This is a genomic window from Nonomuraea sp. B19D2, assembly GCF_040137845.1.
Taxonomy (GTDB): domain Bacteria; phylum Actinomycetota; class Actinomycetes; order Streptosporangiales; family Streptosporangiaceae; genus Nonomuraea.
Genome location: NZ_JBEFAK010000003.1, coordinates 226,390 through 341,732, shown reverse-complemented (window position 1 = coordinate 341,732; position 115,343 = coordinate 226,390). Strand labels below are relative to the sequence as shown.

Annotated in this window: 104 protein-coding genes, 1 pseudogene and 1 riboswitch (2 of these 106 only partly in view); of the genes and pseudogenes, 79 read left to right on the top strand and 26 right to left on the bottom strand. The window is 71.4% G+C overall.

The genetic code is table 11. The features are described 5' to 3' along the window. The 4 genes in view from ABN273_RS08170 to ABN273_RS08155 are tightly spaced (at most 13 nt apart) and all read right to left on the bottom strand, a layout consistent with a single transcriptional unit that may run on beyond the window. On the bottom strand, positions 1–635 hold the 5' portion of the coding sequence (locus ABN273_RS08170) for a universal stress protein (protein WP_349448032.1). Its footprint begins 226 nt before the window's first position; the window shows 635 of its 861 coding nt (coding positions 1–635); the start codon lies at positions 633–635; the stop codon falls past the left edge of the window. Beyond that, positions 636–2,057, bottom strand: a complete 1,422-nt coding sequence (locus ABN273_RS08165) for an amino acid permease (RefSeq protein ID WP_349448031.1) — start codon at positions 2,055–2,057, stop codon at positions 636–638. Between the two features lie 10 nt (positions 2,058–2,067). Beyond that, positions 2,068–3,003, bottom strand: coding sequence for a carbamate kinase (gene arcC / locus ABN273_RS08160; protein ID WP_349448030.1), 936 nt, complete (start codon positions 3,001–3,003; stop codon positions 2,068–2,070). Positions 3,004–3,016: 13 nt separating this feature from the next. Next, positions 3,017–4,261: an arginine deiminase gene (locus tag ABN273_RS08155; protein ID WP_349448029.1), complete on the bottom strand. Its 1,245-nt coding sequence runs from the start codon at positions 4,259–4,261 to the stop codon at positions 3,017–3,019. Between the two features lie 239 nt (positions 4,262–4,500). Here ABN273_RS08155 and pyrR point away from each other — a divergent pair, with 239 nt between their 5' ends. The 34 genes from pyrR to ABN273_RS07985 all read left to right on the top strand — a co-directional run bounded on the left by pyrR (position 4,501) and on the right by ABN273_RS07985 (position 40,139). Then, the gene (gene pyrR / locus ABN273_RS08150) at positions 4,501–5,046 is read left to right on the top strand and encodes a bifunctional pyr operon transcriptional regulator/uracil phosphoribosyltransferase PyrR (protein ID WP_349448028.1); all 546 of its coding nucleotides are present in this window, start codon (positions 4,501–4,503) and stop codon (positions 5,044–5,046) included. Further along, positions 5,043–5,960, top strand: coding sequence for an aspartate carbamoyltransferase catalytic subunit (locus tag ABN273_RS08145; protein ID WP_349448027.1), 918 nt, complete (start codon positions 5,043–5,045; stop codon positions 5,958–5,960). The genes pyrR and ABN273_RS08145 overlap by 4 nt, the downstream gene beginning before the upstream one ends. Beyond that, on the top strand, positions 5,957–7,243 hold the full coding sequence (locus ABN273_RS08140; protein ID WP_349448026.1) for a dihydroorotase: 1,287 nt from the start codon (positions 5,957–5,959) through the stop codon (positions 7,241–7,243). The genes ABN273_RS08145 and ABN273_RS08140 overlap by 4 nt, the downstream gene beginning before the upstream one ends. Beyond that, complete coding sequence (carA, locus tag ABN273_RS08135) at positions 7,240–8,346, top strand: glutamine-hydrolyzing carbamoyl-phosphate synthase small subunit (protein WP_349448025.1); 1,107 nt, start codon at positions 7,240–7,242, stop codon at positions 8,344–8,346. Before ABN273_RS08140 ends, carA begins: the two co-directional genes overlap by 4 nt. Beyond that, on the top strand, positions 8,333–11,620 hold the full coding sequence (carB, locus tag ABN273_RS08130) for a carbamoyl-phosphate synthase large subunit (RefSeq protein WP_349448024.1): 3,288 nt from the start codon (positions 8,333–8,335) through the stop codon (positions 11,618–11,620). The genes carA and carB overlap by 14 nt, the downstream gene beginning before the upstream one ends. 38 nt (positions 11,621–11,658) lie before the next feature. Further along, a complete protein-coding gene (locus ABN273_RS08125) occupies positions 11,659–12,510 on the top strand; it encodes a dihydroorotate dehydrogenase electron transfer subunit (protein WP_349448023.1) in 852 nt (283 codons plus the stop codon). Continuing rightward, entirely contained in the window at positions 12,500–13,477 is a 978-nt protein-coding gene (locus ABN273_RS08120; protein ID WP_349448022.1) for a dihydroorotate dehydrogenase, read from the top strand. The genes ABN273_RS08125 and ABN273_RS08120 overlap by 11 nt, the downstream gene beginning before the upstream one ends. Before the next feature lie 58 nt (positions 13,478–13,535). Next, positions 13,536–14,231, top strand: a complete 696-nt coding sequence (gene pyrF / locus ABN273_RS08115; RefSeq protein WP_349448259.1) for an orotidine-5'-phosphate decarboxylase — start codon at positions 13,536–13,538, stop codon at positions 14,229–14,231. Positions 14,232–14,943: 712 nt separating this feature from the next. Then, complete coding sequence (gene mihF, locus ABN273_RS08110) at positions 14,944–15,267, top strand: integration host factor, actinobacterial type (RefSeq protein WP_020541698.1); 324 nt, start codon at positions 14,944–14,946, stop codon at positions 15,265–15,267. 115 nt (positions 15,268–15,382) lie between these two features. Then, positions 15,383–15,976 carry a guanylate kinase gene (gene gmk, locus ABN273_RS08105; protein WP_349448021.1) on the top strand — a complete coding sequence of 198 codons (594 nt, stop codon included), beginning with the start codon at positions 15,383–15,385 and terminating at the stop codon, positions 15,974–15,976. Between the two features lie 5 nt (positions 15,977–15,981). Next, positions 15,982–16,251 (top strand): DNA-directed RNA polymerase subunit omega, encoded by a 270-nt coding sequence (gene rpoZ / locus ABN273_RS08100; RefSeq protein ID WP_043638590.1) that lies wholly within the window; start codon positions 15,982–15,984, stop codon positions 16,249–16,251. Positions 16,252–16,259: 8 nt separating this feature from the next. After that, the gene (gene coaBC / locus ABN273_RS08095; protein ID WP_349448020.1) at positions 16,260–17,657 is read left to right on the top strand and encodes a bifunctional phosphopantothenoylcysteine decarboxylase/phosphopantothenate--cysteine ligase CoaBC; all 1,398 of its coding nucleotides are present in this window, start codon (positions 16,260–16,262) and stop codon (positions 17,655–17,657) included. A 173-nt stretch (positions 17,658–17,830) separates the two neighbouring features. Continuing rightward, positions 17,831–18,154: a hypothetical protein gene (locus ABN273_RS08090; protein WP_349448019.1), complete on the top strand. Its 324-nt coding sequence runs from the start codon at positions 17,831–17,833 to the stop codon at positions 18,152–18,154. 129 nt (positions 18,155–18,283) lie between these two features. Next, positions 18,284–19,471 (top strand): methionine adenosyltransferase, encoded by a 1,188-nt coding sequence (metK, locus tag ABN273_RS08085; protein WP_349448018.1) that lies wholly within the window; start codon positions 18,284–18,286, stop codon positions 19,469–19,471. Between the two features lie 530 nt (positions 19,472–20,001). Beyond that, positions 20,002–22,281, top strand: a complete 2,280-nt coding sequence (locus tag ABN273_RS08080) for a primosomal protein N' (RefSeq protein WP_349448017.1) — start codon at positions 20,002–20,004, stop codon at positions 22,279–22,281. 49 nt (positions 22,282–22,330) lie between these two features. Beyond that, positions 22,331–23,770, top strand: a complete 1,440-nt coding sequence (locus ABN273_RS08075; RefSeq protein WP_349448016.1) for a hypothetical protein — start codon at positions 22,331–22,333, stop codon at positions 23,768–23,770. 37 nt (positions 23,771–23,807) lie between these two features. Then, positions 23,808–25,142 carry a hypothetical protein gene (locus tag ABN273_RS08070; protein WP_349448015.1) on the top strand — a complete coding sequence of 445 codons (1,335 nt, stop codon included), beginning with the start codon at positions 23,808–23,810 and terminating at the stop codon, positions 25,140–25,142. Between the two features lie 27 nt (positions 25,143–25,169). Next, complete coding sequence (gene def, locus ABN273_RS08065; protein ID WP_349448014.1) at positions 25,170–25,718, top strand: peptide deformylase; 549 nt, start codon at positions 25,170–25,172, stop codon at positions 25,716–25,718. Positions 25,719–25,722: 4 nt separating this feature from the next. Then, positions 25,723–26,649 (top strand): methionyl-tRNA formyltransferase, encoded by a 927-nt coding sequence (fmt, locus tag ABN273_RS08060; protein WP_349448013.1) that lies wholly within the window; start codon positions 25,723–25,725, stop codon positions 26,647–26,649. Further along, positions 26,646–27,224: a hypothetical protein gene (locus tag ABN273_RS08055; RefSeq protein ID WP_349448012.1), complete on the top strand. Its 579-nt coding sequence runs from the start codon at positions 26,646–26,648 to the stop codon at positions 27,222–27,224. Before fmt ends, ABN273_RS08055 begins: the two co-directional genes overlap by 4 nt. Before the next feature lie 16 nt (positions 27,225–27,240). Further along, positions 27,241–28,827: an RsmB/NOP family class I SAM-dependent RNA methyltransferase gene (locus ABN273_RS08050; protein ID WP_349448011.1), complete on the top strand. Its 1,587-nt coding sequence runs from the start codon at positions 27,241–27,243 to the stop codon at positions 28,825–28,827. A 314-nt stretch (positions 28,828–29,141) separates the two neighbouring features. Beyond that, positions 29,142–30,122: a phosphatase PAP2 family protein gene (locus ABN273_RS08045; RefSeq protein WP_349448010.1), complete on the top strand. Its 981-nt coding sequence runs from the start codon at positions 29,142–29,144 to the stop codon at positions 30,120–30,122. 12 nt (positions 30,123–30,134) lie between these two features. After that, complete coding sequence (gene rpe / locus ABN273_RS08040; RefSeq protein ID WP_349448009.1) at positions 30,135–30,797, top strand: ribulose-phosphate 3-epimerase; 663 nt, start codon at positions 30,135–30,137, stop codon at positions 30,795–30,797. Between the two features lie 30 nt (positions 30,798–30,827). Further along, on the top strand, positions 30,828–31,637 hold the full coding sequence (locus tag ABN273_RS08035; protein ID WP_349448008.1) for an oxygenase MpaB family protein: 810 nt from the start codon (positions 30,828–30,830) through the stop codon (positions 31,635–31,637). A 77-nt stretch (positions 31,638–31,714) separates the two neighbouring features. Then, positions 31,715–31,845, top strand: a riboswitch (FMN riboswitch). Positions 31,846–31,953: 108 nt separating this feature from the next. Next, positions 31,954–33,126 (top strand): bifunctional diaminohydroxyphosphoribosylaminopyrimidine deaminase/5-amino-6-(5-phosphoribosylamino)uracil reductase RibD, encoded by a 1,173-nt coding sequence (gene ribD, locus ABN273_RS08030; RefSeq protein ID WP_349448007.1) that lies wholly within the window; start codon positions 31,954–31,956, stop codon positions 33,124–33,126. Then, a complete protein-coding gene (locus ABN273_RS08025) occupies positions 33,107–33,697 on the top strand; it encodes a riboflavin synthase (RefSeq protein WP_349448006.1) in 591 nt (196 codons plus the stop codon). Before ribD ends, ABN273_RS08025 begins: the two co-directional genes overlap by 20 nt. Next, positions 33,694–34,353, top strand: coding sequence for a nicotinamide mononucleotide transporter family protein (locus ABN273_RS08020; RefSeq protein ID WP_349448005.1), 660 nt, complete (start codon positions 33,694–33,696; stop codon positions 34,351–34,353). The genes ABN273_RS08025 and ABN273_RS08020 overlap by 4 nt, the downstream gene beginning before the upstream one ends. Next, the gene (locus ABN273_RS08015) at positions 34,350–35,570 is read left to right on the top strand and encodes a bifunctional 3,4-dihydroxy-2-butanone-4-phosphate synthase/GTP cyclohydrolase II (RefSeq protein ID WP_349448004.1); all 1,221 of its coding nucleotides are present in this window, start codon (positions 34,350–34,352) and stop codon (positions 35,568–35,570) included. The genes ABN273_RS08020 and ABN273_RS08015 overlap by 4 nt, the downstream gene beginning before the upstream one ends. Further along, a complete protein-coding gene (gene ribH, locus ABN273_RS08010) occupies positions 35,567–36,034 on the top strand; it encodes a 6,7-dimethyl-8-ribityllumazine synthase (RefSeq protein ID WP_349448003.1) in 468 nt (155 codons plus the stop codon). The genes ABN273_RS08015 and ribH overlap by 4 nt, the downstream gene beginning before the upstream one ends. Positions 36,035–36,053: 19 nt before the next feature. Then, the gene (locus ABN273_RS08005; protein WP_349448002.1) at positions 36,054–36,506 is read left to right on the top strand and encodes a PH domain-containing protein; all 453 of its coding nucleotides are present in this window, start codon (positions 36,054–36,056) and stop codon (positions 36,504–36,506) included. A 56-nt stretch (positions 36,507–36,562) separates the two neighbouring features. Then, the gene (locus ABN273_RS08000) at positions 36,563–37,429 is read left to right on the top strand and encodes an AAA family ATPase (RefSeq protein ID WP_349448001.1); all 867 of its coding nucleotides are present in this window, start codon (positions 36,563–36,565) and stop codon (positions 37,427–37,429) included. Next, positions 37,422–38,492 carry a vWA domain-containing protein gene (locus ABN273_RS07995; RefSeq protein ID WP_349448000.1) on the top strand — a complete coding sequence of 357 codons (1,071 nt, stop codon included), beginning with the start codon at positions 37,422–37,424 and terminating at the stop codon, positions 38,490–38,492. Before ABN273_RS08000 ends, ABN273_RS07995 begins: the two co-directional genes overlap by 8 nt. Then, on the top strand, positions 38,485–39,576 hold the full coding sequence (locus ABN273_RS07990) for an XdhC family protein (protein WP_349447999.1): 1,092 nt from the start codon (positions 38,485–38,487) through the stop codon (positions 39,574–39,576). The genes ABN273_RS07995 and ABN273_RS07990 overlap by 8 nt, the downstream gene beginning before the upstream one ends. Next, the gene (locus ABN273_RS07985; RefSeq protein ID WP_349447998.1) at positions 39,573–40,139 is read left to right on the top strand and encodes a nucleotidyltransferase family protein; all 567 of its coding nucleotides are present in this window, start codon (positions 39,573–39,575) and stop codon (positions 40,137–40,139) included. The genes ABN273_RS07990 and ABN273_RS07985 overlap by 4 nt, the downstream gene beginning before the upstream one ends. Here ABN273_RS07985 and ABN273_RS07980 read toward each other — a convergent pair. Further along, positions 40,125–41,012, bottom strand: coding sequence for an endonuclease/exonuclease/phosphatase family protein (locus tag ABN273_RS07980; protein ID WP_349447997.1), 888 nt, complete (start codon positions 41,010–41,012; stop codon positions 40,125–40,127). The two genes, ABN273_RS07985 and ABN273_RS07980, sit on opposite strands and share 15 nt — an antisense overlap. 94 nt (positions 41,013–41,106) lie before the next feature. Here ABN273_RS07980 and ABN273_RS07975 point away from each other — a divergent pair, with 94 nt between their 5' ends. Both ABN273_RS07975 and ABN273_RS07970 read left to right on the top strand, forming a co-directional pair. Continuing rightward, the gene (locus ABN273_RS07975) at positions 41,107–42,147 is read left to right on the top strand and encodes an LLM class F420-dependent oxidoreductase (protein ID WP_349447996.1); all 1,041 of its coding nucleotides are present in this window, start codon (positions 41,107–41,109) and stop codon (positions 42,145–42,147) included. 226 nt (positions 42,148–42,373) lie between these two features. Continuing rightward, on the top strand, positions 42,374–43,657 hold the full coding sequence (locus ABN273_RS07970) for a dicarboxylate/amino acid:cation symporter (protein ID WP_349447995.1): 1,284 nt from the start codon (positions 42,374–42,376) through the stop codon (positions 43,655–43,657). Positions 43,658–43,676: 19 nt separating this feature from the next. Here ABN273_RS07970 and ABN273_RS07965 read toward each other — a convergent pair whose 3' ends face one another. Further along, entirely contained in the window at positions 43,677–43,886 is a 210-nt protein-coding gene (locus ABN273_RS07965) for a helix-turn-helix domain-containing protein (RefSeq protein ID WP_349447994.1), read from the bottom strand. Next, positions 43,886–44,029 (bottom strand): hypothetical protein, encoded by a 144-nt coding sequence (locus ABN273_RS07960; protein ID WP_349447993.1) that lies wholly within the window; start codon positions 44,027–44,029, stop codon positions 43,886–43,888. The genes ABN273_RS07965 and ABN273_RS07960 overlap by 1 nt, the downstream gene beginning before the upstream one ends. Before the next feature lie 109 nt (positions 44,030–44,138). Here ABN273_RS07960 and ABN273_RS07955 point away from each other — a divergent pair, with 109 nt between their 5' ends. From ABN273_RS07955 to ABN273_RS07915, 9 genes are all read left to right on the top strand, one after another. After that, complete coding sequence (locus ABN273_RS07955) at positions 44,139–44,276, top strand: hypothetical protein (RefSeq protein WP_349447992.1); 138 nt, start codon at positions 44,139–44,141, stop codon at positions 44,274–44,276. A gap of 11 nt (positions 44,277–44,287) precedes the next feature. Further along, positions 44,288–45,826, top strand: a complete 1,539-nt coding sequence (locus ABN273_RS07950; protein WP_349447991.1) for a serine/threonine-protein kinase — start codon at positions 44,288–44,290, stop codon at positions 45,824–45,826. Between the two features lie 66 nt (positions 45,827–45,892). Further along, positions 45,893–46,942, top strand: coding sequence for a M24 family metallopeptidase (locus ABN273_RS07945; protein ID WP_349447990.1), 1,050 nt, complete (start codon positions 45,893–45,895; stop codon positions 46,940–46,942). A gap of 26 nt (positions 46,943–46,968) precedes the next feature. Beyond that, entirely contained in the window at positions 46,969–47,529 is a 561-nt protein-coding gene (gene efp, locus ABN273_RS07940) for an elongation factor P (RefSeq protein WP_349447989.1), read from the top strand. 1 nt (position 47,530) lies between these two features. Beyond that, on the top strand, positions 47,531–47,941 hold the full coding sequence (nusB, locus tag ABN273_RS07935) for a transcription antitermination factor NusB (RefSeq protein ID WP_349447988.1): 411 nt from the start codon (positions 47,531–47,533) through the stop codon (positions 47,939–47,941). A gap of 133 nt (positions 47,942–48,074) precedes the next feature. Then, on the top strand, positions 48,075–48,413 hold the full coding sequence (locus tag ABN273_RS07930) for an MmcQ/YjbR family DNA-binding protein (RefSeq protein WP_349447987.1): 339 nt from the start codon (positions 48,075–48,077) through the stop codon (positions 48,411–48,413). A 204-nt stretch (positions 48,414–48,617) separates the two neighbouring features. Continuing rightward, entirely contained in the window at positions 48,618–49,370 is a 753-nt protein-coding gene (locus ABN273_RS07925) for a methyltransferase domain-containing protein (protein WP_349448258.1), read from the top strand. 27 nt (positions 49,371–49,397) lie between these two features. After that, entirely contained in the window at positions 49,398–50,639 is a 1,242-nt protein-coding gene (gene dinB, locus ABN273_RS07920) for a DNA polymerase IV (RefSeq protein ID WP_349447986.1), read from the top strand. Between the two features lie 229 nt (positions 50,640–50,868). After that, positions 50,869–51,273, top strand: a complete 405-nt coding sequence (locus ABN273_RS07915) for an SCO2097 family morphological protein (protein WP_349448257.1) — start codon at positions 50,869–50,871, stop codon at positions 51,271–51,273. Positions 51,274–51,457: 184 nt separating this feature from the next. On the opposite strand, the gene ABN273_RS07910 is transcribed toward ABN273_RS07915, so the two are convergent. Genes ABN273_RS07910 through ABN273_RS07900 form a run of 3 tightly spaced genes read right to left on the bottom strand, consistent with a single transcriptional unit; the run spans position 51,458 to position 56,224 of the window. Further along, positions 51,458–53,887: a transglutaminase TgpA family protein gene (locus tag ABN273_RS07910; protein WP_349447985.1), complete on the bottom strand. Its 2,430-nt coding sequence runs from the start codon at positions 53,885–53,887 to the stop codon at positions 51,458–51,460. A gap of 28 nt (positions 53,888–53,915) precedes the next feature. Then, entirely contained in the window at positions 53,916–55,178 is a 1,263-nt protein-coding gene (locus ABN273_RS07905; protein ID WP_349447984.1) for a DUF58 domain-containing protein, read from the bottom strand. After that, positions 55,175–56,224, bottom strand: coding sequence for an AAA family ATPase (locus ABN273_RS07900; protein WP_502910969.1), 1,050 nt, complete (start codon positions 56,222–56,224; stop codon positions 55,175–55,177). Before ABN273_RS07900 ends, ABN273_RS07905 begins: the two co-directional genes overlap by 4 nt. Before the next feature lie 397 nt (positions 56,225–56,621). Between ABN273_RS07900 and mraZ the strand changes: the two genes are divergently transcribed. The 18 genes and pseudogenes from mraZ (at position 56,622) to ABN273_RS07810 (ending at position 78,946) form a co-directional block, all read left to right on the top strand. Continuing rightward, complete coding sequence (gene mraZ, locus ABN273_RS07895; RefSeq protein ID WP_090930667.1) at positions 56,622–57,053, top strand: division/cell wall cluster transcriptional repressor MraZ; 432 nt, start codon at positions 56,622–56,624, stop codon at positions 57,051–57,053. A gap of 195 nt (positions 57,054–57,248) precedes the next feature. Then, entirely contained in the window at positions 57,249–58,238 is a 990-nt protein-coding gene (rsmH, locus tag ABN273_RS07890; protein WP_349447982.1) for a 16S rRNA (cytosine(1402)-N(4))-methyltransferase RsmH, read from the top strand. After that, positions 58,228–58,899: a hypothetical protein gene (locus tag ABN273_RS07885; RefSeq protein WP_349447981.1), complete on the top strand. Its 672-nt coding sequence runs from the start codon at positions 58,228–58,230 to the stop codon at positions 58,897–58,899. Before rsmH ends, ABN273_RS07885 begins: the two co-directional genes overlap by 11 nt. 1,040 nt (positions 58,900–59,939) lie before the next feature. Next, the gene (locus tag ABN273_RS07880) at positions 59,940–61,670 is read left to right on the top strand and encodes a peptidoglycan D,D-transpeptidase FtsI family protein (protein WP_502910982.1); all 1,731 of its coding nucleotides are present in this window, start codon (positions 59,940–59,942) and stop codon (positions 61,668–61,670) included. A 40-nt stretch (positions 61,671–61,710) separates the two neighbouring features. Next, positions 61,711–63,249, top strand: coding sequence for a UDP-N-acetylmuramoyl-L-alanyl-D-glutamate--2,6-diaminopimelate ligase (locus tag ABN273_RS07875; protein ID WP_349447979.1), 1,539 nt, complete (start codon positions 61,711–61,713; stop codon positions 63,247–63,249). Beyond that, positions 63,249–64,592, top strand: a pseudogene (locus ABN273_RS07870) (UDP-N-acetylmuramoyl-tripeptide--D-alanyl-D-alanine ligase); the annotation flags it as partial. The gene ABN273_RS07875 and the pseudogene ABN273_RS07870, both read left to right, overlap by 1 nt. 473 nt (positions 64,593–65,065) lie before the next feature. Then, on the top strand, positions 65,066–66,124 hold the full coding sequence (mraY, locus tag ABN273_RS07865) for a phospho-N-acetylmuramoyl-pentapeptide-transferase (RefSeq protein ID WP_349447977.1): 1,059 nt from the start codon (positions 65,066–65,068) through the stop codon (positions 66,122–66,124). Then, positions 66,121–67,497 (top strand): UDP-N-acetylmuramoyl-L-alanine--D-glutamate ligase, encoded by a 1,377-nt coding sequence (gene murD, locus ABN273_RS07860; RefSeq protein WP_349447976.1) that lies wholly within the window; start codon positions 66,121–66,123, stop codon positions 67,495–67,497. Before mraY ends, murD begins: the two co-directional genes overlap by 4 nt. Next, complete coding sequence (gene ftsW / locus ABN273_RS07855; protein WP_502910968.1) at positions 67,481–68,755, top strand: putative lipid II flippase FtsW; 1,275 nt, start codon at positions 67,481–67,483, stop codon at positions 68,753–68,755. Before murD ends, ftsW begins: the two co-directional genes overlap by 17 nt. 12 nt (positions 68,756–68,767) lie before the next feature. Next, positions 68,768–69,844, top strand: coding sequence for an undecaprenyldiphospho-muramoylpentapeptide beta-N-acetylglucosaminyltransferase (gene murG / locus ABN273_RS07850; protein WP_349447975.1), 1,077 nt, complete (start codon positions 68,768–68,770; stop codon positions 69,842–69,844). Next, positions 69,841–71,241: a UDP-N-acetylmuramate--L-alanine ligase gene (gene murC, locus ABN273_RS07845; RefSeq protein WP_349447974.1), complete on the top strand. Its 1,401-nt coding sequence runs from the start codon at positions 69,841–69,843 to the stop codon at positions 71,239–71,241. Before murG ends, murC begins: the two co-directional genes overlap by 4 nt. Before the next feature lie 250 nt (positions 71,242–71,491). Next, complete coding sequence (locus ABN273_RS07840; RefSeq protein WP_349447973.1) at positions 71,492–72,157, top strand: cell division protein FtsQ/DivIB; 666 nt, start codon at positions 71,492–71,494, stop codon at positions 72,155–72,157. Positions 72,158–72,480: 323 nt separating this feature from the next. After that, entirely contained in the window at positions 72,481–73,953 is a 1,473-nt protein-coding gene (gene ftsZ / locus ABN273_RS07835) for a cell division protein FtsZ (protein WP_349447972.1), read from the top strand. Positions 73,954–74,053: 100 nt separating this feature from the next. Then, complete coding sequence (locus ABN273_RS07830) at positions 74,054–74,746, top strand: YggS family pyridoxal phosphate-dependent enzyme (RefSeq protein WP_349447971.1); 693 nt, start codon at positions 74,054–74,056, stop codon at positions 74,744–74,746. A gap of 140 nt (positions 74,747–74,886) precedes the next feature. Beyond that, on the top strand, positions 74,887–75,387 hold the full coding sequence (locus tag ABN273_RS07825; protein ID WP_349447970.1) for a cell division protein SepF: 501 nt from the start codon (positions 74,887–74,889) through the stop codon (positions 75,385–75,387). 80 nt (positions 75,388–75,467) lie between these two features. Then, a complete protein-coding gene (locus tag ABN273_RS07820) occupies positions 75,468–75,755 on the top strand; it encodes a YggT family protein (protein ID WP_349447969.1) in 288 nt (95 codons plus the stop codon). A 107-nt stretch (positions 75,756–75,862) separates the two neighbouring features. Beyond that, a complete protein-coding gene (locus ABN273_RS07815) occupies positions 75,863–76,738 on the top strand; it encodes a DivIVA domain-containing protein (RefSeq protein ID WP_349447968.1) in 876 nt (291 codons plus the stop codon). A gap of 42 nt (positions 76,739–76,780) precedes the next feature. Further along, positions 76,781–78,946: a hypothetical protein gene (locus tag ABN273_RS07810; RefSeq protein WP_349447967.1), complete on the top strand. Its 2,166-nt coding sequence runs from the start codon at positions 76,781–76,783 to the stop codon at positions 78,944–78,946. Positions 78,947–79,328: 382 nt separating this feature from the next. On the opposite strand, the gene ileS is transcribed toward ABN273_RS07810, so the two are convergent. Continuing rightward, entirely contained in the window at positions 79,329–82,475 is a 3,147-nt protein-coding gene (gene ileS, locus ABN273_RS07805; protein ID WP_349447966.1) for an isoleucine--tRNA ligase, read from the bottom strand. A 441-nt stretch (positions 82,476–82,916) separates the two neighbouring features. Between ileS and ABN273_RS07800 the strand changes: the two genes are divergently transcribed. Genes ABN273_RS07800 through ABN273_RS07790 form a run of 3 tightly spaced genes read left to right on the top strand, consistent with a single transcriptional unit; the run spans position 82,917 to position 84,797 of the window. Beyond that, positions 82,917–83,321: a TraR/DksA family transcriptional regulator gene (locus tag ABN273_RS07800; RefSeq protein WP_502910967.1), complete on the top strand. Its 405-nt coding sequence runs from the start codon at positions 82,917–82,919 to the stop codon at positions 83,319–83,321. A 44-nt stretch (positions 83,322–83,365) separates the two neighbouring features. Then, positions 83,366–83,875, top strand: a complete 510-nt coding sequence (lspA, locus tag ABN273_RS07795) for a signal peptidase II (protein WP_349447964.1) — start codon at positions 83,366–83,368, stop codon at positions 83,873–83,875. After that, a complete protein-coding gene (locus ABN273_RS07790) occupies positions 83,868–84,797 on the top strand; it encodes an RluA family pseudouridine synthase (RefSeq protein ID WP_349447963.1) in 930 nt (309 codons plus the stop codon). Before lspA ends, ABN273_RS07790 begins: the two co-directional genes overlap by 8 nt. A gap of 25 nt (positions 84,798–84,822) precedes the next feature. Here the strand turns inward: ABN273_RS07790 and ABN273_RS07785 are convergent, their stop codons facing one another. From ABN273_RS07785 to ABN273_RS07760, 6 genes are read right to left on the bottom strand one after another with little or no spacing between them, the layout of a single operon-like run. After that, positions 84,823–86,154: a serine/threonine-protein kinase gene (locus ABN273_RS07785; RefSeq protein WP_349447962.1), complete on the bottom strand. Its 1,332-nt coding sequence runs from the start codon at positions 86,152–86,154 to the stop codon at positions 84,823–84,825. A gap of 10 nt (positions 86,155–86,164) precedes the next feature. Further along, positions 86,165–86,476, bottom strand: coding sequence for an AzlD domain-containing protein (locus ABN273_RS07780; RefSeq protein ID WP_349447961.1), 312 nt, complete (start codon positions 86,474–86,476; stop codon positions 86,165–86,167). Continuing rightward, a complete protein-coding gene (locus ABN273_RS07775) occupies positions 86,473–87,147 on the bottom strand; it encodes an AzlC family ABC transporter permease (protein ID WP_349447960.1) in 675 nt (224 codons plus the stop codon). The genes ABN273_RS07780 and ABN273_RS07775 overlap by 4 nt, the downstream gene beginning before the upstream one ends. A gap of 11 nt (positions 87,148–87,158) precedes the next feature. Next, positions 87,159–88,001: an AraC family transcriptional regulator gene (locus tag ABN273_RS07770; protein ID WP_349447959.1), complete on the bottom strand. Its 843-nt coding sequence runs from the start codon at positions 87,999–88,001 to the stop codon at positions 87,159–87,161. After that, positions 87,998–89,578: a serine/threonine-protein kinase gene (locus tag ABN273_RS07765; protein ID WP_349447958.1), complete on the bottom strand. Its 1,581-nt coding sequence runs from the start codon at positions 89,576–89,578 to the stop codon at positions 87,998–88,000. Before ABN273_RS07765 ends, ABN273_RS07770 begins: the two co-directional genes overlap by 4 nt. A gap of 10 nt (positions 89,579–89,588) precedes the next feature. After that, positions 89,589–91,478 carry a serine/threonine-protein kinase gene (locus ABN273_RS07760; RefSeq protein WP_349447957.1) on the bottom strand — a complete coding sequence of 630 codons (1,890 nt, stop codon included), beginning with the start codon at positions 91,476–91,478 and terminating at the stop codon, positions 89,589–89,591. Between the two features lie 288 nt (positions 91,479–91,766). Between ABN273_RS07760 and ABN273_RS07755 the strand changes: the two genes are divergently transcribed. Next, positions 91,767–92,618 (top strand): chorismate mutase, encoded by an 852-nt coding sequence (locus ABN273_RS07755; RefSeq protein WP_349447956.1) that lies wholly within the window; start codon positions 91,767–91,769, stop codon positions 92,616–92,618. A gap of 8 nt (positions 92,619–92,626) precedes the next feature. On the opposite strand, the gene ABN273_RS07750 is transcribed toward ABN273_RS07755, so the two are convergent. Both ABN273_RS07750 and ABN273_RS07745 read right to left on the bottom strand, forming a co-directional pair. Next, entirely contained in the window at positions 92,627–93,742 is a 1,116-nt protein-coding gene (locus ABN273_RS07750) for an SGNH/GDSL hydrolase family protein (RefSeq protein WP_349447955.1), read from the bottom strand. Positions 93,743–93,755: 13 nt separating this feature from the next. Continuing rightward, on the bottom strand, positions 93,756–95,117 hold the full coding sequence (locus ABN273_RS07745; RefSeq protein WP_349447954.1) for an amino acid permease: 1,362 nt from the start codon (positions 95,115–95,117) through the stop codon (positions 93,756–93,758). A gap of 168 nt (positions 95,118–95,285) precedes the next feature. On the opposite strand from ABN273_RS07745, the gene dnaE reads away from it, so the two are divergent. Next, on the top strand, positions 95,286–98,813 hold the full coding sequence (gene dnaE, locus ABN273_RS07740; RefSeq protein WP_349447953.1) for a DNA polymerase III subunit alpha: 3,528 nt from the start codon (positions 95,286–95,288) through the stop codon (positions 98,811–98,813). Positions 98,814–98,919: 106 nt separating this feature from the next. Here dnaE and ABN273_RS07735 read toward each other — a convergent pair whose 3' ends face one another. After that, positions 98,920–99,102, bottom strand: coding sequence for a hypothetical protein (locus tag ABN273_RS07735; RefSeq protein WP_349447952.1), 183 nt, complete (start codon positions 99,100–99,102; stop codon positions 98,920–98,922). Between the two features lie 99 nt (positions 99,103–99,201). Here ABN273_RS07735 and ABN273_RS07730 point away from each other — a divergent pair, with 99 nt between their 5' ends. Further along, the gene (locus ABN273_RS07730) at positions 99,202–100,572 is read left to right on the top strand and encodes an amidase (protein ID WP_349447951.1); all 1,371 of its coding nucleotides are present in this window, start codon (positions 99,202–99,204) and stop codon (positions 100,570–100,572) included. 66 nt (positions 100,573–100,638) lie between these two features. Here ABN273_RS07730 and ABN273_RS07725 read toward each other — a convergent pair whose 3' ends face one another. Beyond that, positions 100,639–101,160 carry a hypothetical protein gene (locus tag ABN273_RS07725; RefSeq protein WP_349447950.1) on the bottom strand — a complete coding sequence of 174 codons (522 nt, stop codon included), beginning with the start codon at positions 101,158–101,160 and terminating at the stop codon, positions 100,639–100,641. A gap of 66 nt (positions 101,161–101,226) precedes the next feature. Between ABN273_RS07725 and murA the strand changes: the two genes are divergently transcribed. Both murA and ABN273_RS07715 read left to right on the top strand, forming a co-directional pair. Next, complete coding sequence (gene murA, locus ABN273_RS07720) at positions 101,227–102,534, top strand: UDP-N-acetylglucosamine 1-carboxyvinyltransferase (protein WP_349448255.1); 1,308 nt, start codon at positions 101,227–101,229, stop codon at positions 102,532–102,534. A 74-nt stretch (positions 102,535–102,608) separates the two neighbouring features. Continuing rightward, on the top strand, positions 102,609–104,843 hold the full coding sequence (locus ABN273_RS07715; protein ID WP_349447949.1) for a transglycosylase domain-containing protein: 2,235 nt from the start codon (positions 102,609–102,611) through the stop codon (positions 104,841–104,843). Between the two features lie 32 nt (positions 104,844–104,875). Here ABN273_RS07715 and ybaK read toward each other — a convergent pair whose 3' ends face one another. Further along, the gene (gene ybaK / locus ABN273_RS07710) at positions 104,876–105,331 is read right to left on the bottom strand and encodes a Cys-tRNA(Pro) deacylase (protein WP_349448254.1); all 456 of its coding nucleotides are present in this window, start codon (positions 105,329–105,331) and stop codon (positions 104,876–104,878) included. Between the two features lie 59 nt (positions 105,332–105,390). After that, positions 105,391–106,317, bottom strand: a complete 927-nt coding sequence (locus ABN273_RS07705) for a helix-turn-helix domain-containing protein (protein WP_349447948.1) — start codon at positions 106,315–106,317, stop codon at positions 105,391–105,393. A gap of 53 nt (positions 106,318–106,370) precedes the next feature. Between ABN273_RS07705 and ABN273_RS07700 the strand changes: the two genes are divergently transcribed. Continuing rightward, positions 106,371–107,507 carry an MFS transporter gene (locus tag ABN273_RS07700; RefSeq protein ID WP_349447947.1) on the top strand — a complete coding sequence of 379 codons (1,137 nt, stop codon included), beginning with the start codon at positions 106,371–106,373 and terminating at the stop codon, positions 107,505–107,507. A gap of 8 nt (positions 107,508–107,515) precedes the next feature. Here ABN273_RS07700 and ABN273_RS07695 read toward each other — a convergent pair whose 3' ends face one another. The 3 genes from ABN273_RS07695 to ABN273_RS07685 all read right to left on the bottom strand — a co-directional run bounded on the left by ABN273_RS07695 (position 107,516) and on the right by ABN273_RS07685 (position 110,294). Beyond that, positions 107,516–108,976 carry a trypsin-like peptidase domain-containing protein gene (locus tag ABN273_RS07695; protein WP_349447946.1) on the bottom strand — a complete coding sequence of 487 codons (1,461 nt, stop codon included), beginning with the start codon at positions 108,974–108,976 and terminating at the stop codon, positions 107,516–107,518. Positions 108,977–109,080: 104 nt separating this feature from the next. Beyond that, positions 109,081–110,088 (bottom strand): non-homologous end-joining DNA ligase, encoded by a 1,008-nt coding sequence (ligD, locus tag ABN273_RS07690; protein ID WP_349447945.1) that lies wholly within the window; start codon positions 110,086–110,088, stop codon positions 109,081–109,083. A 20-nt stretch (positions 110,089–110,108) separates the two neighbouring features. Continuing rightward, entirely contained in the window at positions 110,109–110,294 is a 186-nt protein-coding gene (locus ABN273_RS07685; protein WP_349447944.1) for a hypothetical protein, read from the bottom strand. 413 nt (positions 110,295–110,707) lie between these two features. On the opposite strand from ABN273_RS07685, the gene hisD reads away from it, so the two are divergent. The 7 genes in view from hisD to priA are tightly spaced (at most 28 nt apart) and all read left to right on the top strand, a layout consistent with a single transcriptional unit that may run on beyond the window. Beyond that, on the top strand, positions 110,708–112,024 hold the full coding sequence (gene hisD, locus ABN273_RS07680; RefSeq protein ID WP_349447943.1) for a histidinol dehydrogenase: 1,317 nt from the start codon (positions 110,708–110,710) through the stop codon (positions 112,022–112,024). Continuing rightward, entirely contained in the window at positions 112,021–113,091 is a 1,071-nt protein-coding gene (locus ABN273_RS07675; protein WP_349447942.1) for a histidinol-phosphate transaminase, read from the top strand. The genes hisD and ABN273_RS07675 overlap by 4 nt, the downstream gene beginning before the upstream one ends. After that, positions 113,088–113,681 (top strand): imidazoleglycerol-phosphate dehydratase HisB, encoded by a 594-nt coding sequence (gene hisB / locus ABN273_RS07670; RefSeq protein WP_349447941.1) that lies wholly within the window; start codon positions 113,088–113,090, stop codon positions 113,679–113,681. Before ABN273_RS07675 ends, hisB begins: the two co-directional genes overlap by 4 nt. Further along, complete coding sequence (locus ABN273_RS07665; protein WP_349447940.1) at positions 113,678–113,833, top strand: CG2302 family histidine operon protein; 156 nt, start codon at positions 113,678–113,680, stop codon at positions 113,831–113,833. The genes hisB and ABN273_RS07665 overlap by 4 nt, the downstream gene beginning before the upstream one ends. After that, complete coding sequence (hisH, locus tag ABN273_RS07660; RefSeq protein ID WP_349447939.1) at positions 113,830–114,462, top strand: imidazole glycerol phosphate synthase subunit HisH; 633 nt, start codon at positions 113,830–113,832, stop codon at positions 114,460–114,462. Before ABN273_RS07665 ends, hisH begins: the two co-directional genes overlap by 4 nt. Positions 114,463–114,490: 28 nt before the next feature. Then, a complete protein-coding gene (locus tag ABN273_RS07655; RefSeq protein WP_349447938.1) occupies positions 114,491–114,820 on the top strand; it encodes a hypothetical protein in 330 nt (109 codons plus the stop codon). Next, a protein-coding gene (gene priA, locus ABN273_RS07650; protein WP_349447937.1) for a bifunctional 1-(5-phosphoribosyl)-5-((5-phosphoribosylamino)methylideneamino)imidazole-4-carboxamide isomerase/phosphoribosylanthranilate isomerase PriA crosses the window boundary here: on the top strand, positions 114,821–115,343 show its 5' portion. It continues 200 nt past the right edge of the window; 523 of the gene's 723 nt are visible here — the first part of the coding sequence; it begins with the start codon at positions 114,821–114,823; its stop codon lies off the right edge, out of view. It begins immediately after the preceding gene.

Genomic DNA, 115,343 nt, shown 5'->3' with positions numbered 1-115,343 from the left:
TTCGAGGCCGCCTCGTCGCGCAGGCGCATGAGCATCTCCTCCTCGACCTCGGCGGGCCTGCCGCTGCTGATCACCAGCGTGACCAGCCGCAGCGGGATGCCCAAGGACCCGGCCGTCGCCGCGGCGTCCTTGACAGCCGCGTCGCAGCCGGGGCCGCGGCGGTAGGCGACGGTGAGGCGTTCGAGGGCGGTGGGGGGCTTGTCGGCGTAGCCGCGGGGAGCGAGCAGCACGGGGACGGAGGACGAGTGCAGGAGCTGGTCGGCGGTGCTGCCCAGGGCGATGCGGCCCTTGCGGCCGCCGGGGGCCGAGCCGATCACCACGACGTCGGCGCCGCGCTTGCGCGCCAGCTCCACCAGCCCGCGCCCGCTGCCTTTGTGCGTGTGAACCACGTAGTCGGCCTCCTCGCCCGCCAACTGGCGCGCCTGCCAGAGCGTCGCGTCGGCCTGCTCCATCAGGTACGCCCGCCACGCGCTCTCCTCGGCCTTGGCCGGCCCGGGCGTGGACCACGCGGGCGGCTGCACGAACGCCACCGTCAGGCGCCCGTGCGCCTGCCGCTTGAGCAGTACGGCCAATGCCAGCCCGTCCAGGCCCCGGGGCTCCGGCATGTAGCCGGCCAGCACGTCGTGGAGCTTCATTCAGGTCACCTCGGCATTCAGCCGCGAATGGCCGTAGCCGTACAGGAAGTAGCAGATCAGACCCGCGAGCATCCACAGCCCGAACGCGATCCAGGTGGCCCCGGCCAGGCCCGCCATCACGATGACGCAGAAGATCGCGCCGAGCACCGGCGTGGCGGGGAACAGCGGGGCACGGAAGCCGCGCGGCAGTTCGGGGCTGCGGTAGCGCAGGACGAGCACGCCGACGTTCACGATGGCGAAGGCGAACAGGGTGCCGATGCTGGTGGCCTCGGCGAGCTGGCCGAGCGGCACCAGCCCCGCCAGCACGGAGATGAACGCGGCGACGATGAGGGTGTTGGCGACGGGGACCTGGTGGCGCATGTCGACCCGCTGGAAGATCCGCGGGATGAGCCCGTCGCGGGACATCGCGAACAGGATGCGGGTCTGGCCGAAGATGACCGTGAGCACGACGCTGGCGATGGCGATCACCGCGCCGAACGAGACGATCAGGCCCGGCCAGGACGCCCCGGCGGCCAGGCCGGCGATGTGGGAGAGACCGGCCTCGGTCTTGTCCGGGTCGAAGTCCGTCCATGGCATCGCGCCGATGGCCGCCACGGCCACGAGCACGTAGACGGCCGTCACGACGGCCAGTGACAGGATGATCGCGAGGGGCAGGTCGCGCTTGGGGTTCCTGGCCTCCTCACCGGCGGTCGAGGCGGCGTCGAAGCCGATGTAGGAGAAGAACACCTGCGAGGCCGCCGCCGTGATCCCGGCCACCCCCATGGGGGCGAACGGCGCGAAGTTGCGGGCCTGGAAGGCCGTGAACGCCACCGCGCAGAAGAAGAGCAGCACCACGACCTTGATCACCACGAAGATCGCGTTCGCCGTGGCGCTCTCGGAGGCCCCGTACAGCAGCAGCCATGTGGCGAGCAGGACGATGACGATCGCGGTGACGTTGACCACGCCGCCGCCCTGGCCGGGGGAGCGGGTGACGGCCTCGGGCAGCGTGAAGCCGAACAGGGCCCGCAGGAACGCGTTCAGGTATTCGCCCCAGCCGACGGCCACGGCCGCCACGGACACGGCGTACTCCAGCAGTAGGCACCAGCCGCAGACCCAGGCCACCAGCTCGCCCAGCGTCGCGTACGCGTAGGAGTAGGACGAGCCGGACACCGGGATCGTCCCGGCCAGCTCGGCGTACGACAGGGCCGAGAACAGCGCCGTGATCGCCGCCAGCACGAACGACAGCACCACCGCCGGCCCCGCCTTGGGCACCGCCTGCCCCAGGATGACGAAGATGCCGGTGCCGAGCGTGGCGCCGACGCTGAAGAGCGTCAGCTGCCACAGCGACATGGTGCGCCGCAGCTCGCCGCCCTCCCCGTGGCCGCCCTCCGCGACGATGCGCTCGGTGGGCTTGGTTCGGAAGAGCCGTCGGGCCAGCGTCACCGGACACCCCCTACAGCGTGCTCGTCAGCGGCCACCTGCCGTTGGGTGTCACGATGGTTCCCGCCGAGCCGTCGAGTATGCGCTCGGCCTGGTCGAGCCGTCCGATCGCGGCCATGTCGCCGGTCGTCTCCACGAACCGGCAGGCCGCCTCCACCTTCGGCCCCATCGACCCGGAGGGGAACTCCAGAGCGCGCAGCTCGTGCGGCGTGGTGTGGGCGATCTCGCTCTCGTGCGGCGTGCCGAAGCCGCGCATGACGCGCGGCACGTCGGTGAGGCTCAGGAACGCGTCGCAATCGAGCGCCTCGGCCAGCATCGAGGTGGTGAGGTCCTTGTCGACGACCGCCTCCACGCCGGTCAGCCGGCCGCGCTCGTCGCGGACGACCGGGATGCCGCCGCCGCCCGCGCAGATCACGACCACGCCCTCACGGATCATCGTGCGGATCAGCCGGGTCTCGACGATGCGGCGGGGAACGGGCGAGGGGACGACGCGCCGCCAGTGGGAGCCGTCCTGCCTGACCGTCCAGCCGTACTCGGCGGCCAGCTTCTCCGCCTCCTCCTGCGTGTAGACCTGCCCGATGAACTTGGTCGGGTGCTCGAAGGCGGGATCGACGGCCGTCACCAGCGTCTGCGTGACCATGGCCAGCACCTGCCGGCCGGGCAGCGCGTTCTGCAGGGCCTGCTGCATCCAGTAGCCGATCATGCCCTGGGTCTGCGCGCCGAGCGTGTCGAACGGGTACGGCCTGGTCAGGCTCGGGTCCGCGGCGCTCTCCACGGCCAGCAGGCCGACCTGCGGGCCGTTCCCGTGGGTGATGACCAGCTCGTGCTCGAGGGCCAGCCGGGCGAGCGTCTTGACGGCCGCCCGGATGTTGGCCTGCTGGACGTCCGCGTCCGGCGCCTGACCGCGTTTGAGCACCGCGTTGCCGCCCAGTGCGACGATGACCCGCATCCGCCTACCCCCCTCATGCCGCGTCGCGTTCGAGCGGGCAGCTCATGCAGCGCGGGCCGCCGCGCCCCCTGCCGAGCTCGCTGCCCCTGATCGTGATGACCTCGATGCCGTTGTCGCGCAGGTAGTTGTTCGTGGTCGTGTTGCGCTCGTAGGCGACGACCACGCCGGGCTCCAGCGCCAGCCCGTTGCAGCCGTCGTCCCACTGCTCCCGCTCGGCGGCGCGGACGTCCTGTGTGGGGGTCAGCACCGTGATGTCGTCCAGGTCGAGCGCGTGGGCGATGGCCTTGTGCATGTGCTCGGGCGGGTGGTCGGTGACCTTGAGCTCCTTGCGCGTCTCGCCGGGCTCGATGGTGTACGCGGGCAGCATCCCGAGGCCCGCGTACTTGGTGAACACGCCCACGTCGAGCATCGTCATCACGGTGTCGAGATGCATGAACGCCCGCGCCTTCGGCATGTCCAGCGCCACGATCCGCCGCGCCGAGCCGGCGGCGAACAGCCGCTGCGCCAGCATCTCGACCGCCTGCGGCTGGGTGCGCTCGCTCATGCCGACCAGCACCGCGCCCCGGCCGATGACCAGCACGTCGCCGCCCTCCATGGTGGCCGGCGCCACCGACTGCCCCGGCATCCAGCAGTGGAAGCCGCCCCTCTCGGGCCGGCCGAAGCCGTCGGCGAACGTCGGGTGGTACAGGTAGACGGCCTCCATGTTGACCGTCTCGCGCATGCGGGCCTTCTTCTTCATCGCGTTGATCGACACGCCGTCGTAGATCCAGCAGGACGTGTCGCGGGTGAAGAGGTGGTTGGGCAGCGGCGGCAGGATGAAGTCGTGGTCGCCGGTGGTGTGGAAGGTCACAGAGTCGGGGTCGCAGCCCATCTCGACCAGCTCGCGTTTGGTGACGCCGCCGGTCAGGTAGAGCTGCAGCGTCGCCGAGTCCATGCTGTCGAGGACGTTGCGCACGTCGTCGATGGCCCCGGGGCCGAGCCAGCGCTCGTCGATGACCGCGTCCATGATGTGCTTGCGCGCCTCCGGGATCTCGACGGTCTCCCTGAGCAGGTCGGCCAGCAGATGGACCTTGACCCCGCGGTCGGTCAGCACCCGCTGGAACTCCTCGTGCTCCTCCATCGCGCGCTTGGCCCACAGCACGTCGTCGAAGAGGAACGCGTCCTTGTTGGACGGGGTCAGCCGCTTGAGCGCCAGGTCCGGCCGGTGCAGGAGCACCTGGCGCAGGCGCCCGACCTCGGAATCGACGTGAAAGGTCATCTTCGCTGTTTCCCCTCCATGCGGCGTTCTCGGGCAGTATCAGCGTCACTCCGAGCAGGCCGGAGGCCGTGCTCAGAGCCAGCAGGTGGAGGCCGGTACGCCATCCGTACCCCGTCGACGCGTCGTGACGCCAGGCAAGGCCCCTCGCGTTGTTCCTGGTAGCCCCTGGTACTGTGTGTGCCGACCACGACATCCTTTAAGACCCGTCCCGTGAGGCGGGAAAGGTGGTGAGATTCGCCATGTCCGATTCCCGGGCCGTGCTCGAAGCCCCGGACATCCACCGGGCGCTGACCCGGATCGCGCACGAGATCCTCGAGCGCACCAAGGGCGCCGACGACGTCATACTCCTCGGCATCCCCACCCGCGGCGCCACGCTGGCCCGCCGGCTCGGGGAGCGCATCCAGCAGTTCGAAGGCGTCAAGATCCCCGTCGGCTCGATCGACATCACGATGTACCGGGACGACCTGAGGCTCAAGCCCGCCCGGCCGCTCGGCCGCACCGATCTGCCGCCGGACGGCATCGACGGCCGCGTCGTCGTGCTCGTGGACGACGTCCTCTACTCCGGCCGCACCGTGCGCGCCGCGCTCGACGCGCTCAACGACCTCGGCCGGCCCACCGCCGTGCAGCTGGCCACGCTGGTCGATCGCGGCCACCGTGAGCTGCCCATCCGCGCCGACTACGTCGGCAAGAACCTTCCCACGGCCAAGAGCGAGAAGGTCAGGGTCTACCTGCAGGAGATCGACGGCCGCGACGCCGTGCTCCTCGTGAAAGGGGACGCCAAGTGAACCGCCACCTGATCTCCGCCGGCGACCTCTCCAAAGAGGACGCGCTGCTCATCCTCGACACCGCCGAGGAGCTGGCGAGAGTCTCGGAACGTTCCATCAAGAAGCTGCCCACGCTGCGCGGGCGCACGGTGGTCAACCTCTTCTTCGAGGACTCCACCCGTACGCGGATCTCGTTCGAGGCGGCGGCCAAGCGGCTGTCCGCGGACGTGATCAACTTCTCGGCCAAGGGGTCGAGCGTGTCCAAGGGCGAGTCGCTCAAGGACACCGCGCTCACCCTCGAGGCCATGGGCGCCGACGCGGTGGTCATCCGCCACAGCGCCTCCGGCGCGCCGCACCGCCTGGCCACCTGGGTGCACGGCAGCGTCGTCAACGCCGGCGACGGCACCCACGAGCACCCCACGCAGGCGCTGCTCGACGCCTTCTCGATGCGCCGCCGCCTGGGCAGCCTCGAAGGGCGCAAGGTCACGATCGTCGGTGACGTGCTGCACAGCCGGGTCGCCCGCTCCAACGTGCTGCTGCTCCACACGCTCGGCGCCGACGTCACGCTGGTGGCGCCGCCCACGCTGCTGCCCGTCGCCGTCGGCTCCTGGCCGTGCGAGGTGTCGTACGACCTGGACGCGGTGCTGCCCAAGTCGGACGTGGTGATGATGCTGCGCGTGCAGAAGGAACGGATGAACGCCGCGTACTTCCCGAGCGAGCGCGAATACTCCCGCCGGTACGGGCTCGACCGCGACCGGTTCGCCAAGATGCCCGACGACGCGATCGTCATGCACCCCGGGCCGATGAACCGCGGGATGGAGATCGCGGCCGAGGTGGCCGACTCGGCCCGGTCCACGATCGTCGAGCAGGTCGCCAACGGCGTGACCATCCGCATGGCCGTCCTGTACCTGCTGCTTGGGGGAGAGAGCGCGTGATTATTCGGAACGTCCGAATTCTGGGCGGGGAGCCCGTCGACATCCGGATCGCCGACGGGGCGATCGCCGAGATCAGGCCGGGGCTGGAGGGGCCGGAGGCCGTTGACGGCGCGGGCGCGATCGCGCTGCCCGGCCTCGTGGACCTGCACACGCACCTCCGCGAGCCCGGCCGCGAGGACGCCGAGACCGTGCAGACCGGGACGCAGTCGGCGGCCCGGGGCGGGTACACCGCCGTGCACGCCATGGCCAACACCTCGCCCGTGGCCGACACCGCGGGCGTGGTCGAGCAGGTGTGGCGGCTCGGGCACGAGTTCGGGCACTGCGACGTGCACCCCGTCGGCGCCGTGACCGTCGGCCTGGAGGGCAGGCAGCTCGCCGAGCTGGGCGCGATGGCCGACTCGGCCGCCCGCGTGCGGGTCTTCTCCGACGACGGCAAGTGCGTGGACGACGCCGTGCTGATGCGCCGCGCCCTGGAGTACGTCAAGGCGTTCGACGGCGTCGTCGCCCAGCACGCCCAGGAACCCAGGCTGACCGGCGGCGCCCAGATGAACGAGGGCGTCGTCTCCGGCAGGCTTGGCCTGACCGGCTGGCCCGCGGTCGCCGAGGAGGCGATCATCGCCCGCGACTGCCTCCTGGCCGCCCACGTCGGCTCCAGGCTGCACGTCTGCCACGTCTCCACGGCCGGCTCCGTCGAGATCATCCGCTGGGCCAAGTCCAAGGGCTGGAACGTCACCGCCGAGGTCACCCCGCACCACCTGCTGCTCACCGACGACCTCGTCGAGGAGTCCCCGGTCGGCGCGTACAACCCGATCTACAAGGTCAACCCGCCGCTGCGCACCCGCGCCGACGTCGAGGCGCTGCGCGCCGCGCTGGCCGACGGCACGATCGACGTCGTCGCCACCGACCACGCCCCGCACCCGGTCGAGGACAAGGAGACCGAGTGGTCGGCCGCGGCCATGGGCATGATCGGCCTGGAGACGGCGCTCAGCGTGGTCCAGGAGGCCATGGTCGAGACCGGGCTGCTCGACTGGGCGGGCGTCGCCCAGCGCATGTCCGTCGTGCCCGCGCGCATCGGCCGCCTGTCCGGCCAGGGGCAGCCGCTGGAGGTGGGCGCTCCGGCCAACATCACGCTGTACGACCCGTCCGTACGCACCGAGGTGGATTCGTCGGCATACGCGTCGAAGAGCAGGAACACCCCGTACGAGGGGATGACGCTGCCCGGCAGGGTAGTGTCCACGTTCCTGCGCGGCAGGCCGACCGTTCTCGAAGGGAAGCTGGTTTGAACACATCGGTGCTCGTCCTGGAAGACGGCCGCGTCTTCCACGGAACTCCGTACGGCGCCGAGGGCGAGACGTTCGGCGAGATGGTCTTCAACACCGGCATGACCGGCTACCAGGAGACCCTCACGGACCCGTCCTACCATCGGCAGATCGTCGCCATGACGGCGCCCCACATCGGCAACACCGGCGTCAACGACGAGGACCCGGAGTCCAAGCGCGTCTGGGTCGCGGGCTACGTCGTGCGCGAGCCGTCCAGAGTCGTCTCCAACTGGCGGGCCAACCGCTCGCTCGACGACTACCTCAAGGAGCAGGGCGTCGTCGGGATCGCCATCTCCGGCACCCGTGCGCTCACCCGCCACCTGCGCGAGCGCGGCGCCATGCGCGCCGGCATCTTCACCGCGCCCACCCAGCCGGTCGAGGAGCTGGTCGAGCGGGTGCGGCAGTCGCCCCGCATGGAGGGCGCCGACCTCGCCGCCGAGGTGGCCACCACCGAGCCCTACGTCGTGCCCGCCATCGGTGCGAAGAAGTTCACGGTCGCGGCCGTGGACCTGGGCATCAAGGGCATGACGCCGCACCGGATGGCCGAGCGCGGCTGCGAGGTGCACGTGCTGCCGGCGACGGCCACCTACGAGCAGATCATGGCGGTCGAGCCGGACGGCGTGTTCTTCTCCAACGGGCCCGGCGACCCCGCCACCGCGGACGTGAGCGCGCTCCAGGGCGTCCTGGAGGCCAAGGTCCCCTTCTTCGGGATCTGCTTCGGCAACCAGCTCTTCGGGCGGGCCCTGGGCCTGTCCACCTACAAGCTGCGGTACGGGCACCGGGGCGTCAACCAGCCCGTCCAGGACGTGCGCACGGGGAAGGTGGAGATCTCGGCGCACAACCACGGGTTCGCCGTGGAGGCGCCGCTCGACGGGCCGTTCGACACCCCGTACGGCAAGGCCGAGGTCAGCCACGTCAACCTCAACGACCGCTGCGTGGAGGGGCTGCGCCTGCTCGACGGGCGCGCCTTCAGCGTCCAGTACCACCCGGAGGCCGCCGCGGGGCCCCACGACGCCGCCTACCTTTTCGACGAGTTCTGTGAGGTCATGAGCCGTGCCCAAGCGTGAGGACATCAGGTCCGTCCTGGTGATCGGCTCGGGGCCGATCGTGATCGGCCAGGCGTGCGAGTTCGACTATTCGGGCACCCAGGCGTGCCGCGTGCTGCGGGCCGAGGGCTTCCGGGTCATCCTGGTCAACAGCAACCCGGCGACGATCATGACGGACCCGGAGTTCGCCGACGCCACGTACGTGGAGCCGATCACCCCCGAGTTCGTCGAGAAGATCATCGCCAAGGAGCGGCCCGACGCGCTGCTGCCGACGCTGGGTGGGCAGACCGCGCTCAACACGGCGGTCGCGCTGCACGAGTCCGGCGTGCTGGAGAAGTACGAGGTCGAGCTGATCGGCGCGGACTTCGAGGCGATCCAGGCGGGGGAGAACCGCGAGCGGTTCAAGGAGATCGTCGCCAAGGTCGCCCGTGAGCACGGGCTCAACGCCGAGTCGGCCAGGTCGGCCATCTGCCACACGATGGACGAGTGCCTGGCCGCCGCCGGGGAGCTGGGCTACCCGGTCGTGGTGCGGCCGTCGTTCACGATGGGCGGCGCCGGGTCCGGGTTCGCCTACGACGAGGCCGACCTGCGGCGCATCGCCGGCGCGGGGCTCGACGCCTCTCCGACCACCGAGGTGCTCCTGGAGGAGTCGATCCTCGGCTGGAAGGAGTACGAGCTGGAGGTCATGCGCGACAAGAACGACAACGTCGTCATCGTCTGCTCCATCGAGAACATCGACCCGATGGGCGTGCACACCGGCGACAGCGTCACCGTCGCGCCCGCGCTGACCCTGACCGACCGCGAATACCAGAACATGCGCGACGTCGCCATCGCGGTCATCCGCGAGGTCGGCGTGGACACCGGCGGCTGCAACATCCAGTTCGCGGTCAACCCGCGCACCGGGCGCATGATCGTCATCGAGATGAACCCGCGCGTGTCGCGGTCCTCGGCGCTGGCCTCGAAGGCCACCGGGTTCCCGATCGCGAAGATCGCGGCCAAGCTGGCCATCGGCTACACGCTCGACGAGATCCCCAACGACATCACCAAGGAGACCCCGGCCTCCTTCGAGCCGACGCTCGACTACATCGTGGTGAAGGTGCCGAGGTTCGCGTTCGAGAAGTTCAGGGGCGCCGACCAGACGCTCACCACGCACATGAAGTCCGTGGGCGAGGCCATGGCCATCGGCCGCTCCTTCCCCGAGGCGCTGCAGAAGGCGCTGCGGTCGCTGGAGAAGAAGGACTCCTCCTTCACCTGGACAGGTTCGCCCGGGGACAAGACCGAGCTGCTCGACAGGTGCCGCACCCCGCACGACGGGCGGCTGCGCACCATGCAGCAGGCCATCAGGGCGGGTGCCACGCCCGATGAGCTGTTCGAGGCGACCAACGTCGACCCCTGGTTCGTCGACCAGCTCTTCCTGCTCCACGAGGAGGCCGAGGCGGTCGCCGCCGCGTCCGAGCTGACCTCCGAGGTGCTCGAGCGGGCCAAGCACCACGGCTTCAGCGACGCGCAGATCGGCGAGATCCGCGGCATCGACGAGGCCAGGGTGCGCGACCTGCGCCACGCTCTGGGGCTGCGGCCGGTCTACAACACCGTCGACACGTGCGCCGCCGAGTTCGCCGCCAAGACGCCGTACCTCTACTCGACCTACGACGAGGAGAGCGAGGTCCCCTACGGCGAGCGCGAGAAGGTCATCATCCTCGGCTCCGGGCCCAACCGCATCGGGCAGGGCATCGAGTTCGACTACGCGTGCGTGCACGCCTCGTTCGAGCTGTCCAGGGCCGGGTTCGAGACCGTCATGGTCAACTGCAACCCCGAGACCGTCTCGACCGACTACGACACCTCCGACCGGCTCTACTTCGAGCCGCTGACGCTGGAGGACGTCCTGGAGGTCGTGCACGCCGAGCAGCAGAGCGGCCCGGTCGTGGGCGTGATCGTGCAGCTCGGCGGCCAGACGCCGCTGGGGCTCGCGCAGGCGCTGAAGGACGCGGGCGTGCCCGTGGTCGGCACCTCGCCCGAGTCGATCCACCTGGCCGAGGAGCGCGGCGCGTTCGGGCGGGTGCTGGCCGAGGCCGGCCTGCCCGCGCCCAAGCACGGCACCGCGCTCACCGTCGCGGAAGCGCGGGAGATCGCCGAGGAGATCGGCTACCCCGTGCTCGTCCGGCCGTCCTACGTGCTCGGCGGCGCCGGCATGGCCATCGTCTACGACGAGGACACGCTGACGACGTACATGGCGGCCCAGGAGGGCGGCCACCCGGTGCTGGTGGACAAGTTCCTGGACGAGGCCATCGAGATCGACGTCGACGCTCTGTACGACGGGTCGGAGCTGTATCTCGGCGGCGTCATGGAGCACATCGAGGAGGCCGGGATCCACTCCGGCGACTCGGCGTGCGCGCTGCCGCCCATCACGCTCGGCAGCCACGACATCAAGCGCATCCGCGCCGCCACCGAGGCCATCGCCCGGGGCGTGGGGGTGCGCGGGCTGCTGAACGTCCAGTACGCGATGTCGGCCGGAGTCCTGTACGTCCTGGAGGCGAACCCGCGCGCCAGCCGTACCGTGCCGTTCGTGTCCAAGGCCACCGCGGTGCCGCTGGCCAAGGCGGCGGCCCGGGTGATGCTCGGCGCCTCGATCGCCTCGCTCCGCGAGGAGGGCATGCTGCCCGCGACCGGCGACGGCGGGACGCTGCCGCTCGACTCCTCCATCGCGGTCAAGGAGGCGGTCCTGCCCTTCAACCGGTTCCGGGGCGTGGACATCGTGCTCGGGCCCGAGATGCGCTCCACGGGCGAGGTCATGGGCATCGACGAGTTCTTCGGGATCGCGTACGCCAAGTCCCAGGCAGGCGCCTACGGCCAGCTCCCGACCAAGGGACGCGCGTTCGTATCCGTGGCCAACAGGGACAAGCGTGCGATGATCTTCCCTGTGAAGGCGCTGGCGGATCTCGGTTTCGAGATCCTGGCCACGGAGGGCACCGCCGAGGTGCTGCGCCGTAACGGCGTCCATGCCAAGATCGTGCGAAAGCACAGCGAGGGAACGGGTCCCGGAGGTGAGCCCACGAGCGTGCAGGCCATTCTCGACGGCGAGGTCGACCTGATCGTCAACACGCCCTTCGGCAGCCCGGGACAGTCGGGGCCGCGGCTCGACGGCTACGAGATCCGCACCGCCGCGGTGCTGCGCGGCATCCCGTGCATCACCACGGTCTCGGGGCTCGCGGCCGCGGCGGCGGGCATCCAGGCGATCGTGCGCGGCGACGTCGGCGTACGGTCACTCCAGGAGCACGCACAGGCACTCCGGGGCTGACCCCGCACGGGAGGTGAAGACGACTGGCCGGCACTCCGGTGCAGGTGACGGGCACGGTGCTCACGACGCGCCGGGTCGACGCCTACCATGCGCTGACGGTGGTGGCGCCCGGCATAGCCGAGCGCTACCGCCCCGGTCACTTCGTCTCCGTGGCGGTCGGCGGGGCTTACTCGTCGATGGTGACGCGCCGCGCGCTGTCCATCCATGACGTCAAGTCCGACTACGGCGGCACGGTCGAGCTGGTCTTCACCGCCTCGGGGCCCGGCACGGCCTGGCTGGCCGAGCGGCGCGCCCGCGACACGCTCGACCTGGTCGGGCCGCTCGGCCGGCCCTTTCCGCTGCCGCGCGACCCCGCGCACTGCGTGCTGGTCGGCTCCGAGTACGGCTCCGCGGTGCTGTTCCCGCTGGCCGACGCGCTGCTGGCGCGGGGCTGCCGGGTCGACTTCGTGCTGGGCGGAGCCGGGGCCGAACGGGTGTTCGGGGCCATGCGGGCCCGCAGGATCGCCGAGACCACCACGCTGACCACCGAGGACGGCTCGCTCGGGCTACGCGGAAAGGTCACCGACGCGCTACCTTCGGTGATCGCCGACACGCGGGCCGACGCGGTCTACGCCTGCGCGCCCATGGAGACGCTGCGGGCGGTGACGGCGGTGGCGTTGGAGTTCGACATCCCGGTGCAGGTGGCCGTCGAGGAGTCGATGGCCTGCGGCATCGGGGTGTGCATGACGTGCGTGCTGCCCGTCATCGGGGACGACGGAGTGACCAGGATGGTTCGGGCGTGCGCTGAAGGGCCGGTGTTCCGGGGGGAGCGGGTGCGTTTCGAGGACGTGGGAACGATCCCGTTCGACGCGCTCGGCGCCCCCGGAGGCGGTGCACGACATGTCAGTTGATATGCGGACATTTCTGGCGCACGTGGAGCTCGCGAACCCGATCACCACGGCCGCCGGATGCGCCTCCTCCGGGCGGGAGCTCGCCCAGTTCTTCGACCTGCACCGGCTCGGGGCGCTGACCACCCGCTCGATCACCATGGCGCCCCGCGCGGGGCGGCCCACGCCGCGCATGGCCGAGACGCCCTCGGGCATGCTGAACGCCGTGGGGTTGCAGGGCCCGGGCATCGACGCGTTCCTGGAGCGGGAGCTGCCCTGGCTCGCACAGAGGGGCATCAAGACCATCGTCTCGATCGGCGGCGGCACCGTCGCCGAATACTCCGAGCTGGCCCGCAGGCTCGCCGACGCGCCCGGGGTCACCGCGCTGGAGGTCAACCTCTCCTGCCCGAACATGGAGGACCGCGGCCGCGTCTTCGCCCGCGAGGGCAGCGCGGCGGCCGAGGTGATCGCCTCGGTGCGGTCCATCATGCGCTACGACGTGCCGGTCGTGGCCAAGCTCGCGCCCGACGTGGCCGACATCGTCTCGGTCGCCCGGGCCTGCGTGGACGCCGGGGCCGACGCGCTGTCCATGATCAACAACCCGCTCGGGATGGCCATCGACACCGAGGCGCTGCGGCCCTCGCTCGCCGCCGTCACCGGAGGGCTGTCGGGGCCCGCCATCCTCCCGCTGGCCGTGCGGTGCGTGTGGCAGGTCCACGCGGCGCTCCCGGGGGTGCCGCTGATCGGCATCGGCGGCGTGATGACCGGCAGGGACGCCTTCCAGCTCGTCCTGGCGGGCGCCTGCGTGGTCGGGGTGGGCACGGCGCTGTTCCACGACCCCTACGCCTGCCTGCGCATCGAACGCGAGCTGGAGGACCTGCTGAGGGCCCGCGGCTTCCAGCGTCTGGCCGACGCCGTGGGGCTCGCCCACCGTCCGCCGGGGAGCGCCCCCCGCCATCTGCTCGTCGACTCCGAAGAGAGCACCCCATGATCATCAGTCGTCATGTCTGCCATATCGAGGAGAGCACGTCTTGACTCCCGCACCCCTCCTGACTCCCGCGCCCATCGCCGTCGCCCTGGACGCCCCCGACCTGGAGACCGCCGCCCAGTGGGCGGCCCTGGTGACGCCGCACGTCAGCACGGTCAAGGTGGGTCTGGAGCTCTACCTCCGCTACGGCCCCGACGTGATCGCCTCCGTGCGGGGGGCGAGCGGCGTACACGTGTTCCTCGACCTCAAGCTCCACGACATCCCGAACACCGTCGCCGGCGCCTCCCACGCGGTGTCCCGGCTGCGCCCGGCGATCCTCACCGTGCACGCCGCCGGCGGCCCGGCCATGATCCGCGCCGCCGTGGACGCCGCCGACCCGCACACCAAGATCGCCGCAGTGACGATCCTGACCTCGCTGAGCGAGGACGACCTGGGCCGGATCGGGCTCCTGGGGCCCGCCGACGACGCCGTACGCCGCCTGGCCGCGCTGTCGGTGGAGTCGGGGGCCACGGCGCTCGTGTGCTCGCCCAACGAGGTTGCCGCGGTACGGGCGGAGGTGGGGGAGGGGATCACGCTCATCACGCCCGGAGTGCGGCCTGCCGGGGCCGACACGCAGGACCAGGCGCGGGTGGCCACCCCGGAACAGGCGCTCGCCGACGGAGCCGACCTCCTCGTCATCGGCCGCCCCATCACCGGCTCGCCGGACCCCGGCGCGGCCGCCGCCGCCATCGCGGCCTCTCTGCGCCGAGCATCCTGACGCTCCCCGCTTTCCCGCCGTTCGCCCGGCCACGGCCGGCGCACTCGGCCCACGGTGGGCTCACCGTGGGCCGCGCGCGCCCGTCAGCCTCGTTCGCCACGGCTGCGCACGGTGGGCCGCACGCGCCGACGTCCCTTGCCGTCCGCCGAAGCCCGTCCTTGGCGCGCATCCTTGCCTGTCGTGCCGGCTCGTGGGTGACGCGTGTCCTCGACCGCCGCCGTGGCGAATCGCCGGCCGCGCCTCCACCGCCCACTGCGACGCCGATGACGCGGTGCGCACGCGTGCGACTCCCCGCCGTGCCGGATCGCCGGATGATGGTCGCCTGGCCCTCCTCGGGCGCCGCGGCGCGGTCCGGTTTCGCGGGCTTTCGGATCATGGGCGTGCAGGGGTCATCCCAAGATCGTAATGCATCCGCGAGGTCGCTCGTGCGCGATCTTCGTTCGAGGTTTCGGCCCTGGTGTAGGCGAGGTTTCGGACATTTGTGGGTGGCTGGAATGCGATCATCATTGCGTTTCGCGACACCGTCGTGAGCCGACGCGCGAAGCGGGAAGTGAGGGCGATTTGATCAGCGGAATGTGATTTTACGGACACGGACAGTGATGAAGTGGATTTTGTGCGGAGAGAAACGGCGCTTGACGTTGCTTAGGGGGCGATGACCAGCTAGTTTCCCTTCCCGTCCGAGTACATCGACAGAAATTCGAGGTGACCCGGCGTGGCTCTTCCTCCACTGACCCCTGAGCAGCGCGCCGCAGCCCTGGAGAAGGCTGCAAAGGCCCGTAAAGAGCGTGCCGAGGTCAAGAACCGGCTCAAGCATGGCGCGGTTTCTCTGGCTGAGGTGCTCAAGGATGGGCAGACCGACGACGTCATCGGCAAGATGAAGGTGTCGGCCCTGTTGGAATCGCTCCCCGGCGTGGGCAAGGTCCGCGCCAAGCAGCTCATGGAGCGGCTTGCCATCGCCGAGTCCCGCCGCGTGCGGGGTCTCGGCGCGAACCAGAGGGCATCCCTCGAGCGCGAGTTCGGTGGCAACGAGAGCTAATCTCTGTTCCACAAGAAAGCGCAGGTTCAACGGGGGTAGGAAAGTGACCGACAGGTCCTGGTCCGGCGAAGTCAGTGCCTACGAGGCATTCGGGCCCGGAGCGGAGGTCGGATTCTTGCCCTTGAGCGAACGGCGGCTGACGGTCCTTTCAGGGCCGTCGGGCGTCGGCAAGTCCACGGTCGTCGCCGAGCTCCGGCGGGCACACCCCGAGGTGTGGCTGTCGGTCTCGGTGACCACCAGGAGGCCCCGGCCCGGTGAGGTGAACGGGGTCCACTACTTCTTCGTCGACGGCGAGGAGTTCGACCGGCTCGTGGCGGCCGGCGAGCTGCTCGAGTGGGCGGAGTTCGCGGGAAACCGCTACGGCACACCGCGCGAGCCGGTGCTGAAGAAGCTCGCCGACGGCGTGCCGACGCTGCTCGAGATCGACCTCGAAGGCGCCAGGCAGGTGCGCGGGAGCATGCCCGAGGCGCTGCTGGTGTTCCTTGCTCCGCCCAGTTGGGAGGAGCTGGAGAAGCGGCTGCGCGGCCGCGGCACCGAGCCGGAGGACGTCATCGCGCGCCGCCTCGAGGCGGGGCGGATCGAGATGGCCGCGGAGCCGGAGTTCGACCTGACTCTCGTGAACACGAACGTCCAAGTCGTGTGCTCTCGGCTGATAGCCTTGATGACTGACCCTCAGGGGGTCACGACAACCACCAACCGAGAGGTCTGACAATCGTGGCAGGCACCACCCCGGCCGCGGAGGGCATCACCAACCCGCCGATCGACGCGCTGCTCGACATCGTCGACAGCAAATACTCCCTGGTGATCATGGGCGCCAAGCGTGCCCGCCAGATCAACGCCTACTACTCCCAGCTCGGCGAAGGCCTGCTGGAATACGTCGGGCCGCTGGTCGAGACGCACGCGCAGGAGAAGCCGCTGTCCATCGCGCTGCGCGAGGTCTCCGAGGGTCTCCTCAACGCCGAGCCGATCGAAGGCGCGGTCTGACCCCTTCGATGAAGGTCGTCCTGGGCGTCAGCGGCGGCATCGCCGCGTACAAGGCCTGTGAGCTGCTGCGCCTGTTCACCGAGTCCGGGCACGAGGTGCGGGTCGTCCCGACCCGCGAGGCGCTGAAGTTCGTGGGCGCGCCCACCTGGGCCGCCCTGTCGGGCAACCCCGTGTCGGCCGAGGTGTGGGACGACGTTCACGTGGTGCCCCACGTCCGGATCGGCAAGCAGGCCGACCTCGTCGTGGTGGCGCCCGCGACCGCCGACGTGCTCGCGAGAGCGGCCCACGGGCTGGCCGGCGACCTGCTCACCAACACGCTGCTGACGGCCACGTGCCCGGTCGTGTTCGCGCCCGCGATGCACACCGAGATGTGGCAGCACCCCGCCACCCGCGCCAATGTCGCGACGCTGCGCGAGCGGGGCGCCGTCGTGCTCGACCCCGCCGTGGGCCGCCTCACCGGAGCCGACACCGGCCCCGGCCGCCTGCCCGACCCGGCCGAGATCTTCCAGATCTGCCTGCGCGTGCTGCGGGGCCGGCCCCGCGACCTTGCCGGGCGCAAGGTCGTCATCTCCGCCGGCGGCACCCGCGAGGCGATCGACCCCGTCCGCTACATCGGCAACCGCTCCTCGGGGCTGCAGGGGTACGCGCTGGCCCGCACGGCCGCGGCCCGGGGCGCGGAGGTGACCCTGGTGGCGGCGAACGTGGCGCTGCCCGACCCCGCCGGGACCAAGGTCGTCCGGGTGGAGTCGGCGGTCGAGCTGCGCGAGGCGGTGCTCGCCGCCTCGGCCGACGCCGACGTGGTGGTCATGGCCGCCGCGGTGGCCGACTTCCGGCCCGCGACGCGGCACGAGACGAAGATCAAGAAGACGGACGGCGAGCCCGAGCCGGTCTATCTGACGAAGAATCCCGACATCCTCGCCGAGCTCGGCGCGCTCCGCGGCGCCGCCCGCGCGGCAGGGGCGCGTGCCGACGGTGAAGCGCATGCCAGCGGTGGAGCGCATGTCGGCGGTGAAGCGCCGGGTGACCCGGCTCTGCCCTGGGGCGGCGACGCCTCCAGCGGTTCGCGGCCGAACCTCGAGGCGGATGCGGGTGACGGTGTCGCGCGGAGCCATGAGCCGGGCCCTGATGGCGTCGCACCACGCCGGGGGCGCGGGGCGTACCCCGAGGTGATCGTCGGGTTCGCGGCCGAGACGCACGACGTGCTCGCCAACGGGCAGGCCAAGCTCGCCCGCAAGGGCTGCGACCTGCTGGTCGTCAACCAGGTGGGGGAGGGCCTCGCCTTCGGCACCCCGGACAACGCGGCCACCGTGCTCGTGGCGGGCGGCGAGCCGGTCGAGGTGCCGTTCGGGCCCAAGGAGGACGTCGCCGACGCCGTGTGGGACCTGGTCGCCGCCCGCCTCTCCTGACCCGCGGGATACCGGTACCGGCCGTATGTCCGCAGGGGCCCCGGCAGTTCCCTCAAAATGCGTAAGACCGATTACCTGATCGTCTATTGCTACATCCTCCCTCGCCTGCAAATACTGGGGCGAAGGGGGATGGAATGCCGGTGGGTTCTGCTGTCAGGGATCGTTGTAGAACATTGCTCGGCGACCAGAGGGAGATCCACTACGTCTTTCCCGCGGTGTCCGCGGGGCAGACGGGGACGGGGAACTTCCTGATCGTGGTCACCGACTCGGCCATCTCGGTGCTGGCCACAAGGACGCTCAGGAGCGATCGGCCGGTCGCGGTGCTCGCGGCCTTCCCGAGACACACCAGGCTCGGCCCTATCCTGCCTGGACCGATCATCGAGTTAGACTCGATGGCGTTCGAGTTCGATGAGGAGTACGCCGCCGTGGTGGCGGCCGCCGACGCGGAGATCTTCGCGCCGGAGACCCTGCCACCCGACCCTCTGCCCGAGCTGTGATGGGAAGCCAGATAGTGGACGGTTTCGCGCCCCGGCGCCGGGTAGGGCTAGACTTCGGCGAGGCTCAGGCGTGCCCACGCGTCCTGGGCCTTACATCCGTCAGCAGCCGCTGCATGAGGAGCCACTGAGTTGTCACGTCGCCTGTTCACCTCCGAGTCGGTCACCGAGGGCCACCCGGACAAGATCGCTGACCAGATCAGTGACGCGATTCTCGACGCCATGCTCAAGGACGACCCCAGGAGCCGGGTCGCGGTCGAGACGCTGATCACTACCGGCCAGGTCCATGTCGCAGGCGAGGTCACGACTGAGACCTACGTCGACATTCCGGCCCTCATCCGGGAGAAGATCCTGGAGATCGGCTACGACGCCTCACACAAGGGCTTCGACGGCGCCTCCTGCGGCGTGTCGGTGTCCATCGGCGCGCAGTCCCCCGACATCGCCCAGGGCGTCGACAGCGCCTACGAGCACCGGGTCGACGGCGACGGCGACGAGCTGGACCGTCAGGGCGCGGGCGACCAGGGGCTCATGTTCGGCTACGCCTGCCGCGAGACCCCCGAGCTGATGCCGCTTCCGATCACCCTGGCCCACCGGCTGGCGCAGCGGCTGTCGGAGGTGCGCAAGACGGGCGTGGTGCCCTACCTCCGTCCCGACGGCAAGACCCAGGTGACGATCGAGTACGACGGCGACACCCCGGTCCGGCTGGACACCGTGGTCGTCTCCACGCAGCACGCGGCGGAGATCGACCTCAAGGAGATGCTGACGCCGGACATCAAGGAGCACGTGGTCGACCCGGTGCTGGCGGGCCTCGACATCGACACCGAGGGCTACCGCCTGCTGGTCAACCCGACCGGCCGCTTCGAGATCGGCGGCCCCATGGGCGACGCCGGCCTGACCGGCCGCAAGATCATCATTGACACCTACGGCGGCATGGCCCGCCACGGTGGCGGCGCCTTCTCCGGCAAGGACCCGTCCAAGGTGGACCGTTCGGCCGCCTACGCCATGCGCTGGGTCGCCAAGAACGTCGTCGCCGCCGGCCTCGCCGACCGGTGCGAGGTGCAGGTGGCGTACGCGATCGGCAAGGCGCAGCCGGTGGGCCTGTTCCTGGAGTGCTTCGGCACCGAGAAGCTGCCGGTGGAGAAGATCCAGGACGCCGTGCTCCAGGTGTTCGACCTGCGCCCGGCGGCGATCATCCGCGACCTCGACCTGCTGCGCCCGATCTACTCGGAGACCGCCGCCTACGGACACTTCGGCCGCGAGGGCTTCTCCTGGGAGTCCACGGACCGCGCCGAGGCCCTGCGCACCGCTCTGGGCCTCTGATCTTCATCGCGCGCTGATCCCACGGTGGGTTGACCCCGCCGTGGGATGACCGCGTCATGTGCCGGCCCGCCGCCACCGCAAGCCATCGCGACCGCCGGCCGGCGCCGTCACCGGGTGATGCCGCCGTGGGCTCACTGCACTCCGATGCGGGTCGATCGCGCGCGATGCGGGGCGTTGTCGCACTGACCGCACCGATCGCACCGATGTGAGGTGGCCGGCGACGACGCGGCTTGACGGGGCCAGGTGGCGGCACCACTCTGCCCGCCGTGCGATGGCTCGGGCCTTCCGGTTCTGTGGCGACTTGGTGCGGCCCGCCGTGCGCAGCTTTCCGGCTCGGTGACGATATGGCTCACCTCGGCGTGCGGGAAGCGCCGCCACGTGATCTCGCGTGGCATCGGAGCGCGCCCCCGCCAGAGCCCGCCTCGGCCGCGCCGCATGGCCTGCGGGTGACGTTCCGGACGTGCGCGGGTGGCGATCCGGGCATGTGAGTGGCGGAGGTCTCGGGTGGTCGGGTCTGGTAGACGTTATGCGTGACCGACTCCGACGACGCCCTTCTGCCGCTCGACGCCGTGCGGCCCCCAGCGTCGTCGAGCGACGGCAAAGGCGCCCCCGTACCCGCCCCTGACCGGCCCGTGGCGAGGGTTGCGGTGGACAGCCCGCTCCCGCACCTCGACCGCCCCTTCGACTACCTGGTGCCCGCCGCCATGCACGAGACGGCCGAGCCGGGGGTGCGGGTGCGGGTGCGGTTCGCGGGCAAGCTGGTCGACGGGTTCCTGCTGGAACGGGCCGCCGAGAGCGAGCACGACGGAAGACTCATGCCGCTCGAACGCGTGGTCTCCCCGGAGCGCGTGCTCACGCCTGAGATCGCCGGGCTGGCCAGGGCGGTCGCCGACCGGTACGCAGGCACACTGACCGACGTGCTCCGCCTGGCCGTCCCGCCCCGCCATGCCAAGGCCGAGTCGGAGGTGCCGCCCGAGCAGGAGCCTCCGGCCCCGGAACCGCCCGCCAGGCCGCTCACCGGCGACAGCGCCTGGGACGCGTACCCCACCGGTCCGTCCTTCCTCGACGCGCTGCGCAACGGACGCGCGCCCCGGGCCGTGTGGTCGGCCCTGCCCGGCGCCAGGGGATGGGCGGGGGCGATGGCCGAGGCGGTCCGGGCGGCGCTGGACGGCGGCAAGGGCGCGGTCGTCGTGGTGCCCGACGGGAAGGACGTGGCGCTGGCCGACGGCGAGTTCGAGCGGGTGCTGGGCCCGAACAGGCACGTGGCGCTCACCGCCGACCTGGGCCCGGCCGAGCGCTACAGACGGTGGCTGAAGGTGCTGAGAGGACAGGTACGGGCCGTCGTCGGCACCAGGGCCGCCATGTTCGCGCCTGTCTCCGATCTCGGCCTGGTGGCCATCTGGGACGACGGCGACGACCTGCATGCCGAGCGCCTGGCGCCCTACCCGCACGCCCGGGAGGTCCTCGGCCTGCGTGCCCACAGGACGGGCGCGGCGATGCTCATCGGCGGCTACGCGCGCACCGCCGAGGCCACCCAGCTCGTCGCCGGCCGCTGGGCCAGGCCCATCGTGGCCGCCCGCACGACGATCAGGAGCCTCGCCCCCCGGGTACGCCCCGCGGGAGAGGACGCCGAGCTGGCCAAGGACCAGGCGGCCCGCCAGGCCAGGCTTCCCAGCATCGCCTGGCGGGCACTCCGGCATGGCCTGGAGAGCGGACCCGTGCTGGTGCAGGTGCCCAGACGCGGCTACCTGCCCGCCCTGGCCTGCCGGCACTGCCGCGCCCCCGCCAGGTGCACCCTGCCCCCGACCCGGACGGCCGCCCCCTTCCCCGACCCGCCCGCCGCCACGGCCGTCCCCTCGGCCGGGACGGCCATACCGCTGCTGGGCACGCCATCCGCGGGTCCCTCCGCCGCGTCCGGCGGCGCCATGATGGGCGGGCGCGCCGGTGCGGCGGCGTCGACGGGCGGTCTGCCCGGCGCGGGGATCGCAGCCCCGGACGCGATGGGCGCGCCGGCGGTTCAGGGCTCGGACCGGCCGAGGGCTCTGTGTCACGGGCCGCTCGCCCTCAGAGGTGGTCACGCGGCCCCCTACTGCCGCTGGTGCGGCCGGGTGGACGCCGACTGGCGCTGCCCGTCCTGCGGCAGCCCCAGGCTCCGCGCCGTGGTCACCGGCGCCAGGCGTACGGCGGAGGAGCTCGGCAGGGCCTTTCCCTCCGTACAGGTGCGCACGTCGGGCCGCGACGGCGTCCTGGCCACCGTCCCCGACACCCGCGCCCTGGTCGTGGCGACGCCCGGCGCCGAGCCCGTGGCGCGGGGTGGTTACGCGGCGGCCGTGCTTCTCGACGGGTGGGCGCTCCTGGGCAGGGCCGACCTGAGGGCGGCCGAGGAGACGGTCCGCCGGTGGATGAACGCCGCCGCCCTCCTCCGCCCCGCCGCCGAGCTGGTGGTGCTCGGCGACGCCGCGCTGCCCGCCGTACAGGCGCTGCTGCGGTGGGACCCCGTCACCCACGCGGAGCGCGAGCTGGGCGACCGCGCCGAGCTGGGGTTCCCACCCGCGGTGCGGATGGCGACGCTCACGGGCGCGGCGAGCGCGGTCAGGCAGATGCTCGAGGAGGTACGCCTCCCCTCTGGCGCCCAGGTGCTCGGCCCCGTCCCCGTGGACGAGTCCGGCCTGGAACGGGCCATGATCCGGGTACGGCGATCCGGCGGCGCCGCGCTGGCCGCCGCGCTCAAAGGGGCCAGTGGGGTACGTGCGGCGCGTAAGACGCCAGATGTCGTGAAGGTAAGTGTCGACCCGCTCGACCTGATTTAGACCGTTTCCCCGATTCGCTCATCTGAAGACCAGCCGTTAGCGTGCCCCTGTGTCGATCGAATGGGTGAACCGGGCCATCGACGCCCTGCGTGCCTGGGGGCGCGCGCGGGAAGTCGAGGTGGACGCGGACGAGGTCCGCCTGCTCTGCGACTACGCCAGCGACTACCTCAACGTCAACGAACTGGGTGACTTCACCCCCGAGACCTTCGACGAGCTGCTGCTGTCCATCTACCCGCGCAAGGTCATCGCGCCCCCGGAGAGCGCTCCGGAGACGATCGCCGCCGCCCGCACCCTCGTCGACTACCTCAGCGAGTCGGGCGCGGTGTCCGAGGAGACGGTGGCGCTCATGCGCGACAGGCTCGACGACATCGCGCCGCGCATGCCCGAGGCCCTCGCCGACCAGGCGAACTTCGGCATGGCCAAGACCCTCTTCAGCTCCATCGGCCCGGAGTCGCTCGAGCAGGCGATCGCCATCCCCTCTGGCGAGGTGCCCGACCTGGGCGAGGCGCCCTGCGACTGCCCCGGGTGCACGCCGCTGCCCGCCGCCCGGCTCGCCCCGCGGGAGGAGCTGCTCGCGGCGCTGGAGACCGTACCCGTGCTGGCCGAGGACCCGCTGCCCGGCACCGGCGAGCCGCTGGACGCCTGGGCGCAGCGGGTCGCCTCGCTCCTCGAGGACGATGCGGACCAGGGGCTCTACGACCTGTTCGACATGCTCTACCGGGTCCAGGTGTGCGTGCCGGTCACCGCGATCCGCGACTACCTCGACGAGTTCGCCGGCGACGGTGAGGTCGACCTGGACGCCGCGCTCGGCCACCTGGCCCGGCATGGCATGATCCACGTCACGGGCGACTCCGCCGAGCTCACCCCGCTGGCCGTCTGGGGGCTGCGCCGGCACTACCTGTCGCTCGGGCTCGACGCGCCCGAGGCCCCCGACCTGGCCGAGGCCGACGCGCTCGGGCTCATCGAAGGGCTGCTCGAAGGCGTGCCCGCCGAGCTCGCCGAGCAGGACATCGACCGCTGGCTGACGGGCAGGTCGCCGGGCGAGGCCGCGGCCGAACTGCTGGCCGCCGCCTCGGGCGCGCCCGCCGTGGCCCGCGGCATCGCGATCACCATCGTCGACCGGCTGGGCGCCGAGGCCGAGCCGCAGGTACGCGACCACCTCGACGACCAGGAGCTGCGCCCGCACGCCATCCACTGGCTGGCCGCCAGAGGGCTGCCCGCGCCGCAGCTCACCCAGGAGGAGCTGCTCTGGGTCAGCGTCGACATGCTCGCGCTCGCGATGCCCGCGGCCGAGGAGGACCCGGAGAACTTCGCCGAGAACATGGCCGCCTCCGGCCCGCCCGCCCATATGATCGAGGAGATGTGGCGGGTCGATCACCCGGACGTCGTCGAGGTCCTGGAGCTGCTCGGACGCTCCATTTCCGACGGCACGGTGGCGAAGGCGGCACGCAAGGCGGCCTTCAAAGCCCGGTCCCGCGCCATCCGTTGAGTACGCTCATGTGACTGCTGTGCAGTAAGTTTCGTGGGTGGCAAACAACGTCTTCGACCTCGCCGAGCTGCGCAAGCTGATCGATGAGCAGGCCGCCGTGCCGCCACGGCCTCCTGAGGAGACTTCCGTGGAGCACGAAGCGCTGACGTTCCCGCCGGTGCTGCCGGCGCCCGACGCGGAGCTGGCCGCGGCGGTGCCCGCGGTGCCGCTCGTCGCCGACGCCATCAGGCTCACCAGCTGGACGGGCACTCGCGACGTCACCACGGAGGGGCACCTGACCGAGCCGGACGCCGAGGCCGCGGTCCGGGAGCTGGGCCTGCCCGCCTCCCGGCTGCGCCTGATCTGGATCGTCGCCGTCAACACCGGGCTGCTCCAGATCCTCGGCGGCCGTGCCTCAAGAGGCCCGCTGTCGATGCAGCTCACCGTCGAGGCCACGCTGGAGTTCTGGGACGGCGTGGTCATGGACGTGCTCGACCGCGCCGACGAGGGCCTGACGGGCTCGGCCGTGGTCGACGGCCACCTGGCCGAGATGCTCGCCACGATCTACTCCGTGCGCTCCGGCGTCGCCACCGCCAACCTCGCCAGGGGCATACTCCAGTCCCACGAGGTGGCCTGCGCGCCCGGCCCCGTCGAGATGCGCCGGCTCGCCGCCGCGCTGCCCGCCGAGCTGCTGGAGGCGCTTTCGCTGCTGGCGTACTGCGGGCTCGTCGAGCAGACCGCCGCCGGCCGCACCGCGCTCACCCCGCTCGGCGTCTGGGCCATCCGCCGCGACCTGCTGCGTGAGGGCCACGACGCGCCGACGACGGCCGAGGTGGAGGTTTTCGCCGACCTGTCGGCGGCCGAGCTGGTGGAGGCGCTGGTCAAGGGCTCGGCCACGCAGAGCGCCGTCGCCGGGTGGCTGGAGCGCCGCGCGCCGGAGTCCGCGGCCCACGACCTGATCGAGATAGCCGCGTCCGGTACGGCGGGGCAGCGCGGCGCGGTCGGGGCCATCCTCGAGGAGCTGGGCCCGGAGGCGGAGAAGCCCGTCAGGCAGGCCCTCGACGACCCGCTCATGCGCCGCTACGCCGCCTCCTGGCTGCACATCCGCGACCTCGAGGCCCCCACGCTCAGCCCCGAGGACCACACCTGGCTGGCGGTCGACTCCCTGGCCGCCCTCATGCATCTGTCGGGGCCCGCCGCGGGCCGCATCGACACACCCGAGCCTGGGGAAGACCTGATCAAGCTGGTCGGCGAGATGCCAGGGACGGGCCACCCTGACACGATCGCCGTGCTCGACATGCTCGCCACCGCCCACGACGACCAGGCCGTGGTCAAGGCGGCGCGCAAGGCCGCGATGAAGGCGCGCTCGCTCGAGCACACTAAACTGGGTTGATCCACGCGTGAGAACGGAGTAACCCCCTTGGCGATCCAGTCGATCCGGCTGTTCGGAGACCCGGTGCTGCGCACCCCGGCGGCCCCGGTCGTCGACTTCGACAAGGAGCTCCGCAAGCTGGTCAAAGACCTCACCGACACGATGATGGACGCCCCGGGCGCCGGCCTGGCGGCCCCGCAGATCGGGGTCGGGCTGCGCGTGTTCACTTACTACGTGGACGAGCAGCTCGGCCACCTGATCAACCCCGACCTCGATCTGTCCTCGGAGATGGACGAGGAGGGCGAGGAGGGCTGCCTGTCCTTCCCCGGCCTGTCATACCCGACGCCGCGGGCCATCCGCGCCGTCGCCAAGGGCTTCAACATGCACGGCGAGCCCGTCACGCTGGAGGGCACCGACCTGATGGCGCGCTGCTTCCAGCACGAGACCGACCACCTCGACGGGATCCTGTTCATCGACCGCATGGACCCCAAGCAGCGCAAGCTGGCCATGAAGGCCGTCCGTGAGGCCGAGTGGAGCGGCCTGGCCGCCCCCGTGATCAAGGTCTCGCCGCACGCCACCGGCGGAAAGGCACTCTGAGAGCATGCGTCTGGTCTTCGCGGGCACACCCGAGACGGCACTGCCGTCGCTGCGGACCCTGATCGACTCGCCGCGCCACGAGGTGGTGGCGGTCGTCACCCGCCCCGACGCGCAGTCGGGCCGGGGCCGCAAGGTCCACCCCTCGCCGGTGGCCGAGCTCGCGGAGGAGGCGGGCATCGAGGTGCTCCGCCCGGTCAAGGCCGGCGACCCCGGCTTCCTCGACCGGTTGCGCGCCCTGGAGCCCGACTGCTGCCCGGTGGTCGCGTACGGTGCGCTGCTGCCGCAGTCGGCGCTCGACATCCCCCGGCACGGGTGGATCAACCTGCATTTCTCGATCCTGCCCGCCTGGCGCGGGGCGGCGCCGGTGCAGCACTCGATCCTGCACGGCGACGAGATCGGCGGGGCGACGACCTTCCAGATCGTCAAAGAGCTGGACGCCGGGCCCGTCTACGGCGTGGTGACCGAGGAGATCCACTCCACCGACACGAGCGGGGCGCTGCTGGAGCGGCTGTCGGTGTCGGGGGCGGGGCTGCTCGCCGCCACCCTCGACGGCGTCGAGGACGGCACCCTGGAGGCCCGGCCGCAGCCCGCCGACGGGGTGACGATCGCACCCAAGATCACCGTCTCCGACGCCCGCGTCGATTGGACCAAGCCCGCCCTGCACGTCGACCGGCTCGTCCGCGCCTGCACACCCGCCCCTGGGGCGTGGACCGAGTTCCGCGGTCAGCGGCTGAAACTGGGACCGGTGCGGGTGGTTCCCGAGGAGCGGCTGCCCGCCGGCGAGATCGCCGCCACGAAGACGAAAGTGCTGGTCGGGACCGCCACCGATGCGGTCGAGCTGGGTGAGGTTCAGCCGCAGGGGAAGCGGGTGATGGGGGCCGTGGAGTGGGCTCGCGGGGTTCGCCCAGAGGGTAAAGAGATCTTCAAGTGACGCGGCGTGTCGAGCATGATGCGCTCGGTAACATCGACGCCATGACTACCACCAGTAACGAAGCGCAGGCGCTCATCGCGCGCATGGACAACCTCCGCGAGGACCAGGATGTCGCGTTTGCGACGATCTGTGAGGCGCGCGACCGGATTCGCGACATCACCAGCTGGACCCGCCGGATGGACCGGTCGATGCTCAAGGCGGAGGGGAAGGCGGCGCGGATCGAGCAGAAGACCGACAAGGCCCTCGGTCTGGCCGTGCAGGCGAGGGAGAAGCTGGAAGTGCTCGACGGCCGCGTGGCCGTGCTGGAGGCCGACGTCAAGGAGCTGAAGACGGACGTCGCGGCGCTCAAGACGGATGTAGCGGCGCTCAAGACGGATGTAGCGGGGCTCAAGACGGATGTCGCTGGGCTCAAGATGGATGTAGGGGGGCTAAAGACGGATGTCGCGGAGCTCAAGGTCGATGTCAAGGAGCTGAAGACGGTCCTCAAGACGGATGTCGGAGGGCTCAAGAGCGACATGATCGACGTCAAGGCGCTGCTCGGTGAGATGCTCGAGAGGCTGCCGTCCAAGGCATGAAGGAAAGTCTGAGGGGATGAGGACGAGGGGGGACCAAGGGACCGGAGGCAGGGGCGGCGGGAGCCGTGCGCGGAAGCCACCGAGACCGGCACGCGACCAGGCACGCAACGCGGCCTTCGACGTCGTGCGCGCGGTCGACGAGCGCGACGCGTACGCCAACCTGCTCCTGCCACGGCTCCTTCGCGACCGCGGCATCAAGGGACGCGATGCCGCGCTGGCGACCGAGCTCGCGTACGGGACGCTGCGCGGGCTAGGCACTTATGACGCCGTCATCGAGATGTGCAGCGACCGCGCGCCCGATCCCGACGTGCGCGACGCGCTGCGGCTGGGCGCCCACCAGCTGCTGCGCATGCGCGTCCCGCCGCACGCGGCCGTCGGCACCACCGTCGATCTGGTACGCCTGCGCATCGGCCCCGGGGCGGCCAAGTTCGTCAACGCGGTGCTGCGGAAGATCGGCTCCAGGACGCTCGAAGAATGGATCCCCATCGTCGCGCCCGACCCGGCCGACGACCCGGTGGGCCACCTGGCCATCGCCTACGGCCATCCCCGCTGGATCGTCTCCGCCTTCCGCGACGCCCTCGGCCGACCCGACGAGATGGCCGACCTGCTCGACGCCGACAACGCCCGTCCCCTGGTGACCCTCGTGGCCCGGCCCGGGCGGAGCTCCGTGGCGGAGCTGGAAGACGCCGGCGCCGTGCCCGCCCGCTATTCGCCGTACGCCGCCCACCTGCGCGAGGGCGATCCCGGGCAGATCGAGGCCGTGGCGGCGACGCGTGCCGCCGTCCAGGACGAGGCCAGCCAGCTGGTGGCCCTGGCCCTGACCCGGGTCCCTCTCGAGGGGGACGGGGGCGAGGTGTGGCTCGACATGTGCGCGGGTCCCGGTGGCAAGGCGGGCCTCCTCGACGCCATCGCCACCCATGGTGACCTCGCGGGTCTGAGCAAGGAGCGCCCGCACCCACCCACTCCCGCCGGCGCGGGCGCGGCCGGCGAAGTCGCGGCTGATGCGCCCGGCGGCTCGGAGCCGGCCAAGGGCTTGGAGGCGTTCGGCGCTGGTGTGGAGGCCACCGGTTCGGCGGCCGGTGACGGTCCCGTGGCGTTTCCTGGGGGAGCGCGGCTGGTGGCGGCCGACGTGCAGCAGCACCGGGCCCGGCTGGTCTGGCAGACGACCAGGGACGCGGCCGTGGTGACGGCCGACGGCACCGAGCCGGCGTGGCGGCCAGGGGTGTTCGACCGGGTGATGCTCGACGCGCCCTGCACCGGGCTGGGGGCGTTGCGGCGGCGGCCGGAGGCGCGATGGCGGCGGGACCCGGCCGGGATCGCCGAGCTGGGCAAGCTGCAGCGGCGGCTGCTCGGCACCGCGCTGGACGCCGTGCGCCCAGGCGGCGTCGTCGCGTACGTCACCTGCTCACCGCACCTGGCCGAGACCCGGGTGGTGGTCGCGGACGTCATGCGGCGCAGGTCCGACGTCGAACAACTCGACGCCCGCGACTACCTGCCCGAGGTCGAAGGCCTGGGCGACGGCCCGCACGTCCAGTTCTGGCCGCACCGGCACGGCACCGACGCCATGTTCCTGGCGTTGCTGCGCAAACGTCCCGTCGTGTGAGGTGTCCGCCGGGCGGGTTTCTCGCCCGGCGTGGTGCGATCGGCGTTCCTGGCGTTGTCGCGCGTTCGTCCCGGCGGGTGCTTGGGCGGCTTCCGGCAGATGCGGCCGGATCGGCCTTCTTGCGCCGACGTCCCGGTCGCGTGCGGCGCCTGCCGGGGGCTGGTCTGGCCGGTGTAGCGACGGGTGACCGCGTGCGGCGCCTGTCGGGCAGGCTCTCGGCCGGTGTGGCGTGATCGGTGCTTTGGCGGGTAACCGGCCCGGCGCGTGACGCGTTCGCCGGGCGGATCGCCGGCTGATGTGGTCCGATCGGTGGCGTGGATCTTCTGGACGAGCTGCACATGATGGAGCTGGAGCCGATCGTCTGGCTCCAACGGTGGTCCGACGCGGTACGGCCGCTGATGGAGGGCGTGTCCGTGTTCGGCACGGACACGTTCTTCCTGGTGTGCCTGCCAGTGCTCTACTGGTGCGTCAACCCGGCCCTCGGAGTGCGCCTCGGCCTCACGGTTCTGGTGTCCGCAGGTACGAACGCGGTCGCCAAGCTCGCCTTGCACCAGCCCAGGCCGTACTGGATCGACGCGGGGATCCAGCCGTTCTCCGTCGAGAGCGGCTCCTTCGGGCTGCCGTCCGGGCACGCGCAGATCGGTACCGCCGGCGTGACGAGGCTCGCGGCGGCGGCGGGCAGGCCGTGGGCGTGGTGGACAGGGGCGGCGGTCATCGGGCTGGTCTGCCTGAGCCGGGTGTACCTGGGCGTGCACTTCATCTCCGACGTGGTGGCCGGGGTGCTGCTCGGGCTGGCCGTACTGGTGCTCGTGCTGAAACTGGAGCGGCCCGCGACGGCGTGGTGGCGGCGGCAGGTGCTGTGGGTGCAGCTGACCGGCTCGGCGGCGGTCTCCGGCACGCTGCTCGCCGCGGCCGTGCTGGCCAACGCGCCCTATGCCGGATGGTCGCCACCCGAGGCCTGGAGCAGCGCCGGCACGATCGCGCCCGAGAGCCTGGACACGATCGTCGCCATGTCGGGCGGGCTGTTCGGCATGCTGGCCGGCACGTCGATCATGGACAGGCTCGGCTGGTTCGACGCGCGCGGGCCGCTCGGCGCGCGGGCCGCCCGCTGGTTGCTGGGCTCGCTGGTGGCGGGGCTCATCTGGCACGCCCAGCGCGAGGTGCTGCCGCAGACCGGCGTGACGAGGTACGCCGGGTACGCGCTGCTGGCGCTCTGGGTGCAGGTGGGGGCGCCGGTGACGTTCATCAGGCTCGGACTGATGTCCCGGGGGAGCCGGGTGCGGGCCGTTCACTAGACTTGGGAAATCATGGCCGTACAGATCTCGCCCAGCATTCTCGCCGCCGACTTCGCCAGGCTCGCCGATGAGGCCGCCGCCGTGCCCAACGCCGACTGGCTGCACGTCGACGTCATGGACTACCACTTCGTACCCAACCTCACCATCGGGCTGCCCGTGGTCGAGGCGCTGCGCAAGGCGACGTCGACGCCGCTCGACTGCCACCTCATGATCGACGACCCCGACCGCTGGGCGCCGCAGTACGCGGAGGCGGGGGCGGGCAGCGTGACCATCCACGCCGAGGCGGCCAAGGGGCCCATCAGGACCCTGCGCGAGATCCGCGCGCTCGGCGCCCGGGCCGGCCTGGCGCTCAACCCGGCCACGCCCGTGGAGCCGTACGAAGACCTGCTGGGCGAGGTCGACATGCTGCTGCTGATGACCGTGGAGCCGGGCTTCGGCGGGCAGAAGTTCCTCGACGGGGTGCTGCCCAAGGTGCGGCGGGCCCGGGAGATGATCGAGCGGCACGGCGGGCGGATCTGGCTGCAGGTGGACGGGGGAGTGGACGCCGGCACCATCGAGCGCTGCGCGGCGGCGGGCGCCGACGTGTTCGTGGCGGGCAGCGCCGTCTACGGAGCCTCCGATCCGGCCTCGGCCGTCGACGCCCTCCGCGCCGCCGCTACGGTCAAGAACGCATAGATCGGCCGATCCCCGGGTAACCATTCACTTATGGGCGACCATGGGATCTTCGGTCCCCGCTCGGTGACGTGGCGGGTGATGGGCGAGCCGATCCTGCTGGTGGGCGGCATCAGGGCACTGCTGATGCAGGGTCTGCATCCGAGGGCGATGCGCGGTGTGCTGCAGAACTCCGCGCTCATGGATCCGCACGAGGCCTGGTCGCGGTTCGTGCGGACCACGGAGTTCGTGCGCGTGCGTACGTACGGGACGAATGCCGAGGTCGAACGGGCGGGACGGCGCGTGCGCAAGATCCACGCCAAGCTGACCGCCTACGACCCCGACACCGGCACCACCTTCCATCTCGACGAGCCCGACGCGCTGCGCTGGGTGCACGTGGGCGAGGTCGACTCCTACCTGTCGGTCGCCCGCCGCGCCGGGGTGCGGCTGACGGACGCCGAGGCGGACGCGTTCGTCGCGGAGTGGCGGCGGGCCGCGGAGGTGGTGGGGCTGAAGGCCGAGGACGTTCCCGGTTCGGTGGCCGAGCTGCACGACTACATCGAGGCCGCGCGGCCGGGGCTGCGGTTCGTGCCCGAGGCGGCCCATCCGCTCCGCCTGTCGCTGAACGCGCCCCTCCCGCGCAAGCTGACGCCGCTCAAGCCCGCGTTGCCCGCGCTGACGTTCCTCGCGTTCGCCACGCTGCCGCGCTGGGGCAGGCGCCTGTACGGGCTGCCCGCCACGCCGGTCGGCGACCTGTGGGCCACGGCCACGTTGCGCACGTTGCACACCGGGATCGGGCTGGTCCCTGGGGACGTCCTCTACAGCCCGGCCGCCCGGCGGGCGCGCCGGCTCATGGCTGCCTGAACCTAGCGCTTGGTCTAGGGGGTAGGGGTGGTCGCGCGCGGCATTTCGGACATGGCACACTGGTAGCGGAAGAGAGCTAGCGTGCTCCGGGGTCGGTGAAATTCCGAACCGGCGGTTACAGTCCGCGACCCGGCCGATGCCATCGGCCGGTTGACCCGGTGAAATTCCGGGACCGACGGTTAAAGTCCGGATGGGAGGAAGCGCGCGAGGTGTCCGGCGTCCCAGCCGGGCGCTTGCCGTGGTGCGTATGCGCATCACAGCATAAATCCCCCGGGGCCCGCCGTGGCTTGAAGCTACTGGCGAGTAGGAGACCCGGGTGGAGATCCCCCCGCAGGACGCCGTGCACATGGCGCGCGCCGTCGAGCTGGCCGCGCGCGGACACGGCACCACCAGCCCCAACCCCGTCGTCGGCTGCGTCGTGCTCGACGCTTCCGGCCAGGTCGCGGGCGAGGGGTTCCACGCGTACGCGGGCGGGCCGCACGCCGAGATCGTCGCGCTGGCACAGGCAGGGGAGCGGGCGCGCGGCGGCACCGCGTACGTGACCCTCGAGCCCTGCGACCACACCGGGCGGACCGGGCCGTGCAGCCGGGCGCTGCTGGCGGCCGGGGTCGCGCGGGTGGTGATCGCGGTGGCCGACCCCAACCCGAAGGCCGCCGGCGGGGCGGCGCGGCTGCGGGCGCACGGCGTGTCCGTGACGATCGGAGTGCTGGCCGCCGAGGCCTCGCTGGTCAACGAGGAGTGGCTGACGTACGCGCGGCTCGGGCGCTCGCACCTGACGTGGAAGTTCGCGGCGACGCTGGACGGCCGGTCGGCGGCCGCGGACGGGACCAGCAAGTGGATCACCTCGCCGGAGGCCAGGGCCGACGTGCACCGGCTGCGGGCCGCCTCGGACGCGATCGTCGCCGGCATCGGCACGGTCCTCGCCGACGACCCCCACCTCACCGCACGTCCCCCCGGCGGTGGGGCGGCTGTGCGTCCTGCCGGGAGCGCCGGTGGCGGGGCTCGCGACGGGCGGAAGGCGGGTGGGCCGGGGCCGTTGCGGGTCGTGGTCGACACTCGCGCCAGGACGCCCCAGTCGGCCAGGGTGCTCGACGACAGCGCGCCCACGCTCGTCGCCGTCGCCGAGGACACGGACACCGACCTCAAGGCCGACCTGCTCCGCCTGCCCCGCCATGAGGACGGCCTCGACCTGGACATCCTCCTGAGAGAGCTGGCGGCGCGCGAGATCGTCAGCGTGTTCCTGGAGGGCGGCCCCACGCTGGCCGGTGAGTTCCTCGGGCGGGGTCTGGTCGACCGCGTGGTCGCGTACGTCGCGCCCGCGTTGCTCGGCTCCGGGCGGTCCGCGCTGGGCGCCGCCGGGGTGAGCACGATCGGCGAGATCCACCGCCTGACATTTGACGAAATTTCCCCTATTGGGCCGGACATACGGCTGATCGCCCGGCTCGCCCCCAACCAGGCAGGGAGTAGTGATGTTCACCGGAATCATTGAGGAAAAGGGCGAAGTAGTCGCCATCGAACAGGCCGGCGGCGGGGCCGTGCTGTCGGTGCGCGGCCCGGTCGTGACCTCCGACGCCAAGCACGGTGACTCGATCGCGGTCAACGGCGTGTGCCTCACGGTCGTGGAGGTCAAGGACGACGTGTTCACCGTGGACGTGATGCGGGAGTCCCTCGACCGCAGCTCCCTCGGCGGGCTCGTCCAGGGCTCCCCCGTGAACCTGGAGCGCGCCGTACGCGCCGACCAGCGCCTCGGCGGCCACATCGTGCAGGGCCACGTGGACGGCACCGCCGTGCTGCTGTCCCGGGACCCCGGCGAGCGATGGGACGACGTACGGTTCTCGCTCCCCGGGGCGCTCAGCCCGTACGTGGCGGAGAAGGGCTCGATCGCGATCGACGGAATCAGCCTGACGGTGACGACGGTTGACGACGAAAGCTTCGGTGTGAGCCTCATCCCCACGACGCTCCAGCTCACCACCATGGGCGACCGCCGGATCGGCGACGTGGTCAACATCGAGGTCGACGTGATCGCGAAGTATGTGGAAAGGCTGGTGGTCAGGCAATGAACTGGGCCGACGCTGGATTCGACGTATTCGGCACCCATGTGCTCTGGACCGACCTGATCGGCAACATCGCCGCCCTGTCGACCGTCCTGCTCGCCATGCGCAAGTCAATGTGGACCTGGCCGGTGCAGTTCGCCGGATCGGTGCTGCTGTTCATCGCCTCGATCAACGCGCACATCACCGGCAACGCGCTCAAGCAGGCCCTGTTCGCCGGGCTGGCGGTCTACGGCTGGTGGGCGTGGCGGCGCGGCACGCAGGACGGCAAGCAGCTCGCCGTCCGGCCCGCGCAGTGGTGGGAGCGTTCGCTGCTGATCGGCGTCATGCTGGTGGGCACCGCCGTGGTCGGGCTGCTGTTCTTCGTCACCGGCCTGTCGTGGGGCGCGCACGTGCCGCTGCCCAAGGGCGCCTTCCTGGTGGCCGCCGACGCCTACATCTTCGTGGGCAGCGCGATGGCCACCTGGGCGCAGGGCAGGGCGCTGGTGGACTTCTGGATGGTGTGGGTGGCCGTCGACCTGGTTGGCGTGCCGCTGGCGTTCAGCTCGGGGCTGGTGGTCTCCGGCTGGGTGTACGGGATCTTCTTCGTGCTGGTCGTCGTCGGGTTCGTGAAGTGGCTGCGCGAGTACCGGACGGCCCAGCTCAGTGTGGCGGTGGCGCAGTGAGCGACATCAAGCTGGACCCGATCGAGCGGGCCATCGAGGACATCCGCAACGGCAAGCCCGTCGTGGTCGTCGATGACGAGAGCCGGGAGAACGAGGGCGACCTGATCTTCGCCGCGGCCAAGGCCACGCCCGACGTGTGCACGTTCACGATCAGGCACACGAGCGGGATGATCTGCGTGGCCATGGAGGGCAAGGAGCTCGACCGGCTCGGGCTGCCGCTCATGGTCGTGCACAACAAGGAACGCATGCGCACGGCGTACACGATCACCGTGGACGCCCGCGACGGCGTCACCACGGGCATCTCGGCGGCCGACCGGGCCAAGACCATCCGCACGCTCGCCGACTCCGCCACCGAGCCCAACGAGCTGGTGCGCCCCGGGCACATCTTCCCGCTGCGTTACCAGGAGGGCGGCGTGCTGGCCAGGCGCGGCCACACCGAGGCGGCCGTCGACCTGGCCAGGCTGGCCGGGCTGTCGCCCGCGGGCGCGCTGGCCGAGGTGGTCAACGACGACGGCACCATGGCCAGGCTGCCCGAGCTGCGCCGCTTCTGCGACGAGCACGACCTGGCCCTGGTCTCCATCGAGCAGCTCGTCGACTACCGCCGCCGGGCCGAGAGCATGGTGACGAGGGTGGCCGAGACGCGGCTGCCCAACGTCTACGGGATGTGGCGGGCGTACGGCTACGCCAGCGCGCTCGACGGCGGTGAGCACGTCGCGCTCGTCTACGGCGACCTGGAAGGCGGCGAGAACATCCTGGTCAGGGCCCACTCCGAGTGCCTGACCGGCGACGTGTTCGGCTCGCTGCGCTGCGACTGCGGGGTGCAGCTGAGCCACGCCATGTCGGCCATCGCGGAGGAGGGCCGGGGCGTGGTCGTCTACCTGCGCGGCCACGAGGGCCGGGGCATCGGCCTGCTGGCCAAGCTCAAGGCGTACAGCCTGCAGGACAACGGCAGCGACACCGTCGACGCCAACGTCGAGCTGGGGCTGCCGGTGGACGCGCGGGAGTTCTCCAACGCGGGGCAGATCCTCGCCGACCTCGGCGTCAAGTCGGTGCGGCTGCTCACCAACAACCCGGCCAAGCTCAAGGGCATGGACGGGTACGGCATCAAGGTCCTCGGCCGCGAGCCCCTGCCCGTGGCGATGAACCCGCACAACGAGCGATACCTCACGGCCAAGCGCGACCGCCTCGGTCATCACATCTCGGAGGCAGCCTCATGAGTGGAGCAGGACGGCCGGGCGCCGCGGCGCCCGACGCCTCAGGGCTGAGCGTGGGGGTGGTGGCGGCCAGCTGGCACGCCAAGATCACCGACCAGCTCGTGGCGCGGGCCGTGCAGGCCTGCGACGACAGCGGCGCCACGGCCACCGTGGTACGGGTGCCCGGGTCGCTGGAGATCCCGGTGGTCGCCCAGGCACTGGCCCGCCGCTGCGACGCGGTGGTGGCGCTGGGCGCGGTCATCAAGGGCGAGACCGCCCATTTCGACTACGTCTGCGACTCGGTGACCGCGGGCCTGACCCGGATCTCGCTGGACGAGGAGACGCCGGTCGGCAACGGCGTCCTCACCTGCGAGACCCTGGACCAGGCCCTCGACCGCTCCGGGCTCCCCGGGAGCAAGGAGGACAAGGGATACGAGTCGGCCATCGCCGCGCTCGAAACCGCCCTCCTGCTGAGGGACCTCCATTGACCTGAGATAGGTTTCCTTCGTGCCAGAGCTCGTGCCTCCACCGACCCTGCCCGTCACCTGGCGGCCCGGCCGGCCGCGGATCGTCGCGTACGGCTTCGCCACCCTGATCGTGCTGGGGGCGGTGATCATGGCGATCTTCATCGCGGAGCCGTTCAAGCTGCCCGACCGGATCGGGATCGTGCTGTTCGGGTGTGCGGTGGCGTTCGTGCTGCACCTGCTGGGGCGAGTGCGGGTGGAGGCGGACGACGAGGGCATCACGATCGTCAACGCCGTCCGCACCCACCGCTACTCGTGGCCGGAGATTCTGGAGGTCACGCTGCTGGTGGGGGACCCGTGGCCGCGCATCGACTTCTCGGACGGGCGCACCATCGGGGCGATGGGCATCCAGGGCTCGGAGAAGGTCCGCGCCCGCCGGGCCACGGCCGAGCTGGAGGCCCTGATCCGCGAGCGTGGGGAGGCTCGAGAGGAGTAGGCGGGCACTGCGCGAGAACGTAGGCTGAAGGGGTGCTGCGGCCGACAATCAAGGCAATGGACATCGAGTCGCCGGACAAGCTCATCGAGCTGCTCGAGCGGCACGCCTACCTGGCTGACGAAGGGCTGGCCACGGCCGCCTTCCTGGCGTTGAAGATGGGCCGGCCGCTCTTCCTCGAAGGCGAGGCGGGGGTCGGCAAGACGGAGCTGGCCAAGACGCTCGCGACGCTGCTCGACGCGCCGCTCATCAGGCTCCAGTGCTACGAAGGGCTGGACGCGGCCCAGGCCCTGTACGACTGGGACTTCGCGCGCCAGCTCCTCCACCTCAAAGCCGCCGAGGCCGCCGGGATCACCGATGTGAGCAGGCTCGAGGGCGAGATCTACGACCGCAGGTTCCTGATCGCGCGGCCCCTGCTGAAGGCCGTCGAGACGCAGCCGAGCGTGCTGCTGGTGGACGAGATCGACCGCGCCGACGACGAGTTCGAGGCGTTCCTGCTCGAGGTGCTCTCCGACTTCACGATCTCGATTCCCGAGCTGGGCACGGTCAGGGCCACGACGCCGCCCGTGGTCGTGGTGACCTCCAACAGGACGCGCGAGGTGCACGACGCGCTCAAACGGCGCTGCCTCTACCACTGGCTGGAGCACCCGAGCTTCGACCGCGAGGTCGCCATCCTGCTGCGGCGGCTGCCCGACTGCACCGAGACGCTGGCCGCGCAGGTGGCGCGGGCGGCCGAGCGGTTGCGGCAGGCCGGCCTGGTCAAGCCGCCCGGCGTGGCCGAGACGCTCGACTGGACCGAGGCGCTGCTCACGCTGGGCGCCAGGGAGCTCGATCCGGGGCTGGCCGCGGCCACTCTGGGAGCGGCGCTGAAGTATCGCGAGGACGTCGCCCACGTGCTCGGCAACGGGCTGCTCTCCCATGGATGAGCTGGTCGCCACCGTGACCGGGTTCGCCAGGACGTTGCGGGCGGCCGGGGTCGGAGCCGACCACGAGCGGACCCAGAACATGCTGCGGGCGCTCGACCACCTCGACCTGGCCGACCCGGGCGAGGTCTACTGGGCCGGCCGGCTCACGCTCTGCGCCACGCCCGACGACCTGCCCAGGTACGACCGGTGCTTCGCCGCGTACTTCGGCGCTCAGCAGGCGGTCGTCGCCCGTACGGGCACGACCAGCGTCACCAGACACCTGGCGGCCGAGCCGGAAGGGGAGAGCGGCGACGACGGGACGGCGGCGCCGGCGACGGCGAGCCGGGCCGAGGTGCTGCGGCACCGCGACGTGGCCCGGCTGACCGAGGCCGAGCGGGCCGAGGTGCACCGGATGCTGGCCATGCTGAAGACCGCGCGGGCCCGGCGGCTCTCACGCCGCTTCGAGAGCGCGCACCGGGGCGTGCTCGACCAGCGCCGCACCATCCGCGACGCGCTCAGGAAGGGCGACGTCGCCAGGCTCCGGCGCAGGAGGCACACCACCCGGCCGCGCACGGTCGTGCTGTTCGTGGACGTCAGCGGCTCGATGGCCCCGTACGCCGAGACCCTGCTGCGCTTCGCCCACGCGCTGGTCAGGAGCGAGCCCCGGGCCACCAGGGTCTACTCGGTCGGCACCAGGCTCACTCCGATCACCGCCGAGCTGCGCCACCGCGACCCCGGCACCGCGCTGAACGAGGTCTCCAAGGCCATCCCCGACTGGAGCGGCGGTACCCGGCTGGGGGAGGAACTCAGGGAGTATCTGTGCCGTTACAGCGTTCGAGGGGCGATCGCCGTGATCGCCTCGGACGGGTGGGAACGCGGAGATCCGGAGCTCCTGGGGACCCAGATGGCCAGGCTCGCCAGGCAGGCGCACCGGGTGATCTGGGTCAACCCGCACAAGGGGTACGAGGATTACCAGCCCCTCACCGGCGGCATGCGAGCCGCCCTGCCGTACCTCGACGACCTGGTGGCCGGGCACAGCCTGGCCGCCTTCGAGCAACTCAGCGAAAGGCTGGCCCATGCGTGACGTGCTGCCGGAGATCATGAGCTGGTGGAGATCGGGGCTCAAGTTCGGGCTGGCGACGGTGGTGAGCACGTTCAGCAGCGCGCCCAGGCAGCCGGGCGCGGCCATGGCGGTACGCGGCGACGAGGTGGTCGGCAGCGTGTCGGGCGGCTGCGTCGAGGGCGCCGTGTTCGAGCTGGCCGCCGAGATCGACGAGCCCATCCTGCAGCGGTACGGAGTGAGCGACGACGACGCGTTCGCCGTCGGGCTCACCTGCGGCGGCATCATCGACATCCTCGTCGAGCCCGTCTCGATCGAGACCTTCCCCGAGCTGGGGGAGATCGCGGTGGCCGTGGACGCGCACGAGCCGGTCGCCGTGGCCACCATCGTCTCCGGCCCCGGCGAGGTCGGCGCCCGCCGGGTCATCTGGTCCGGCCGGTCGTCCGGCACCCTCGGGCTCGAGCGCCTCGACGAGGCCGTGGACGACGACGCGCGCGGCATGCTCGCCCAGGGCCTGACCGGCATCAGGCACTACGGCGGCCAGGGTGAGCGGCGGCTGGACGACCTGGCGGTGTTCGTGCAGTCGTTCGCGCCGCCGCCGCGCATGCTGGTGTTCGGGGCCATCGACTTCGCGGCGGCGGTGGCCAGGGTGGGCAAGTTCCTCGGCTACCACGTCACGGTCTGCGACGCCCGCCCGATCTTCGCCACCGCCAAGCGCTTCCCCGACGCCGACGAGGTGGTGGTCAAGTGGCCCCACGACTATCTGGCGTCGGTGCAGGTGGACGAGCGTACGGTGGTCTGCGTGCTGACTCACGACCCCAAGTTCGACGTGCCGCTGCTGGAGGTGGCCCTGCGGACGAAGGCCGGGTACGTGGGCGCGATGGGCTCGCGCCGTACCCACGACGACCGGCTGGCCAGGCTGCGCGAGTCCGGGGTCACCGAAGCCGAGCTGGCCAGGCTGCGCTCGCCGATCGGGCTCGACCTCGGCGCGCGCACTCCTGAGGAGACCGCCGTGTCGATCGCCGCCGAGCTGATCCAGCTCCGCTGGGGCGGTTCCGGGCGCCCGCTGTCCGACACGCGGGGCCGCATCCACCACGAGGCCTCATGAAGAGCGCCAGGGTGGCGGGGCTGCTGCTGGCCGCGGGGCAGGGCGCCCGGCTGGGCACGCCCAAGGCGCTGGTCGAGTTCGCGGGCGAGCGGCTGGTCGACCGGGGGGTGCGGCTGCTGGAGGAGGGCGGCTGCCATCCCGTCGTGGTCGTGCTCGGCGCGGCCACCGTGCAGGTGCGCGGCGCGGTGACCGTGCGCAACCCGGACTGGGCCGCCGGCATGGGCTCGTCCCTGCGGGTCGGGCTCGCCGCGCTGCCAGAGGGGGCCGAGTCCGTGGTGATCGCGCTGGTGGACCAGCCGCTCATCCGCCCGGGCGCGGTACGTGCCCTGATCGACTCGGGCGCCGGCCTGGCGGTCGCCACCTATGGAGGCGAACGCAGGAACCCGGTGCTGATCGCCCGCGAGCACTTCGCCGGGGTGGCGGAGCTGGCCGTCGGGGATGTCGGGGCCAGGCCGTTCATGAAGGCCCATCCCGAGCTGGTCACCGAGGTGCCGTGCGACGAGCACGGGGACCCCGCCGACATCGACACGCCGCGGGACCTGAGGCTGCTAGAGCCGCAGTGAGGCGATGGCGGCCCGGTGGTCGCTGCCGGTGGCCGGGGCGACGCCCGCCTTGGTCGCCGTCATGCCCTTGAACAGGATGTGGTCGGGCCGCGTGATCGGGAACTCCGACGGCCAGGTGAACCCGAACCCGTCGCCCGCCACGGTCTGCGCGTCGGTCAGCGGCGGGGTCAGCCCCCGCATGCCCCGGTCGGTGGTGGCGGTGTTGAGGTCGCCGAGCAGCAGGATGCGCTTGCTGGGGTCGTCGTCGATGAGCCTGCGCGCGTGCGCGAGCGAGGCGTCGCGCGAGGTGGTGGCCCCCGGCCGGGCCGAGGCCAGGTGCATGACGTAGACGGTCACCTTCCCCTTGGGGGTGGCGACCACCGCGCGCAGGGCCCGCGGCCAGCCCAGGCCGACGTCGAGCGGCTTGGTGTCGCGGATCGGATAGCGGCTCCACAGCCCGACCGTGCTGACCGGGTAGTGGTACTTGAACATCTTGTTGAGCTGCTTGGCCGCCGGTCCGCCGCTGGTCAGCTCCTGGGCGGCCAGCAGGTCGAGGTCCTTGGCGATCGTGCGCACGGCCTCGCCGGAGGCGTTGTTGGTCACGCCCACGTTGACCGTGCCGACGGCCAGGTCGCTCGGGCCGCCGGGCGGTGTGCGGAAGAGCGTGGAGCCGAACATCGCCGCCCACACCACCCCGGGCACCAGCGTCGCGAGGGCGGCGGCCGTGGAACGTGCCACCGCGGCCGCCATGAGCAGCAGCGGAACGGTCACTCCCAACCAGGGCAGCAGGCTCTCCATGACGGGCGTGAACCCGCCGAGCGCCGGGATCAGCTGATGCCCCGCCAGGGCCACGGCAACCACGGCGCTCACGACGATGACGAGCCGACTCAGCACCCGATCCAGGCTAGTGGCTCACCGCCCGGTATGCCGACGCGATAGCCTTGTCGCGTCGCAACGGAATATCATTCGGTTTCAGTGGGAGCCCGGCATGCGCATCGGAATGGCACTCAACTACTCGGGCGGCTTCAAGGAGACCGTGGCCGAGCTGGCCGACTACGAGAAGGCCGGGCTCGACATCGTGTTCGTGGCCGAGGCGTACTCGTTCGACGCCGTCAGCCAGATGGGCTACATCGCGGCCAGGACCGAGCGGCTGGAGATCGCCTCGGGCATTCTGCCGATCTACTCGCGCACGCCGACGCTGCTGGCCATGACGGCCGCGGGCATGGACTACGTCTCCGGCGGACGCTTCACGCTCGGCCTCGGCGCCTCCGGGCCGCAGGTGATCGAGGGCTTCCACGGGGTGCCGTACACCGCGCCGCTCGGGCGTACCAGGGAGGTCATCGAGATCTGCCGCAAGGTGTGGCGGCGCGAGCGCCTGGAGCACGACGGCCGGCACTACACGCTGCCGCTCCCGCCCGAGCAGGGGACGGGCCTCGGCAAGCCGCTCAAGCTCATCAACCATCCGGTACGGCCCCGCATCCCGATCGTGGTCGCCGCCATCGGGCCCAAGAACGTCGAGCTGACCGCCGAGCTGGCCGAGGGCTGGGAGCCGATCTTCTACGTTCCCGAGAAGGCCGCCGACGTGTGGGGCCCGTCGCTGGCGGCCGGCAAGGCCAGGCGCGATCCGGAGCTGGGCGGGCTGGACGTGATCGCGCAGGCGTCCCTGGCGATCGGCGACGACGTGGCCGGGCTGCTGGAGTTCGGGCGGCCGATGGCGGCCCTCTACATCGGCGGCATGGGCGCCAAGGGCAAGAACTTCTACAACGACCTGGCCAGGCGCTACGGCTACGAGAAGGAGGCCGAGCAGATCCAGGACCGCTACCTCGAGGGCAAGAAGGACGAGGCGGCCGCCCTGGTGCCGGGTGAGCTGCTGGAGAGGATGTCGCTGATCGGCAGCGAGGGGTTCGTACGCGACCGCGTGCAGGCGCTGAAGGAGTCGGGGGTGACCACGCTCAACGTGACGCCGTTCGGCAGGACGCACGAGGACCGGGTGCGGCTGATCGAGAAGATCAAGGAAATTGCGGGGTAAGTCTACCTCCTTTATGGGGAATATCTCCGGTTATGTGGGTGTTGCAGCGGCTCGTGAGGTTCTCTCTGGTGTCTGTCTGGCTCGTCGGGCGGCTGCACGTTGATCTGTGCCGGCTGCGCGGCTCTCTCTGTCGCTGACCGATACACCCGCGATCGTCCCCCCTCCTTTGGTGTGCCCTGCACTGCTCTTGCTGCCGCATGCCGTGATTCTCCGGAGTTCCCCACCCATGAAGAGATTCTCCTTCTCCCTTCAGCTGCTGGTCGGCCTCGTGGCCGGCATCGCGCTGGGCTTCGTCGCCAAGATCTGGGACGTGGCCTGGCTGGCCGAGACGCTGACCAAGGCCGGCCAGATCTTCGTCCAGCTGCTCAAGCTGGCCGTCCCGCCGCTCGTCTTCACCGCCGTGCTGGTCAGCGTGGCCAACCTGCGCAACGTCAACGGCGCGGCCAGGCTCGCGTCCAAGACGCTGCTGTGGTTCCTCATCACGGCGTTCGTCTCCGTGGCCGTCGCGATCGGGCTCGGCCTGGTCATCAACCCCGGCCAGGGCGTCACCCTCGACACAGGCGCGGCCAAGCCCGTGGACACCGAGGGCGCGGGCACCTGGCTCGACTTCGTCACCGGCATCCTCCCCACGAACATCGTCACGGCCTTCACCGAGGTGAACGTGCTCCAGATCGTCTTCCTGGGCATCGTGCTCGGCGCGGCGGCCCTGGCGGTCGGGGAGAAGGCCGAGCCGTTCCTGAACCTCGCCCGTTCCGTCCTCGAGCTGGTCCAGAAGGCGCTGTGGTGGGTGCTCCGCCTCGCCCCCATCGGCACGGCGGGACTGATCGGCAAGGCCGTGTCCACGTACGGCTGGGACCTGCTGGCGCCGCTGGCCAAGCTCAGCCTCGGGGTGTACGCCGGCTGCCTCATCGTGCTGCTGGCCGTCTACCCGACGCTGCTGGCCGTGTGGGGCAAGGTCAGCCCCCTCCAGTTCTTCCGCAACGCCTGGCCCGCGATCGAGCTGGCGTTCGTCTCCCGCTCGTCGGTCGGCACGCTGCCGCTGACGCAGCGGGTCACCATCGAGCGCAACGGCGTGGACCGCGACTACGCCTCCTTCGCTGTGCCGTTCGGCGCCACCACCAAGATGGACGGGTGCGCCTCCGTCTACCCGGCGCTGGCCGCGATCTTCGTGGCCCAGGTGTTCGGCGTGCACCTCGGGGTGGGCGACTACCTGCTGATCGCGTTCGTGTCGGTGGTCGGCTCGGCCGCCACGGCCGGTCTGACCGGCGCGATCGTCATGCTGACGCTCACGCTCAGCACGCTCGGGCTGCCCCTGGAGGGCGTCGGCCTGCTCCTGGCCATCGACCCGATCCTGGACATGATCCGCACCGCCACCAACGTCACCGGGCAGATGGTGGTGCCCGTCCTGGTGGCCCGCTCGGAGGGGCGCCTGGACGAGGCCGTCTTCAACGCGCCGCCCTCGCCGCTCGACAGCGCTCCTTCGGGGGCGGCGCAGCCCGCCACGGCTTGATCGCCGCCGGGCGGCCTGCTCACTCGTACGTGAGCAGGTCGCCCGGCTGGCAGCCGAGCGCGTCGCACAGGCGGCTCAGCGTGGAGAACCGGATCGCCTTGGCGTGGCCGTTCTTCAGGATCGACAGGTTGACCACGGTGATCTCCACGCGGTGCGAGAGCTCGGTGAGCGTCATGCCCCGCTCCTGGAGCAGCTCGTCGAGCCGCACCCTGATGGCGCGTTCATCCATCAGACGGTGGCCTCGGCCTCTTCGAGCAGGGCCGGGCCCCGCCGTGCGATCTCCGGCACGCCCAGTGCGGCGAATCCCGCCACGAGGCTCCAGAGCAGCGCGCTCGACGGCGGGTGGAAGGGGTAGCTCTCGGCCGGCAGCATGAGGAGAGTATGGCCTTCGCGACCATGCCGAGCACGGCCGACACGGCCGAACCCGTCCGTCGTCGGGCCCCTGGTTGGCGCATCGAACACGGGCAGGGGGATTTCGGGCGTGCCGAAGAAGGCGATCGCGACGTTCGCCGCGAAATTCGTCATGCCGGGGCGGGCCGTGGTCGCGGCGCGGACGGATGATGGGGCGGCAGGGGCTGTGGGGCCCTATGGTTGGTCGGAAATCCTGATGTTCGAGTAATTGGCGGGGATATGTCCGACGCGACGCCGTCCTTGGTCGCTGACCGCTACCGGCTTGACGAGCGCATCGGCAGCGGGCCGATAGGTGAGGTGTGGCGCGGGTACGACACGCGGGCCGACTGGGTCGTGGCCGTGAAGGTGCTCGGCGCCAGGGCGGCGGGGGGCGCCACGCGTGAGGTGCTCAGGCAGCACGCCCAGGCCGTGGCCAGGGTGATCCATCCGAACGTGGCCATGGTGCTGGACGTCGGCGACCACGAGGGGGCGCCGTTCCTGGTGATGGAGTACCTCACCGGGCTCAGCCTCGGCGAGGAGCTCGCCGCTCAGGGGCCTCTGAAGATCGTCGAGGTGTGCGACCTGATCGGGCAGGCGGCCGCCGGGCTCGACGCCGCGCACCGGGCCGGGGTCGTGCACGGCCAGGTCGGCCCGGACAGCTTCCGGCGGGCCGGGAGCGGGGTGCTCAAGGTCGTCGGGTTCGGGATGGACGGTCTGGCGCCGTCGGCCGGCCGGTACCTGGCGCCCGAGCGGGCCACGGGGCAGGAGGCGGCGGCTTCCGGGGACCTGTACGCGCTCGGGGGTGTCTGCTACGAGCTGCTGTGCGGCCGTCCGCCGTTCGGTGACCCGGCGGATGGCGGGGCCGGTGGGCGCGGGGGTGAGCCGGCGCCGCCCAGTGCGTTCAGGGCCGAGGTGCCCGCGGAGCTGGATCGGCTCGTGCTGGCCATGATCGCTGAGGAGCCCGCCAGGCGGCCCGCCAGCGGCGAGGCGATCAGGCGTGCGCTGGCGACCATCGCCCGGCCGCGCTCCAACCCGGCCGCGCCACCCATGCCCGTGACCGGCGCCTCACTCCGCGACGGCGGCCTGCCGCCCGGCGGCATGGGGCCCGCAGGCGGCGGGATGGCCGGCGGCGGGCAGGGGGTCACCGAGATTTACCAGGTCGCGGGTCAGGGCGGGGGCTCCCGGGCCGGTGACACCGCCCTCTACCAGGCGGGCGACCTCGAACCCGGGCCCAACTCCAACCGCAAGCTCTTCCTCCAGCTCGGCGCCGCCGTGGTGATCATCGCGGTGGTGACCGTGGTCATGGTGACGTGGGCCGGCTCGCGGAAGGAGGAGCCGGTCCCCGTGTCCACCCCGACCGCCGCCCCCTCCACGTTCACGCCGCCAACCGAGCCGCCCACCTCCGAGCCGTCGCCCGGCCTCGTGACCACCATGGGACCCGGCTCTGACGACCCGACCGGCCTCCTGGACACGGCCGAGCCCAAGGCCACCCTGGGCGCGGCGATCCCGCCGGGTGGGTGGCGCAAGTGGCTGGCGGAGTTCGACAAGGCTGTGCTGGCCCAGCAGGCGATGGGCGCCATCGACCCCCGCGTGGCGGACAAGGCCCGCGAGAAGATCAGGAAGGCGGCCAGGAAGTTCGACGAGGGGCAGATCGACCCGGCCATGAGCCAGATCGCCGATGTCTACCACGACCTGGAGCGGGCTCGGCAGAAGGGCGACATGGGGAGCTCGGGGCCGGCGGCGGACGTCCTGCGGGACTGGCGGCTCCCTGACAACTAGCATGCCGCCGCTCTGGGGCGAGGCGGGCGATAGTGACGCGAGGGCAGGAACACATACATTGGCGCCATGACCTTCGACTACGTGGCGCGCCGCGCGCGCCTCGCCGAGCTGCTGCCCGCCCGTGAGGTCCACGCCCTGCTCGTCACCTCCCCGGTGAACGTCCGCTACCTCACCGGGCTGGCCAGCTCCAACGCCGCCGTCCTGGTCAGGGCCGACGGCACGGCGCTGCTGGCGACCGACAACCGCTACATCGAGGCGGCCCGCGTGCTGGACGTCCCTTCGGTCGAGGCGTACGACGTGGCGGACAAGCTGACTGAGAACCTGGCTGGGCCGGGCGTCGGCATCGAGGCGGCGTGGATGAGCGTGGCCACGTACCGGCGGCTGGGCGAGGGGCTGGTGCCGCTGGAGCCGGTGGTGGAGCTGCTGCGGGCGGTCAAGGACGACGGCGAGCTGGAGCTCCTCCGTACGGCCTGCGACATCACCGACCAGGCGTTTGCCGATGTTTCCGAGAAAATCGCCCCGGGGATCACCGAACGCGACCTCGCCCGGCTGCTCGACAACCGCATGACCGAGCTGGGGGCCGACAAGCCCGCGTTCGACACGATCGTGGCCGCGGGTGAGAACGGCGCGATCCCACACCACGCGCCGACCGGCAGGCAGCTGCGCGCCGGCGACCTGGTCACCATGGACTTCGGCGCCCGCTACCAGGGCTACCACGCCGACATGACCAGGACGGTCTGCCTGGGCACGCCCGCCGGCTGGCAGCGCGAGATCTACGACCTGGTCGCCGAGGCGCAAAGGGCCGGCAGGCGCGCGCTCACCCCCGGCGCGGGGGCCAGAGAGGTGGACGCGGCGGCCCGTGCCGTCATCGAGAACGCGGGCCACGGCAGCCACTTCCGGCACGGCCTGGGGCACGGCGTCGGTCTGGAGATCCACGAGGAGCCGTTCCTGGGCCCCTCGCGTACCGGTAGACTAGAGGATCGAGTTCCGATCACCGTCGAGCCGGGGGTCTACCTCCCGGGCCGGGGCGGGGTTCGCATCGAGGACACCCTCGTGACACGTGAGGGCGGGCCGGAACTTTTCACAAAGACGACCAAGGAGCTGCTCGTCCTTTAGAGCGGCCGCACGCGGGAGAAGAACGAGTGGCGACGACCAACGACCTCAAGAACGGCATGGTGCTGAAGCTCGATGGCGGTGAGCTCTGGGCCGTTGTGGAGTTCCAGCACGTCAAGCCGGGCAAGGGCGGCGCGTTCGTGCGCACCAAGCTCAAGAACGTCCTCTCGGGCAAGGTCGTCGACAAGACCTTCAACGCCGGCGTGAAGGTCGAGGTGGCCAACGTCGACAAGCGCGAGATGCAGTACTCGTACAAGGACGGCGACGACTTCGTGTTCATGGACACCGAGACCTACGACATGGTCAACGTGCCCAGCACCACCGTCGGCACCGCCGCCAACTACATGCTGGAGAACACCCTGGCCACGGTCGCGTTCAACGAGGGCTCGGCCCTCTACATCGACCTGCCCGCCGCGGTCGAGCTGACCATCGCCAACACCGAGCCCGGCCTGCAGGGCGACCGCTCCACCGGCGGCACCAAGCCCGCCACGCTGGAGACCGGCGCCGAGATCAAGGTTCCGCTGTTCATCACCCCGGGCGAGAAGGTCAAGGTCGACACCCGCAGCGGCGAATACCTCGGCCGGGCCTGAGGTGTCGGCACGCGGCAAAGCACGCCGGCGGGCGCTTGACATCCTCTTCGAGGCCGAGCTGCGCGGCGAGGATCCGCTGAAGATCCTCGCCGAGCGCGTGGAGCGGCAGGAGCCCCCGGTGAACGAATACACCTCCGCCATCGTCGAGGGCGTCGCCCGGCACCACGCGCGCATCGACGAGCTGATCACCACGTACGCCGAGGGCTGGACCCTCGACCGGATGCCCGCCGTCGACCGCAACCTGCTGCGCGGCGGCACGTACGAGCTGCTGTGGATGCCCGACGTGCCCGAGGGCGTGGTGATCAGCGAGTGGGTGCACCTGGCGGGTGAGCTGTCCACCGACGAGTCGCCGCAGTTCGTCAACGGGCTGCTGGCCCGCTTCAAGCAGCTCAAGCCAAGCCTCACCCTTTAGACACCGTCAGGAGCGCGTGTTCGGGGTACGGTTCCAACCACGGCCGGGTGGTGTGGGAGCGGACGGACAAGTGGCGCGTCACCAGCCGCGACGCGCCCCTTTCCGCCGTTCCCGCGGTGCGTATCGTATGGGCATGGTGACCGAGGACGACGTGCGCCGTTTCGCGCTGGCGCTGCCCGAGACCCTTGAGAAGACCATGTACGGCACGCCCGCCTTCTACGTGCGCGGCAAGTGGTTCGTCCGCATCAGGGACGAGGGCGACGTGCTGGTGCTGCCCGTGGGCTCGGAGGAGGAGAAGGCCGGGCTCATCGCGGCCGAGCCCGGCACGTTCTTCACGACGCCGCATTACGACGGGCACGCCGTCGTGCTGGTGCGGTTCGGGGCGGTGGACGGCGAGGAGCTGGGGGAGCTGCTGACGGACGCGTGGCGGCTCCGGGCCCCGAAGCGGCTGGCGGCGGCTTTCGGCGCGTAGCCGCACGCCTGTCGGCTCGTGCGCCCTTGTGCGGGGAGCGCGGACCCGCCGTGGAGCGTCTCGCCGGCGTGGCGCTTCGGAAGCGGGAGGCCGGTGCACGGCGTAGGCTGGGGCGCGACCGCGGAGAAGCAGTTCGCGGGGTGCACGTTCGTGACGGCCCGGCGTCAGGCCCCCGTCGCGAGGGGAGAGGGAGGCGAGCCGACGTTGCGTGCTGAAGGCGCCACGAGGACCCCGGCGGCGCGGACCGCCGTCGTCTGGGACGCGTTGCGGTCCGTGCTGACCGAGCGGGCGGCGGCGACCGGCCGCGAGGCGCTCGACATCGTCGACGCCGGGGGAGGCACCGGCGGGTTCGCCGTGCCGCTGGCCGCGCTCGGCCACACCGTCACCGTCGTCGACCCGAGCCCTGACTCGCTGGCCGCGCTCGAACGCCGCGCCAAGGAGAAGGGCGTGGGCGTGCGGGCCCTGCAGGGCGACGCCGACGGCCTGGGCGAGCTGCTCAGCCGGGACAGCGCCGACCTGGTCCTGTGCCACAGTGTCCTCGAATACGTCGAAGACCCGATCAGCGCGCTGACCGCCGTCGCGGGCGTGCTGCGCAGGGGCGGCGCGGTGAGCGTGCTGGCCGCCAACCCCGTCGCCAGCGCCATCCATCGGGCGCTCGCGGGCCAGTTCGACGAGGCGCGGGCCGTGCTGGACGATCCCGAGGGCACGTGGGGCGACCGCGACCCCACGCCGAGGCGCTTCGCCGCCGAGACGCTCGCCGAGCTGCTGACCGCGACCGGGTTCTCCGTGGGTGCCGTGCACGGCGTCCGGGTCTTCACCGACCTGGTGCCGAGCAGGCTCGTCGACGGTGAGCCCGGCGCGGCGGAGGCGCTCGTCGCGCTCGAACAGGTCGCCGCCACCCACCCCGTGCTGAGAGACATCGCCACACAGTTGCACGTGCTCGCCCATAGGCTTTAGAACGCGTGTTCGGATAGAATCGGCGGCGTGTCCCGCAAGCAGATCACAGGCATCGGCCCCGTTCCGCGCACCGGGGCCGATGACAGCGGCTGCCCGATCCTCCACGTCGACATGGACGCCTTCTTCGCCAGCGTCGAGCTGCTCGACCGTCCCGAGCTGCGCGGCCACCCGGTGATCGTGGGCTCGCCCGCCGGACGTGGCGTCGTGCTCAGCGCCACGTACGAGGCCAGGGCCCACGGCGTGCACTCCGCGATGCCGATGAGCAGGGCGCGCAGGCTCTGCCCGCAGGCCACCGTCATCCCACCCAGCCACGGCAAATACTCCGAGGTCTCCAAGGGCGTCATGGAGATCTTCCACACGATCACCCCGCTGGTCGAGCCCATCGCATCCGACGAGGCGTTCCTCGACGTCGGGGGCGCCAGGCGCAGGCTCGGCCCGCCCGCCGCCATCGCCGCCATGATCAGGGAGCAGGTCCTCGACCGCTACGGCATCACGTGCTCGGTCGGCGTGGCCGGCAGCAAGTTCGTGGCGAAGCTGGCCTCCAAGCAGTGCAAGCCCGACGGGTTGCTGGTGGTGCCCGCCGGTCAGGTCGTGGACTTCCTCCACCCGCTGCCGGTGTCGGCGCTGTGGGGTGTCGGCGAGCGCACCGAGCAGGCTCTCGTACGCCTCGGCATCCGCACGGTCGGCGACCTGGCCAAAGTGCCGCCCGCGACCCTCCAGCGCGAGCTCGGCCAGGCCGTGGGCGGCCATCTGGCGGCGCTGGCGTGGGGCCGTGACGAGCGGGCGGTGAGCGCCCACGTGTCCGACAAGAGCATCGGCAACGAGGAGACGTTCGCGGCCGACGTGGACGATCCCGAGGTGATCAGGCGGGAGCTGCTGCGCCTTTCCGAGCGCGTGGCCGCCAGGATGCGTAAGGGCGGCCACGTGGGAAGGACTGTAAGTGTGAAGCTACGCCGAGCCGACTTCACCACGATCAACCGCTCGCGCACGCTGCGCGAGCCGACCGACGTGGCTCAGGTGATATACGCCACAGCCTGCGAGCTGTTCGAGGCGGCCGGCCTCCAGCGCGTGCGGCTGCGCCTGGTGGGGGTCCGGATGGAAAACCTGCGGCCGGCGGAGGAGGCCACCCGGCAGCTCAGCATCGGGGAGCGGGAGACCGGCTGGCGCGAGGCCGAGCAGGCGATGGACAAGGCGATCCGGAGATTCGGTCCCGATGCGGTGCTCCCAGCATCGCTCGTACGTGGCAAGCTTGATGAAGCAGAGACATGACGCCGATGTCCGGATTTGCTGGGGGCTTAGGTGTGGCGATTTTGGGGGAAAGGGGGCTAGATGGGCCACAATGGAGCCATGACGACACCTCCGGTTTGGTCTGCGTTGGACGTTTGCTTTCGCCTACGTCTACAGCCTCGTATTCTGGGGATAACCGACCGCGAGGTTCGGACACCCCGTGTCGTCCGTTGCCGTCTTCCCCGTCCTGGGGCCGTCCTTGGGAGGCGCCGTGCCGCTCTCTGAGCACGAGCAGCGCTTGCTCGACCAGATCGAGCAGGCCCTCTACGCCGAGGACCCGAAGTGGGCCAACACCGTAAGGATCAGTGACCCGCGCAGCCATTACAAGCGTCGCCTGATCAAGGCCTCCATCGGCTTTGCTCTCGGCGTCGTCATCATGATGGTCGGCGTGGTGATGAGTGGCAGTGCGCTGATCCCGCTCGGCGTCGGCGGTTTCGTGGTCATGCTCGCCGCGTGTCTGTGGGGTCTGTCCAGTTGGAAACGCATGAATGGGTTCGGTGACTCCCCTCCCTCCTCCGGCACGGCCACCCCGCCGGGCAAGCAGGCTCGGCGCAACCGGGGCACGTTCATGGAGCGCATGGAAGAGCGCTGGCGTCGTCGCCACGACGACCGCTGACCTCTGATCCGGCGAAGCCGCCCGGCACGTGTCCGGGCGGCCGTCGTGTTGGAGGCGACCTGACCGGCCGTTCCCCCGGCCGTCGTGCCGAAGCCCGACCAGCCCGGCCGTTCCCCCGGCCGTCGTGCCGAAGCCCGACCAGCCCGGCCGTTCCCGTTCTTCAGGGAACGGCCGGACGCGCTGGTCAGGAGTCCCTCTGGCCCGCCGTCCGCCGCAGCCTGATGTTCTCCAGCAGGTCGAACCCGTCGAGCAGCCGATCTCCCACGGCCCGCAGCCGCCGCAGCGTCGACGGTGGCAGCAGCACCGCCCGCAGCCGCCGCCCGCGTGACACCGTGGCCGCCAGGGCCTGGCGCACCTTGCGCAGGTCCTTGCGCATGGGCCCGATCTCCCCGGGGTCCCGCGCGAACAGCACGCGCTCCACCGCAGAGGCGATGGCCGTGATGGCCGCCGCCGACTCCGCGTCGAACTCGTACTGCTGGGCCAGCCGCCGCGCCAGCGCCCTGGGGGTCTCGCTGGGCTCGCGGGCCATGCCGTAGTCGTACAGCACGTCGTCCAGCTCCGCCCAGGCCGCGGCCACCGACGGATGGCGGTGCGACGTATCCGACACCATCGCGGCCGTCAGCTCGTCGGCGGGCGCCGACACCTTCCAGCCCAGGGTGCGCACGCGCCGGTTCCTGGTGAGCAGCCGGATGCCGGCGGGGATCAGCAGTAGCAGAAGCAGCGCCCCTGCCCCTATGCCGATCTTGGCGATCAGCGGCATGGAGTCGTCCGGCGGCAGCCCGCCGGGGGTGACCACGCCCTCGCGGTCCAGCGCGCGCGTGTTACGCCGGGCCTGCGGGTCGACGGGCTCGTCCGCCGACGAGCTGGTCGCGCCCGGCGTCGGCGTCGCGGCCTCGCCCGTGGGCTGCGGCCTGGGCTGCGTGTACTCGGGCACCCGCGCGCTGCCCTGGCCGAGCGACCCGGAGGGGGTGGGTTCGAACGGCAGCCAGCCCACGCCCTCGAAATACAGCTCGGGCCAGGAGTGGGAGTCGTTCGTGCCGACCTGCCACCGGTCGCCCACCTTCGTGCCGCCCGTGTAGCCGATGGCCACCCGCGCCGGGATGCCCACCAGCCTGGCCAGCACCGCCATCGACGCGGCGAACTGCTCGCAGTAGCCCGCTCGGTCACGCAGCAGGAAGTCCCGCAGCGCCGAGTTGCCGTGCCCCTGCGTGCTCAGGTTGTAGGTGAAGCCGCCGTCCTTGGTGAAGAACTGCTGCAGCTTCACCGCCGCGTCGTAGCCCGACTTGGCGTCGGCGGTCAGCGAGTTCGCCAGCTCGGCGATCTCGGGAGGCAGGTTGTCCGGCAGCTTCAGGTAGCGGGGATCGGTGGTCGGCCGGGTCCCGCCGAGCGACTCCAGCAGGTCCGGCGTCGGCTCCGGCTCGCTCGTGCTCACCTCGTACTCAAGGCCCGCGGCCTCGTCGCGGGTGGAGAAGACCATGAGCGTGTCCACGTCGGCCCGCCAGTCGCCGTCCACCTGGATCTGCCTGGGCGGGTACGGCAGCGGCAGGAACTGCAGCTTCTCGATCTCGTCGCTGATCTGGACGTTCGTGTCCACGGTCTTGATCTTCGGCTGCGAGCTCAGGCCGGGCGGTGCGGGGAGCGGGCCGTTGTCCGTCCTGTTCTGCGGCGACCCCTTCGGCTCGGTCATGCCGAACTGCTGACCGTCGAACGTGTCGAGCGTGAAGATTCGCAGATACCGGGGCTTGTCGTCGTTGTTGCGGTAGGTGAGGACGACCCGCCGCTCCGGCAGCTCCAGCTGGCCCTTCAGGTTCGCGATCGGGTTGGGGATGCTGATCGAGTTGCCCTTGCCGGGGCCCGTACCGCCCACGCCGAAGGTGAAGAACGACACCGGTTCCATCGCCGGCAGCAGCGCCGGCACCAGCACGGCCAGCGCGATCGCGGCGAACCCGATGCGCTTGCCCGACAGCCGCAGGCCGCTGGTGTCGGCCCGGTCACGGTTCGCGGGCTGCGAAGTGGCCGCGCGCGTGCGCCGTACCAGCACCGCCCTGCCCCAGTGGCCCACCCGCTCGCGGCCGTCGGCGATCAGCAGGCTGACGAACCCGAGCGCCGCCAGGATGAACGCGGGCCAGCTGATCGGGTCGGGCAGGATCGTCGCCGGCACGGTGGCCAGCGCCAGCAGCGGCAGCCCGGCCAGCGCCGCCTTGCGCAGCCGCGCGGCGAGCAGGTCCACGGCGATCGCGATCAGCGCCACGCCGCCGGCGGTCAGCAGCGTGATGCCGTCCGTCTCCGGCACGGGAGCGGCGAAGCGCTGGATGTCGGCCCAGCCGACGCCCAGCAGCCTGCCCAGCTCGGCCACCGACTCCTTGGTCGGCACCACCAGCGCCCACGCCTTGCCGGCCGCGAAGACCACGGTCAGGTAGATCCACGTCGTGACCAGAGCGGCCAGCGGCGCCGCCCACGCGGGCAGCGACAACCGGCTGCTCACCAGGCCCGCGAACATCACCGCGAGCACGGCGCCCAGTGACGTCCAGAACCAGGTGCCGCCCTGGAAGAGCGGGTAGAGCAGGAGCGCGGCGGCGAACGAGGCCACCCCGGAGGCGGTCGTCAGCCTCATGTCGTACCTCCTGCCGCAGCGGTCGTACTCATGCCGCGCCTCCCGCCGGGTTGAGCGCGTACCGGCCGCGGTTGGCGGCGTCCTGCCAGACGGAAGCGATCGAGGTGCCCGCGGGCAGCCGCACGATGCGCCAGCCGTACCCGGCCAGGACCGTCTGAACGGCCTGGTGGTTCTCCGCGGCCGTCCGGTCGCCGCCGTCCCACGTGCTCACGTCGAGCAGGACCGCCACCCCGGTGATGCCGCTGTGCCTCAGCCTGGCCAGCTCCCTTGCCTCCTCCGGATCGAGATCGCCGAGCACGGCCACGATCAGCCCGTCGCCGCCGCCCTGGCGCAGGGCCGACACGCCCATCTCCAGCGAGCGGGCCGGACTGTGCCGGATCACGGCCAGGGTGTCGAGCAGCGACCAGCTCAGGCCGGTGTCAGTCAGGTGTTCGGCGCCCTGGTCGGTCACCAGCCGCAGACCGAGGCCCTCGCGGGCGAGGTGCACGCCGATCGAGGCCGCGGCCGAGACCGCCACCTCGAACGACGAGCGCGGGCCCTCACCGCGGTGCGCGTACCTGCGGGTGTCCAGCAGGAGCGCGCCGCGGCTCTGCCACTGCTGCTCCTCGCGGCGCACCATCAGCTCGCCGTGGCGGGCCGTCGAGCGCCAGTGCACCCGCCGCAGGTCGTCGCCCTGCCGGTATTCGCGCGGCGCCACGTCGTCGTCGCCGGCCGCCGCCACACTCCTGGTACGGCTGTCGCCGCCGCCCGTCCACTCGCCCGACAGTCGTACGTGGGGGAGCGCCGCGACGTGCGGCGTCACCACCAGCGTGTCGCTGATCGTGAACGAACGGGTCAGCTCGACCAGCCCGAACGGGTCGGCGATGCGCACCGACAGCGGGCCGATCATGTAACGGCCGCGCAGGTCGGAGCGTACCCGGTAGTCGATCTCCCGCACGCCCCTGGACTCGACCCGGTCCAGCACGAACCGGGGCCGCACGCCCAGCGCGTAAGGAACGGTGTCCTCGATGAGCAGCAGGCCGGTCGGCAGCCTGGTGACGTTCTCCAGCCGCAGGGTCACGGTGGCCTCACCGCCCACCTCCGCCCTGGACGGGTCGAGGCGCCTGGCACAGCTCAGCCGGTAGCGCGTGCGCGCCACCACCATCGCCGCGAGCAGCGGCAGCGCCGTCACCAGCACCCCGATCCTGAACAGGTCGTTCTCGCCCAGGATGACCGCCATCAGCAGCGCCGCGATGCCGGAGGCGAGGAACGACCTGCCCCTCGAGGTCAGAGCCCGCAGTCCGGCTCTCACGACGCTCGCGTCTCCGGCACCGGCACGCGCCTGATGAGATCGGTCACCACCTGCTCGGGCAGGCGGCGCTGTCCCTGGGCCTCGACGCTGGGCAGCAGCCGGTGCGCGAGCACCGGGATGGCCAGGTCCTGCAGGTCGTCGGGGATGACGTAGTCGCGACCGGCGAGCGCGGCGTGCGCCCTGGCGGCCCGCACCAGCTGCAGCGTGGACCGGGGTGAGGCGCCCAGCCGCAGGTCGGGGGAGTGGCGGGTGGCCACGACGAGGTCGATGGCGTACTTCTTGACCGCCTGGGAGACGTACACGCCGCGTACGGCCTCGATCAGGGCGCGCACCTCGGCCGTCGTCGCCACCGGCTCCAGCTTGTCCAGCGGCGAGGTGCCGCCGTGCACGTCGAGCATCTCCAGCTCGGCGTGCGGCTCGGGGTAGCCCATCGCGACGCGGGCGGTGAAGCGGTCGCGCTGCGCCTCGGGAAGGGGATAGGTGCCCTCCATCTCAATGGGGTTCTGCGTGGCGATCACCATGAAGGGCGAGTCCAGCTCGTACGTCACCCCGTCCACCGTCACCTGGTGCTCCTCCATGCACTCAAGCAACGCGGACTGCGTCTTGGGGGAGGCACGGTTGATCTCGTCGCCCACCACGATGTTCGCGAACACCGGGCCGGGCTTGAACTCGAACTCCCTGGTCTGCTGGTTGTACGCGCTGACCCCGGTGATGTCGCTGGGCAGCAGGTCCGGGGTGAACTGCACGCGGCGCACCGGGCAGTCGATGGAGCGGGCGAGCGCCTTGGCCAGCATGGTCTTGCCGACCCCTGGCACGTCCTCGATCAGGAGGTGACCCTCCGCGAGCAGGACGGTGAGCGTGAGGCGGACGGCGTCGCTCTTGCCCTCGATCACCGACTCGATCGCACTGCGGATCCGGTGAGCCGTGGAGACCAGCTCGTCGAGCTGGGGAGGGACATCATGGGTAACTGCCACCAGGCCTCCATGAGAGAAGTGCGACGGCTGTCCCGTACTGCCATTGCGGGAGCCATGCCATTCCTTTTCCATTGTGTGTACGACCCTACGACGCTGTGGGTTCTCGAGCGACATTTGTGGATATTCCAGGGAACCTTGGTGATGTTCCCGTTCTCGTCGCATAGCGGTGCGAATCCCGTGACACGACACCCCGCCGGGCCCTCCACTTTCCCCCACCCAGGGCTTCGCGAAGGGGCCGAGCCCCTATTTCGGCGCGCTTTTGAACCCTCGACACGCCCATGAGGGTTGACCGCCCGCTCGCCGCCCTCCACCCCGCTCCATCGCTCTGACCTGCGGTAACGCAACGGAAAGTAATGATGAAGACAGCTCGAATCAGTTGACGGTGGGGAGAAGTGGAGTATGGTGGTGCGCAGTGGAGGGCCCGGTGCACCAGCGCTGAGCGCTTCACGAGGCACGGGAGGTGGGGCCGGTGTTCCTCGGCACCCATCAACCGCGTCTGGACGACAAGGGACGGCTGTTCCTGCCGGCTAAGTACCGTGAGGAGCTGGCGGAGGGTCTTGTGATCACCAAAGGCCAGGAGCGATGCCTCTACGTCTTTCCCGTGGAGGAGTTCCAGCGCATTACCGAGGCTCTCAGCACCGCCCCGGTCACCGCCAAGGCGGTGCGTGACTACAGCCGCGTCTTCTTCGCCAGCGCGTCCGATGAGAAACCGGACAAGCAGGGGCGCATCACGATCCCGCAGAGCCTGCGTCAGTACGCGGGTTTGGAGCGTGACTGCGTGGTCATCGGGGCCAACACCCGGCTGGAGATCTGGGACGCGCAGGCCTGGGACACCTATCTCAGCGCACAGGAGCAGGCGTTCGCCGATCTGTCGGAGGAGGTGCTGCCAGGGATCTTGTAGGAGCCACGGTCGATCCGTCGATGCTGTCGTTCGGCGAGGTCTCCACCCGCAACCACTGCTTGTCAGCTGATGCACCTTCCCCGGTGTCAGATGGCAGGCGTCCACGAAGAGGGTGCGGATGGGGACCTGGCCGGACGGCACCGGGTGGGGACTCTGGAATGATCGGCGATCGATCTATACGCGTCATCCGTGAGCATGGACGCGAGAGGGGGGTTGGAGATGCAGGACAACGCTGGCACAGGTGGTCACGTTCCGGTGATGCTCGAGCGCGTTCTGGAGCTGCTCGGCCCCGCGCTGTCCGGCGCGTCACCGGTCGTCGTCGACGCCAACCTCGGTCTCGGTGGCCACTCGGAGGCCCTGCTCGCCACATTTCCGGAGCTGCACCTGATCGGGATCGACCGCGACCCTTTCGCGATCGACCACTCGACTCGCAGGCTGAGCCCGTACGCAGACAGGATCACCCTGGTCCACGCCTCCTCCGGCGACCTGGCCGAGGTGCTCGCCCGCGCGGGGCGCACCACGGTCAACGGAGTGCTGTTCGACCTGGGGGTCTCCTCGCCGCAGCTCGACGAGGCGGAGCGCGGGTTCGCCTATTCCTACGACGCGCCGCTCGACATGCGGATGGACACCGAGCAGGAGCTGACGGCGGAGAGGGTGGTCAACACCTACTCCGCGGCGGAGCTGACCCGCATCCTGCGTGACTACGGCGAGGAACGATTCGCTCCGCGTGTCGCGGCTCTGATCATTAAGGAACGGGCTAAAGAGGCAATAACCTCGACCAAGCGGCTTGCGGACATCGTGCGCGAGGCGATTCCCGCCGCGACCCGGCGCACCGGGGGAAACCCTGCCAAGAGGACTTTCCAGGCGCTGCGCATTGAGGTGAACGCCGAGCTTTCCGCCCTGGAGGCGGCGCTCCCGGCGGCACTCGACGCGCTGGCGCTGGGTGGGCGAGTCGTCGTGCTCTCCTACCACTCACTGGAGGACCGGCTCACCAAGCAGGCCCTCACGGCGCGAACCAGGGACACCAGCCCCCCCGGGCTGCCCGTCCCGTTGCCGGCTCACCAGCCGAGGTTCCGCCTGCTGACGAGGGGAGCCGAGCTCCCAAGCGAAGAAGAGCTCGCCCGCAACCCGCGGGCGGCCTCGGCCCGGCTACGGGCGGCAGAGAGGATCCGTGTTGACGACTGAGCAGGAGACCGGCCGGGGTGCGCCCGTCCGCCGCGCAGTGCCCGCGCCGGGGCCCAAGCCGGGTCCCAAGACGGGCGCGCGCCGGCTCGGGGCGCCGCACCAGTCCAAGCCGCGGCCCCGTCCTGACGAGACCAAGCTGTCGGCCGCCGAGCGGGCGCGCCTCGACCTCGACGGCAAGCGGTCCGGCGCCGAGCGGGCACGTACGGACGGCGCGAGCGTACGGACGGATGCCTCGACCCGCGCGCGCACGGACCTCGGCGCGAAGCGGCCGGCCACTGAGCGGGCGCGTCCCGCCGCGGGCACCCGGCCCGGCCAGCCGGACGCGCAGGTCAGGCGGCCGGCGCTGCGACGGCGCCCCGCCCGGCGGCAGCGCGCGCCGTTCGTGCTGCTCGTCGTCGGGCTGCTCTGCGGTGGCCTGGTGAGCCTGCTGCTGCTCAACACCATGCTCGCCAAGGACGCCATCACCGACGCCAACCTGCGCGACCAGATCGCGGTGGCGCGCCAGGAGAAGGAGCAGATCGAGCAGCGCTACCAGCTCAGAAACCAGCCCAACGTCATCGCCGAGATGGCCGAGAACCAGGGCTGGCAGAAGGACTGGGACAAGGTCGACAGCTGGACCGGCGATGACGACCCGGCCGGCCAGGCGGACACGGAACGGTGAGGGATTCAGGCGGCAGGGGGCAGGGCCCCGGCCGCGGTGCTGGCGGCGCCGGCTCTCAAGGAGGGCCAGGCGCCGCTCGTCGTACGCCCGGCGGCCCGGGACGGGGAGGGCGCCAAGGGGGTTCGGCCCGTTCTGACGGGGCCCGTTCTGAGGGGTCGGGGCGCCCGGCGTCGCCGGAGAACCCGCCGCGCCAGCCGCGCAAGCGCCCGCAGGACCCTCTCGATCTGCCCTTCGGCCGCGACGACGAGCCCCGCGGGCGTTCGCCGCGCGACTCCGGCGACGACGCGCGCGGCCGCTCTCCCAGGGACGACGCCGACCGCGCCGATCAAGGGCGTTCCGGCCGTTCGCCGCGGGACGACGCCGACCGCGCCGATCAGGGCCGTTCGGGCCGTTCGCCGCGGGGCGCCGCCGACCGGGGTGATCAGGGCCGTTCCGGTCGCTCCCGTTCCGGCGGCTCCGGTGGCGCGCGCCAAGGAGGCCAGGACCGTGGCCGGCAGGGTGGCGCGGCGGGCCGTTCCCGTGGCGAGGTGCCCCGCGCCCGCTCGCGCGGCGAGGCCGACCGCGGCACCCGCAGGCGCCCGCACGACGAGGACGACCGGCCGCGTAGCCGCAACGTGCGCGGCGACGAGGACGAGCGGCCGCGCAGCCGCAACGGGCGCGGTGGCGGCGAGGAGGACCGCCCGAGAAGCCGTAACCTGCGCGGCGGTGACGAGGACGGCCGCCCGAGGGGACGGGCCGGGCAGGGACGTGATGAGGGCGATCGTCCCAGGGGGCGTGCTCCCCAAGGACGCGATGACGCCGATCGGCTCCGAGGGCGCGACCAGGGGCGCGACGAGCGGGTGCGCGGCAGGCCGGAGGACGACCTCCGGAGCAGGGGCAGAGACGAAGGGGCGCGGCGTACCCAGGCGGGCGGCCCCAGGCCGCAGGCCAGGCCGGAGCCGGCGCGCGGCCGGGAGCCGGGAGCCGTGCGCCGCGGCGGGGACGTGCCGCCCCCCAGAGGGCCGCGCCGGCCGCCGCCGCGACCGCCCAGGCCGCCGCTCGTGCTGCGGCTGGGCAACCCGCGCAGGCGCATCAACATCGGCCTGATCGGCATGACGTTCATCCTGTCGATCTTCGCCGGGCGGCTGATCCAGATGCAGGGTCTCGACTCCAAGGTGTACGAGGCCGCGGCGGTGGGCCAGCGCACGCACACCGAGGAGATCCCCGCCAAACGCGGCTCGATCACCGACCTCGACGGCCACGGGCTGGCCGTCACCGTCGAGGCCCGCGAGCTGTCGATCGACCCCTCCAAGGTGCTCCCCGACAAGCGCGCGGAGGTGACCAAGCTCCTGGCGCAGCAGCTCGGGAAGAGCGAGCAGGAGATCGCCGCGAAGCTGGCCAGGACGAACACCCGCTACCAGCGCCTGGCCACGGACGTCGACCCCGTCGTGGCCAGCCGCCTGCTGCAGGCCCGCGTGCCCGCGCTGTCGGCGAAGAAGACGTACCGCAGGCTCTATCCGGCGGGCGACCTGGCGGGCAGCCTGATCGGGTTCGTCGGCGACGAGGGCGACGGCCTCGGCGGCATGGAGCAGGCCAAGAACAAACTGCTGGCCGGGCGCGACGGCGAGCAGCGCGTCGAGACGGGCCGCGACGGCCTGCGCATCCCGATGACCAGCAGCCAGCACACCGCCCCCGTGAACGGGCAGGACGTGCGGCTGACCATCGACCGCGACATCCAGTGGGCCGCCCAGGAGTCCATCGCCGAGCAGGTCAAGAAGGCCGGCGCCGACAGCGGCACCGTGATCGTCATGGACGTGCGGACCGCCCAGATCGTCGCCATGGCCAACGCCCCCGAGCTCGACCTGAACAACTGGCGCAAGGCCCCCGCCTCCGCCTACATCAACAAGGCCGCCGCCGACGTGTTCGAGCCGGGCAGCACCAACAAGGTGATCACGGCGGCCGCCGCGATCGAGGCCGGCGAGGTGACGCCCGGCACGGTGTTCCGGGTCCCCGACCGGATCAGGTGCGCCGACCAGGTGCTGCGCGACGCGCACGCGCACAAGGTCGAGACGTTGACCTTCCGCCAGGCGGTGGCCGAGTCCAGCAACGTGGCCACGATCATGGCCGCGCGCAAGGTCGGCAGCGAGCGCCTCTACCGGATGCTGAAGGCGTTCGGGTTCGGCACGACGCCCGGCGGCGGCGTGCCGAGCGCGGAGGCGGGCCTGCTGCCCGACTACAAGAACTGGTCGGGCAGCCAGCACTGCACCGTCGCCTACGGGCAGGGCGTGTCGGTGACCGCGCTGCAGATGGCCAGCGTCTACCAGACCATCGCCAACGGCGGCGTCAAGGTCGAGCCGCAGATCGTCGCCGGTGCGACGGACGCGTCCGGCAGGTTCGTTCCCGCTCCCCCAGGTAAGCAGACCAGGGTGGTGAGCGCGACGACGGCCAAGGAGATCACGACGATGCTGGAGGCTGCGGTGAGCGCGGAGGGCACGGGACTGCTCGCCGCCATCCCCGGTTACCGGGTGGCGGGCAAGACGGGCACGGCCAACCGCTACGATGCGGAGCTCGGCCGTTACAAGGGCTACACGGCCTCGTTCGTCGGGTTCGCGCCCGCCGACCAGCCCCGGCTGGTCGTGCTGTCGGTGCTGCAGAACCCGAAGAACGGCCACTTCGGCGGGCAGCTGGCGGCCCCCGTGTTCAAGGATGTGATGACGTTCGCCATCAAGAGCAAGAAGATTCCTCCCACAGGCTCCACCGCGCCGCCAGTGCGGACGCGCGCGGGACAGTGAGCAGGGAAGGTACGCTCTCGCCGTGCGTCCCCCGTCGTCTATGCGTCCCACGACCAGCCCGCCCCGTCCGCTGACCGGGCTCGCGACCATGCTCGATGCCGACTCAGGCTCGTCCCGGTCGCCTCATGCCGCCCTGACCGGCGTCACCATCGACTCCCGCAACATCAGGCGCGGAGATCTCTACGTGGCCCTGCCCGGCAACCAGGCCCACGGCGCCGACTTCGCCGCCGACGCGATGGCGAAGGGGGCCGTGGCCGTGCTCACCGACCGCGACGGCCGCGCGGCGGCCGTCGCCACCGGGCTGCCCGTGCTGGTCGTGCCCGACCCGCGTGCCCTGCTCGGGCAGATCTCCTCCTGGGTGTACGGGCAGCCGGCCCACGACATCCAGATCCTCGGCGTCACCGGCACCAGCGGCAAGTCCACCACCACGTTCATGATCGAGGCGGGCCTGCGGGCCGCCGGCCACACGGCGGGCCTGGTGGGCGGCGTCGAGATCCACGCGGGCGGCGTGCGCTTCCAGCCCACGCTCACCACGCCGGAGGCGTCGGAGCTGCACGGCCTGTTCGCCCTGATGCGCGAGGAGGGCGTCAGCGCGGCCGTCATGGAGGTCTCCAGCCACGCGCTCGCGCTCGGCAGGGTCGACGGGATCTACTACGACGTCGCCCTGTTCACCAACCTCTCCCAGGACCACCTCGACTTCCACAAGGACTTCGAGGACTACTTCGCGACCAAGGTGCGGCTGTTCCAGCCGGAGCTGAGCCGGGTCGGCGTGACCAACATCGACGACCGCTACGGGCGGGAGCTGCTCGACCTGGCCAAGGTGCCGATGACCACGTTCTCGGCGCTGGGCGACCCGGAGGCCGAGTGGCGGGCGCTGGACGCCAGGCTGGGCGCGGACGGCAGCGCGTTCCGGGTGGTGGGTCCCGGCGGGGTCGAGGCGGACGCGCAGATCGCGCTGCCGGGCCCGTTCAACGTCGCCAACGCGCTCGGCGCCATCGTCACCCTCGTCGAGGCCGGAGTGCCGCTGCAGGCCGCCGTGCACGGCGTCGGGACGCTCACCGGCGTTCCCGGGCGCATGCAGCGGATCACGGCCGCGGACGACGAGTTCCAGGCCGTCGTGGACTACTCACACAAGCCCGGCGCCGTGGAGTCGGTGCTGCGCTCGCTGCGGTCCGTCACGGCGGGCACGCTGACGATCGTGCTCGGCTGCGGCGGCGACCGCGACATGGGCAAACGGCCTATCATGGGCGAACTCGCCGCTCGCCTGGCGGATGTGGCCATCTTCACGAGCGACAATCCGCGCTCGGAGGATCCGCTCGCCATCCTCGCGACGATGATGGAGGGAGCGCTCCGCGTTCCGCAGCACGACCGCGCTCATGTGATCATTGAGCCCGACCGTGCGGCCGCCATCGACCTGGCGATCGCCCGGGCCGGGCGCGGCGACGTGATCGTCGTGGCCGGCAAGGGTCACGAGCAGGGCCAGTACGTTTCAGGCGAAGTGATCCCCTTCGACGACCGCGAGGTGGTCGCCGAGTCGATCGCCGCACGCAAGGAAAGCACGGAAAGCAGGAAGCACTGATGATCCCGTTGCCTCTGGCCAGGATCGCCGAGATAACCTCGGGCGCCCTGTCGGGCATGGCCGATCCCCGCGCGGTGGTGCGCGGGCCCGTCGTGATCGACTCGCGGGCCGTCGAACCGGGATCGCTGTTCGTCGCCTTCAGGGGCGCGCGGGTCGACGGCCACGACTACGCCGCGCAGGCGATCAGGGCCGGAGCCGTCGCCGTGCTGGCCACCAGGCCGGTCGACGTTCCCTCGGTGATCGTGCCCGACGCCGCCGCCGCGCTGGCCGAGCTGGCCGCCGCCCAGGTGGCGTCGCTGCCCAAGGTCACGGTGATCGGCGTGACCGGCTCGGCGGGGAAGACCACGACCAAGGACCTCCTGGCCAAGCTCACCGCCCGGGTGGGGCCCACCATCGCCCCCGTCGGCAGCTTCAACAACGAGCTCGGCCATCCGCTGACCGTGCTGCGGGCCGACCTCGACACCCGCTTCATGGTGCTGGAGCTGGCCGCGCGCAACATCGGCCACATCAAGGAGCTCACCCGCATCGCGCCGCCGCAGATCGGCGTGGTGCTCAACGTCGGCACCGCGCACCTCGGCGTGTTCGGCGGCAAGGAGGCCATCGCCAAGGCCAAGGGCGAGCTGGTGGAGTCGCTGCCGCGCACCGGCGTGGCCGTGCTGAACGCCGACGACCCGTTGGTGCGGGCCATGGCCTCGCGCACGGACGCGCGCGTCACGTACTTCGGACGCGCCGAGTCCGCCTCCATCCGGGCCGAGAACGTCTCGGTCGACGCCCGGGGGCGGGCCTCGTTCACGCTGCGCACCCCCTCGGGGGCCGCGCCCGTGTCGCTCAAGCTGTACGGGGCGCACGCGGTCGAGAACGCCCTGGCCGCCGCGGCGGCCGGTTACGAGCTGGGCCTGCCGGTGGCCACCATCGCCGCGGAGCTGTCGGAGGCCACGCCGCGCAGCCGGTGGCGGATGGAGGTCACGGACCGGGCCGACGGGGTCACGGTCCTCAACGACGCCTACAACGCCAATCCGGACTCGATGCGGGCCGCCTTCGAGGCGTTCGAGGTGCTGGGGCGGGGGCGGCGGCGCTTCGCCGTCATCGCGGCGCTGCGGGAGCTGGGCGAGGACGGGCCCGCGCTCAACGCCGAGCTGGGCCGGCTGGCCGGCGGCTCCGGGCTCGCGGGGCTGATCGTGGCGGGTCCTGACGCGGGGCCCGTACTGGAGGGCGCACGCGCGGCCGCGGCGGAGGCCCAGGCCGCGGCCCAGGCGTCCCTGGACGCGCAGGCGGCGGCCAACGCCGCGGCCGGACTCCCGCCCGCTTCCGGACCGCACGCGTCGGGACCGTCCGCCTCGGGACCGCAGGTGCCGGGACCGCACGCTTCCGGACCGTACGCCTCCGGAGGGCCTCCGGGCCCCGCCGGGCCGCCGCCCCCCGGCCCCCACCAGGGCGCGCCACAGGGGTGGCAGGCGCCCGATGGCGGCAGCGCGCCGCAGGAGTGGCACGGAGCCGGTGCCGGGCAGGGCGGGCCTCAGCTCGCGTGGCAGGGGAACGAAGCCGCCGCCCAGCAAGGGTGGCAGGGGCCGGAGGCCGGTGGCGCTCCGCAAGGGTGGCATGCGCCTGCGGCCGGTGGACCTCCCAGCGGGGGACAGGCGGGGGCCGGGGCCGCGTATCCTGCGCAGGCGATGCGAATTGTGCATGTGCCCGATGCCGAGGCGGCCGCCGCCGAGCTGGGCGGATGGTTGCGTCCGGGAGACGCTGTGCTGGTGAAGGGACCGAGAGCCATGGGACTGGAACGGACGGCCGAGCTGCTGCTCGGAGGTGCCGCCCAGTGACCGAGATCATCATCGCCGGTGCGGTGGGCCTGATCCTCTCGATGCTGGGCACCCCGCTGGCGATCAGGCTGTTCTCGCGGCGCGGCTACGGCCAGGAGATCCGCGAGGAGGGCGTGCAGGCCCACCTCGGCAAGCGGGGCACCCCCACGATGGGCGGCATCGTGTTCGTGCTGGCCGCGCTGCTCGCCTACGGCGCCTCCCACCTGGCCACCTTCGCCGCGCCCACCGTGTCGGGCATGCTGGTGCTGTTCCTGATGACAGGGCTCGGCGCGGTCGGGTTCCTGGACGACTTCATCAAGATCTACAAGCAGCGCAGCCTCGGCCTCCGCAGCGGCGCCAAGGCGCTCGGCCAGCTGGTCATCGGCGCGGTCTTCGCGTTCCTGGTGGTGCGCCAGCCGAACGTCTACGGCATCACCCCCGCCGAGACCCGCGTGTCGTTCCTCCGGGACATCGGCCCGTCGATCGGCATCGTCGGCTTCACCATCTGGGTGCTCTTCATGATCGTCGGGTTCTCCAACGCGGTGAACCTCACCGACGGTCTCGACGGCCTGGCCAGCGGCGCGACCGGCGTCGTGCTCGCCGCGTACGTGCTGATCGGCAACTGGCAGCTCCGCAACAACTGCATCGACCAGCTCGGCCCCAACTGCTACTGGGTGCGAGACCCCCTCGACCTGGCCGTGGTGGCCGCGGCCGTGCTGGGGTCCTTGATCGGGTTCTTGTGGTGGAACGCCCCGCCCGCGCGCATCTTCATGGGTGACACCGGCTCGCTGGCGCTGGGCGGCGTGCTGGCCGGGCTGGCCATCGCCACCCGTACCCAGCTCCTGCTGATCATCCTCGCCGGCCTGTGCGTGATCATCACGCTGTCAGTGATCATCCAGGTCGGGTCCTTCAAGATGACCGGGAAACGGGTGTTCCGGATGGCGCCGCTGCAGCACCACTTCGAGCTGAAGGGCTGGGCGGAGACCACGATCGTGGTCAGGTTCTGGCTGATCGCGATGCTCTGCTCGGCGCTCGGCCTCGGGCTGTTCTACGTCGAGTGGATGCCGAGGCCATGAGCGTGACGTGCGTGGCCGGGCTCGGCGTCTCCGGCACCGCCGTGGCCAGGGTCCTGGCCGAGCGCGGCGAGCGGGTCGTGGTCGTGGAGGCGACGGAGGGCGAGCGGCAGCTCGCCGCGGCCGCCGAGCTCGCCGCGGTGGGGGTGGAGACCCGCTTCGGGGCGATGGAGGTGCCGCAAGGGGCGACGCGGCTGGTCACCACCGGCTGGGCGCCGCACCACCCGCTGATCGCCGCCGCGCTCGGCGCGGGCGTCGAGGTGGTGGGCGAGGTCGAGCTGGCCTGGCGGCTGCGGCCCGCGCAGGCGGCGCCGTGGCTCGCGCTGACCGGCACCAACGGCAAGACCACCGCCGTGCGCATGCTCACCTCGATCCTGCTCGCCGCCGGCCGCAAGGCCCTGGCTGTCGGGAACGTGGGCGTCCCCGTGGTGCGGGCCGTCGCCGAACCGTACGACGTGCTGGCCGTCGAGCTGTCCAGCTTCCAGCTCCACTGGTCGAGCACGCTGGCCCCGCACGCCGCGGCCATCCTCAACGTGGCCCCCGACCACCTCGACTGGCACGGCTCCATGGAGGAGTACGCCGCCGCCAAGGGCCGCATCTACGAGCGGGCCAAGACCGTGATCTACAACGCCGACGATCCCGAGGCGACCAGGCTGGCCGCGCCCTATCCGGGAGCGGTCGGGTTCACGCTGCGGGTGCCCAGACGGGGTGAGCTCGGCGTGGTGGAGGACCTGCTGGTCGACCGGGCGTTCGTGGCCGACCCCGTGGAGGCGGCCGAGGAGCTGGCGACGCTGGAGGACGTGCGCCCCTTCGCGCCGCACAACGTCGCCAACGCCCTGGCAGCCGCCGCCCTGGCCCGTTCGCTCGGCGTCCCTTCCGAGGCGGTACGCCAGGGACTGCGGGACTTCGTGCCCGACCCCCATCGGCTCGCCCATGTCGACCGGATCGGCGAGGTCGACTACATCGACGACTCCAAGGCGACCAACCCGCATGCCGCCGCCGCGGCGCTGGCCTCGTACCCGTCGATCGTGTGGGTGGCGGGGGGGCTGCTCAAGGGCGCCGACGTCGACGACCTGGTGCGCCAGGCGGCCCCCAGGCTGCGCGGCGCGGTGCTGCTGGGCGCCGATCGCGCGGCGATCGCGGAAGCCATCGCGCGACACGCGCCGAATGTCCCCGTCGTGGACATCGCCGATCGGGACACTGGTGCGATGGAAAGAGTCGTCACCGAAGCCGCCCGGCTGGCCTCGCCCGGGGACACCGTGCTGCTCTCCCCGGCGGGGGCCTCCCTTGACATGTTCGCCAACTATCCGGCGCGGGGGGAGGCCTTCGCGCACGCCGTACGTGAGCTGAGGCTGCGACGTGAGCGGGAGCGCTGAGGAGCCGCGCGCCGACGAGGGGCCGGGCGGCTGGATGCGCGAGCAGCTCGGCGCGCTGAAGGAACTGCTCGACAAGCCGCTGACCACGTACTACCTGATCATCATGTGCAGCGCGCTGCTGCTCGCGCTCGGCCTGATGATGGTGCTGTCGGCCTCCAGCGTCGAGGCGCTGCAGAAGACCGGCAGCCCGTTCTCGTGGTTCTTCAAGCAGTCGATGTCGGCCGCCGTGGGCCTGCCGCTGATGTGGGCCTGCTCGCGGCTGCCGGTCAAGTTCTTCCGGTGGGCGGGCTATCCCATGATGGCGCTGTCGATTCTGGCGCTGGTCATGGTGCTGTTCATCGGCTCGTCCGAGCTGGGCGCGCAGCGGTGGATCTACGTCGGCCCGTTCACCCTCCAGCCGTCCGAGCCGGCCAAGCTCGGGCTCGTGCTGTGGGGCGCCGACCTGCTGGCCAGGAGGGCGCGGCAGGGCCGCATCGAGTGGCGGCAGATGCTGATCCCGCTCATGCCCGGCACCGCGATCCTGGCCGTCATGGTCATGCTCGGGCGCGACCTGGGCACCACGCTGGTGCTCTTCATGATCTTCCTCGCGCTGCTGTGGGTGGTGGGGGCGCCGGTGAAGCTGTTCGGCGGCCTCATGTCGCTTGCGGTGCTCGCCGCGATCATCATGATCAAGGTGGAGCCGTACCGGATGAAGCGCATCGGGGCCTATCTCAACCCGTGGGCCGACGCGCAGAACGCCGGATACCAGGCCGTGCAGGGGCAGATCGCGATGGGCTCGGGCGGCTGGTTCGGGCTCGGACTCGGCGCGAGCCGGCAGAAGTGGAGCTGGCTGCCGCACGGCGAGAGCGACTTCATCTTCGCCATCCTCGGCGAGGAGCTCGGACTGATGGGCACGCTGCTGGTGGTGGCGCTGTTCGGGCTGCTCGGCTACGCGGGGCTGCGGGTCGCCGTCCGGGTCAACGACGCCTTCACCAGGCTCACCGCCGCCGCCATGGTGGCCTGGATCGTCGGGCAGGCGACCGTCAACATGGGCGCCGTGCTCGGCGTGCTGCCGATCACCGGCATCCCCCTGCCGCTGGTCTCGTACGGCGGCTCATCGCTGCTGCCCACGCTCGCCGCGCTCGGCATGCTGCTGTCGTTCGCCAAACGCGAGCCAGGCGCGCGAGAAGCCTTGGCAGCTCGTGGCCCCGGGCCGGCCGCCAGGGGCCTAAGCTGGCTTGGCCTGGGGGCTACGACCAGAGGCCGAGTGACACGTTAGGGAGTGACCGAGATGAGGGTGGTCCTCGCCGGTGGGGGGACGGCCGGGCACATCGAGCCCGCGCTCGCCCTTGCGGACGCGCTGCGCCATCTTGACCGGGGCGCCGGCATCACCTGCATGGGCACGGAGCGCGGTCTGGAGACCCGGCTCGTCCCAGCCAGGGGCTACGAGCTGGCGCTGGTGCCGGCCGTGCCGCTGCCAAGGGCGATCACTCCGAGCCTGCTCACCGTGCCCGGGAGGCTGGCAGGTGCGATCAACGCGGCGGCCGGCATACTCGACCGGGCCGAGGCCGACGTCCTCGTCGGCTTCGGCGGCTACGTCGCGACCCCCGCCTACCTGGCGGCCAAGCGGCGCGGCGTGCCGATCGTCGTGCATGAGGCCAATCCGCGCCCCGGGCTGGCCAACCGGCTCGGCGCCCGGCTCACCGACCACGTCTTCACCGGCTTCCCCGACACCACGCTGCCCAAGGCCGAATACATCGGCACCCCGATCCGCCGCGAGATCGTCAACCTCGACCGGCTGTCCATGGGCGACAAGGCGCGCTCCTGGTTCGGGCTGGAGAACGACCGGCCGACGCTGCTGGTGTTCGGCGGCTCGCAGGGGGCCAGGTCGCTCAACGAGGCCGCGCTCGGCGCCGCCCCCGTGCTGCGCAGGGCGGGGGTGCAGGTGCTCCACGTGCTCGGCCCCAACCACACCGTCGATCACGAGCCCCCGCCGGGCGACCCGCAGTACGTGCTGCTGCCCTACGTCGACCGCATGGACCTCGCCTACGCGGCCGCCGACTTCGTGCTGTGCCGCGCCGGCGCGCTGACGTGCGCGGAGCTGACCGCGGTCGGGCTGCCCGCCGCGTACGTGCCGCTGCCGCACGGCAACGGCGAGCAGGCCATCAACGCCGGGCGCATCGCCCAGGGCGGCGGGGGCCTGATGGTCGACGACGCTGGCCTGTCACCCGAATGGATCATTCACAACGTGCTGCCCATCCTCCGCGATCCCGAGCGGGTCGTCGCCATGTCAGGGGCGGCGTCCAGGCTGGGACGCAAGGACGCCGATATCATGCTCGCCAGGAAAGTGTTGGAGATAGCCCGATGAGTCTCGTCAAGCTGGTCGATCCCGTCGCCGTAGCGGACCTGGGGCGGGTGCACTTCATCGGCATCGGCGGCGCAGGCATGTCGGGCATCGCCCGCATCCTGCTCAAACGCGGCGTGCGGGTGTCAGGCAGCGACGCGCGCAGCTCAGAGCTGATCACCGAGCTGCGCGAGCTGGGCGCCACCGTCCACATCGGCCACGCCGCATCGCACGTGCGAGACGTCGACACCGTGGTCGTCTCGACTGCCATCCGCGATTCCAACCCCGAGCTGGGCGAGGCGCTCAAGCAGGGGCTGCGGATCATCCCGCGGGCCGCCGCGCTGGCCTCCGTCATGGCCGGGCGCACCGCCGTGGCCATCGCGGGCACCCACGGCAAGACCACCACCACCTCGATGCTGACCGTGGCGCTGCAGAAGTGCGGGACCGACCCGTCCTACTGCGTGGGCGGCCAGCTCGTCACCACCGGGCTCGGCGCCGACGACGGCGAGGGCCAGGTGTTCGTGGCCGAGGCCGACGAGAGCGACGGCTCGTTCCTCATGCTGGCGCCCGACATCGCCGTGGTGACCAACGTCGAGGCCGACCACCTCGACAACTACGGCGACCCGCGGGCCGTGCACGACAGCTTCGCCAGGTTCGCCGAGCGGGTCGGCTCGCTGCTCATCGTCTGCGCCGACGACCCGGGCGCGGCCGAGCTGGCTCGCCGGGCGCGCGAGCGGGGGCTGCGGGTCAGGACGTACGGCGTGCAGGGCGAGGACTACCGCGTGAGCGGGATCAGGCCCGACGGGTTCGGCACGGTCTTCGACATCGAGGGCAGGGGCGACGTGCGGCTGGCCGTCCCCGGCGCGCACAACGCGCTCAACGCCACCGCGGTGATCGCCGTGGCCGACGAGCTCGGGCTGCCGTTCGAGGAGATCAGGCAGGGCCTCGGCGCCTTCACGGGGGCCAAGCGGCGCTTCGAGGCCAAGGGGGAGGCCGGCGGCATCGCGGTGTTCGACAGCTACGCGCACCACCCGACCGAGCTGACCGCCGACCTGAAGGCCGCCCGCGACGTGGTCGCCTCCTACTCCGGCGACGGCCGGGTCATCGCGATCTTCCAGCCGCACCTCTACTCGCGCACCCGGTTCTTCGCCGACGAGTTCGGTGCGGCGCTCGGGCTGGCCGACGAGGCCATCGTGCTCGACGTCTACGGGGCCCGCGAGGATCCCGAGCCTGGGGTCTCCGGGGCGATGGTGGCCGGGCGGGTGCCGCTGCCTCCTGAGCGGGTCGCGTACGCGCCGGACCGGGCCACGGTGCCCGCGCTGGTGGCCGAGCGGGCGCGGCCGGGCGACATCGTGCTCACCATGGGCGCGGGCGACGTCACGGAGCTCGGACCGCAGATCGTGGCCCGTCTCACCTCCTGACCGGCGGGAGAGTCTCCGCCCCGCCGCGAGTGCTGAGGGTCCTTGGGGAAAGGGGCGGGCGGTGGAGCGTTCAGCACGCCTCGGCCCCCGAAGGACCGCAACCGGGACGGCGGGAGAGTCTCGATCCCGCTGAGGCCCCTGGATGGGCGATGAGGGCGGGCTTGCCGCCGTTTGGGCGTGGCGTGCGGTGTTGCGACGTGCGTCGGCGTAGGTTCTGTGCCGACGCGCATGGGCCGGCATGGGGAGGGCGATGAAGGCGCGGACGGCGTTCCTGGTGCTGCTCACGGCGGGAGTGGTGGGCTCGGCCGCCTGGCTGGTGTTCTTCTCGCCCGTCCTGGGCGTGCGCTCGATCGAGATCGTGGGAAATCTCACAGTGCCGAGCGAGCGCATCAAGCAGCAGGCCGGCGTGGCCGACCTCCATCCTCTCGCCACCGTGAACCTCGCCGACGTCGAGGGCCGCGTCCTGGGCATCAGACAGCTCGCCAGCGCCAAGGTGGACCGGGTCTGGCCGGGCACGCTCAAGATCGAGGTGGTCGAGCGCGAGCCCGTCGCCGCGATCCCCGCGGGCGGCAAGTTCGCGATCGTCGACAAGCAGGGCGTGGTGATCGAGGTCAAGTCCGCGGCGCCGCCCATGCTGCCGGTGCTCAAGGTCGGCACGACTGCGGCGGACGACCCGGCCATGAAGGCGGCGATCCAGGTGATCCAGGCGGTTCCGGACGAGGTGGCGCCCAAGATCAGGGAGGTGCGCGCGGGAACGGCCGAGGGCGTGACCCTGAAGCTGTCGGACGGGCGGACCGTCATCTGGGGCGGCACCGACCGGCCCGAGGAGAAGGGCCGCATCCTGACTTCGCTCCTCAAACGGGAGAAAGCCACGGTGTACGACGTCAGCTCACCGGATGTGGTGACGCTGAAGTGATCAAGAGTGGGCAAGTCCGCGGCAAGGCATGGCCGAGCTTGTGCGAGGTGGGGGTCACGGCGTGAGAGCCTTAAGTCGTACGTCGGGCGGAGGAGCCCCCGACCAGGCGCGACTTCGGAGCGAAACGGACAGCCCGCGACACGCCGGACGTGCTTGCGGCGCGGTTAGTTGACCCGCCAGGCAGGGGACTCCTACTGTCCGTATCAATCCTCAGGTTGACATAAATCTAAATCTCAACCTGAGGTTGAGAGTTATCCGAAGAGACAAAAGCGGAGACAATCCGCACCGAAATGGCAAGTCAACGAGCGGAAAGGCCCCTCGTCGTGGCAGCACCGCAGAACTACCTCGCGGTCATCAAGGTCGTCGGCATCGGCGGCGGCGGAGTCAACGCCGTCAACCGGATGATCGAGGAGGGACTCAAGGGCGTCGAGTTCATCGCGATAAACACCGACGCCCAGGCGCTGCTGATGAGTGACGCCGATGTGAAACTCGACGTGGGCCGCGAGCTCACGCGCGGACTGGGCGCCGGCGCCAACCCCGACGTGGGGCGCAAGGCGGCCGAGGACCACCGTGAGGAGATCGAGGAGGTCCTCAAGGGGGCCGACATGGTCTTCGTCACGGCGGGCGAGGGCGGCGGCACCGGCACGGGCGGCGCGCCCGTCGTCGCCAACATCGCCAGGTCGCTCGGCGCGCTGACCATCGGCGTCGTGACCAGGCCGTTCAGCTTCGAGGGGCGGCGCAGGGCCATGCAGGCCGAAGCCGGCATCGAGACGCTGCGCGACGAGGTCGACACGCTGATCGTGATCCCCAACGACCGGCTGCTGTCGATCTCCGACCGGCAGGTGAGCGTGCTCGACGCGTTCAAGGCGGCCGACCAGGTGCTGCTCTCGGGTGTCCAGGGCATCACCGACCTGATCACCACCCCCGGTCTGATCAACCTCGACTTCGCCGACGTCAAGTCGGTCATGTCGGGCGCCGGCTCGGCGCTCATGGGCATCGGCCATGCCCGCGGCGACGACCGCTCGGTGGCGGCGGCCGAGATGGCCGTCTCCAGCCCGCTGCTGGAGGCCAGCATCGACGGCGCCCACGGCGTGCTGCTGTCGATCGCGGGCGGCTCCGACCTGGGCCTGTTCGAGATCAACGAGGCCGCGCAGCTCGTGTCCATGGCCGCCGCGCCCGACGCCAACATCATCTTCGGTACGGTCATCGACGACGCGCTCGGCGACGAGGTGCGCGTGACGGTGATCGCGGCCGGCTTCGACGACGTGCCGCCGCCGGTGGAGAAGCAGGTGCCCCGCCCGGCGAGCCGCCCCGCCCAGCCCGCCGCGCCACCCGTGTCGTCCCCTGCGCGGCCGAGCGTCGCGTCCCCCAGCGTGAAGTCGGAGCAGCCCGCGGTGCGCCCTGAGCCGCGCGCTGAGGTGCGTCCGGAGCCGCGCGGGGACTTCAGGCCCGAGCCGCGCCCCGAATTCCGCCCTGAGCCGCGTGCCGAGTTCAGAGCGGAGCCCCGCCCCGAGCCGCGCGCCGAGTTCAGGCCCGAGCCGCGTCCTGAGCCCCGACCGGAGCCGCCGCGCCCCGAGCCGGTGCGGCCGGTGGAGTCGGCGCAGGTCGCCGAGCCCGTGGACGACGAGCCCGCCGCCGAGGAGCCGTCCGGCCCCGTCTCGATCCCCCGGCCCACGCCCGAGCCCGCCAACCCGCCCACGCCCATCATCTCCCGCATGTCGGAGCCCCCCAAACGTCCTAGGGTGATCTTCGAGGACCAGGAAGAGGAGCTCGACGTCCCCGACTTCCTCAAATAGCCCGGCCGCCTGACGCCGCTCCCCGGCAGGATCCGGGAGCGGCGCCGTCGTGTGCGCGAAGGCGTACCCTGGGCCGGCCCGTAGTGAAAGGGAGACTCACGTGAGAAGGGACGAGATCGCGGCCGGGCTCGCCGAGGTCGACGCGCGCATCGCGGCGGCCTGCCACGCGGTGGGGCGCGACCGCGGAGAGGTCACGCTGGTCGCCGTCACGAAGACCCGTCCGGCCGAGGACGTGCGGATCCTGGCCGAGCTGGGCGTGCGCGACATCGGCGAGAACCGCGACCAGGAGGCCGCGGCCAAGGCGCAAGAGCTCGCGGGGCTCTCGCTGACCTGGCATTTCGTCGGGCAGCTCCAGACGAACAAGGTACGCTCCGTCGTCTCGTACGCCGACGTGATCCACTCAGTGGACCGCCTGCGGCTGGTGGAGGCGATCAGCACGGAGGCGGTGCGCCAGGGCCGCAGGATCGGCTGCCTGATCCAGGTCGCGCTCGACGACGACCCGGCCAGGGGCGGCGCCCGGCCCGCCGACGTGCTCGAGCTGGCCGACGAGGTGGCTCTGGCCGAGGGCGTGTGGCTCGGGGGCGTCATGGCGGTGGCGCCGCTGCACGAGGAGCCCGCCAAGGCGTTCGCCAGACTGCGTGACGTGGCCACGCGACTGGAGGAGCAGCACCCACGTGCCACGATGATTTCGGCCGGAATGAGCGAAGACCTCACGGAAGCCATCGCGTACGGCGCGACACACGTGCGGATCGGTACGGCGTTGCTCGGTCGCCGCAAGCCCTTCGTCAGGTAATGTCCCCCCAAGTGGGTCTTCAGGCTCACGACCAAGTAGAGGTCGATCAGCGGTGAGCTCCAAGGGGGTACGGCTACCGCCTCGGGCTCCGGCGACGGACCCCGAGCGAGTGCGACCAGGAGCAGGAGGACGACGTAGCGATGGCCGGCGCGATGCGCAAGATGGCGGTCTACCTCGGTCTCGTGGAGGACGACCGCTACGAGAGATATGAGACGTACACGGACGAGTACGCCTACGAGGACGAGGGGCAGCGAACCGGCGAGGAGCGGCCCGTGGCGGTCCAGGACCGCGACGACGAGCCCGACGCAGGGGTGCCCGCGCCGAGACCCGCTGCGGCCGTTCTGGAGCGTCGCACGACCGATCTGGCCCGCATCACGACCCTCCATCCGCGGACGTACAACGAGGCGCGTACCATCGGGGAGCACTTCCGCGACGGCACCCCGGTCATCATGAACCTGACTGAGATGGTTGACAGCGACGCCAAGCGGCTTGTCGATTTCGCGGCAGGTCTGGTCTTTGGCCTACATGGCAGCATTGAACGTGTTACCAACAAGGTGTTCCTGTTGTCCCCTGCCAATGTCGAGGTGACCGCTGAGGACAAGGCCCGAATCGCGGAACGCGGGTTCTTCAACCAGAGTTAGAGTCTCTGTATGTCTATCGCACCCAACCAGGTCTCGCCGAGGCCGGGAGGGCACATCAGAAGTGGAGGCGCGGCCGGGCCGTGGGGATCGTCAGTCAGATCTTGGTCGTAGTCCTGTCTCTCTACCTGGTGCTGCTCATAGGTAGGATGATCTTTGAGACGGTGCAGGCTTTCGCCCGCCAGTGGCGCCCATCCGGTGTCATCCTGGTGCTGGCCGAGGCCACTTACACCGCAACCGACCCACCACTCAAGTTCCTCCGCCGTTTCATTCCTCCGCTCCGGTTGGGTACGGTGGCCTTTGACCTAAGCTTCACTGTCCTGTTCATCGTCGTGCTGCTCCTGATCCAGATCGCGGGATCGCTGCGATGACCGGGCCGGTGTCGCGCCGGTCGTGTTCAAACTCGTGTCCGCGCTGAAGTGATTCGGGTTACCGTCCCCTCCGGACAGACTCCAAAGCGCGCCAAGGAGACCAAAAAATGCCGCTGACGCCCGCTGATGTGCGGAACAAGCAGTTCAGTACCACCCGGCTGCGGCCGGGCTACGACGAGGAAGAGGTCGATGCCTTCCTCGACGAGGTGGAGGCTGAGCTGGACCGTCTGATCCAAGAGAACGAAGAGCTCCGCGCGAAGCTGGCCGAGTGCCTGCGCGGGAAGGTGCCGGGCGGCATGAACATGCCCATGGCCTCCGCCCCGGTCCAGGAGCAGCCCAAGCCCGAGATGATGGCTCCGCCCCCGCAGCCGGAGCCCATGCGTGCCCCCGAGCCGCCCCCCGTGCAGCAGCCGGTGCCCGTGGCCATGAACATGCCTCCCGCCGAGGACAACATGGACACCGCGGCCCGCGTGCTCGCGCTCGCCCAGCAGACCGCCGACCAGGCGATCTCCGACGCCCGCCGGGAGGCGGACGAGACGGTCACCCGCGCCCGCCGCGAGGCCGACGAGATCCTCACCAAGGCGCGCCGCCAGGCCGAGCAGGTCATCGGCGACGCCCGCGCCCGCGCCGAGACGCTCGAGCGCGACGCGCAGGAGCGCCACCGCCAGGCGATGGGCTCGCTGGTGCAGACCCGCGACGAGCTCGAGCGCAAGGTCGAGGAGCTGCGCAGCTTCGAGCGCGAATACCGCAGCAGGCTCAAGCTCTACCTGGAAAACCAGCTCGCCGAGCTCAACGTCTCCGCAGAGGGCAGCGGTGGGTTCCCGGTGATGTCCGGTGGTCCGCAGGGTCAGGCTCCCGCCATGTCGCACGCCGTGTCGCAGAGCGGCCAGCAGCCTCTTCCCGGTGGTCCCAGCCCGTTCGGCGGCGAGGCTCCGCAGGGCGCCTTTCCCGGCGGTGACGGTCCTCACAACGACCGCCGGTAAAGTAACGGGTCGCTAGGACCTGTCACTCGAAAGAGCTCCCCTGTGATCCTTATCAGTGCTGGTTTGGTGCTCGCGGCAGTCGTGTTGCTGATCGCGGGCTTCGTACTGGCTAAGCCGTTCCTGATCATGTGGTCCATTGTGGTCAGCGTGCTGTCCGCGCTGTTCCTCGTGATCGGGGCGTTCCTGCGGCGAAACGAGCTTTTTCCCGGTGGTGGGCAGGCCGCTGCGCCGGCCACCCCACCGAAAGGGCTCATGCCGCCGGGCATGCCGTACACCCAGACCGGCCCTACGGTCACCCAGGCCGGCCCCACGGCTCACCATCAGCCTCCGAGGCCACAACCGCATCCGCAGACGCCTCAGCGGACGGCGACCGTTCCCGCCGCTCCGCGCCGCCCCGCGGCGAGCGGCATCTCACCGGATGCGATCGTGCTGGTGATCCCCGGACGCAAGCGTTACCACGTGTCCGGCTGCCGGCAGCTGAGTGGGCGGGACAGCGAGGAGCTCACCTACGAGGAGGCACGCGCGGAGGGCTTCACGCCCTGCACGACGTGCCTGCCTGACGCAGCGCTCGGCGGACGGCAGCTGCCGCCTGCCGCCGACCCCGAGCCCGTCGTCGCACCCGGCCCCGCCGCCACGGCGGAGAGCCGGGCGGAAAACTCCGCGGAGACCCGCGACGTACGTCCGCCGGTCGCCCCGCCGAAGCCCGGAATGAAGGCTTCCACCCCCACCCCGGAGCCTGCCGCCACCGACGAGGAAGGCGCCACCGGGTGGTTCGGCCGCCCCTCCACCTCCGCCGAACCTGACGAGGATCAGGCGGAGAAGCAGACTTCTTATTTCCGGCCGCCGTCGGCAGCGCACAGGCCCGGCTCGACGCCGCCCCGCCCCGCTTCTGGAGCCTCTTCCGCGGGCGGCCCCGCCAAGGGCGCGCCTGCCAAGCCATCGGCATCGCCTGCCAAGGCTTCCGCGTCGCCTGCCACGGACGAGCCCGCTCCGGGCGCTTCCGGCGCTCCGGGCACTCCGGGCAAGAGCGGAGCGCCGGCGGGCAAGCCGTCGCAGCGGGCCACGCCCGAGCAGCCCGGGAACAAGCCCGGTTCATCCACCGGTGCACCCCGGCCGTCCGGGACGAAGCCGGGACAGCCCTCGGCTGCGGCCGACGAGGACGACTCCTCGGGGCCGGCCACGGCGCCGCAGCCGCGCGTGCCCTCTTCGGCGGTGCCGGCCCGTCCAGGTGCCCAGGGTGGGGCTTCCGGGCCGTCACAGCGTCCTTCTGGGGCCGCCAAGGGGCCCGCCACGACCGGGGCGAGCGCGGTGGTGCCCGAGCGGCCCGCGTCCTCGGCCGAGTCGGAGGCCAAGCCCAAGGGCCCGCTTCCCCCCGGTTCCGGCACGACCGCCAGATCATCCGAGGGACGCCCTTCCGGTACGGGCCCGGCTGCCAAGCCGGCGGCGACGGGAAAGACCAGCCCCGAACGGCCGCCCGCCACGGGCGCGAGCCCGGAACAGCCGCCTGCGACCCCGTCCAAGACCGGTGGCCGGCCGTCCAAGGCGACGGGCGCACCCGTTGCGGCCGGGTCAGGCGGTGCGGGTCCGAAGCCCGGATCCTCCGGCCCACGCTCCGACGGCGACACGTCCGGCACGGACGCTCCCAAGGCCGCAGCGGGCAAGCCGTCCGCACAGAAGGGGGACACGCCCGATACGGGCGCCGGCAAGGGCGGGGCGTCCAGAGGAGAGGAGACCGGCGCGACGCCCAAGTCCGGTGCCTCGCCCGCGCCTAAGACGGGTGTTTCGCCCGCGTCCAAGACGGGTGCTTCGGCCGTTCCTGAGACAGGCGCTTCGGCTGCGCCAAAGACGGGTGCTTCGGCCGCTGCCAAGACGGGTGCATCGGCTCCGCCAAAGACGGGCGCCGCGACCGCGCCGAAGGCGGATGCTTCGGCCGCGCCCAAGACCGGCGCCGCCAAGCCTGAGGCCGCCGGATCCGCCGAGGGCGGTGACGAGCCCACCGGCCCTGCGGGCGCCGGGGCTGGAGGCAAGGGCGGGCGCACGGAGATGGTGAAGGTCATCGTCGGCACCCGCCGCTACCACAGCACCGCCTGCCCGTTGATCAGGGGTGCGGGGGAGACGGGCGTGGAGACGATGACGCTGGCCGCAGCCGAGGCGGCCGGGCTGACGAGCTGCTCGGTCTGCCAACACGACCGCGAGACGGTGAGCTGAGAACTGCCGCGAGACGGTGAGCTGTAAGCCGGTCGTCGCCCCGTTCCGAGCACCGACCGGCGCGCCGCCGTCCCCCTGTGGGCGCGCGGCCGGTCAACCGACCCGGGCGCGGTGGGCGCTGCGCGTGGCCATGCGTGGCCTGACGCAGCGCGGGCTGCGGTGAGATGGGGTTGCAGTGACCCCCTGTGTGGCGATATTGGCGCTTGAGGCCGGCTAGCAACCAGTGACGAGGCGCGGTGCAGTGGGTGCTGCGCGGCATAAGCCGTTGGTAGCGGGCCGTGGCGCTGAGGCGGGCGCGTTGGGGGCGGGCGCGGCCGCATGGTGGCCGATACAGGCATGGTGAGCTGCGGTGGGGCGGGCCCCACCGCAGCATCCGGTGTCGTCAGGCGCGGCGGAGCTGGAAGACCAGCGACAGGTCCTCGTCCGTGTGGGACGGGAGGTCCGGCGCCGTGCCCTCCGTGACCGTGGTCGCCAGGACCTCCTCCGCCACCACGTGCCCCTCGGTACGCAGGGCCGCGGCGAGGTCAGGGGAGGACGTGGTCCACCACAGGTCGATCCGGTCGGTGATCGACAGGCCGGTCGACTTGCGGGCGTCCTGGACCAGGCGGATGACCTCGCGCAGGAGACCGGCGCGGCGCAGGTCGTCCGTGAGCTCCAGGTCCAGGGCCACCGTCTCGCCCGTGCCGGTGCCGATCGCGCCCGTCTCCACCGCCCAGCCCGAGCGGGGCTGCTCGTTGACGATCACGTCGTCGGGGCCGAGCATGATCTCGCCCAGCTCGTCTGCCTCCACCATGACCGTGGAGCCGGAGCGGAGGGCGCGGGCCACGCGGGTGGGGTCGGCGGCGGAGACCGCGGCGGCCACCAGCTTGGTCTGGGAGCCGAAGCGCTTGCCCAGGGCCCGGAAGTTGGGCTTGACGGAGTAGGACACGAGATCGGCGCTGAATCCGGACATGTCCTCGAGCGCGTGGACGTTCAGCTCGTCCGCCACCAGCCCACGGAGCTCACCGGGCAGCGACGGCCAGCCGTGCGCCCCCACCAGGGCCCGGCGGAGCGGCTGGCGGGTCTTGACGCCCGAGGAGGCGCGGGCCGAGCGGCCCAGCTCCACCAGGCGCCGCACCAGAGCCATCTGGTCGGACAGCACCGGGTCGAGCAGGTCCTCGCGCACCGTGGGCCAGGAGGCCAGGTGCACCGAGGAGGGCGCCTCGGGGGCGCGCAGCACGTCCCAGAGGTAGTCGGTGACGAACGGCGTGATGGGGGCCATCAGCCGCGTCACCGCCTCCAGGCACTCGTACAGCGTCGCGAACGCCTCCAGCGACCCTTGCCAGAACCGGCGGCGCGAGCGGCGCACGTACCAGTTGGACAGGTCGTCGAGGAAGTCGGCCAGGCGGCGGCCGGCGCGCTGGGTGTCGTACTCGTCCAGGGACGCCGTGACCTCGCTCACCGTCCTGTGCAGCTCGGCCAGCACCCAGCGGTCGAGCAGCGGGCGCTCGGCCACCGGCGTGGCCTCCGCGAGCATGGACGGCGACCAGGACTCGGCGTTCGCGTAGAGGGTGAAGAACGACGAGGTGTTCCAGAGCGTCAGCAGGACCTTGCGGACGATCTCCTCCAGCGCGTTGTGCCCCACCCGGCGCGCCGCCCAGGGCGAGCCCGAGCAGGCCATGAACCAGCGCAGCGCGTCGGCCCCGTGCTGGTCCATCAGCGGGATCGGCTCGAGGATGTTGCCCAGGTGCTTGCTCATCTTGCGGCCGTCCTCGGCGAGGATGAGGCCGAGGCAGAGCACGTTCTCGTAGGAGGACTGGCCGAAGACGAGCGTGCCGACGGCCATCAGCGAGTAGAACCAGCCGCGCGTCTGGTCGGTGGCCTCGCAGATGAACTGCGCCGGATAGACGCCCTCCGGCTTGCCGTGCTCGCCCCACTGGGCGAACGGCATGGAGCCGGAGTCGTACCAGGCGTCGATGACGTCCGGCACGCGGCGCGCGAGAGCGCCGCACGACGGGCAGTCGAAGGTCACGTCGTCGACGTACGGGCGGTGCGGGTCGAGCGCCGAGATGTCCTGGCCGGCCAGGTTGCCCAGCTCCGCCAGCGAGCCGACGCACGTCACGTGGGACTCGTCCGCGGAGCACACCCACAGCGGCAGCGGCGTGCCCCAGTAGCGCGAGCGCGACAGCGACCAGTCGACGTTGTTGCGCAGCCACTCGCCGAACCGGCCCCACTTGATCGTCTCGGGGTACCAGTTGGTGTCGGCGTTCTCCGCCAGCATCTTGTCCTTGACCGCCGTGGTGCGGATGTACCAGGACGGGAGGGCGTAGTAGAGCAGCGGGGTGTGGCAGCGCCAGCAGTGGGGGTAGGCGTGCTCGAAGTGGCCGCCGCGGTAGAGCAGCCCGCGGGCGCGCAGGTCCTCGGTCAGCTCCTCGTCGGCGTCCTTGAAGAACCGGCCGCCGACCATGGGCACGTCGTCGAGGAAGCGGCCGTCGGGGCCGATCGGGTTGACGACGGGCATGTCGTACCGCTTGATCACGGCCATGTCGTCGGCGCCGAACGCCGGGGCCTGGTGGACCAGGCCGGTGCCGTCCTCGACCGTGACGTAGTCGCCGAGCACGACGTAGTGGGCGCCGGGGATGTCGACCAGGTCGAACGGGCGGGAGTACGTGGTGTGCTCCAGCTCGCGCCCCGTGTGGCGGGCCACCTCGGTCGCGCCCTCGCCCAGGACCGACAGCAGCGGCTCGGCCACCACCAGGACCTCGCCGTCCGCCGTGCGCGCCGCGACGTAGGTCACGTCGGGGTGCACGGCGACCGCCGTGTTGGACACGAGGGTCCACGGCGTGGTCGTCCACACGAGCAGGGAGGCGCCCAGCTCGGCCAGCGGCCCGGAGGTCACCGGCATGCGGACGTAGACCGACGGGCTGGAGACGTTCTCGTAGCCGCCGGGCTGGCCCAGCTCGTGGTCGGACAGCCCCGTGCCGCAGCGCGGGCAGTACGGAGTGATGCGGAAGTCGCGGAACAGCAGCCCCTTGTCCCACACGACCTTCAGCGACCACCACACCGACTCGATGTAGGACGGGTCCATCGTCCGGTACGCCTGGGACAGGTCGATCCAGTAGCCCATGCGCTCGGTCATCTGCTCGAACGCGTCCACGTGCCGCAGCACCGACTCGCGGCACTTGGCGTTGAACTCGGCGATGCCGTATTCCTCGATGTCCTTCTTGCCGGTCAGGCCCAGCTCGCGCTCGACGCCGACCTCGACCGGCAGGCCGTGGCAGTCCCATCCGGCCTTACGCGGAACGCTGAATCCGCGCATGGACTTGTAGCGCGGGAAGAGGTCCTTGAACACCCGGGCCTCGACGTGGTGCACGCCGGGCAGGCCGTTCGCGGTGGGCGGACCCTCGTAGAAGACCCAGGACGGGTTACCGGAGTTCTGCTCCACGGAACGCTCGAAGATCTTCCCGTCCCGCCAGCGGTCGAGGACCTCACGCTCGAGCGCGGGCAGGTCGACCTGCGCGGGAAGAGAGCGGAACGTTGGGGAAGACATTTCGGGCGTGACCTCCACGCATCATCGGCCGGCAGGCTTGCGTGAAGGGACGAAGCCATGCGGCTCCGCGGTACCACCCTTCTTGACCTCCCCCGGGGGAGGCCCTCTTCGTTTGGTCTGCTGCCGGGTCTAATGAGCTCGCACGAGCCGTTCTTCCGGCGGCTCCGGGGTGATATCCCTCACAGTCGGGCCCCATCAACGCCTTGCAGTCTCAAACCATAACGCAGAGTGGAGGCGAAGGCTTCCTGGTTTCCCGGGGACGCACCGTCCGGCGGCCCACGTCGGTACGCAACCGACAAAGTTGTGGGAATGGACGCCCCTGTGGAGGAGTTGAATGCGCGAGGCGGGATAGTACGGGGGAGGTAAACCGTCCGGCGGGTCGTTTGCCGTTCCGTTATCTGGATCCTAAGCTGCCCGCACCATTTACGGCCTTGATCAGCAATGGAGGCAGCCATGGCGGCAGTCACGCAGACCACCGCTACACCGTCGACGTGGTCGGAGCGGGAGCTGGCCGAGGTACGCGGCAGGCTTCAGAGCGAGATCGACGAGCTCAACGCGGACATCCGCCGCCACGAGACGGAGATAGCCTCTGGAGACGTCACCCAGGGAGCCGGCGACGACCAGGCGGACGCCGGCGCCAAGACGTACGAGCGCGAACGCGAGATCGCCCTTACCCTGAATGCGCGCGATCTGGTCGCGCAGAACGAACGTGCGATCGCCAGGATCGACGCAGGGACCTATGGAGTGTGCGAATCGTGCCACAAGCCGATCGGCAAGGAACGCCTTCAGGCGTTCCCGAGGGCGACGCTGTGCGTGGCCTGCAAGCAGAAGGAGGAGCGCCGGTAGCGCCGGCGGGCCGGTCCCGCGGGCGCCTCGTCGCCGTCCTCGTCGTGCTGGCGGCCGTGATCTACACGGGCGACCTCATCACCAAGACGGTGGTGCTGCGCACACTTGAGGGCCGGGCGCCGCTCGTCGTCATCCCGGACGTGCTGCAGTTCCGGGTGATCTTCAATTCCGGTGCCGCGTTCAGCATCGGCACCGGAATGACCTTCGTCTTCACGTTCATCGCCTTGGGCGTGGTCGTGGCCATCGTGCGCACCGCCCGCAAGCTGGGCAGCCGGTCCTGGGCGATCACGCTCGGCCTGCTGCTCGGCGGGGCGCTCGGCAACCTCACCGACCGGCTGCTGCGCTACCCGTCGGGCATCGGGCGTGCCACGCAGCTCCAGGGGCACGTCGTCGACTTCATCGAGGTGCTGCCCGGGCATTTCCCCGTCATCGACTACTTCCCCGTCTTCAACATCGCCGACTCGGCCATCGTCTGCGGCGGCATCCTGGCGGTGCTCCTGGCCTGGCGGAACGTGCAGATCGACGGGTCCAAGGAGGTGGCGAAGGGTGAGTGAGCAGCGCAGTCTTCCCGTCCCCGACGGCCTGGAGGGCGAGCGGCTCGACGCCGCGCTCTCGCGCCTGTTCGGCTTCTCCCGCACCCGCGCGGCCGAGCTGATCGTCGCGGGCGAGGTGCTGGTGGACGGGCGGCAGCCGGCCAAGTCGGACCGGGTGCACGCCGGCGCGTGGCTCGACGTGACGATGCCGCCGCCGGTCACCACGCCGATGCCGGTCGCCGAGCCGGTGCCGGGCATGACGGTCGTGTACGAGGACGACGACATCATCGTGGTCAACAAGCCGATCGGGGTGGCGGCCCACCCGACCGTCGGCTGGACCGGGCCGACCGTGATCGGCGGGCTGCTCGGTGCCGGTCACACCATCGCCACCAGCGGGGCGGCCGAGCGGCAGGGCATCGTGCACCGGCTCGACGCCAACACCACGGGGGCGATGGTGGTGGCCAAGAGCGAGACGGCGTACTCGCGGCTCAAGCGGGCCTTCAAGGAGCGCACGGTCGACAAGCGTTACCACGCGCTGGTGCAGGGACATCCTGACCCGTTCCGGGGCACGGTGGACGCGCCCATCGACCGGCACCCCTCTGGGGACGGGCGGTTCGCGGTGGTGGCCGGGGGCAAGCCGTCCGTCACCCATTACGACACCGTCGAGGCGTTCCGCGCGGCCTCGTTGCTGGACATCAAGCTGGAGACCGGGCGTACGCACCAGATCAGGGTGCACATGGCGGCGCTGCGGCACCCCTGCGTCGGCGACTTGCTGTACGGCGCCGACCCGACGCTGGCGGCCCGCCTGGGGGTCACGCGGCAGTGGCTGCACGCCGTGGCGCTCGGGTTCGAGCACCCGGCCACGGGGGAGTGGATGTCGTTCAGCACGGACTACCCGCAGGACCTGCAGAAGGCGCTGGACATCGTCCGCGACGAGTCCTGACCCGGCCGTCGGCGGGGCCGCGGGGTCAGCGGTGCCGCCTGACCTTCCTCCGCCCCCGGTCCGACGGCTCGACCGAGCCGGGGGCCTGGGAGGGCGTCTGGTCCTTCTGCTTCGGTTTCTTCTTTTTCTTGGTCTTGCTCTCGGTGGGCGTCGGCTCCCGGCTGGGGCTCTTGCGTTCGGCGGTGGGTGTCCTGTCCTGCTCCCGGGTGGCCGGCGGTGAGCTCGGCGGAGCGGGAGGCGTGGCGGCGGTCTGCGGAGGGCTCTGCGAGGTGGTCTGCAGTGTGGTCTGAGGGGACGTCTGGGGGGACGTCTCCGGGGTCGGCTCGGGCCCGGTGGCCGACGGGGTGGCGGTCACGACGGCGGGGGCGGGGCCCGGGTCGCGAGGCAGGTCGCTCGGGCGGTTGGACCACCAGGCCGCACCGCCCGTGACGACGGCCACGATCAGCGCGCCCCCGGCGATCGCGGCCACCGGCAGCCGGCGCCGCCGAGGTCGCGGCGCCACCGCGGGCATCGGGACGGGACCCGTCTGCTCGGGTGCGCCGCCCGCGATGATCGCGGCCAGCCGCCGCTCGGCCTTCTCCAGCGACATGCGCTCCGCGGGGTTCTTGCGCAGCAGGCCGAGCAGCATGGGGGCGAGCACGCCGGCGCGGGCCAGCGGCTCCGGCTCGGCGTGCATGACCGCGCCGAGCGTGGCCAGGGCGTTGTCCCGGTGGAAGGGCGAGTGGCCCTCGACGGCCAGGTAGAGCGTCACGCCCAGCGACCACAGGTCCGAGGCGGGCCTGGCCTGGCCGCCGGCCGCGCGCTCCGGCGCCATGAAGGCGGGGGTGCCGATCAGGATGCCCGTACGCGTCACGGGCGCCTCGTCCTCCGTGGTGGCGATGCCGAAGTCGGTGAGCACCGCCCGCCCGTCCTCGGTGAGCAGCACGTTGTCCGGCTTCACGTCACGATGCAGCACGCCCGCCGCGTGGGCCGCGCGCAGCGCTTCCATGAGCTGCAGCCCGAGCTTCGCCACCTCGGCCGGAGGCATGGGGCCGTCCTCGCGAATCAGCTCTCCTAAGGTGCGGGAGTGCACGAGCTGCATGACGATCCACGGGTGGCCGTGCTCCTCCAGGACGTCGTACACGGTGGCCACGCCCGGATGCGCCACCCGGCCCGCCGCCCGCGCCTCCCTGAACGTCCGCACGGCGAACACATCGCGCTCGGGGTCCGTGAGGTCGGGCGGCGGCAGGACCTCCTTGACGGCCACGTCCCTGCCCAGCACCTCGTCGTGGGCCTGCCAGACCGTGCCCATGCCGCCCTTGCCGATCGTCCTGAGCAGCCGATAGCGCCCGCCCACCATCTCCGCTGATTCGGACATGCACCGGCGACTACCCCAGAAAGAACCGGACAAGCGCGGTGACGACGGCCGCCGCGGCCAGAATGACCAGGAAGGGCGCCCGCAACAGCAGCGCGACGACTGCGGCGCCCAGCCCCGCCGTGCGGGCCGGGTCGAAGCGCAGCCCGCCCTGCTCCGTGAACATCTGCACCGCGATCAGCGCCGCCAGCAGCGCCACCGGCACCAGTTCCGCGAACCTGCGGATCGCCGGATGCTCAAGCACCCGGCGCGGCGCCGCCAGCCCGGCCAGCTTGAGCGCGTAGCAGCCCGCGCAGAGCGCGGCGATGGCCCACCACAGCGTCATCGCGCCATCCCCACCAGGACGGCCGCGACAACCGGCAGGGCGGAGAGCAGCACGGGCACCCCGGGCGGCAGGAACGGGGTGGCGCACAGCGCGATCGCCGCCGCGACCGCGGCCAGCCGGCGCAGCTGCGCGGTGGCGGTCAGGCGGGGCCAGAGGATGGCCAGGAACGCGGCCGGGCCCACCACGTCCAGCCCCAGCACGCCGGGGTCGCCCAGGGACGACGCGCCGTACGCGCCCGCCAGCGTGGTCAGGTTCCAGGTGAGGTAGAGGCTGACGAACGTGACCGTGAAGCCGGTGCGCGCCGCCTGCTCGTCCGGCTGGGCCAGCGTGACGGCCGTCGTCTCGTCGATCACCCCGTGCGCGGACAGCAGCCGGCGCGGCCCGCGTACCCGCAGCAGGCCGGCCAGGCGCAGGCCGTAGAGCGTGTTGCGGCCGCCCAGCAGCAGCGCGCCCAGGGTGGCGGTCACCAGGTCGCCGCCCGCGCCCACCGCGCCGGTCAGCGCGAACTGGGAGGCGCCGGTGAACGTCAGCAGGCTCAGCACGCACGCCTGCGGCACGCTGAGGCCCGCTGTGATCGCCGCGGCGCCGAAGGCGACCCCCGACAGCCCCACGGCCACGCCCACGCCGAGGCCGTCCCGCACGGCGGCGGAACGGTGTGTTGTCTGTTCCATACCGCAAGAGGCTAGGAGGTGGGGGAAGCGCCGGTCTTGTACGTTCCTGCAGCACGCTGGTAGGCGGCGGGCGGCACGCCTACGATGCGCTTGAAATGCCGGTTGAGGTGGGCCTGGTCGGTGAAGCCCACCTCGGCGGCCACCTGCGCGGGGCGTACCCCGGACTGGAGGAGGCGGCGCGCCTGGCGTACCCGGAGCGAGGTGAGGTAGGCGTGCGGCGGCAGGCCAGTCACGGCCTTGAACGCCCGCAGCAGCGCGAACGGCCGCGCGCCCACCGCGCCGGCCAGGTCCTCCAGCGTCGGCGGGTCGACGAGGCTCTCGTGCAGCAGGTCGAGCGCCTCCCGCACGGCCCGCGCGCCCCCGGCGGGCAGGACCGCGGCAGGGCGGGGAGTCGCGTGGCGAGTGACCAGCCGGGCGAACAGCGTGCGGCTCAGCGTCGAGGCGGCCAGCGCGTCGCCGTGCTCGGCCGCCTGGTGCGCCCTGGCCAGCAGCGCCGCCACCGCGTCGTCGCGCACGACCTGCTCGGGGAAGTGCGGCGTCGCGTAGGGCGCGCCCAGCTCGGCGGCGACGCCGGCCAGCGTGTCGATCGACGGGTAGAGCATGCGGTACGACCAGCCGTCCGGCGTGCCCGCCTGGCCGGTGTGCGCGGAGTCGGGGTTGACCAGCACCACCTCGCCCGCGCCCGCACGCAGCAGGGTGCCGCGGTAGTCGAACTCCTCGACGCCCCTGACGATCACACCGATGGCGTACCCGTCATGCACGTGCCGGGTGAAGCGGTGGGTGACGTAGCGGGCCTTGAGCAGGTCGGTGCCCGGCACCGCCGGATGCCGCCAGAAGTGCGCCTGCTCCTTCATCTCGGTCTGAACGTCTTCGCGAACGTCTCGAAGTAGCGCCTGTCGGCGGTCCAGCGGGAGTCGGGCGTCTCCCAGTAGAGGGCGTACGGGCGGCCGTCGGCGGTGCGGAAGCCGCGGTTGATCACATGGATCAGCACGCCGTCGCGTACCCGCGTGAACTCCCAGTCGGCGGCCTGCAGACCGAGATATCTGGTGCGGTCGATGCCGATGCGGGTGTACCGCGCGAACTGGCCCTTGGCCTGGATCTCCTTCTCCAGCGCCAGCCACTGCCGCGCCGGGTCCCGCCACGCGAACTCAGGAACGGTCCACTCGACCATCATCGCCCCGGAGGTGCCGGGGCCTTTGAAAGTGATGCTGTCCCTCTCGGGGTGCTTCGCCGCCTGCCACTGCCGGGGCATGGCGATCGAGAAGCGGCCCGCCGCGCTGGTGAAGGTCCGCCAGCCGGCGGGCACCGTGACCGTGGGTCCGCCGGTGGGCGTCGCCTTCGTGGTCTTCGTGGTGACCGAGGGCGCCGGGGTGGCGGTCGGCGCCGGGCTGGTCGTCGTGGGGGCGCTCGTCCAGCGGTCGGAGAGCAGGACGCCACCCGTGCCCAGCACCGCCACGGCGGCCACGGCGGCAGGCAGGCCGATCCACAGCGCCTTGCCACGCCTGGCGCGCGAGGCGAGCGTGGGGCGCGGCGCGCCGTCGGCCGTCGGGTGCCAGGCGGCCGTCCCGCGGCTCGCGTGGCTCTGGGCGCCGCCCGGCCGGCGGGGGTCGCCGCCGGGCGCGGGACGGGCGGAGGCGACCTCGTACAGGATCCTCGAGGCCTCGTCGGCCGGCAGCCGCTCGGCCGGGTCCCTGTGCAGCAACCCCATGATGACCGGCTCCAGCGCGCCCGCCCGCGCCGGCGGCCGGGGCACGTCGCGCAGCACCGCCGCCACCGTCGCCGCCCACGAGTCGCGCTTGAACGGCGGCTCGCCCTCGACGGCCGCGTACAGCGTCGCCCCCAGCGACCACAGGTCCGACTCGGGCCGGGCGGGCTCGCCGTTCAGCCGCTCGGGAGGCATATACGCGGGCGTGCCCACCAGCCCGCCGGTCGCCGTCAGCCCCCCTTCGGCCTCCAGCGAGGCGATGCCGAAGTCGGTCAGGACGACCCGGCCGTCGTCGGCCAGCAGCACGTTCTCCGGCTTCACGTCGCGGTGCAGCACCCCGGTGGCGTGCGCGGCGCGCAGGGCGTCCAGCACCCGCCCGCCGATCACCGCGGCCTGCCCCACCGTGAGCGGCCCCTGCTCGCGCAGCACCTCGGCCAGCGAGCGCGAGCGCACGAGCTGCATCACGATCCACGGCCGGCCGTCCTCCTCGACGACGTCGTGGATGACGATCACCGACGGGTGGTCGAGGCGGCCCGCCGCCCTGGCCTCCCTGATGGTCCTGCGGTTGAGCTCGGCCCGCTTGGCGTCGCCGACGCCCGTGTAGCGGACCTCCTTGATCGCCACCGTACGGTCGAGCAGCTCGTCATAGGCACGCCAGACCACGCCCATCCCGCCTTCGCCGAGCGGCTCGATGAGGCGATACCGGTTGCTGACCTGCCGTTCCACGCAGTGAAGCCTACTTTGCGGGTTTGAAGGTGGCGCAGAAGCCCTCGAAGAAGTCGTAGTCCTCTTTCCAGTGGCTCTTCAGCGTGTGCCAGTAGATCGCGTACGCCCTGCCGTTGTCGGTGATGAAGCCCCGGTTGCGCACGCGGGTCAGGCCGGTGTTGGTCCTCCAGGTGAAGTCCCAGTCGGCGGCGGCCTTCTGGTAGTCGACCCGGTGGATGCCGAGCTTCTTGTAGCCGCCGAAGACGTTGTTGAGTTTCGGCTCCTGCTTCTTCCAGTCCTTGTACGGGTCATTGTCGGACTTACCGCCATCCTCGATCATGAGGTACGCGTTGGAAGCCGCGCCCGGGCCCCTGAACCTGACCTGATTGTCGTCGCGGGTCAGCACGTCCCAGCCCTTGGGCAGGCCGACGGAGAAGCCGAGCTTCTTGTCCTTGTACATCTTCCAGCCCTTGGGCAGCGAGTCCTCCGGCTTCTCGGGGGACGGGCTCTGCGTGGGGGACACCGTGGGCGACACCGTGGGCGTGGCCGTCGACGGCGGCTGGGACGCGCTGGGCGGGGCCTGTGAAGGGCTCGCCGTGACGACCGCGGCCTGGGACTTGTCCTTGTCCGGCGTGCTGTCTTCCGGGGCCGAGCTCAGGCCGAGATAGCCGCCGACCGCGGCGACCAGCACGACCGCCACGCCCGCCGCGACGACCGGCCCGGCCCGCAGCCGGTCCGGCCTGGCCGCGTCCATCGTGGACTCGGCGGGAGGCGCCGGGTCCACGGTCGGCGCGGGGGTGATCCGCGCGCCGGTCTCGGGGGCGGCCGGTGCCTGCGCCGGGGACTGGGCCGGTGCCTGCGCCGGGGCCGAGGACCGGGACGCGTGCGGATCGGTCGGGGTGTCGTCCTCGACGGGCGCCGGACGCGGCTTGCCGTACGTGCGCGGCTTGCCATATGTGCGCGACTCGCCGTACGGGCGCGCCCTGTCCTGGGAGGGCTCCTTGGCCGGCGGCGGTGGCGGCGGCGGTGTGGTCTTGCGGAACGGGGTGGGGACGCGCACCGTCTCAGTCGCGGGGAACTGCATGGTCGGCGGCGGGGTCGCCTGCGCGATGACCTGGCGCAGCATCCGCTGCGCCTCCTCATAGGTGAGCCGCTGCACCGGCTCCTTCCGCAGCAGCCCGCTGATCACGTCGGTGAGCGGACCCGCGTGCGGCATGGGGTCGGGCTCGTCGGTCAGCACCGCGTGCATGGTGGCCAGGGCCATCCCCCGCTCGTGGGGAGAGCGGCCCTCCACGGCCGTGTACAGCGTGGCGCCTAACGACCACAGGTCCGACTCGCGCCGGGCGGGCAGCCCTTTGAGCCGCTCGGGCGCGATGAACGCCGGCGTGCCGGCCAGGCCCGTCACGGTGAGCTGCGTTTCCGTCTCGAGCGTGGCGATGCCGAAGTCGGTGAGGACGACGCGGCCGTCGTCGGCCAGCAGCACGTTCTCGGGTTTGACGTCACGGTGCAGGACGCCCGCCTCGTGGGCGCGGTGCAGCGCGTCCAGCACGGCCAGGCCGATCTCGGCCACCCGCTTGTGCTGCAGCGGCCCGTCCGCCTTGATCACCGCCCCCAGCGAGCGTGACTGGACGAGCTGCATGACGATCCAGGGCCGGTCGTCCTCCTCGATCACGTCGTGCACGACGATCACGTTGGGATGCTCGAACCTCGCCGCCGCCCTCGCCTCGCGCATTGTGCGCCGGTTCAGCAGCTGCACTTCCTCACCCAGGGCGGCGGCGTACCTGACCTCCTTGACCGCGACCGTGCGGTCGAGGAGCTCGTCATAGGCACGCCAGACGATGCCCATTCCGCCCCTGCCGATGGGTTCCTGCAGCTGGTAGCGGCCGGCGATGCGGCGTCCGTCCTGCTTGCGATCCGACATCAACGGCCTCAAACCCTCCTCCTGGCCAAGAAATACTCCCATAGCGAGGGATCAACGGCGACTCGCTTGAAGGTCAGTCCGCCATGTGAATAGTGCCGGGCAGCAGGTGGAGGCATGGGTGTAGGGTTTCAGACATGACTTGTCGCTACGCGTTTACCGAGCCGGCTCCGGGAGAGCCGGTCGTCAGCTAGCGACCACCTGGAGCCGGCACGAGGCAGAGACACCCGTCTCTGCCTCTTTGGTTTTCCCGCCGGCTTCTGGGGGCCGGCCCGAGATGGGGAGTCGAGGATGTCATCGACCTTGGAACGGCACTCTGTGGCGGTGGGTGACCTGCTCGTGGGCGAGGGGCCCGCCGTGGTGATCGGCGGCCGGGTCAGTCTGCGGGCGCACCACGGGCAGGTGGACGCGCATGAGGTGCTGGGAGAGCACGCCACGCTGGTGGAGCCGTACTCGGCCGCCGACCTGCCGGCGATCGCCTCCAGGGCCGACGCGGTGGTGGTGGGCTCGTCGTGGACGCGCGACATCCCGCTGGTACGCGCTGCCGCCGGGCTGGGGCTGCCGGTGGTGGTGGAGCGGCGGGCGTCGGCCTCCATGGAGGAGTGGCTGGGGCTGGCCCACTACTGCGCGGACGCGGGCGACGGGCGGGTGATCCTGTGTGCGGGCGGCCGGCTGGACCTGGGGCTGATGCGCGCGGCCCGCGCCGCCTCGGGGCGTCCGGTGCTCGCCGACGTGTCCCATGACGTGGGGCTGTCGGCCGCGGCGGTGGCGGCGGGCGTCGACGGCCTCGTCCTGGACGGGACCGGCGCGTCGGCGCTGCGGGTGGCCGAGGAGGCCGTGACGGTCGTCGGGGCGTTGGTGCGGCCGGAGTCGCCCGCCACGTTGCCGGAGTGCCGGCAGGCGATCGACCGGGTGGACGCCGCCCTGGCCACGCTGCTCGAGCGGCGGGCGGCGCTGGCGGGCATCGTGCAGCGGATCAAGCCGGTCGGCGGGTTCGCGGGGCGCGACCTCGCCCGGGAGCGCGCGCTCGTGGCCCGGATGGCGCTCCGGGCGCCGTCGCTGGGGGAGGCCCGGCTCGCGCCCATCATGAACGCCGTCATCGAGGCGGGCCTCCACCTGGCGGAGGAACGCTCAGACCAGTGACCCCCGGGTCAGGGGGTGGCCAGGAGGAAGTTGTTCATGGGCCGGCCGGGGCCGGCGGCGATCTGCCTGGTGATGAGCTCCGCGAAGCGGCGGTAGCCGTCGCCCGTCGGGTGGTAGCTGCGGGCGTTGACGGTGAGCTCCTCCATGTTCACGTTCAACCCGTTCAGGTACGGCTGCGGCCGCCCCACCTCGTGCCCGGCGAACGCCTCGTACGCGTCCACGTACTCCACGCTCCCCGGCGCCCCGAACGCCGCGATCGCGCGGTCGAAGTCGGCCACCACCGACCCCACCGCGGCGTTGAGCCGGCGCGTCACCTCGTTGAGCCAGCTCTGGTCGGCCGCGCTGAGGTTGTCGACGCTCTCCACCGGCTCCTCGGGGAACGGCCGCGGGTAGCCGAGGACGATGATGCGCGCGTTCGGCGCGCGCACCCGCAGCTCGCGCAGCACCTTGAGCACGCTGGGCCGCAGCTCCTCGATGCGGCGGGCGACGGCGGCGTCCTGCTCGACGCACGCCGACGACCACGGCAGCTTGACGATGCAGCCCGTGAGCACCTTCGTGAAGCCGGCGTCGTTGCCGCCGATGCTCAGCGTCACCAGGCTGGCGGCGGGGCCCACGCGGGTGATCTGGGGCGGCTGGCCGTGCTGGCCCGACAGGAGCTGGCCGGTGGTGGCGCCGCTGCAGGCGTAGAAGGCGGTGCCGCCGCCGAAGCGGTACGTGTGGGCCACCAGCGGCACGTACGAGCCCGACGCCCGGTGGCAGCGGTCGGCGCCGTCGTTGACGGGCTTCTTGTCGAGGTCGTAGACGCCCTCGCCGGAGGAGTAGGAGTCGCCGAGCGCCACGTACATGCCGCTCTGCGCCACCTGCACGGGTGTCAGGCGGGTCGCCTGCGGCAGCCGCCCGTCCGGCTCCTGGGTGGCCGGGCAGCCCGCGTCCAGGACCGCGCAGGCCAGCTTGGGGAAGACGCCCAGAGGTAAGCACGCCAGGGCGAGGGCGATGCCGGCGGCTACCGCCGCCGCGGTCTGGATGATCCCTCGCCCCGCTCGTTTCCGCGCCTGTTCCGGTCTCTGCCGTGTCGCCTCGTCCAGTGCGGCCTCCCCCGTGTGGCTGCTCCGCGTGAGCGACATCGAGACTACCCAGTCAGGTGATCGACGACGTCCCGTTGCGGGTGCGGCGGCGGTTGACCACCTGCCAGCCGAGGGCGATGGCCACGACCAGCGCGGGGATGAGGAAGAACGCGACCCGCTGGTCCTCGTCGGCGACGGGCATCAGCAGCACGACCAGCGCCAGGAACGCCAGCGTGAGCCAGTTGGTGTACGGCGTGCCCGGCATCGGGAACACCGACCGGTGCCCCGACCTGCGCAGCCGCATCTGGCAGTAGACCAGCACGCCCCAGGTCGTGATCACGCCGAGGGAGGCGACGGCCGTGGCGATGTTGAAGGCCCGCTCGGGCAGGAAGTAGAACAGCGCCACCCCGGCCAGGAACATGATCGCCGTGAACAGGATGCCGCCGAGCGGGACGAACCGGGAGCTCAGGGTGCCCGCGAACCGGGGCGCCTCCTGTTTCATGGCCATCGAGCGCAGGATGCGGCCCGTGGCGTACAGGCCGGAGTTGCAGGACGAGAGCGCGGCGGTGATCACCACGAGGTTCATGGCGTCGGCGGCCCACGGGACGCCGAGGCCCGAGAAGACCGTCACGAACGGCGAGACGCCCGCGTGGTAAGCGGTCCACGGCAGGACCATCCCCAGCAGCGCCACCGACCCCACGTAGAAGACCGCGATGCGCCACACGACGCCGTTGATCGCCTTCGGCATGACCTGGTGCGGCCTGGCCGTCTCGCCCGCCGCGATGCCGACCAGCTCGATCGACGCGTACGCGAACACCACCGACTGCAGGCTCATCAGCACCATCGGGAAGCCCTTGGGGAAGAAGCCGCCGTGGGCGACGAGGTTGTGCGGGCTCGCCTGGCCGATCGTGAACACCACCAGCACCAGGCCGATGACCAGGAAGACGGTGATCGCCAGGACCTTGAGCATGGCGAACCAGAACTCCAGTTCGCCGAAGAGCCGAACCGACAGCAGGTTGACCGACAGGACCGAGCCCAGGGCGATGAGCGCCGTGAGCCACTGCGGGAACGCGGGCGCCCAGTAATGGATGTAGGCGGCGATGGCGGTCAGCTCGGCGATGCCGGTGAACGCCCAGTTGAGCCAGTACATCCAGCCGCTGGCGAACGCCGCCCACGGGCCGATGAGCTCGCCCGCGTACTCGACGAACGACCCCGACACGGGGCGGTAGAGCACGAGCTCGCCGAGCGCCCGCATGACGAAGAACGCGGCCACCCCGGCGGCGGCGTACGAGAGCACCAGGGCGGGCCCCGCGGCGGCCATCCGGCCCCCGGAACCGAGGAACAGCCCGACACCGATCGCCCCGCCGATGGCGATCATCTGGACCTGGCGGTTGCCGAGCGCGTGCCGGTATCCCTCGTCGGTCTGCGTGCGCACCGAGTGTCTCCTCAACTACTCACAGTGAGTACGACGATATCCGCGCTGCTGGTCGCGAGGGTCCCGGCGCGCCGGTCAGAGCACGTGCGCGTCACCTGCTCCGGGATGTCGGTCCGGACCACTAGAGTCGGAGCGCACAACCACATCGAGACCGGGAGGCGCCGCTCCATGTCGTCCAGCGAGTCGTTCGTCCATCTGCACGTGCACACCGAATACTCGATGCTGGACGGGGCCGCCCGGCTCAAGCAGATGTTCAAGAAGGTCGACGAGCTGGGCATGCCCGCGATCGCGATCACCGACCACGGCAACATGCACGGCGCGTACGACTTCTTCAAGCAGGCCACGGGCGCCGGGATCAAGCCGATCATCGGGATCGAGGCCTACGTCGCGCCGGAGCTGCGCCACAACAAGAAGCCGGTGTTGTGGGGCGAGCCGCACCAGAAGAAGGACGACGTCTCGGCGGGTGGCTACTACACCCACATGACGATCTGGGCGCGCAACAAGACGGGCCTGCACAACCTGATGAAGCTCAGCTCGCGCGCCTACACCGAGGGGTTCGTCCGCAAATGGGCGCGGATGGACGCCGAGACCCTCGCCGAGCACGCCGACGGCCTGATGGCCACCACCGGCTGCCCGTCGGGCGAGGTGCAGACCAGGCTGCGGCTCGGCCAGTACGACGAGGCGGTCAAGGCCGCCGCGAAGTTCCAGGAGATCTTCGGCAAGGACAACTACTTCCTGGAGATCATGGACCACGGGCTCGACATCGAGCGCCGCGTCCGCGACGGGCTGACCAGGATCAGCAAGGAGCTCGGCATCCCGCCGCTGGTCACCAACGACTCGCACTACACCTACGAGTCCGACGCCGCCTCCCACGACGCCCTGCTGTGCATCCAGACCGGCAAGCAGCTGTCCGACCCCGACCGCTTCCGCTTCGACGGCAGCGGCTACTACATCAAGAGCGCCGACGAGATGCGCGCGGTCGACTCCTCCGACCTGTGGGCCGAGGGCTGCCGCAACACGCTGCTCGTCGCCGAGAAGGTCGACCCTGAGGGGTTCTTCCAGCACAAGAACCTCATGCCGACCTTCCCCATCCCCGACGGCATGACCGAGGAGCAGTTCTTCCGCCAGGAGGTCTGGAAGGGCCTCGAGCGGCGCTTCCCCGAGGGCGTCGACGAGGAGCACCGCGCCTGGGCGGAGAACGAGCTGGGCGTCATCATCCAGATGGGCTTCCCGAGCTACTTCCTCGTGGTCGCCGACTTCATCATGTGGGCGAAGAACAACGGCATCCGCGTCGGCCCCGGCCGTGGCTCCGCGGCCGGCTCGCTGGTGGCGTACGCGCTGGGCATCACCGACCTCGACCCGATCCCGCACGGCCTGATCTTCGAGCGCTTCCTCAACCCCGAGCGCGTGTCCATGCCCGACGTCGACATCGACTTCGACGAGCGCAGGCGCGGCGACGTGATCCGTTACGTGACCGAGAAGTGGGGCGCCGACAAGGTCGCCATGATCGCCACGTTCGGCACCATCAAGGCGAAGGCCGCCATCAAGGACGCCGGTCGCGTCCTGGGCTATCCCTACGCGCTGGGCGACCGGGTCTCCAAGGCGTTCCCGCCCGCCGTCATGGGCAAGGACATCCCGCTGTCGGGCATCTTCGACAAGGACCACCCCCGCCACGCCGAGGCGGGCGAGCTGCGCAAGCTCTACGAGGAGGACGTCGACGTCAAGGCGACGATGGACCTCGGCAAGGGCCTGGAGGGCCTGATCAGGCAGACCGGCGTGCACGCCGCCGGCGTGATCATGTCGGCCGAGGTGCTGACCGACTACATTCCGATCATGCGCCGCGACTCCGACGGCGCGATCATCACGCAGTTCGACTACCCGACCTGCGAGACGCTCGGCCTACTGAAGATGGACTTCCTGGGCCTGCGCAACCTCACGATCATCGACGACTGCGTGAAGATGATCGAGTCCACGACCGGCGAGCAGATCGACCTGCTGAAGCTGCCGCTCGACGACCGCAAGTCCTACGAGCTGCTGGCCAGGGGCGACACGCTGGGCATCTTCCAGCTCGACGGCGGCGGCATGCGCTCGCTGCTGCGGCTCATGCGCCCCGACAACTTCGAGGACATCTCCGCCGCCCTCGCCCTCTACCGCCCCGGCCCGATGGGCGCCAACTCCCACACCAACTACGCGCTGCGCAAGAACGGCCAGCAGGAGATCACCCCGATCCACCCCGAGCTCGAGGAGCCGCTGAAGGATATCCTCGACACGACCTACGGCCTGATCGTCTATCAGGAGCAGGTCATGGCCATCGCGCAGAAGGTCGCCGGCTACTCGCTGGGCGGCGCCGACCTGCTGCGGCGCGCGATGGGCAAGAAGAAGAAGTCCGAGCTGGACAAGCAGTTCGAGTTCTTCGAGAAGGGCATGCAGGACAACGGCTTCTCGGCGGCGGCCATCAAGGCGCTGTGGGACATCCTGCTGCCGTTCTCCGACTACGCCTTCAACAAGGCCCACACCGCCGGTTACGGCCTGGTCTCCTACTGGACCGCCTACCTCAAGGCCAACTACCCGGCGGCCTACATGGCCGCGCTGCTGTCGTCGGTGAAGGACGACAAGGACAAGTCGGCCCTCTACCTCAACGAGTGCCGCCGCATGGGCATCAAGGTCTTCCCGCCGGACGTCAACGACTCCGACTTCGACTTCACGCCGCGCGGCACCGACATCCGCTTCGGCCTGTCGGCCGTCCGCAACGTCGGCGGCAACGTCGTCGACGGCATCCTGAAGGCGCGCCAGGAGAAGGGCCGTTTCGCCGAGTTCAAGGACTTCCTGCGCAAGGTCCCGGCCATCGTCTGCAACAAGCGGGTCATCGAGTCGCTGATCAAGGCGGGCGCGTTCGACTCGCTGGGCCACGTTCGCAAGGGCCTGGTCATGGTGCACGAGCAGGCCGTCGACGCGATCATCGACATCAAGAAGAACGAGGCCATCGGGCAGGACTCCCTGTTCGGGGCGATCGACGGGGGCGAGGACCAGACCTTCGACGTGCAGATCCCGGTGGGGGAGTGGGACAAGAACACGCTCCTGCAGTTCGAACGGGAGATGCTCGGCCTCTACGTGTCCGACCACCCGCTGTTCGGCGTGGAGCACATCCTCGTGGCGGGCGCCGACTGCTCGATCGCGGCGGTCCAGGACGAGAGCCGGGCCGACGGGCAGGTCGTGACCGTGGGCGGGATCCTGAGCGGGGTGCAGCGCAAGGTCACCAAGAAGGGTGACACCTGGGTGCTGACCCAGCTGGAGGACCTCGAGGGCTCGATCGAGGTGATGATCTTCCCATCGGCGTACCAGCTGTGCTCGACGATCCTGGCCGAGGACGCGATCGTCTTCGTCAAGGGGCGGATCGACAAGCGGGAGGACGTCGCCAAGATCATCGCCATGGAGGTGACGGCGCCCGACCTGACGCAGGAGGCGGGCGGGCCGCTGCTGGTGAGCCTGCCGCTGGCCCGCTGCACGCCGCCCGTCGTGGGCCGCTTGAAGGAGATCCTCACCACGCATCCGGGCACGTCGGAGGTGCACCTGCAGGTGCACAACGGGCCCAAGACGACGGTGATGCGCGTCGACGACCGGCTGCGCGTGACGCCCTCGCCTGCGCTGATGGGCGACCTGAAGCAGCTCCTCGGCCCTGCCTGCCTGGGCGCCTGACGCGGAGTCTCGGCCGGTCCGCCGGTTCCGAGGCCCGTCGAACGGTCCTTCTGGGGCTACGCACGGGGAAGCCGACCCGCCGCAGCGGTGCGCGGGACGGCGGCCGTCACGGCCCAGGATGGTGTTTGAGGTGGAGGGCGAGGCGGGCGCGCACCGGAACGGTGTGGATGGCGGTCGGCGTGCACCTCGGCTTCCACATCGCCAACAGGACGTTCCCGATCAAGATCAGCCAGTTCTCCGTGGAGCTCGTCATCCTGGCCTGCACGCTCACCGTCACGGGACTGCTCATCCTGGTCCAGCGGAGGGGAGGACATGCGGCGGTCCCAGCCGGAGAGCTTGGCAACCCTCGCCGTCGCCGCCCCGCAGCTCGTGGGGCAGGATCACAAGAGTGAGCGAACTCCACTACCTGAGCGCGACCGAGCTGGCACACCTGATCAGGACCAGGCAGGTGAGCGCCGTAGAGGTCGTCCAAGCCCACCTCGACCGCATCGAGCAGGTCAACCCGCACGTCAACGCCATCGTGACCCTGGTCGCCGAGCAGGCGCTCGAGGCGGCCAAGGCGGCCGACGAGCGGGAACCGGCGGGGGCGCTGCACGGACTGCCCGTCGCGCACAAGGACCTCGTCGACACGGCCGGCATCCGCACGACCTACGGCTCGCCGCTCTTCGCCGACAACGTTCCCACCCGGGACGAGGTGATCGTCCAGCGGCTCCGCGCCGCCGGGGCCATCACCATGGGCAAGACCAACACTCCGGAGTTCGGCACCGGCTCCCACACCGTCAACGAGGTGTTCGGCGCCACCAGGAACCCCTACGACCTGTCCAGGTCCGCCGGGGGCAGCAGCGGGGGCGCCGCAGTGGCCCTGGCCACGGGCATGGTCCCGCTGGCCGACGGGTCCGACATGGGCGGCTCCCTGCGCAATCCCGCGTCGTTCTGCAACGTCGTCGGCCTGCGCCCCACTCCCGGGCGCGTCCCCTACCCGTCCGACACCGCGGCCTGGTACACCCTGTCCGTGCAGGGGCCGATGGCGCGGACGGTCGAGGACGTCACGTTGATGTTCGGGGCCATCGCCGGATTTGACCGGCGCTCCCCGTACTCGATCAAGGAGGTCTTCGCCCCTGAGCCAGAGGAGGGCGTGGCGGGCCTGCGGGTGGCGTGGAGCCCGGATCTCGGCGGGCTGCCGGTGGACCCGAGGACGGCGGAGGTCACCGCGACGGCGCCGCCGGTGTTCGAGCGGCTGGGCGCGCGCGTCGAGCAGGTGCAACTGGACCTGTCGGAGGCGGAGGACGCGTTCAGGACCTACCGGGCGTGGAACTACACGCTGTCCTTCGGCGACCTGACCGGGCTCGGCCCCAACACCCAGTGGAACGTCGAGCAGGGCCGCAAGGTCACCGGCGCCGACCTGGCCAGGGCCGAGCAGGCGCGCAGCCGCCTCTACCAGCGGATGGCCGCGTTCTTCGACACCTACGACGTGCTGATCGCGCCGGTCAGCCAGGTGCCGCCGTTCCCGATCGAGCAGCCCTACGTCGACGAGATCAACGGGGAGAAGCTGCCCGACTACCTCGCCTGGATGCGCTCGGCCTACTGGATCAGCGTGCTGCACGCCCCGGCCGCGTCCGTGCCCGCCGGGTTCACCTCCGACGGGCTGCCGGTGGGGGTGCAGATCGTGGGCAGGCCGTTCGAGGACGCCAGGGTGTTGCGCGTGGCCCGTGCGTTCGAGCAGGCCACCGGGCACGGTCTCCGCCACCCGCCGCTCTAGCTCTCCCTCTTCCCGCCGACCGGCGCTCGGCGGGCGCCGCGGGGCATCGGGGAGAGGGCGTGATGGTCAGAGGGGCTCGGGCGGGTCGCCGTACGGGTGGCGGAGGGGGGACTCCCGGTAGCCGTGCATGCCCTCCAGCAGCGCGAACAGCCCCACCCCGAGCAGCGGCCAGGAGACCAGCACCCCTGAGGCGGTCAGCTTCAGCGCGCCGGGGACGATCTTTGCGCCGGGCTGGGCGGCGGCCTCGATCACGACCGCGCCGATGGTGAACGTCGACCCGACCCACAACGTCAGCATCGCGCCCAGCACCCCGCCCGCGCAGAGCCCGAGGAGCACCGGCAGCATCCATCGCCGCCCGATGAACCACCCGACCCCGCCGCACAGCAGTCCCAGCCCGCCGGTGATCACCGCGAACCAGCCGTCGGCCGCGATCAGCGCCTGTGTCGACGGGTCGGCCAGCACCGTCCCCTGCTCCGTGACCTGGTACGGAGCCCGTGGCGCGAGCCCCGACCAGAGCAGTCCGGCGGCGGCTCCGAGAGTGGCGAGTGTGAGGACAGTTACCGCAAAAGCGCGCACTTCCCTCGCCACGCCACTCCCCCTCACATGTACGTCCGAATCAGCTCGATGGTATCTCCCGGCTAGGCTCGCTTCGTGATGCAAGAAGAGGTCTGGTTGATAGAACCCTCCGGCCCGCTCCGGGGGGACGTCCAAGTACGCGGCTCCAAGAACGGAGTCTCCAAGCACATGGTCGCCGCCATGCTTGGCGGCAGCGAGAGCAGCATCCACAACGCCCCCGAGGTGGGCGAGGTGGAGATCACGGCCGCCATGTTGCGGGCGCTCGGCATCAACGTCGAGATCTCCCGTACGGAGATCAGGATCGAGCGTGGCCGGGAGATCGAGCCGAGGGTGCCGGACGCCTTCACGGGGCTGAACCGCATCCCCATCCTCATGCTCGGTCCCCTGCTGCACCTGGCGGGGGAGGCGTTCGTCCCGCTGGTCGGCGGCGACCCGATCGGGCGGCGGCCGGTGAACTTCCACGTGGAGGCCCTGCGCGCGATGGGCGCGGAGGTGGAGGTGGGCGACACCGGCATCTTCGCCAAGGCCGGCCGGCTCCACGGCACCAGGATCGAGCTGCCGTACCCGAGCGTGGGCGCCACGGAGACGGTCCTGATGTCGGCCGTGCTGGCCGAGGGCAAGACGGTGCTGAAGAACGCCGCGATGGAGCCCGAGGTCGTGGAGCTGGCGCTGTTCCTGCAGCGGATGGGGGCCAGGATCGAGCTCTCGCCCGACCGCAGGATCGTCATCGAGGGCGTCGAACGGCTGCGCGGCGCATCCACCTGGCTGACCGGTGACCGCATCGAGGCGTTCTCGTACCTGGCGGCGGGGCTGGTCACCGGGGGAGAGGTGCGCGTGCACGGCTGCCCGCAGGACCGCCTGGTCACCGCGATCACCACGCTGGCCAGGATGGGTGCCCAGTTCGACATCAACGACGAGTACCTGTGCGCCACCGCGCCGCCGGAGGGGCTGCGCTCGGCGGCCGTGCAGACCGACACCCACCCCGGGTTCATGACGGACTGGCAGACGCCGCTCATGGTGCTGTTCACGCAGAGCCAGGGCATGTCGGTGCTGCACGAGACGGTCTTCGAGAACCGCCTGGTGTACGTCCCCGCGCTGCAGAAGATGGGCTGCGAGATCGAGGTGTTCGACCAGTGCCTGGGCGGCCCGGCCTGCCGCTACCACGACACCAACGCCAGGCACTCGGCGGTCGTGCGCGGCGTGTCCAAGCTCAAGGGAGCCGACGTGACGCTGCCCGACATCAGGGCCGGGTTCTCGGCCGTGCTGGCGGCCGCGGTGGCCGACGGCCCGTCCACACTGCGCGGCGTGCACCACATCGAACGCGGCTACCACCGGCCGTTCGAGCAGTTCGCGTCGCTCGGCCTGCACATCCGCCGCCAGCGGTAAGGGTCCCGCAGGCAACGGTAAACAGCTGACAAGCGGTCGTTTGGCATGGATCCGGACGTCGCACACCAAGGTACGTGACCGTACTCAGATCCGTCGGCGCACTCGCGTTGGCGGGGGCGCTCGGCGGAGTGCTGACCGCGGCACTGGCCGCGCCCGTGGTCAGCGGGGGCGGCATGGCCGCCAAGAACGTCGCGAACACCTTCATCGAACTGCCGCCCGCGCCGCGCGAGGAGCCGCTGGCGCAGGTGACCAGGTTGCTGGACAAGGACGGCCGGCCGTTCGCCCAGTTCTACGAGGCGAACAGGACAGCCGTCCCGCTCAGTGCCGTCGCGCCGGTGATGCGCCGGGCGATCGTGGCCATCGAGGACGCCCGCTTCTACGAGCACGGCGGCCTCGACGTCAGGGGCACGCTCCGCGCGCTGCTCACCAACACCCAGGCCGGCGGCATCAGGCAGGGTGGCTCGTCCCTGACGCAGCAGCTCGTCAAGAACATCCTGGTCGAGAGCGCCCGCACCGAGGCCGAGCGCGACAGGGCCCGCGCCCCGAACCTGGCCCGCAAGATCACTGAGCTGCGGCTCGCGCTGGCCCTGGAGAAGAAGTACCGCAAGGACGAGATCCTGGAGCGCTACCTCAACATCGCCTACTTCGGCGCGGGAGCGCACGGCGTCCAGGCGGCGGCCAGGCGCTTCTTCTCCACGTCGGCCTCCCGGCTGACGCTGACCCAGGCGGCCACGCTGGCGGGCGCGGTGCGCATGCCGTTCTCGACCGATCCCTCGCTCGGCCCGGCGCACCGGGCGCGCCTGAAGATGCGGCGGGACCTCGTGCTCGACCGCATGGCCGGGCTGAAGCTGATCAGCCAGGAGGAGGCGGCGCGCGCCAAGGCCGCGCCGCTCGACATCAGGCTCAAGCCCGAGCCCGGCGGGTGCGAGCAGAGCGCGTACCCGTTCTACTGCCTGTACGTGCAGCGGGAGCTCCTGTCCAACCCCGTGTTCGGCAACACGGCGGCCGAGCGGCGGACCAGGATGGCCAGGGGCGGCCTGGTGATCAGGACCAGCCTCGACCCGATCGCGCAGCGCGCCGCCGAGCAGGCCATCCGCCGCTACGTCGCGCCCGAGGACACCGAGGTGGCCGCCGAGGCCATGGTGGAGCCGCGGACCGGGCGGATCAGGGCGATCGCCGCCAGCAAACGGTTCGGCCGCAACCCGGGTGACCGGAAGAACGGCCCCAAGACCACCTTCAACCTGGCCGCGGACGTGGCGCACGGCGGGGGCCAGGGCTTCCAGGCCGGGTCGACGTTCAAGGTGTTCACCCTGGCCACGGCGCTCAAGCAGGGGTGGCGCTTCAACGACGGCTTCATGACGCCGGGCGCGCTCGTGCCCGCGCAGGGCTACCGCGACTGCTCGGGACGGCCCGTCAACGACCCGGACGCCCGCGTTCTCAACGCCAGCGGCGAGGGCTCGGGCGGCCCGCACAGCATCGAGACCGGCACCTGGAAGTCGGTGAACATCTTCTACATGATGCTGGAGCGCAAGGTCGGGCTCTGCAACGTGGTGCGCACGGCCAAGGCGCTCGGCATCACCCGGGCGGACGGGCAGCCGCTGAAGGAGGTGCCGACGTTCACGCTGGGCGTCAACGAGATGGACCCGGTGACGGTGGCGGCGGCGTTCGCGACGTTCGCGGCCAGGGGGGTCTACTGCCGGCCGCTGGCCATCGTGGAGATCATCGGCAGGGACGGGCGGCGTACGCACGTGCCGCCCGCATGCGAGCGGGCCCTCGAGGAGGAGGTTGCGGACGCGGTCAACTACGTGCTGCAGGGCGTGTTCACCAAGGGCACGATGCACGGGCAGGGCATCGACCGGCCGGCCGCCGGGAAGACGGGCACCAACAACGGCTACACCTCGGCCTGGTTCGCCGGTTACACGCCCGCGCTGGCGGCGGCGGTCAGCGTCGGGGACATCCGGGGCTCGTACCGGTTCCCGCTGCAGGGCGTGCAGATCGGGGACCGCTACTACGGGTCGGTGCAGGGGGCGTCGCTGCCGGGGCCGATCTGGGTGGAATCGATGGGGTCCGCGCTGCGGCGCGTCGAGCCCAGGGGCTTTCCCGGGCCGGACATGTCCCGCTTCGGCGGCGGCTACACACCCGGGCTCGAGAAGCTGCTGGAGGAGGAGAGGCGGCGCGAGGCCCGGGACGGACGGGGTGAGCGGAGACGGGGCGAGCGTCCCTTCTTCCGGCGGCACCGGCTCTTCAAGTGGCTGGTGGGCCAGTCACCCCTGGAACCGGAGCTCGAGTGGCCGCCGCGGCGGCACTAGAAGTCCACGGAGGCCGCAGATCGCGACGAGGCTCAGCCGGCCTTGCCGATGGGGGCGGTGACGGCCCTGGTGAGCGTGATGAGGTTGTCGGGGGCGGTCTCGATCTGCAGGCCGCGCTTCCCGGCCGAGAAGTAGATCGTCTCGAAGTCGAGCGCCGAGGAGTCGACGACCGTGGGGAGCTGCTTGCGCTGGCCCAGCGGGCTGATGCCGCCCACGACGTAGCCGGTCACCCGCTCCACCTTGGCGGCCTCGGCCATGGCGGCCCGCTTGCTGTTGAGCGCGCCGGCCAGGGCCTTGAGGTCGAGCTTGCCCGACACGGGCACGACCGCCACTGCCAGGCCGCTCTCCACCTCGGCCACCAGCGTCTTGAAGATCCGCTCGTACGGCACACCGAGCGCGTCCGCCGCCTCCTCGCCGTAGGCCTGCGCCGCGGCGTCGTGCTCGTAGGGGTGGAGCGTGAACTCGGCCTTGGCCTTGGTCAGCGCCATGGTGGCCGGAGTGCCGCCCTTGCCTTTCGATTTGCTCACGGGAGCCCATTGTAGCGAATCTACATTGTAAAGGCCTTGCCCGGGGTGTACCCGAACGCCCGCCTGAACACGTCGATGAACGCGCTCGCCGACGCCCAGCCGCAGCGGTGGGCCACGGTGGTCACGGGGACGCCGTCGGCGAGGAGCAGGAGCGCGCGGTGCAGGCGGAGCTGGGTGCGCCACTGCGGGAAGCTCATGCCCAGCTCGCGCCGGCACAGCCTGGCGAGCGTCCGGTCGCTGGTGCCCACCTGACCGGCGAGCTGGGCGAGGGTCCTGCCGTCGGCGGGATCGCGGTGCAGGATCGCGCAGACGGCGACCAGGCGGGGGTCCTGGGCGGTGGGCAGGTGGAGCGGCTGCTCTGGCGCCCGTCTGAGCTGATCGAGCAGCACCGCCCACAACCGCTCCCGCTCCCCGCCGTCCCCGTGATCGCCGTGCTCGCGACTGCCGTGCTCGCGACTGCCGTGCTCGCCGGCGCCGTGACCGGTGCCGGCCGCGTGATCGCCGCTGCGCTCGTCGCCGTCGCCGTGGAAGGCGCCGCGGTGGTCAGCCGGGTCGCTGTCACGCCGACCGGTCGGGCTGGAGGGGGACCGGGGGTGGGAGCGGCCGATCGGATCGGCGTCCGCCGTGTAGGCGATGATCAGCTCGCGGAGCAGCGGGCCGACGGCGAGGACGGCCGGGCGGTCGAGGCCGAGGGGGTTGTCGGTGAGGCCCACCAGGCGCAGGTCGGTGTCGCCGTGGGCACGGTGCTTGTGGACCGTGCCGGCCGGGATCCAGATCGCGCGGTTCGCCGGTGCCACCCATGTGCCCGCGCCGGTGGTGACGGAGAGCACGCCGCGGCAGGCGTACACGATCTGGTGGGTGTCGTGCCGGTGCGCGTCGATGCCCGCTCCGGGCGCGAGCGGCCGCCGCCCCGTGGGGGCCTCGGGAAGGTGGCGGACTTGCGGCATGGGTTGTCATTTTATCGGAAGCGGGCCAGCCGCAGCCGGGAAATGATCGGAGGGTGAACAGGATCCCCATGCTCGCCGCCGGCCACGCGGCCGTGGACTTCTACCAGGGCGCCGTGCCCGCGCTCGTGCCGTTCCTGGTGGCCGGGCGCGGCTACGGGTACGTCGCGGTCTCCGGCATCGTGCTGGCCGCGACGTTGCTGTCGTCGATCGTGCAGCCGTTGTTCGGCATGCTGACCGACCGGTGGCGGATGCCGTGGCTGATCCCGTTGAGCATGGTCGTGGCGGGCGCCGGGGTGGCGCTCGGCGGCGTGACGGACTCGTACGCGCTGACCTGGCTGGCCGTGGCGCTGTCCGGCCTGGGCGTGGCGGCCTACCATCCGGAGTCCGCGCGGCTGGCCAGGATCGCGAGCGAGGGCAGCCACGTGCGGATGAGCTGGTTCTCGATGGGCGGGACGCTGGGCTTCGCGTCGGCTCCCGTGCTGGTGACGCCGTTGCTGGCAGGGTGGGGGCTGGGTGCCTCGCCGTTCCTCGCGGTGCCGGCGGTGGTGGGGGCGGTGGCGACGCTCCCGGCGGTCCGGGCGCTGGCCGGGGAAGGGCAGGCGGCGCGGGGCGCGGCGCCGGTGTCCGGCCGGGACGACTGGCCGTCGTTCGTCAGGCTGACGCTGGTGATCGTCTTCCGCTCGATCGTGTACGTCGGGCTGAGCGCCTTCGTGGCCCTGTTCATGGGAGGCGGCGCGGCGGGCGCGGTGGCGCTGTTCGTGCTGTTCGCGGGCGGGGCGGTGGGGACCGTGCTGGGCGGCAGGCTGGCGGCCCGCTGGGGGAGGGTGCGCACGATGCGCCTGGCCTACGCGCTGGCCGTCCCGGCGGTCGCGGGCGTGGTGCTCGCGCCCGGCCCCATCGCGTACGTGTTCGTCGCGGCCTCGTCGATCGCGCTGTATGTCCCGTTCTCCTTGCACGTCACGCTGGGCCAGGACTTCCTGCCCACCCGGGTGGGCACGGCGGGCGGCGTGACGCTGGGACTGGCGGTGAGCGTGGGCGGCCTGACGAGCCCGCTGGTGGGGGCGCTCGCGGAGGCCACCACCCTGAGGACGGCGCTGGCGTGCTTGATCGCCTTCCCGGCGCTGGCCTGGTTGCTGGCGCGGACGCTGACGGAGCCTGCTGTTGAGCCTGCCGCCCGACCGCGGCCGTGACCAGGCGATCAGCTGCCGGACGCGGGGGCGGTCGGGAGTGAGATCGTGCTGGTGTTGTCGGTCTGGGACGGGTCGAGGCCGGTGGATCCGACGTGGGCGGTGATGCGCGGTGAGGCGCCGGCGTCGCGGGAGACCTGGACGCGGGCCGAGAGCCGGACGGGGGTGCCGGGGCGGACGGCGGCGATCGTGCAGGTGGCCTGCTGGCTGGTCCGCTTGCAGGAGGCTCCTTCAACCGAGGACAGGCTCGTGCCTTTCGGCAGGGTGAGCGTGACGGGCACCCGCGCGGCGGACGTCAGCCCGCGCAGGGCCACGGTGGCCGTGACGAGGGCGGTGTCGCCGGGCTTGACCGGGCTCTTCGGGCCCGCGGCGCTGATGGACAGCGCGTCGTACACACCGCTCGGGTCGGCGCTCTTCACGATGGCGCCGTAGCTCTCGGCGTTGAGGGCGTTGGCGACGGAGAAGCCGCCGTCCTCGCCGTCCTCGCTGCCCGCCGACAGCACGCCGACCAGGTCGCGGGTGCCTTTGATCAGCCATGGGCCGCCGCTGTGGCCCCTGAACAGGTGGCAGTTGTACGTCTCGATCCGCCCGTCCGCCGGCACGGGGGCGGAGCCGGAGGCAGTGTAGAGGGCGCCGTCGATGATCCCGCCGGCCGGCATGGCCTTGCCCAGGCACCAGAGCTGGTCCCTGCCGTCGTACGGTCTCCTCCCGGACACGCCGGGGTAGCCCGAGGTGGCGACGGTGTGCCGGAGGCCCTGATTGAGCATCGGGGTGAAGGCGCCGACCGAGTCCTGGAGCGTGCGGTCGTTCTTCTTGCCGACCTCGAGGAGGGCGACGTCGTAGGTCGAGTTCCAGTCGCCGCCGCTCAGGCCGGTGTAGCCGGCGGGCTTCCACGCCCGCCGGGCGCCCCACCGCCCGTACGGCTCGCGCTGCCGCACGGTGCTCGCCCGCCCGTCGTACGCGGGCACGAATGCGAAGTTCGAGTGCCATCGGCCGGCCGAGGAGCCCGCCGGCACCCCGAACACGCAGTGGGCCGCGGTGACGACGAGCACCTTGGCCGCGGAGCGCACGACGGAGGCGGTGCAGGCGTCGTCCTTCCCGCTTGCGTTGACGTAGAACAGCCGGCCGGTGATCCTGCTGGCCGCCGAGCCGCTGTACGGGCGGCGCACGCGGGCGTAGCCGTTGGAGTCTCCGCCGGGAGTGAGCCGCTTGCTGGACGGCACGTTGCGCCGCGCGGAGGCCGGGACCGGCTTCCGCAGGGTCTTCGGCAAGTCCGCGCCGCTGGCCTTGGCCTGCTTGCTCGCGGTCCAGTAACGCACGGCCTGGCCGGGGTGCATCAGCGGGGACGACGCGGCGCGCCAGGAACTTGCCGTGGCCGGCGTCGCGGGCGGCGGCGGCTCGGCGGCGGCCGCGGGCATCGCGAGCGCGGTGCCGGCCAGCGTGATCAGCGTGGTGATCAAAGTCTTCGACACAGCGATGACTTTAGGTCACATCATGGAGACGAAAAGTAATTGAGCGGCACGTGTCGTCCTGGTGGCGCCGCCGTACGTGAGAGCCCGACGCGCCCGCGCCGCGGTCAGCCGGCTGCCTCGTCGGTGTCGCGGCCCGGCAGGATCTCCGCCGTGGTGGCCTCGTGCGGCTCGCGATCCGGTCGTACCCCGCGCCAGGACGGGTGGCGCAGCCGGCCGTCGCCGGTGACCTCGGCGTACTGCACCTCACCGACCAGGCGCGGCTCGACCCAGCGGGCGTCCCTGCCGTGCTCGCGCGGCACGGGCTCGTCGAACGGCGGGTCGGGCCGCTGCAGCTGCGCGAGGCGCTCGCCCAGGTCGCGCAGCGCGGCCTCGGTGAACCCGGTGCCGACGTGCCCGACGTACCGCAGCCGGCCCTGGGGGTCGTACGCGCCGAGCAGCAGCGACCCGAGCATCCCGGACCGCCGCCCGCCCCCGGGCTTCCATCCGCCGACCACGACCTCGACGGCGCGCACGTTCTTGACCTTCGTCCAGTCGGCGCTGCGCCTGCCCGGCCGGTACGGCGAGCCCATCCGCTTGCACACGACCCCTTCGAGCCCCAGCTGCCTGGAGGAGTCGAACGCGAGCCCGGCGTGGTCGGCGAACCACACCGGCACCTCCCACCGGTAGCCGGGCGTGAACGTGGTCTCGAGCAGCTCCCTGCGCCGGGTGTACGGGCGGGCGATGGTGCTTTCGTCGTCGAGGTGCAGGATGTCGAAGGCCATGTACGTCACCGGGACCGACCTGGTCAGCTCCGCGATCGCCGCGGGGTTGCGCTGGTGCATCCGGGGCTGCAGCGCCTCGAAGCTGGGCCGCCCGGTCTCGTCGAACGCCACGATCTCCCCGTCGATCACGGCCGCGTGCCCGCCGGTGGCGCCGGCCATGAGCTGGAGCTCGGGGTAGGCGGGGGTGATGTCCTTGTTGTTGCGCGACATCAGGCGGACGGCGCCGTCGTCGATGTAGGCGAGGGCGCGCACGCCGTCCCATTTCATCTCCACGGCCCAGCCGGCGCCCTGGACGGAGTTGAGTGAGCCGAGCTGGGCCAGCATCGGCGTGTAGGCCGGCAGCCGAACCATGGTGCATGCCCTGCCAATGGTCAAGTCGGGTGATCTTCGACGAGCTCGGCCAGGTCCACGCCGTGGGCGGCCAGCTCGATGACGGTGGCGCAGTAGCCGCGGAGGTACGTCCTGCCGTTGACCTGGTGCGAGACACGCAACAGCGGGCGATCGTCCAAGATGATCGCCTCCACCAGGAGCCCGTCCGGGCCTCGCCACTGTCCCACGCGGCAAGCGTATGGGCTCGGACATAATGGACACGCAATGTGAAAGTACTCACCTGGCCTCGATGGCCGGTGTGACTCGCTGCGCCGCGACACGTGCCTCTGTGGCCGCTCGGCAAAAACTGCTTGGCGCTTTTTTGGCGTGACACGTTAGGGGAGTGCTCCTGGCGGGCAGTGGTGTGGTCCTGAGCTTTCCCGGCCGTGGCCGTACCCCCCCGTGACGGTCGCGGCGGCTGCCCCGGCAGGCCCGGTCCGGGGTCGCGGCGGCCGTGGGCGCGACGTCGGCGAGCGTCGCCCACGGCCGCCCTGCATTCCCGCAGGGATCGCGGGTGGCGGGCGTCCCGAATGGCGGGTGGCGGGCGTCCCGGATGGTGGACAAAACCCGATTCGGGGGCCGGACTCCGTAGACTGTACGGGTGATTTCCCGTATCGACATGCGCGGTTCCCTGCCGGAGAACCTGCGCGACGTGCTGCCCCGCGCCGAGCTCGACGTCGAGGCCGCCCTGGAGAAGGTGCGGCCCATCTGCGACGACGTGCGCCATCGCGGGGCGGCAGCCGTACGGGAGCTGACCGCCAGGTTCGACGGTGTCGAGATCACCACCACCCGCGTCCCCGCCGAGGCCATCGAGCGAGCGCTGAGCGAGCTCGACCCCAAGGTGCGGGCGGCGCTGGAAGAGTCGATCAGGCGGGCCAGGCTGGTCCACCGCGACCAGCGGCGCTCTGACGTCACCACCCAGGTCGTGCCCGGCGGCACCGTGACCGAGCGGTGGGTGCCGGTCGACCGCGTGGGCCTGTACGTCCCCGGCGGCCGCGCGGTCTATCCGTCCAGCGTGGTGATGAACGTCGTCCCGGCCCAGGAGGCCGGCGTCGGCTCGCTGGCCGTGACCAGCCCGGCGCAGCAGGCGTACGGCGGGTTGCCGCACCCCACGATCCTGGCCGCGTGCGCGCTGCTCGGCGTGGACGAGGTCTACTCGGTGGGCGGGGCGCAGGCAGTGGCCATGTTCGCCTACGGCACGGAGGAGTGCCCGCCCGCCACGATGGTGACCGGTCCGGGCAACATCTGGGTGGCGGCGGCCAAGCGGCTGCTCAAGGGCCGCATCGGCATCGACTCCGAGGCGGGCCCGACCGAGATCGCCATCCTGGCCGACGAGACGGCCGACCCGGTCCACGTGGCCGCCGACCTGATCAGCCAGGCCGAGCACGACGTGATCGCCGCCGCCGTGCTGGTCACCACCAGCGCCGAGCTGGCCGACGCGGTCGAGAAGGAGCTGCCGGGCCAGGTGTCGGCGACCAAGCACTCCGAGCGCATCGCCGAGGCGCTGAGCGGCCGGCAGTCGGGCATCGTGCTGGTCGACTCCATCGAGGACGGGATCAAGGTCGTGGACGCGTACGCGGCCGAGCACCTGGAGATCCACACCGCCGACGCCGCGGAAATAGCCGGAAAAATCCGGAACGCCGGGGCGATCTTCGTGGGCCCGTACGCGCCGGTGTCGCTGGGCGACTACCTCGCCGGCTCCAACCACGTGCTGCCCACCGGCGGCTGCGCCTGCCACTCCAGCGGCCTGTCGGTGCAGTCGTTCCTGCGCGGCATCCACGTCGTCGACTACACCCGAGAGGCGCTCGCGGACGCGGCGGCCCATGTGTCGGTCCTGGCCGACGCCGAGGACCTTCCGGCCCACGGCGCCGCCGTCCGCGCCCGATTCGACTGGCAAGTTCCCACGGAGACCTCGTGAACCTCGACGACCTGCCCATCAGGGACGATCTTCGCGGCAAGTCGCCGTACGGCGCGCCCCAGATCGACGTCCCCGTCAGGCTCAACACCAACGAAAACCCCTACCCGCCCTCGCCCGAGCTGGTCGCCGACCTGGCCGAGGCGGTCCGGGCGAGCGCCGGAGACCTCAACCGCTACCCCGACAGGGACGCCACGGCCCTGCGTGCCGACCTGGCCGCCTACCTCGGCCACGGGCTGACCACCGAGCAGGTGTGGGCCGCCAACGGCTCCAACGAGGTGCTCCAGCAGATCCTGCAGGCCTTCGGCGGCCACGGGCGCACGGCCATCGGGTTCGAGCCGTCATACTCGATGCACCCGATCATCACCAGCGGCACCAACACCGAGTGGATCGCGGCCAACCGCGAGGACGACTTCTCCATCGACCCCGGCAAGGCGACGGCGGCGATCGAGGAGCACCAGCCCGACATCGTGTTCCTGGCCTCGCCCAACAACCCGACCGGCACCGCGCAGCCGCTGGAGACGATCAAGGCCGTGCTGGCGGCGGCCAAGGGCATGGTCGTGGTGGACGAGGCCTACGCCGAGTTCGCCCGCGAGGGCACGCCGTCGGCGCTCACCCTGCTGCCCGAGCACCCGAGGCTGATCGTCACCAGGACGATGTCCAAGGCGTTCGCCATGGCGGGCACCCGGCTCGGCTACCTTGCCGCCCACCCGGCCGTGGTGGAGGCGCTGCTGCTGGTGCGGCTGCCGTACCACCTGTCGACGCTCACCCAGGCGGCCGCGCGCGTGGCGCTGCGGCACCGCGCCGAGCTGCTGGGCACGGTCGACGCGCTGCGCCGCGAGCGCGACGACACGGTCGCGTGGCTGCGCGCCAAGGGCCTGGCCGTGGCCGACTCCGACGCGAACTTCGTGCTGTTCGGGCGCTTCCCCGACCGGCGCAAGGTGTGGGAGGGGCTGCTGGCGGGCGGAGTGCTCATCCGCGAGGTCGGCCCGCCACAATGGCTGCGGGTGTCGATCGGCACCGGTGAGGAGATGGCGGCCTTCCGCGCCGCCCTGGAAGGAGTCTTGTGAGTCGCGTAGGCCGCGTCGAGCGCGTTACGAAGGAGACCTCGGTCCTGGTGGAGGTCGGCCTCGACGGCACCGGCCGGGTCGAGGTCGCGACCGGGGTCGGGTTCTTCGACCACATGCTGGCCCAGCTCGGCAAGCACGGGCTGTTCGACCTGACGGTCAAGACCGAGGGCGACCTGCACATCGACTCCCACCACACGATCGAGGACACCGCGCTCGCGCTGGGCGCGGCGTTCCGCGAGGCGTTGGGCGACAAGTCGGGCATCAGGAGGTTCGGCAGCGCGTCGTGCCCGCTGGACGAGTCGCTGGCCCAGGTCACCGTCGACCTGTCCGGGCGACCATACCTCGTGCACTCCGAGCCCGAGGGCATGGCGCCGATGATCGGCCCCGACTACGACACGACGATGACGCGCCACATCCTGGAGTCGCTCGTCGCGCAGGCCGCGATCTGCCTGCACGTCCACGTCCCGTACGGGCGCAACGCCCACCACATCGTCGAGGCCCAGTTCAAGGCCCTGGCCAGGGCACTGCGCGAGGCGTCCGAGCTCGACCCGCGCGCCACGGGCGTGCCCAGCACCAAGGGCGTCCTATGACCGACAACCTCATCGCCGGCGTGATGGTCTTCCTCGGGCTGTTCCTCATCGGCGGAGTGTTCTCCCTGTTCAGGCAGGGTCTCAAGATCGGTGCGGCCATCTGCGCGCTGGGCGCCGCGATGGCGATCACGGCAGGGGTGCTCTGGTGGTGAAGAAGAACATCGTCATCCTCGACTACGGCTCGGGCAACCTGCGCTCGGCCGAGCGGGCGCTGGCCAGGGTGGGCGCCGAGGTGACCGTGACGCCCGACTTCGACGCCGCCCTCAACGCCGACGGGCTGGTGGTGCCTGGGGTCGGCGCGTTCGAGGCGTGCATGACCGGGCTCAAGAGCGTGCGCGGCGAACAGATCATCGGCCGCCGCCTGTCCGGCGGGCGTCCGGTGCTGGGCATCTGCGTCGGCATGCAAATCCTGTTCGCCAGGGGCGTCGAGCACGGCGTGGAGACCGAGGGCTGCGGCGAGTGGCCCGGCACGGTCGAACGGCTCGACGCGCCCGTGCTGCCCCACATGGGGTGGAACACGGTCAAGGCGCCCGCGGGCAGCGTGCTGTTCGCCGGTCTCGACGCCGCGACCCGCTTCTACTTCGTCCACTCCTACGGCGTGCGCGAGTGGGAGCTGCATGCCGGCGACGGGTTCGCCGAGCCGCTCGTCACCTGGGCCGAGCACGGCGTGCCGTTCGTGGCCGCCGTGGAGAACGGCCCGCTCATGGCCACCCAGTTCCACCCCGAGAAGTCCGCCGACGCCGGGGCCGTGCTGCTGAAGAACTGGCTGCAGACGCTGTGAGCGCCTCGAGAACCCGGTCCGGGACACCATGAGCAAGGAGCGTGCGCGCCGGCGGGCCGAGCGGGAGGCGGAGCGGGCGCGCGCGATCCGGGTCAACGAGGAGCGGCAGGCGCGCCGGGCGCGCCGCCGCGCGCTCCTGGCCAGGCTGACCCCGCGCCCGGTGCGGTTCTACCGCCAGGGCGGCCTGATCGCCCGTCGTCACCGCGCCCAGAACATCATGATCGCGCTGGGCTTCCTGTTCGTGCAGGCGATCGTCTGGCTGATGTGGGGATCGGTCTTCCTCAGTTTCGGTGTGTTCGTCTTCTCGCTGCTGCTCGCGCCCGTTGTCGTGACCCTCGCTTTCGACCGGAGGACCTGAATGTCGCTCGTATTGCTGCCCGCCGTGGATGTCGTCGACGGCCAGGCCGTACGCCTGGTGCAGGGCGAGGCCGGCACCGAGACCGGTTACGGAGAGCCGCTCGCCGCCGCGCTGGCCTGGCAGGAGGCGGGCGCCGAGTGGATCCATCTGGTCGACCTCGACGCCGCGTTCGGCCGGGGGAGCAACCGGGAGCTGATCGCCGACGTCATCGGCAGGCTCGACGTGAACGTGGAGTTGTCCGGCGGCATCCGCGACGACGACTCCCTGGCGGCCGCGCTGGCCACCGGTTGCCGCCGGGTCAACATCGGCACCGCGGCCCTGGAGAATCCCGGCTGGTGCCGGAAGATCATCGCCGAGCACGGCGACAAGATCGCGGTCGGGCTGGACGTGCGCGGCACCACGCTGGCGGCCAGGGGCTGGACCGAGGAGGCCGGGGATCTGTGGGAGGTCCTCGACCGGCTCGAGTCCGACGGCTGCCCCCGCTACGTCGTCACCGACGTGACCAAGGACGGCATGCTCCAGG

Coding starts and splice junctions, on each gene's coding strand:
- arcC (WP_349448030.1), bottom strand. CDS start 3,003: ATGCGGGTCATCGTCGCACTGGGCGGCAACGCGGTGCTCAAACGCGGT.
- ABN273_RS08155 (WP_349448029.1), bottom strand. CDS start 4,261: ATGACCTTTCACGTCGATTCCGAGGTCGGGCGCCTGCGCCAGGTGCTC.
- pyrR (WP_349448028.1), top strand. CDS start 4,501: ATGTCCGATTCCCGGGCCGTGCTCGAAGCCCCGGACATCCACCGGGCG.
- ABN273_RS08120 (WP_349448022.1), top strand. CDS start 12,500: ATGTCAGTTGATATGCGGACATTTCTGGCGCACGTGGAGCTCGCGAAC.
- coaBC (WP_349448020.1), top strand. CDS start 16,260: ATGAAGGTCGTCCTGGGCGTCAGCGGCGGCATCGCCGCGTACAAGGCC.
- fmt (WP_349448013.1), top strand. CDS start 25,723: ATGCGTCTGGTCTTCGCGGGCACACCCGAGACGGCACTGCCGTCGCTG.
- ABN273_RS08050 (WP_349448011.1), top strand. CDS start 27,241: ATGAGGACGAGGGGGGACCAAGGGACCGGAGGCAGGGGCGGCGGGAGC.
- rpe (WP_349448009.1), top strand. CDS start 30,135: ATGGCCGTACAGATCTCGCCCAGCATTCTCGCCGCCGACTTCGCCAGG.
- ABN273_RS08035 (WP_349448008.1), top strand. CDS start 30,828: ATGGGCGACCATGGGATCTTCGGTCCCCGCTCGGTGACGTGGCGGGTG.
- ABN273_RS08025 (WP_349448006.1), top strand. CDS start 33,107: ATGTTCACCGGAATCATTGAGGAAAAGGGCGAAGTAGTCGCCATCGAA.
- ABN273_RS08020 (WP_349448005.1), top strand. CDS start 33,694: ATGAACTGGGCCGACGCTGGATTCGACGTATTCGGCACCCATGTGCTC.
- ribH (WP_349448003.1), top strand. CDS start 35,567: ATGAGTGGAGCAGGACGGCCGGGCGCCGCGGCGCCCGACGCCTCAGGG.
- ABN273_RS08000 (WP_349448001.1), top strand. CDS start 36,563: ATGGACATCGAGTCGCCGGACAAGCTCATCGAGCTGCTCGAGCGGCAC.
- ABN273_RS07995 (WP_349448000.1), top strand. CDS start 37,422: ATGGATGAGCTGGTCGCCACCGTGACCGGGTTCGCCAGGACGTTGCGG.
- ABN273_RS07990 (WP_349447999.1), top strand. CDS start 38,485: ATGCGTGACGTGCTGCCGGAGATCATGAGCTGGTGGAGATCGGGGCTC.
- ABN273_RS07985 (WP_349447998.1), top strand. CDS start 39,573: ATGAAGAGCGCCAGGGTGGCGGGGCTGCTGCTGGCCGCGGGGCAGGGC.
- ABN273_RS07975 (WP_349447996.1), top strand. CDS start 41,107: ATGCGCATCGGAATGGCACTCAACTACTCGGGCGGCTTCAAGGAGACC.
- ABN273_RS07970 (WP_349447995.1), top strand. CDS start 42,374: ATGAAGAGATTCTCCTTCTCCCTTCAGCTGCTGGTCGGCCTCGTGGCC.
- ABN273_RS07965 (WP_349447994.1), bottom strand. CDS start 43,886: ATGGATGAACGCGCCATCAGGGTGCGGCTCGACGAGCTGCTCCAGGAG.
- ABN273_RS07960 (WP_349447993.1), bottom strand. CDS start 44,029: ATGCTGCCGGCCGAGAGCTACCCCTTCCACCCGCCGTCGAGCGCGCTG.
- ABN273_RS07950 (WP_349447991.1), top strand. CDS start 44,288: ATGTCCGACGCGACGCCGTCCTTGGTCGCTGACCGCTACCGGCTTGAC.
- ABN273_RS07945 (WP_349447990.1), top strand. CDS start 45,893: ATGACCTTCGACTACGTGGCGCGCCGCGCGCGCCTCGCCGAGCTGCTG.
- ABN273_RS07930 (WP_349447987.1), top strand. CDS start 48,075: ATGGTGACCGAGGACGACGTGCGCCGTTTCGCGCTGGCGCTGCCCGAG.
- ABN273_RS07910 (WP_349447985.1), bottom strand. CDS start 53,887: ATGAGGCTGACGACCGCCTCCGGGGTGGCCTCGTTCGCCGCCGCGCTC.
- ABN273_RS07900 (WP_502910969.1), bottom strand. CDS start 56,224: ATGGAAAAGGAATGGCATGGCTCCCGCAATGGCAGTACGGGACAGCCG.
- rsmH (WP_349447982.1), top strand. CDS start 57,249: ATGGACGCGAGAGGGGGGTTGGAGATGCAGGACAACGCTGGCACAGGT.
- ABN273_RS07875 (WP_349447979.1), top strand. CDS start 61,711: ATGCGTCCCACGACCAGCCCGCCCCGTCCGCTGACCGGGCTCGCGACC.
- murD (WP_349447976.1), top strand. CDS start 66,121: ATGAGCGTGACGTGCGTGGCCGGGCTCGGCGTCTCCGGCACCGCCGTG.
- murG (WP_349447975.1), top strand. CDS start 68,768: ATGAGGGTGGTCCTCGCCGGTGGGGGGACGGCCGGGCACATCGAGCCC.
- murC (WP_349447974.1), top strand. CDS start 69,841: ATGAGTCTCGTCAAGCTGGTCGATCCCGTCGCCGTAGCGGACCTGGGG.
- ABN273_RS07840 (WP_349447973.1), top strand. CDS start 71,492: ATGAAGGCGCGGACGGCGTTCCTGGTGCTGCTCACGGCGGGAGTGGTG.
- ABN273_RS07825 (WP_349447970.1), top strand. CDS start 74,887: ATGGCCGGCGCGATGCGCAAGATGGCGGTCTACCTCGGTCTCGTGGAG.
- ABN273_RS07815 (WP_349447968.1), top strand. CDS start 75,863: ATGCCGCTGACGCCCGCTGATGTGCGGAACAAGCAGTTCAGTACCACC.
- ileS (WP_349447966.1), bottom strand. CDS start 82,475: ATGTCTTCCCCAACGTTCCGCTCTCTTCCCGCGCAGGTCGACCTGCCC.
- ABN273_RS07800 (WP_502910967.1), top strand. CDS start 82,917: ATGGAGGCAGCCATGGCGGCAGTCACGCAGACCACCGCTACACCGTCG.
- ABN273_RS07785 (WP_349447962.1), bottom strand. CDS start 86,154: ATGTCCGAATCAGCGGAGATGGTGGGCGGGCGCTATCGGCTGCTCAGG.
- ABN273_RS07780 (WP_349447961.1), bottom strand. CDS start 86,476: ATGACGCTGTGGTGGGCCATCGCCGCGCTCTGCGCGGGCTGCTACGCG.
- ABN273_RS07775 (WP_349447960.1), bottom strand. CDS start 87,147: ATGGAACAGACAACACACCGTTCCGCCGCCGTGCGGGACGGCCTCGGC.
- ABN273_RS07770 (WP_349447959.1), bottom strand. CDS start 88,001: ATGAAGGAGCAGGCGCACTTCTGGCGGCATCCGGCGGTGCCGGGCACC.
- ABN273_RS07760 (WP_349447957.1), bottom strand. CDS start 91,478: ATGTCGGATCGCAAGCAGGACGGACGCCGCATCGCCGGCCGCTACCAG.
- ABN273_RS07755 (WP_349447956.1), top strand. CDS start 91,767: ATGTCATCGACCTTGGAACGGCACTCTGTGGCGGTGGGTGACCTGCTC.
- ABN273_RS07750 (WP_349447955.1), bottom strand. CDS start 93,742: ATGTCGCTCACGCGGAGCAGCCACACGGGGGAGGCCGCACTGGACGAG.
- dnaE (WP_349447953.1), top strand. CDS start 95,286: ATGTCGTCCAGCGAGTCGTTCGTCCATCTGCACGTGCACACCGAATAC.
- ABN273_RS07735 (WP_349447952.1), bottom strand. CDS start 99,102: ATGAGCAGTCCCGTGACGGTGAGCGTGCAGGCCAGGATGACGAGCTCC.
- murA (WP_349448255.1), top strand. CDS start 101,227: ATGCAAGAAGAGGTCTGGTTGATAGAACCCTCCGGCCCGCTCCGGGGG.
- ybaK (WP_349448254.1), bottom strand. CDS start 105,331: ATGGCGCTGACCAAGGCCAAGGCCGAGTTCACGCTCCACCCCTACGAG.
- ABN273_RS07705 (WP_349447948.1), bottom strand. CDS start 106,317: ATGCCGCAAGTCCGCCACCTTCCCGAGGCCCCCACGGGGCGGCGGCCG.
- ligD (WP_349447945.1), bottom strand. CDS start 110,088: ATGGTTCGGCTGCCGGCCTACACGCCGATGCTGGCCCAGCTCGGCTCA.
- ABN273_RS07665 (WP_349447940.1), top strand. CDS start 113,678: ATGACCGACAACCTCATCGCCGGCGTGATGGTCTTCCTCGGGCTGTTC.
- ABN273_RS07655 (WP_349447938.1), top strand. CDS start 114,491: ATGAGCAAGGAGCGTGCGCGCCGGCGGGCCGAGCGGGAGGCGGAGCGG.